Origin of the sequence: Sphingobium sp. SJ10-10, from assembly GCF_036038995.2 — a bacterium.
In the GTDB taxonomy this organism is placed as follows: Bacteria; Pseudomonadota; Alphaproteobacteria; order Sphingomonadales; family Sphingomonadaceae; genus Sphingobium.
This window is the reverse complement of the sequence record NZ_CP158132.1, coordinates 2,029,060-2,142,355: the sequence shown is the minus strand read 5'-3', so window position 1 is coordinate 2,142,355 and position 113,296 is coordinate 2,029,060. Positions and strand designations below refer to the sequence as shown.

Genomic DNA, 113,296 nt, shown 5'->3' with positions numbered 1-113,296 from the left:
GGATAATTCTCGATAGCCGCCTAAGCGCAAAGGTGGCTCATGATTTACGCCAGTTTGTGGGTGCCGGAACGCCTTGGCGGAGCAGGATGCTGGCAGAGTACTCGGAACTGCTTTCAAGCCGGGGCTTTTCAACGCACTTGACCGCAATTGGTACGCGCTTCGGCAGACTTGCCGATCCAACCGAGGCAGCATCATCGACGATGCTGTCACTAAGCCCGGCAACACCGCTCCGTTTCGTTGTCAGCCCGGAGCTCTCCATGCTGCCGACGATCAATGTCCTGCTGCCTGCGGTGCGGAAGGAAAGTTTGTCAGGAGGGCCTAATACAGCGCTTAACTTGGCCTATCGCCTGGCGGTCATTGGCCACCGCGTCCGGATCATTTCGACCGACTTACCGCCCGGCCAAGACCTGGACGTCGTTTGGGAATTGATGATGAACCTTAGCGGGACAGCAGAGCGCTTGCCCCATGTAGAAATTGTCGATGGATCTGACCGTAGCCGCGCGTTGAAGATCGGAAATAACGACGTGTTTTTCGCAACCGCGTGGTGGACTGCGGTAATGGCGCAAGCAGCCTCGTCTTTGGTCGGCGGCAAGAAATTTCTTTATTTAATCCAAGATTTTGAGCCGATCTTCTACGCAGCGTCGAGTCACTACGCTCTCGCTCTTGAGACCTATAGTTTTTCCTGCATTCCTGTAATCAACACCCATATCTTGCGTGATTTCCTGACCGAGAATGCGATCGGTAAATTCGCTGAATCCAGCCACGCGGCGAATGCGCTAGCTTTCGAACCGGCTCTTGATCGATCTGTATTTTACCCGTCTCATGTCTCTGCATCGCCGCTGGAGGTAGTCGGATCGCAATCTAAGCTCAAAAGTAAACCTCACTCGCGGAGAAGACGTCGGCTGCTGTTCTACGCCCGCCCCTCAGTCGGTGTACGCAATCTGTTCGAGATCGGACTGGCAGCACTGACAGCAGCTGTGGATCAGCATATCTTGGACACAGATACATGGGATATCGTTGGCATGGGGGAGGATTTCGTGCCTCGCTCGCTCGGTCGCGGCGCGATGCTGGAATGCGCTCCGTGGCTCGGTTTTGACAGTTATGCGGAGCAAATGCGGGAATCCGACATTTTGCTGTCATTGATGCTGTCGCCGCATCCCAGCTATCCGCCACTCGAAATGGCTAGCTGTGGCGGCATCGTTGTAACCAACAGCTACGCCAACAAAAGCCCTGAACGGCTCGTCGGGATTTCGGCTAATATTATCGCTGCAGAACCGAATGTAGCCGCCATCCTTGAAGCACTACGAGCGGCTGTGGGACGTCTTGACGATGTGGCGGCGCGTCATAGCGCCTCAAAGCTCGATCTTCCAGCGAGTTGGGATGAGGCTTTCGCCGAAATCATCCCATGCATTTCGAACCGTCTGATTGAACAAGGTGTCATCAAAAACCCGGATGCTGGCATGCCTGTTGATGAACCGATCAGCCTCCGCTTGCCAGCGCCGGAACCGGGTAGCGATTATGCCACCTTTCTCACGGCAGCAGCTAAACGGCGCGCGCGGTTCAACGTGGGAGTCGCGGAAGCAGGACTTTTTACCTTTGTAACGACTGTGTGGAACACTGCGCCGGCCTATCTCGAGGTGCTTGCCAAGAGCCTGGAACGACAGATAGGGGGAACGAACTTTACGTGGTTCATCCTTGATAATGGTTCTTCTAGGGCCGACACGCGGGCCACGCTCGAAAGGATCGCGCGTCGCCCGTACGTCCGTCTCGAAAGAGTTGAGGAAAATCTCGGCATCATAGCTGGCATGCGCTATTGTCTCGAGCGTGCACAGGGCCGGTATATCCTGCCGCTTGATTCAGATGATTATCTGTTTCCAGACTGCATCCGCACGCTTGCTTGGTATGTGCAAAAGCACGACTATCCGGCCCTATTGTACACCGACGAAGACAAGCTAATCGGCGAGCGATTGTCGATGCCATTTCAAAAACCGGATTTCGATCCGGTGCTGTTCTCGGTGCAGTGCTATATCGCGCATCTGTGCGTGATTGATCGCAAGCTCGCGCTCGACCTCGGAGCCTATTCCGACCGCCGACCAGAGGGTAGCCATGATTGGGATACCTTCACCCGATTCCACAATGCCGGTCACGTTCCAGTACACGTACCGCACATCCTGTACAGTTGGCGGCTTCACACTCAGTCTACGGCTGGCGGCAATATGGACACCAAGCCGGTGGTATTCGATTCGCAGCGTGCCGTGCTTGAACGGATGCGAGCTGGGAAGCCTGTGGGAGACAAGTTTTCGCTGGAGCCTAGCCCATTATTCGGACAGACGCCCGACTGGTGGTGGAAGCGCAAACGTATAGATAGTCGCCCGATCACGACGATTGCTGTGTCCTTTAAAGACCGGGGATCGAAAGGAAGCAATGCGTGCATTTCCCATGAGATTGATCATCGTATAGTCTCGATGAATATAAACGATGGGCTTCATCAATTGCAGGCCTTGGTCAGAGAAGCGGCCACCTCATCGCGTCTTGTTCATTTGCTGTTCGAAGAAACGTATCCCGATAACGACGAGTGGGCGTGGGAAGCGATTGGCCAACTCGAACTTCACTCCGATGCAGTGGCCGTTGGTGGAAGAATTTATGATAAAACAGCTATCATTGATGGAGGCCAGTTCCTAGGATTCGGCAGCGGTTGCGACTCGCCTGACCGTGGACGAGCAATGAACGATCCCGGTTACGCTGCTCAGCTGTGGAAGCAGCGATCAGTGAATGCGGTTTCAGTGCAACACGCAGTGTTCGAAGCGGACTTTCTGGAAGACGCGATTGGTCATGCGATTTTGTTCGATGCGCCCATCGCGCATCTGTCTGCCTGGATTGGCGGCTATGCTGCGAAAACAGGACGTCGGATAATCTATTCGCCAATCCTTAGTGCCCAAACCAATCTCGATCTAACCGACATGGTTTCGGCCCGGGACAAGGGGTTGTTTCTGTCAGTCCATGCCGAACTGCTGCCGGAGCGCCGCTTGCGATCGCCGGATTTCGGTATTCGGCTTGGCGAGGCTTACGAGCCGCGCATTGCCATGCCCTATAGCATTCCCGCCGGCGCGGAACTGCCGACTTACGGTAGCTGGTCGACGCCAGGCCAAGGCTGCGCAATAGCGAACGAGCATGAAACCATACCGATGTTCTCGGTCCTGACGACGCTGTACAGCGGGACGGACGCTGCCTTCTTTGAATTCACCGCTGCTAGCGTGACCAGTCAATCATTCTTAAATTTCGAGTGGGTTATTTTGGCCCATGGCCCGGTCACGCCAGAGGTCGATCACATTCTTGAGGCGCTGGCTGCCGATGATCGTGTGCGTGTACTCCGTCTTCGCGATAATCTTGGCATCATTGGGGGCATGCGCTATGTGCTGGAAGCAGCCTCCGGTAGCTATATTGTACCGCTCGATGGCGACGATCTTTTGGTCCCAGATGCGCTGACCGTTTTTGCAACGGCAATAAATGCAGACACGCCACCTCCCGCGATGCTTTATAGCGACGAGGATATCATCGTCGGAGACCATATCCAGCTACCTTATTGCCGTCCAAGTTGGGATCCAGTGCTTGACCTAGAAAATTCTTGGATCTGGCACTTGGTCGCGATGGACCGCAGGATCGCCTTGGATTTGAACGTCTACAGCGACACTGGCGCCGAATATTGCCATGACTGGGACAGTGTGGACCGCTTTGCTGCTGCTGGCGTCAACATTGTCCATGTGCCGCGCGTTCTGTGCCATTGGCGGCATCATGAGCGCAGCACATCCAATTCCGAGAGGACTAACACCGTTTCGTCCGATTCAGTCCGCCATGTGCTAAGCCGCAAGATTGCGCGGTTAGGGATGACTGACAAGGCTGCGCCTGCTCCCTATCCCATATGGCGAGGGGCGGAAGAATGGTGGATTGACCGCTTGCCGGTCGATTTGCCGCCATTGATTTCTGTCTCATCGTCCAACCACGCAGGCCCGAGCGGCTTTGCTTCGATCACCTTGACCGATGTCCATGATCGTGATGAGCTCGCCGCCTGTGTGAGGTCTCTGAAGCCCGGGGCTATTGTCGCCCTCGTTGCCCATGAGCTGGTGTTTTCCGACATCGCGGCACGCGAAGCGGTCAAACTGTTCGATTTTGTCAGCGACCTTGCCGTTGTTTGTGGCCCAATAATTGCGGGCGGCAAGATCATTTCAGCTGGCTATTCCTTTGATTCAGCAGGCCAGCTTAACGCTCCATTTGATGGGCGAGATGAAAACTATTCTGGTCCATATGCCTTGGGACTGAAGCCCCATTGCATTGCAGCGCCACCAGCTGAGGCGTTTTTTGTGCGCGCATCTTTCTTCATCGACGCCTTGGCGGCTGCGCCTCGATCAGTAAGTCAGACCGAACTTGGTTTGTGGTTAGGTGCGTATTCCGCCGCGAATGGCAAACTTGTCGGCTATTCTCCGCTTTTGCGAGCGGAGGCAATGGAAGAGTTTTCGGGCGGGTGGGACCCGTTATCAACGCAAATCGCTTGGCGGGCATTTTGTACGCACACTGGCATAGCTGGGACCAATACACAGTCGATGGGAGGCTACATCCCTACACGATGGAAACCATGATAGGACAGCGCAACCGATAATAGTTAAAGAAGCCGATGAGGAGTATTGCGAGTATTAAGAAGATGCGGAACTCGAATTCCTCGCGAGAGAAGCCACGAGTACTCATAACAGGTCCTTAATTTGGAACCAATATGACCGCCGTGAGGCTCGCCAATTATCCACATCCCGCCTCGGCATCTCTCATAACTCCATGCATAGCGTTCGTATGAGCAGAGAATCTTGGCCGGTGGATTCCTATATCTCACTTTATATTGCGCGCATTCAAGAATATTTTGTGAGGTCTTTAGTTTGTGTGCAAATTGCGGTACGGACGGGCTTCTCTTGGGCAACTTCTTTCGGTTTCAAGGACTAAATTCATGGAAAATCATGGGCAACCGGAGCCGCACCAGGTAGTTCCCGAACAATATAGCGGCATCGGGAACAATTTGGTTTCTATGCATCTAAAGAAGCAATGGCATGAAGAAGGCTTCGTCTGCATTCCCGGTGTGGTAAGTCGATCTGAAATCGATGCGCACAATGAACTAGTTTCTGCCGCCCGTCTGATATTGGATGATTGCCGTGATGCGCACGGGTTTGGCGACCGCATAGGCCAGCTTCATCAGGTGTATCCTGATCTGATGAATATATCGGCTAAGTCTGAAATCCTCGACTTTCTGAGTTGGGCATTCGGTGAGAGCCCAGTGCTGTTTGGGTCTCTGCAATTTGAAAAGGGAACCGAGCAAAGTCCTCATATCGACGCCATTTTTTTTTGGCCGGAACCGGCATATTCGATGGCAGGTGTCTGGGTCGCGCTGGAAGACATAGATCCAGATGCTGGACCACTGTTCTATATTCCTGGGAGCCATAAGTGGCCATTTTACCATAGCGATGATGTTGTGGCACGGCGCCCGAATTTAAAAGCGCGGTGGGAATCTCCAGAAAATGCGGAAAATTTAGATAATCTGGTATCGGAGATTGGAAATGCTTGGACAGAAGACTTTATATCGATGGAGCGCGATCGCGCTGCAAAGCGGATTTCACCGGAGATAAAAGCCGGCGATGTGGTAATATGGCATTCCTTATTGGCGCACGGTGGGGCGCCACGGGTAAATCCTGCACTCAGCAGGCGAAGCGTTGTTTATCATTACTTCGGAAGGACGGCCCGTCTCTATACTTTTTCTCAGTTCATGCTGAATGGAAGGGAGGATATAAAAAATTTACAACCAACAGAGATGCCACGGAGAGTTCATAATGGGCTGGAATTTATGCAATTCCCGCATTTTGCCACCTATAGCGAAGGCGTCGAACGCGTGAGGTCGGTTGAAGAATTCAATCATGATCAGTGACGTAATGGGGCGGACGGCCCCCCGGGGCCGGAAGATGGGTCGCGCTCGGCCATTAGGTCCGCGCCACTAGCGTAAGTGAAGACGTACATTGCGGCAAAGCGCGTCCGACGTGGAAGCGACGTGCGAGGCATAGCCAAGAGCTAGGGCGTGTTCAGGCATTTATCCCGAAGCCGGCCATTGACGCTTTCAACGAAGGTATTATCCGCAGGCTTTCCAGGCCGGGGTTGATATGGCTGTTTACAATCCGTCATATCGTACAACGGCTTCATTAACATCGTCGTACATCGTCGCCTGCGCCTGGTGAATGAGAATTGCCTTATTACAGAAATTTCTAATAAATTCAGGACTATGTGATGCCAATATTATCGATCGGTCTTGGCGTTTTTCGAACATTTCAGCCTGACATTTTCTCTGAAAATTTTGATCGCCAACAAGAATTATTTCGTCGATAAGATAGCAGTCGAATTCAATGGCTAAAGATAGCGCAAAAGCTAGGCGTGCGCGCATGCCGGAAGAATATGTTTTTACCGGCATGCGCAATTGTTTGCCGAGCTCGGTGAAGTCTTCCACGAACCGTCTGATCTCAGCATATTCCCGCTGATATATCCGCGCTATGAAACGGGCGTTGTCGAGGCCGGTGAGGCTACCTTGAAAACCTCCGGCGAAGCCGAGCGGCCAAGACACCGACATGTTGCGAAGGATTTTGCCGGAAGTGGGCATCTCCACTCCGCCAATCAGCTTGATCAGTGTGCTTTTCCCAGCCCCGTTGCGCCCCAGAAGACCGACCCGATCACCTCGCTCGATTATCAGATTAACGTCCCGCAGAACATCCTTGTGTCGGCCGCCATGTGTATAGGATTTCGCGATGTGGCTACAAATAATCATTCGACGGTCAACTTGCGGCGTACCCGACGACAGAGGATGAGGCCTATCATCGTGGCGATAGTCGAGCAAATAAGGGGATTCCAGATGTCGTAATATGCCGTTACGTTATTACCCCATACTCCTTTGCGCATCATTTCCATGCCGTTCACAAATGGCGAAAACAGCATGAACTGCCTAGTTTCCGGGGTGAGCCAAGACACCATGAAGAAGAGACCCGAAAACGGAATCATAATATATGTGGTGACGGGGATGAACTTTTCCATAGCTTCGGATAATTCTGAAAGCGGTGCAATGATAAGGCATATAGAAAAACAGAAATAGGCATACAGCAACCAGCCAGCGATCAACAAACCGATGTCTGACGGGATGGGAAATTCACCGAAACAAATCAAGACGACAGCCATGAACAGGTATGCCATCATCCCGCCCAGAACTTCAATAATGAAGCGCGACAATATAAAGTCTACGATCTTGATCTGGCGATGATATAATAAGCTCTGGTTCGCTGTGAAAACCGCCACGCTGCGCGCTACGCCATGTCGGAACAGGGTAATTGGGATATATCCAGTTGCCACGAATGCGATCACCCCAACGCCATGTTCCGTGGCACCGTGCGTGAAGTGCCATAACAGGCCAACTAGTCCAGCGAACAGTAGCGGTTCGGCCATGATCCAAAGGAAGCCGATATTTTCACGTCCAAAACGGGTGATCAGTTCGCGAATCATCAAGGCATGGATGACACGAGCCTGGACGGCCCAACTGGTTTGCATTCGATAAAAGCTACCCCGTTTCACGCTTAGTCTTCCGGGGCGTGTTCAAGAACACCGATCATGAACATCCAGGCGATGAAATAAAGGCAAAGGGCAGATGCAAATACCACAAGAACGCTCAAGAAGCGCTTCGGCAAAAGCGGTGTGTCGGGGGTATTTGGGTCTACAACCCGTTCTAGATAGAATTGCTGCCGCTGTGCCTCGGCGCGCGCTTGGACGAGGGCGGCGTTGGCCGCAGTCAGGCTTTCGGTGGAAAACTCTTGTTCCACCAGTAGATTTTCATAGCCCCCCATCTTTGATGCAATGCCGTTGCCGCTGCCGACAACTCGGCTGTCCTGCGAGGCGACTTGAACGGAGATTGCGCTGATACGACTGCGAAGAGCAGGGATGGACGGATTGCTGGGCGTTAGACGTTGCATCAAGTCCAACTGGGCTTGAAGCGCAGCGCGTTCTCCAGTCAACGTATTGGCGATCTCCAGCACGGCACCTGCCTGTTTGCCAGGATCAATCAGCGCCTGTGCATTGCGATATTGTGCAAGAGCAATTCGTGCATTCTTGGCTCTTTGAGCCGACAGTTCGACCTGCTTCTGCGCCTCGATAATAGCCTTGCTTTGCGCGCGGCTATTTAGGCGATTGACGAGCGCCTCGCTAAGATCGAGCAACTGGCGATTGATGATGTAAGCGTCTTGTGGCGTGAAGGCTTCCACTCTGATCGTCGCCGTGCCTGTTTCGGTGTCGATGCGAGCATCGACTTGCTTGCCATAATATTTGAACAGACTCTCGAAGCTGTTGTTAGCAAAAGGTAGGGGGTACCGGCTCAGGAAATCCGCTTTCGGCGTCGAGAATCGGTCGCGAATGTTTATGTTCTTTTCCAGCGCTTCGAGTGCGTCACGGGAGCGGACGTAGGTCAGCACCTCACTCGTTTGTTCATGCCCGGCAGACATCCCGGTTGTTTGAACCAAATTGGCCAACGTCGACATCTGCGACCGCTTTTGGTCCGGACTTTTAATAACGAAACGCGACTCCGAAACATAAACGTCAGACGCGATCAGGCCGTAATAGAGCGCCGCCAGAAATGTAGGCAGCGCAACCATTAGCAGGAACCAGCGGCGTTTTTTCAGCCAGCGCGTTATGGCTGACTGCTGGAGGGGTGTTTCAGCCTCGACCGGGAACGAGGGATTGACGTTCATAATTTTGTGCTGTGCCTCAAGCGAACCTAAGCTGCCTTGCGCTAGGCTAACATCGGTTGGGGCGCAAGGCCAAGAACGGTTTGATGTCGGAATTGTGCGAGGCGCTATTGTCCATCGCAGAATCCGGGTGCTAAGGCGTCGGTCATTCGAAGCCTCCGAGTTCATGAGCGATGCAAGTCAAGAATATCGTTTATCTAGCCCTGCTTATCGGACTTTCGGGGTGCGCCACGCTTCCCTCTAGCGGTCCTACCGGCGGACAAATTGAAAAATCGGCTGTCGCTCCCAAGGATGGAACGGCACCGATCCAGATCGTCCCGATCCATACGTTGGCTGATGTGCCCGGTGCGGATGCGGTGGTGAAGGTGGTGCTGCCTGATCTGGCGCCGCCCCCGACCGACATGATTGGTCCCGGCGACGTGCTGGACATCAACATTTACGAAGCCGGCGTCACCCTGTTCTCCGGCGCAGGCGGCGGCGCTGGCGGAATAGGCCAGATCACAGCCAATCCCGGCGTGCAGGTGCAGAAGCTGCCGCCGACGCGCGTTGATGACCTCGGTGATATCACCATTCCCTATGCCGGCACGCTCCATGTCGCGGGGATCACGACGGGGGAGGTCGAGGCGATGATCCGCAATTCGCTAGCGCGCATGTCGCAAGACCCGCAGGTGATCGTCACCCTGAATCAGGCGATCACCAATTCTATCATCGTCGGCGGGGAGGTGGCGAGGCCTGGTCGGCTCGTGCTGCAGACCAACCGCGAAACCTTGTCCGATGTGATCGCGCTGGCTGGTGGCTATCGCGGCAATGCCAAGGATTTGCTGCTACGCATCGTCCGAGGCGCTCAGAGCGTTGACGTTCGCGTCAATGACCTTGTCGACAACCCGAAGCTGGACGTGCGCGCCTATCCGGGTGATCGGCTGATGCTGATCAACAACCCTCGAACCTATTCCGTGCTCGGCGCTCCCGGTCGGGTCGAGCAGGTTCCGTTCAGCCGTTCGTCGGTTTCTCTGGCCGAAGCGGTTGCGACCGCGGGGGGCACCAATCCGGGCATCGGCAATCCCGCCGCGATCTTCGTGTTCCGCTATGTCCGGGATGAGCAAGGTAATGAGGTGCCGATGGTTTATCACCTCAATATGATGAAGACCGGTTCCTATTTCCTGGCGCAGCGCTTCGCCATGCGGGACAAGGATGTGCTCTATTTCGGCAACGCCGCGGCTAATCAGCCCAGCAAGCTCATTCAGCTGATCAGCCAGCTCTTTTCTCCGATCTTGACGGTGACGAGCGCGGTGCAGACAGTGCAAAACAGCAACTGAGGCTCTGGCGGGCGGCATAGCTGCTCGCTTTTCGTATGAAGTGGAAAGATGGAGATCCAATCCTTCGATATCGCCGGCCTCAAGCTACTGACGCCCCGTCATATTGGGGATGAGCGCGGCTATTTCGCAGAAACCTTCCGTGCCGATTTGTTCGCCGAACATGTCGGTGGTTTCGCCTTCGTCCAGGACAATGAATCGCAGAGCGTCCGTCCGGGCACCATCCGCGGTCTGCATTTCCAGAGTGAGCCGCATGCTCAGGGCAAGCTCGTGCGTTGCACCGCCGGTGCTCTGTTCGATGTGGCGGTCGATATTCGCCAGGGGTCGCCTACTTTCGGCCAGTGGGTCGGCGAGACGCTCACTCCCGACAATGGCAAGCAGCTCTGGATCCCGCCTGGCTTCGCCCACGGCTTTTGCTCGATCGAGCCCAATACGGTCATTTGCTACAAGGTGACCGGCTATTACAGTGCCGAGTGCGACAAGGGGCTGCGGTGGGACGATCCGGCCATCGGCATCACTTGGCCGGATGCCGCCGATCCCGAAACCCTCTCGCCGAAGGACCGCCAACAACCGCTGCTCGCCGCTCATCCCGCTTATTTCACCTGGAGCGAATAACCTCATGCGCGTAATCGTCACCGGCGGCGCCGGCTTCATCGGCTCGGCCCTTGTTCGCTATCTGGTGTGTGAAAAGGGTTACGAGGTCCTCACCATCGATGCCCTGACCTATGCCGGGTGCCAAGCTTCGCTGAAGGAAGTGGAAGGCCGCAACAACCATCGTTTCCTCAAGGCCGACATATGCGATCGCGCAGCGATGGACGTGGGGATCGCCGGGTTCCGGCCCGACCGTATCATGCACTTGGCGGCGGAAAGTCATGTCGACCGTTCGATCACCGGGGCGGCCGACTTCATCCAGACCAATGTGGTCGGCACCTTCACCCTGCTGGAGGCGGCGCGCGGCTATTGGAACGGCCTTGCCGGCGAAGCGAAGGACGCTTTCCGTTTCCTGCAGGTCTCGACCGACGAGGTTTACGGCTCATTGGGCGACGAGGGGCTGTTTGGGGAAAGCACGCCCTATGATCCGAGCTCGCCCTATTCAGCGTCCAAGGCTGCGTCCGATCATCTCGCCAAGGCCTGGCAGCGTACCTATGGGCTGCCGGTGGTCGTGTCGAACTGCTCGAACAATTACGGCCCCTATCATTTCCCCGAAAAGCTGATCCCGCTCACCATCCTGAACGCCCTCGCGGGTCGCGCGCTGCCGGTCTATGGCAAGGGCGAAAATGTGCGCGACTGGCTCTATGTCGATGATCATGCCCGCGCGCTCGACCTTATCATCGAAAAGGGCGTGCCCGGCGAAACCTATAATGTTGGTGGTCGTAACGAACGGCGCAACATCGACGTGGTGCGCAGAATCTGTGCCGTTCTTGACGATCTGGTCCCTGCCGATGCCCCGCGCGAAGGGCTGATCAAGTTCGTCACCGACCGCCCCGGCCATGACGCTCGTTACGCGATCGACGCGACGAGGCTCGAAACCGAACTGGGCTGGCGCGCGCAGGAGAATTTCGACAGCGGCATCGAGAAGACGGTGCGTTGGTATCTCGAAAATGATTGGTGGTGGCAGCCGTTGCGCGATCGTTACGACGGCCAGAGGCTCGGGCTGAACGCCGCGCCTGCCGGAGTGGCTGCGTGAGGATTGCCGTCACCGGCAAGACCGGGCAGGTCGTCACCAGCCTGATCGAACGGGGAGCGGCGGCGGGGCATGAGGTGATCGCACTGGGTCGGCCCGAGCTGGACCTGGCCGATCCGGCCTCCGTTGCCCGCGCGTTGGAAGCTGTGACGCCCGACGTGATCGTTTCGGCCGCCGCCTATACTGCGGTCGACAGAGCGGAGAGCGAGAGCGATCTTGCTTATGCGGTGAACGGCGCCGGGGCCGGTGCGGTGGCGCAGGCAGCGAGGGCGGTGGGCGCGCCGCTGGTACATGTCTCGACCGATTATGTTTTCGACGGCACGCTTGATCGCCCCTATGTCGAGAGCGATCCGACTGGGCCGACGGGCGTTTACGGCGCTTCGAAGCTGGCGGGGGAGCAGGCGGTACTGGCCGCCCATGGCGACAACAGTGCGGTGCTGCGCGTGGCTTGGGTTTATAGTCCTTTTGGTACGAATTTCGTGAAGACGATGCTCCGCCTTGCTGGCGATCGGGATGAAGTGTCGGTGGTCGCCGACCAGCTCGGCAATCCGAGCAGCGCGCTGGAGATAGCCGATGGCATCCTGCTAGTGGCTACCAATCTGGTAGCTGATAGCAACCCGGCTTTGCGCGGCGTTTTCCACATGACCGCCAGCGGCGAAGCCTCCTGGGCCGACTTTGCCGAGGCGCTCTTTGCCTCCTCCGCCGAAAAGGGCGGGGCGACGGCACGGGTCAAGCGGATCACCACCGCCGACTATCTGACGCCGGCCACGCGGCCTGCCAATTCGCGGCTCGACTGCGGTTTGATTGCGAAGGCGCATGACGTGGCCTTGCCCGACTGGCGCCAGTCGCTGGATAGCGTGATCGCCCGCTTGCAACCGACCCCGAACTGAACTGTTGACCAAAGGGAACGACGACGCATGAAGGGTATCATCCTCGCCGGTGGCAGCGGCACCCGCCTTTATCCGATGACGCTGGCGACCTCGAAGCAGCTGATGTCGGTATATGACAAGCCGATGATCTATTATCCGCTAAGCACGCTGATGCTGGCGGGTATCCGCGAGGTGCTGATCATCTCGACGCCGCGCGACCTGCCTGCTTTCCAGGCGCTGCTGGGCGATGGCTCCCAATGGGGTATGCGCTTCGAATTTGCCGAGCAGCCGAGCCCCGATGGGCTCGCGCAGGCCTATATCATCGGCGCGAATTTCGTCGCGGGGCAGCAGTCGGCACTGATCCTGGGCGATAATATCTATTATGGCCATGGCCTGCCCGAGCTGCTCGCAAGCGCATCGGCGCGTAAGCACGGGGCGAGCGTCTTCGCCTATCATGTCAACGACCCCGAGCGTTATGGCGTGGTAAGCTTCGATGAGTCCAAAAGGGCCGTCAGTATCGAGGAGAAGCCGGCGCATCCCAAGTCGAACTGCGCCGTCACTGGCCTATATTTCTATGACGAGCAGGTTGTGGATATCGCCGCCAATCTGGAGCCGTCCCCTCGCGGCGAGCTGGAGATTACCGACGTCAACCGAGTTTATCTGGAACGCGGGCAACTCAATGTGGAGATTATGGGTCGCGGCTTCGCCTGGCTGGACACCGGCACGCCAGACAGCCTGCTTGATGCCGCGGAATTCGTCCGCGTTTTAGAAAAGCGGCAAGGCTTCAAGATAGCCAGTCCCGAGGAGATCGCCTTTCGTCAAGGATTCATTGGGGTTGCGGAACTCGAGCGGGCGATCAGTAAGTTGGGTAAATCGAATTATGGCATTTACCTGCAGGGGATATTGACGGGGGCCTAGGCCAAGCGTCGGGAATGCAGGCGGGCAATCCGCGTTTTCCACCCTTGACCTGAGCGATCGCCACTGCAAACTTGCTCCCATGACGCTGATGGAATGTGCTGCCCGCGCGCTGTGCAGACTCGATGGACACCGGGAGGACGAAGAACGCGAGGGTAGACCCTTGTGGCAGAGCTATGTCCCGCAAGTCCGAACCGTTCTGGAGGTTATCCATGAACCGAGTCCAAGCATGATGGAAGCAGGCGCTGAAGTCATCAGATATGTTAGCCCGGATGAAGCCGCGCCGGGCCATCAGGGCGATGCCGCCAATGTGTGGCGCTTCATGATCGATGCGATGCAGAATGACATTTCGCATACGGGATGAATAGGCCTTTTGAATTCTGCAGCTTGCTTGACCAGTCGACCGGGTCAGCAATCAAGGCGCCAGGAAGGGGCAACGGCTTGAGGTGCCTCAGGAGGACATGCGACAATTTCTGGGTGTATTCTACACGGTAAGGAAAAAATTGGCATGACCGAAGCGAAGCTCGGCGGCGTCTCCGGCAAAGATCTTGGTAGCCCGGCGCTGCGCACATTCTTTAATCTTGCCCGCGAGTGGTCGCTTACCGAGCAGGAGCAGACGAAGCTTCTGGGTCTCAATAGCCGATCCATCTTCCAGAACTGGACAGCAGGCGGCGTATCGGAAATCAGCCGCGACACGCTGGAGCGCATCTCCTATCTTCTCGGCATCTACAAGGCGATCAACATTCTACTGCCGGATCGGGACCGCGCCAATGCCTGGATGCGGACTCCCAACAACGCTCATCTTTTTGGCGGACAGTCAGCCCTTAGCCGCATGACATCCGGCCATCTAAGCGATCTCATCCTGATCCGCCAATATCTCGATGCCCAGCGCGTCTGAATGCTCGCGGCTGCCTTCTCGCCGTCCTCCGAGGGACGGGCATGTCCCCCCCTTCACGAAAATTGCGGGTGTCCCATGAGCCATGTGGCTCGCGCTGACCCCCGTTTAATCTGCGTTTGGTTATAGCGACCGCGCAGAGATCCTTGTGGGCTATCTTGCTGCCCGGGCCAATATGCGGCGGATGGTGGAGCGAGCGGCTGCTCTTGGAATTGTCGATGAGGACCGACACGGTGGGCAACTCTTGCCACAGGCGACACGCTATCCCCCGAGGTTCTTCATCTGCCATCTGGTTACGCGATCGTAAGCGGGGTCTGGCGACCGCCTTGCGCAGCGCCCATTAGCCGGGATGATTGCCGCTCTTTAAGCGGGGTGGCCGGTGTCGGACGAGATTGAAGATTCAGCGAGCAGCGCAGCGACTACTCATACGAGCGGTCGTATGAGTAGTCGGATAGAGATCGTTAGCCGGGTGTCAGGCCGGCGGCGGTGGACGGTAGAGCAGAAGCTGGCCGTGCTGCAGGATGCATTCGGCCCGGAGGGCTGCGTGCGCGCGGCCTGTGAACGCCATGACGTCGGCAGCGGCTCGATCTACACATGGCGGCGACAGGCGATGTCCGGTGAGCTCGCCGGGGTGCGCAAGTCGATCAAGCCTGCCTTTGCGGAGGTGCAGATCAGCGATCAGCTGGCCTTGCCCGCGCTGACGACCGCGGCGCGCACCGATGGCGTGATCGGCATCGAGTTGCCGTCGGGCATCAGGGTGAGTGTGGACGCCACGGTAGATGCCGATGCCCTTTCGCGGGTGATTGGTATCCTGACGCAATGATCCCGCTGCCGCCCTCAACGCGGATATTCCTGGCCTGCGGGGCGACGGACATGCGCAAGGGTTTTGACGGCCTTGCCGTGATGACGCAGCAGGTTCTGGAGCAAAGCCCGCATTCCGGCGCGCTGTTCGCCTTTAGGGGGAAGCGCGGCGATCTGGTGAAGCTGCTCTGGTATGACGGTCAGGGCATGTGCCTTTTCTCCAAGCGGATGGACCGTGGCCGGTTCGTGTGGCCATCGACCAAGACTGGATCGGTGGTGATGACCGCAGCCCAGCTTTCCATGCTGTTGGAAGGCATAGATTGGCGCCGGCCCGAGCGCACGTTCACCCCTTCATTAGCGGGATAAACGCCCATTTTCCGGCGCTTTTCCTGGCATTATGACCATTGTTCCGCTATAGGATCGCGGTGTCGGACGCAGGCCTTTCCACCGCTGACAAAGACGCTCGGATCGCCGAGCTCGAAGCTGCATTGGCGGCGGCCCACGCCCATATTTCTGCTCGAGACATCCTGATCGACACGCTGCGCGTGCAGATCGCGCGCCTCAAGCGGATGCAGTTCGGCAAGTCGTCCGAGAAGCTCGACACTCAGATCGCACAGCTTGAGCTTGCGCTCGAAGAGCTCGAAGGCGAGGCCATCGTCGCCGCCGCCCGCCGGGCCGATCCGGCAGAGGTTGATCGGCCGTCGCCTGTTCGTGCGCTGCCTGCTCATCTGCCGCGGGAGGAACAGCGGATCGAGCCCGAACAGGGCAGTTGCACCTGTCCAGATTGCGGCGGAGCGCTGCGGCCTCTGGGGCAGGATAGCGACGAGATGCTCGATGCCGTGCCAGTGCAATGGCGTGTCGTTCGGACCATCCGGCCCAAGTATAGCTGCCGGTCCTGCGAGAAGATCGTCCAGGCGCCCGTGCCGGTAAAGGCGATAGCGCGCGGCAAGGCGACCTTCGGCACGCTGGCCCACGTTGTCGTCTCCAAGTTCGACCATCATCTGCCGCTTTACCGCCAGGCCGAGATCATGGCTGCGCAGGGGGTCGAGATCGACCGATCGACACTGGCGGGCTGGGTAGGACAGGCATCCGTGCTGCTCGACCCGATCGTCAGTCGCATTCGCGAGGTGGGCCTCACCGCCTCAAAGATCCATACCGACGATACGCCTGTTCCCATGCTTGATCCGGGCCGGGGCAAGACGGCCACCGGCAGGCTTTGGGCTTACGCCGTCGATGATCGTGGCTCGGGCGCTACGACCCCCTCGCTCGTCTGGTATGAGTTCACCACCGATCGCACCGGTGCGCATCCCCAGCGTCAGCTGGCCAACTTCGCCGGCTACCTGCAGGCTGATGGTTACGCCGGTTATGACAAGCTCTACGACACGAACCGCGTCACCGAGGTTGCTTGCTGGGCGCATTATCCAGAGCATGGTTTTATCTGGGGCGTTTTGGGATATAATCCGGGCTTGCCGGAGATTTCGGCGCACTGGGCTCCAGATAAAAGCAGCGACCTCGCAGTCGGGGGCCGCCGCGCGGGGGGCGACGTTGCAGATACCATTGCGTACCAGGTCGACGATCGAGGACTATGTCGCCACGCAGGAGTGGCGGCGCGCGCGACTGTTGCGCTGCCCGCTCCATCCGAGCGGCGGCTGTGCATTTCGGCGGCACGGTAGCTATGCGCGCCTGACCAGTCCGGGTGTACGGATCGCTCGCTGCTACTGCCCACAGGGGCACATAACATTCAGCCTGCTCCCGGATTTTCTCGCCGCTCGCCTGCCCGGTTCGCTTGCCGCGATCGATCGCATCGTTGGGATAGCCGCGTCGGAACGAAGCATGGAAGCCGCCGCAGACGCAGCGCGCGGCCCGGATATTTCCCTTCCAGGCGCGGTGCGCTGGCTTCGCCGCCGCGTTGTCGCGGTGCGCAGATCCGTTGCCGCCGTCAAATTGATGGCGCCCCGGCTGGCGAGGCCGGGCTTGCCGGTGAGCGACGTTCCGGCCCTTGCGACGCTCCGCCTAGCCCTTTCCCCGGAGCTGTTGCACTGTATTCCGGCCCCCTTGGGACTCCGACCCATCCAGAGGATAGGCAGTGTCGGCGATGCCGATGGCTCTTGCCAACACGATGCGGGGCGTGATCACGTTTTCAGCGTCAGCTACGCTTTGCCGATCGAGGTAAAGCCATGCCCGTACATGTCGATCATATCGCCGCAGCCGACCCTGCCGCGCCCACCCCCGACGATATCCGCCGCATCTGGAGCGCCGAGCGGCGCCTTGGGGCAGGAACAACGATTGTTTATCTGATCCGCATCCAGCAGTTTCGTACCTATTGCGCCTTGCACGGCCTGGTCGAGCGAGAAGAGTTGACCCTTGAACGCGTTGGCCGCTTCAAAGACTGGTATGCGGAGCGACGGGGGCTAGACCCGCTTTCTCTCAGACTTTCCAGCAGCGCCCTGCTGTCGCTCAGCCGTGTCTATCATTGCTTGGGGCTTGCCCCACCTGACTGGCGACCGCCTCGTCCAGGGAAGGCTTTGCTGCCGCCGTTGCTCGCGCAGTATGCCGCCTATCTGACCCAGCATCGCGGTAATCCAGAGGTGACGGTTCACAAAAAGCTGGGCCACATCGGTAAGCTTCAGGATTACTTGATTCAGGCCGGCAAGGACTGGCACTCGATGCAGATAACCGATGTCGATGCATTTCTGGTTGGCCGCGCCGCGCGATATTCCCGATCGCATGTGAGCGATCTTGCTTGCACGGTACGCTGCTTTTCCCGTTTCCTGCACTGGAGTGGACAGAGTCCGGTCGATATCAGCGAGGCCGTGATCGCGCCCGTGCAACGACGGCACGAGCGACCGAGACGCGCCCTTTCCTGGGACAATGTGAAGCGGCTCCTGATGGCCGTGGACAGATCAAGTCCGCAGGGCCTTCGCGACTACGCGATCCTGCTGATGATGAGCACCTATGGCTTTGGCGCCGGCGAGATCATCCGCTTGCAGTTTCGGGATATCGACTGGGATAATAGCACACTGTCAGTCCTTCGCCCAAAGACGGGCGTTGCATTCACGCTGCCGCTGTTGCCACCCGTCGCCAAGGCGCTGGCAGAGTATCTACGCCACGGCCGGCCCGCTGATACACCCACCCGCCATCTTTTCGTGCAGATGAAGATGCCGCTGGAGCCATTCGCGGCTTCGAGCGCGATACGCCACATCGTGATGAAGCATGCGAAGATCGCGGGGATCGATGCACCATTTCTGGGCAGCCATGTATTGCGACATTCTCACGCGGCGCGCCAGATAGACCTGGGTGCGCGGCCCCAAGTGATATCGGATCTCCTTGGTCACCGGGATCCAGAGTCGGTCTCGGCCTATGTGCGGATCGCCACCGCGTCCCTGCGCGAGATCGCATTGCCGGTGCCGACATGACCACCGTCATCGTCCTGGAAGAGTTAAGGAACGACGCCGCGAGCTTCCTGGCGTTCAAGCGCGCCATGGGCCATCCCTATCGACGCGGCGAGTTTGAGATCGAACGCTTCCTTCGCTTCGTCGAAGACCAGTGGGGCGACGATGTCGATATTTCGCTGGCCGAAGCGATTAGCCGCTGGTGTGGGCGTTTGCCCGACCGCAAGGCCGTCACGCTCGGCAACGAGTTCGGGGTCATTCGTCAACTTTGCCTGCATCGCCGTCGTCGCGATCCCACCAGCTATGTGCCCGAGCACGCCTTTGCGCCGGTGAAGGAGTCGACGTTCTTTCCTTACATTTTCAGCCGCGACGAGATCCGCTGCATTCTCGCCGCCGCGTCAGCGCACCAAGGCCGCTTCATATGGGCATCTATGCTGCGAAGGCTGATTCTCGTGCTTTACTGCACCGGCCTCAGGCTCGGCGAGGCGGTGCGTCTGACCATGGATGATGTCGATCTCGACCGTGGGACCTTGCTCATACGCAACAGCAAGCGGCGTACGCGTATCGTCCCCATGCGCGACGATCTTGTCGCAGAGCTTGGCCTCTATGTCGATGATCGATGCCGGGTGCTTCACGATCGTGGTCAAGGGGATTGCGAAGCTCTGTTCGTTCGCCTCAACGGCGCGCCACTCCATACCCACGCGGCGTCCGACGCTATTCGCAAGCTCCTGCGCCGCCTCGATATTAAGCCTGCGCAGGGGCGCGTCGGAGCGCGCCCATATGAGTTTCGGCATGCGTTCGCGGTTCACCGCCTGACAGCATGGGCGGAGGAAGGTGCTGACATTCACGCCAAGCTCCCCTGGCTTTCGGCCTATCTCGGGCACCAGAACGTCATTGGCACCGAGGTCTATCTGAAGGCGACGCCGCAACTCCTGGAACTCGCGAGCACGCGCTTCGAACAACATATGCGACACGCCAGGCAGCCACGATGAGTAAGGCAGGACCTCAGATGCTGTTCGCTTTGGTGGAGTCGTTCTTCTCCAACTATCTGCCGCGTCAGCGCGGCGCGAGCCCACATACGACGCGCGCCTATCGCGACACGCTCAAGCTGCTGTTTCAGTTCGTTGCCCAGCGGCGCGGCCGCGAGGTCGCCGCGCTTGTGCTGGAGGATCTCGACGCCGACACCGTCGCTGGGTTCCTCGATCATCTCGAGGGCGGAAGATCCAACTCCACCGCGACGCGCAACTGCCGCCGTGCCGCGCTTCGCAGCTTCTTCAAGCACCTCTTGCGCAACGATCTCGACAATGCGCTCCGTTACACGCAGGTGTTGGCGCTGCCGTCGAAGCGGGCGAGGCAGAAGCCCGCAACCTACCTCGAAGCAACCGACGTGCGGGCCATCATCGCCCATCCCGATCGGCGGACCCGCAGTGGCTGGCGCGATTACACGCTGCTGCTTTTCCTCTATAATTGCGGCGCCAGAGTGAGCGAAGCAACCGGCCTGCTGTGGCAGGACCTTCAACTGACGCCACCGCACCAGGCCCGATTGCGTGGGAAGGGCCGCAAGGAGCGGCTCGTTCCGTTATGGCGCGAGACGGCCGACGCGTTGCGGCGCCTGCAAAACCTGTCGGGCGCTGCGGGCCAGCAGCATGTTTTCATGAACCGCCACGGCCAACCGCTGACCCGCGATGGAGTCGCGTACATCCTTACCAAGCATGCCTCGCCAGTCGTCCAGGATCGACCCAGGCTGGCGCGTGACCGCATCACTCCTCACGTTTTCCGCCACAGCTGCGCCGTCGCGCTCCTGCAGTCGGGCACCGACGTGACCGTGATCCGCGATTATCTCGGTCATTCCAGCATCGCGACCACGAACCGGTATATCTCGACGAACCTGAAGATGAAGCGCGATGCGCTACAGAACTTTTGGAAGCACGCCGGTATCGAACCCGCAAAGGCCACGCCTTGGAAGCCAAAGCCGGATCTGCTTTCGTACCTGCGGTCCCTATGATTTTATCACGAGATCCACACTGACCTTTCCCGCCGATCCCGGACGTCAGAATCGCGTCGCCCCAGATAAAACCATGCTCTGGATAATGCGCCTTATGTCGATCTCGACATAAGGCGCATTTCCGGCGGAAGATATTCGACATCCACGCCACCAAGCCGACGCCGCTCACCACCGACCTGCTAGGGTCCAAACCCAATCAGCCTCTTGAAAATGTGTGTCCACATTGATTCAGAGAGTCTCCGCTGAGGCAGGAGGCTGTTGGGAATGTCGCGTTCGTTGTTCTGGTTGTCGGATGAAGCATGGTCTGCGATCGAGCCGCACTTGCCGAAGAACCAGCCCGGAGCGCGGCGCGTCGATGATCGCAGGGTGATTTCCGGGATCATTCACATGCTCAAGTGTGGTGGCCGCTGGGCGGATTGCCCTTCGGATTACGGCCCCTCCACGACGGTCTATAATCGCTGGAACCGGTGGAGCCGTCGGGGCATCTGGACGCGCATCCTGGCAGCGCTGACGGAGGAAGGCTGGATCGCCGAGACCGGGCAGATCGACAGCAGCTACATCAAGGCTCATCGCACTGCCGGTGGCGCAAACGTATGGCCCGCCCCGTCGGCAAGCGGCTTGTATCGGATGATCTGAACAGTCTGCGAAAACGTATCCGGCCTTTCGGCACATTGCCGTTGGCCAAGATGGAGATCCGCGCGTCCTGGTCCTCATAAAGGGGCCGGCATCGGAGTGCCATTTTGCGCCATAGGGTTCCAAGACACCGGTCAACTGTCAGGCCATCTTCTTCTCACCTCCCGCAGACATCATCCAGCGGGTGCCAAGCGCACCGGCTGATCTCGTTTACGCCGCCAGCAATGTGGGTTCGTAGGTCCGTCCGTGGCGAAGTAGTGCCCAGACGATCCGCGCCATTTTAGCCGCGAGAGCGACAACGACGGTGTTTTGATGCGCCCGTGAGAGCAGGCCGCGCACCCAGGCGCCCAGGCGCGTATCGCTCTTGCTCATCGTCGGCAGCGACGAACGTGCACCTTGGATAAGGATTTTGCGCAGGTATCGACTGCCACGCTTGGTGATGCCGAGCAACCGAGGCTTGCCCCCGGTGGTGGCCTGACGCGGGACCAGGCCCAACCATGCAGCAAGATCGCGACCACGCCCAAAGGTCCGGGCATCGCCGACGGCAGCGACCAGCGCTGTCGCGTTGAGGGCGCCAATGCCGGGAATAGTCAGCAGGCGCCGCGTCTGTTCGTCGGTACGTGCTGCTTCCACGAACTCCGCGTCGAGGTCCGCGATCCTTTCATCGAGCGCTACCCAGCGCGCGCGCATGTCGGTGACGAGCCGGTGGATACGCAACCCGAGAACGGGTTCTTCGGCTTCGAGCATCTCGCCGAGCCGAACCGCGAGCTTCGCGCGTCCTTGCGGCACAATGTGACCGCGCTCGAGAAGCAGGCTCCGGATCTGGTTCATCAGCGAGGTTCGCTCGCCGACGAGCTGGTCGCGAATCCGGTGCAGCGTCTGCATGTCCAACTGCTCCTGGGTCTTCAGCTCTACGAACCGCATGGTCGGTCGTGTCGCCGCCTCTGCGATCGCTTCAGCATCGCGGTCGTCGTTCTTCTGGGCCTTGACGTAGGGACGGACATATTCCGGCGACATCAACCGGACGGTATGTCCCTGCGTTGCAAGTGCTCGGCCCATATGATGGGCACCACAACAGGCCTCCATCGCCACGACGCATGGCTCAAGTGCCGCTGCAAAGGTGAGGACCGTCTCACGCCGCATCCGCTTGCGAACGACCACCTTACCGGTGCCGTTCAGGCCCACCACGCTGCAGCTGTTCTTGCCAAGGTCGATCCCCAGAACTGAAACTTCCATAACACTCGCTCCTTTCTCACACGATCCGCTCTCGGTTAAACAACAACGGTTCGGATAAGGGGCGGGCCATCCATAAAGGGGGGCGCGGGCCAATGCCATTGGCATCTCGCGTGGTGGCCGGACAACGAAGATCCACGCACTCGTCGATGTCCTCGGGCGACCACTGCGCCTCGTCCTGACCCCCGGCAACACGTCGGATGTGAAAGGGGCCGACCTGCTGATCGGCGAAACTATCGGCATGAAGCGGGTGATTGCCGACCGTGGCTACGACGCGAACCGCATCAGGGCTGCCTTGCGTGAGCAGGGCACGATCCCGGTGATCCCCGGACGGCGCAACCGCAAGCGCCCGGTCCAGTATGACGAACGCCGCTACAAAGATCGCTGGCGGGTCGAGGCCATGTTCTGCCGCCTCAAGGACTTCCGCCGCATCGCAACCCGGTACGACAAGCTCGCCAGAAACTTCCTCTCAGCCGTAAGTCTCGCCGCCGCTGTGGCATTCTGGCTCTGAACGAGTCTGGACCCTAGAACGCATCGGCCAACTCTATGAGATCGAGGCAGAGGTTCAAGGCCAGCAACCCGAGATCCGCCGACGAAGCCGGCACGACCGCACTCAGCCGTTGATCGATGAGCTGCGGCAAGCACTTGACGATGCCCTGCGCCGCCTCTCGCCCAAGTCCGAGATGGCGAAAGCGATCGCCTATGGTCGCAAGCGCTGGGTGGCGCTCACGCGCTTCCTCGATGATGGGCGTCTGGAGATCGATAACAACATTGCGGAGCGTGCCATGCGATGCGTGGCCTTGGGCCGTAATTATGCGAAGCGCCGGATTATGCGCAGGTGCCGACGGCGGGTCCAGTTGTTGCACCAGACCCGCCGCCACAAACTTCACATAATCACAACGACTGCAGGAAGCTCATCAGATTGTCGGAGGCTCGGAAGCGCCCTGGCGCGGCGGCGCTTGGTTGCAGCTTCATCAGAGCCTGTTCCTTCATCGCGAGATCGGCTTCGACGTACATATGCGTCGTTGCCGTATCCTCATGACCGAGCCACAGGGCGATGACGGTGATATCGACGCCCGATTGAAGCAGGTGCATCGCCGTTGTGTGTCGAACCGTATGGGGTGTGACCGGGCGGTCAAGGAGCCCCGGATTCTTGCGACCTGCAGTCGCAACGGCAAGGTTCAAGCGCTGGGTGACGTTCGAGCGGGTCATGCGGCCGCCACTTCGGTTCGGAAACAAGATACTATCCCCCGAGGGATCGCCGATCTGGCGGCGCCAGGACCTGATCAGCGCGGCAGTTGGGCGCCAGAGCGGCACGCTGCGTTCTTTGCGGCCCTTGCCACGCAGATGCGCGGCGGGCTGCCCTTCAAGGACAACGTCCCGGCACCGCATGCCGATCATCTCGGAAACGCGGGCGCCCGTGTTGTACATCATGCTGAACAAGGCGCGGTCGCGTTGTCCGGCCCAGCTAAGCCGGTCAGGTGCTTCGAGAATGGCGCTGATCTCGGGCCGTGACAAAAACCCGACCATTGATCGATCGAACCGCTTGAGCGGGATCGCCAGCGCCCGTTCGATCGTCGCCAGCGACGCAAGGTCGTGATGCGATGCATATTTAAGGAACGTCCTGATCGCGGCGAGACGTGCGTTGCGGCTTCGAACGCTGTTGCCTCGATCCTTCTCGAGATGGTCCAGGAAGGCGAGCAACAACGGCGCGTCGAGATCGGGCAAAGTGATGGCGGTGGGCGTTCGACGGAGTGCTGCCGCCGCGTAGTTGAGGAGCAGGCGCAAGGTATCCCGGTATGCCGCTACGGTCTGAGCGCTGACCGCACGCTGCTCGCCGAGATGATCCAGAAAGAAGCGCTGGACGAGCGTCGGCAATGTCGGGGGAGTAAGCTCAGCCATGAGCTGCCTCCCCGAAAGCGAAGTCTTCAAAGCGGTTGCCTGCGGTGGCCATCAAATCCGGGATGCCGGTCAAATACCAATAGGTGTCCGATACCTTTGCATGGCCAACATAAGTCGAGAGCGCCGCGATCGCATTGTCGATATCGGCACCTTCGGCTTGCCACCGTTGGATGCGTCTGCAGATGAACGTGTGCCTGAGGTCATGGATACGAACGTCGCGATAGGCACCCCGGGCAACGATGCCCGCTTCGTTGCGCAACTTCTGGAAGGTCCAATGTACTGCGCGCTTTTTTAGCGACCGTGATGGGGTCGAGACGAAAAATGCGTCCTCAGCCACGCGCGGTAGAAAACGATCCCGCATGCCAAGATAATCGGCGAGTGCGACGGCGACGGTGGCGTGGAAAGGCACATGCCGCGATTTGTTGAACTTCGTCATCCGGACCGTCAGACATCGACTTCCGAGGTCCACATCAGCGCAGCGCAGCTTGATCGCTTCGGAAACGCGCAAGCCGGTTGCGGCGATCAATCCGTAAAAGGCCTCGAACGCCGCGGGTCGAAGCCCGCCTTCCGGATCGAGACGGCGTGCCGCTGCGAGCAACGCCAAGATCTCGTCTTCCGTGTAGATATGGGGCGTGGCCCGGCGATGGGACTTGCCGAATATCTGAGTCTGCGGGAACTCCGTGGCCGGATCTTCCCGCAGAAGGTAGGCGGCGAAGGGCCGAAGTGTATCGAGCCGGCGAGCCCACGCCCTCGGCTCGCGGCTGCGAGCATGCCCCTTCGCCCACTCGATCGCGAGGTCCGATGTGAGAGAACTCCGATGGCCAGAGCCGTCGAAGAATCTGGCGAACGAACGAAGCTGGCTGGCGTTCGGCCCGGCGCCAAGAAATCCCAGCGTCGTACGTTCAGCAAGATAGGCCTCTACCTGCGCTGTCATGGTGATCGTCATCATCACGCCCTCCCTGGCCAGGGCATGGCCACGACCGACAGGCGGCGAAGATCGATCTTGGTATAGATCTTCGACGTGTCCAGGCTACGGTGACGCAAGACATCGGCGATGTGCTTCATGGGCGTGCCGTCGGCGAGCAGGCGGCTCGCGATGCTGTGACGAAGAACGTGGGGATCAGTTCGATCCAATCCGCATCGTATGAAAGCTGCGATCACCGCATGCTTGGCGACGCCTGCCCTGATCGGGACGTCATACGGCGCGACATGGCGAACGAAGATCGCACGGTTGCTGGTCTTCGGTCGCTCATGGCGCAAATAGTCTGCGATGGCGTCGCCGGTGGCAGCCGGCAATGGAAGGCTGTCGGTGAAATGCGTCTTGGTCCTCGCTATGCGAATGATCCCGTTGCGCCAGTCGACGTCGTCGAGGCGAAGTTTTACGACCTCGGAACATCGGAGCCCGAGATCGGTGACGCATCTGACCATCGCGTAGGCGCGCCGCCGTGAGGGCAGATCATCGTCGAATGACGCGAGAACCGCGTCAATCTGAGTTGGCGACAACACGTCGGGCAACTCCGCCAGGCGCCAATGCGCGGCCCGAGGAATCGCTTGCAAGAGCCGACCGACATCATCGCCCAACATCTTGCGAAACTTGAAATAACAACCGACTGTGCCGCCAGCGACACGCACGGCGCCAGCACTCCAACAACGGCCTTCACCGAGGACAAAACGCCGGACGACTGCCGGGTCGAGCTTCTCAGGATCAATCTCGCCATCACCGAACCGCTCGAGGAGCAGCTGGCGAATGATATGGATCCGCTGCCGCCGCGTCGTGTCCGCCAGACCACCGACATCGCGCATGTAACGATCGAATGCTGCCAGTTCACCGTCGAGCCGGCCCCTCTGTTCGATCGCCGGAATCCGCCTTTGGGCACGAAGCACGTGCAGAAGGTGCCGGATAGCGACGCGCAACTCGTGGCGCAGCTTGCGAACCGGGTAAGGGCAATCGCAAGATGGCACATGGGTATCCAGGAATCGTCGTTGCGCCGCCTCATCGATCAGCGCGATGTCCAAGCCTTCCTCGGTCGCCCACTTCCCGAAATGCGCGACGCAAGCAAAATATACTCGCACTGTGTTCGGATGATATCGGCCCGCTCGAAGATAGGAGACATACTCCTCCTCCACGGACGCAAAGACACTGTTCGCCAGCCAGCGACGCGGTCCCGGCTGCAATAGATCAGACTTCATGAAAGGCTCCTCTCCAGATGGTGGGTGGAGAGGAAGGCGTATTATGTGCAGCTGAAGTTAGTCATGCTGCAACATGTGCGACGAAAAAAAATGGCGGACTGGGCACAACCCGCCGTCGGCACCTGCGCATAATCCGGCGCTTCGCATAATTTCGGTTATGGAAAGGTATGCATAAGCGTAAAAACTGGCTGTTCGCCGGATCAAAGGCAGGCGGCGATCGGGCGGCGGCCATCTACTCCGTTATCGAGACCGCAAAGCTCAACGGCCTCGAACCACAGGCCTATATTGCCGACGTTATCGCCAAGATCGCCGGCAACTGGCCTGCCGCTCGCTGGGATGAACTCATGCCCTGGAATTGGCGACCAGATCAGCAACCGATCGCCGAAGCCGCCTGATCTGCGGCCTCCAGCCCACGCTTACACGCGATCTCTGAAGCCCGCTTCTATAATAACGGGGCTCTTGCGAGCAAATATATCGTCAGATGCTCAATCGGTGCAGCAGGACGTCCGCAGAATCAACCCGTAACCAGGTACGGGCTCTGCACCCCGACGAGGGAGAAGGCATCCCTCTACTCGTGAACTTTGCTGCCATCAGGCTGATGAGCAGCACTTTCCTAGGTGAGGTTGGATGGGGACAGAGGCTGACGCTGAAAGATGAAAGATGATCCCAGTGCATAGGGGCTGCAGCCGCTCCGGCATTGAACAATGAGTCCAGTTCAAATGATCTATGTATATCAGCAGATCGGCAGCGCACGATGCAGGCGAAGATGCGGCGCAAGCGTTCGCGAAAATGGCGGGGGGAGCCATGGTCATCGATCTTGCCGCCTCCTCCTGCCGACTATTTTTGTCATTAGCCGTTGGCAGCGGCAAACCTTCCTGAGCCGGCTGATCCGCGTCGGCCACCAGAGGACCGCAGAAGCTGGAAACCGTCTCATATGAGTGCAACGGATAAATCGCCTCCATCCGTTGTAGTGGCGCCAAAGCGATTGCAGGCAAAAGCATCCCGAGCTCGTACGACGGGCGTCGCGCCGATAAATGCTGTGGATCCCGCCGCGCGGTGGACGTCCGCTCCTGGTGGGAGCGGGCCGGGCGACGCGGACGATGACCCCGTCCGTGCGTCGCCACGGGTCTGCCATGACGACGATCTCCTCACGCCGTTAGAAATACTCACGCGGCTCCGGTCAACCAGCGCCGAGCCTGCAAAATGGATGCGGCGTACCTTCGAAAAATATGGCGTTCCCTACTCGCGCGTGAACGGCAAGACCCTCGCGACCGAAGCGCAATATCGCCTTCTTCTGGAAAAAATTACATGCTCTCCATCCGCCGCCGTGGGAAGAACGGCATTTACTATATCCGAGGCTCAGTCGCGCTCGGCGACAAGCGCATCAAAGTCAAAGAATTCAGTTCAGGAACGAGTGACGCAGATGCTGCGTCGCACCTGATGGCTGAATATGAGACCAATCTGCGTCATCGGCTGATGTTCGGCCCCGCGGCTGCCGTCGCCCAGGGGACCATCGCCGACGCCTTCGAAAGCTATCTGTCAAAGGCGACGCCGCCGTGCGCGTCCGACATCTTGCGCATCGGTAAGCTCAATGAGAGGATCGGCGAATTGTCGCTGCAGGAGCCAAAACAGGCATGGGAGCAGTTTCGGCGTGCCTATCTTATCCATCATGCCCCTGCCGGTCAGGATCGTTACCGGGCCGTGTTCCAAGCAGCGATCAACACCTATCGTGAACTACATGACCTTCCGCCGCTCAGGATCAAGGCAATCCCTTTTGATAACGAACGGGTAAGATTTCTGACTAAAGAAGATCGCGATCGGCTGATCGCTGCCTATGCGCCTCATATCCAGCCGATCATCACTATGCTGGCCTTTCACGGCCCACGCATCCAGACCGCTTTGCAGGTGCGTTGGGGCGTTGACGGCATTGATATGCCTCGTGAATCAATTCGCTTCAACCATACGAAGAACGCGGTCATCCAGTCTGTCCCGATGCATTTTCGCATGAAGGCGGCGTTGCTGCCGATCTGGGAACAACGAGGCCGCCCCATGAAAGGCCATGTTTTCCTCAATCGGTTTGGTGAACCCTACAAGGACACTCGGCTTGCTTCGGTCCCAGGCGGCAATCCCCTTAAGAATCAGCACAAAACGGCATGCAGGCGAGCAGAGATCGAAGACTTCACCATTCATGATTGGCGCCACCATTGGGCGTCTCACTGCGTGATGGCCGGCATCGATCTCATAACCATCATGCACATGGGTGGATGGAAATCGCTGAGAATGGTTCAGCGCTACTCCACCGTAGGGGTCGATCACATGCGAGAGTCGATCAACAAGCTGGACTGAAATCACCACGATGACAAATTCGTGCGATTTGATGGCAGCGCATTAATGTGGCGTGCCTGAATGAAGACGCAGCGAAAACGATTGTATGCATTAGCCGCTTTTGGCGAGTGAGCCTGAGTGAGAGAAACGGATACCCAGACAATTTGGCGACATCCTGCGGCGCTTTGATTACTGGAGCGGGTAGCGGGGATCGAACCCGCATCACAAGCTTGGAAGGCTAGTGCTCTACCATTGAGCTATACCCGCCCGTCAGGAGAAAGCGCCCCTGCCATTTTTGTAGGGTCTTCGTCAACATCGAAAGCGAGACCGATGGCTTGCGCCCGAATGTGCGAGCATCATGCGCTTGACGAAACATGCAGTGTCATCCTGCTCTCGGGGAACAGCACGGGGCCTCGTTAGCGTAATCGCCCCATGATCACATGCCTGGTTACGCATAATGTGAAGATGGCGCACGACCGTGCCCTGAACTGCGGAGAAACGCTCAAAGCGCTTCAGAGGCAAACCATTTGCCGATTTTTGGTCAGTATGAAATTCGCTCGACAGCTAGAGTCGGCGGGCACTCATGACGAGGCCATCGTCCCAGTCTGTTGACAGGAAGGCCCGTTGAAGAAGGCAGCCGATTTTCATGATCCCTCGCCCGAGAAGGGACGTTTGAGCGGCTACCGGCTCGCGCAGGTCGCGCGCCAGTGCACTGAGTTGTGTGGCAAGATCGGCTGGGTCACCCGGACAAACCAATCGGATTGCCGCACCGGGCTGCACCAGTTCGCGGGCTGCCGAGCTATCGCGCGTGATTAGCGGCCGACCTGTGGCCAGTATCTGGAACATCTTGTTGGGAATTACGCGCCCCGCCTTGCCCTCTCCAGCAAATACGCCAAGGCAGACTTAAACTCTCAAGTGACCGGCACAAAACCGTCACAAATCCACCACCCGCTCAGCCGGGGCCTTGGTTGGCGATTTTTTCAAGGAGGATTAGGGCTTCATCTTATGGGATGGACGCCTCCCGCAAGCGGGCCGAGCATGTTGCCACAGCGACCGGGAAGAGGAGTTCATCACATGCAAATGCTAGCGATCGATTTGGGCAAGCAGTCTTTTCACATCTACGGGATCACTTGCGAAGGTGAGGTAATCTCGCGGAAGGTTAGCAGGGCAAAGCTGGTCGATGCGGTGACCAGATTGCAACCGCAGTCGGTCGCGATGGAAGCCTGCGCCAGTTCACACCACTGGGGCCGCGTCTTCGAGGCGCTGAGTTATGCCGTTCGCCTGATCCATCCGCGTTTCGTCAAGCCATTCGTGAAGGGATCGAAGAATGATGCGGTTGATGCCGAAGCCATTTTCGAAGCTGCCAACAGGCCAACCATGCGGTTCGTGCCGCTGAAGAGCGTCGAACAGCAGGATCTGCAAGCTCTGCACCGAACGCGTGACAGACTGATCGTGCAGCGCACCGCGTTGATCAATCACACTCGTGGTCTTTTGGCCGAGTATGGCGTCGTCATGCCGGCAGGTGCGTCCCGGTTCCGGCTGCAGGTCGACAAGATGATCGAAATTGCCGAACTATCGCACTTGGCGAAGGACCTGTTCCTGAAGCTCGTCGAGGAGTATCGCGACTTGGATGCCAGAGTATCCACTCTGGATGACATGCTGGTTGATATCTGCCGGAGAGACGATCGTTGCAAACGTCTGACTACGCTGCCGGGGGTAGGACCGATTGTCGCAACCTCCCTCATCGCCGCAATTGACGATGGCCGACACTTCGCATCCGGCCGAGCCCTTTCTGCCTGGATTGGACTGGTTCCGCGACAATACACGACCGGCGGAAAGCCAAGGCTCGGTGGTATCGGGAACAGAGCCAATCATTACCTGAGGCGCCAGCTGATACATGGTGCACGGTCTGCGTTGCTGCGGATCGCCAAGCATGACGACCGGCGTTCAAAATGGGCGCAGGAACTGCAATCAAGGGCAGGCCACAACAAGACACTCGTCGCCATGGCAAACAAGACTGCTCGCATGGCCTGGGCGATGTTGCGAAGCGGCGAAAGTTACAAAATGGCGTGACCGTTCGGGCAGCGGGCCGCAATCTGATCAGAGGTTACAAATGCGAGGTGAAGACTTGATGGTGTAACGGCACGGACCGCCGCTTCACAGCCTGTAAGGAACGATGGCCCTCGAGGCCGCTCATCTTAAAAGGCACTGAACCGCGCGGATTCCCATCATGGCCAGGGGCGAAAACACCTCAATCAACAGGCCGGATAGATTCACGCATCCAATGCCGGAGCAACATCGAGAAACTACCTTGCGCGGGAGGCGTCCATAGATTCGTTCCTTCGTCACTACGACGAAGCCCCAATCCTCCTTAATTCACAACCTTAAATCTGTGCCATGGGTGCTGACGGGGGACAGGCCGATCAGCTGATCGCTGGTCAATTCTGGGTAGTCGGGACAGGATCCCACCGACATGGCGCGCCGAGAGAAAGCGGGATCTATAGAGCCGCTGTTCCCATCGGGAAGCATGAACTGGGTAGTGTGGCTTCAAAAATTTCACCTTTCATTTACCATTCTTTTTGTAGGATATTGGCCAGTTTTCAACAAGCCGGGCTTTTGCGGAGGCTGACGGTTGGTGACGCAACATCGAAAGTGATATAAATGAAGATGGGGCAATCGAGTTCGCACGCCGGGGCGGGGGGAAGTTATATGAGCCGACATGGGATCGAGCCGTCTCCAGCGATTTCCGTTGTTATTCCATGCTTCAATGAAGAGGCTAACCTTGAACCCCTTGTCGCACGTGTTACGGCCGCTTGCACCGGAGTCGTAGCCGACAGTTTTGAGATTGTGCTGGTCAACGATGGTTCACGTGATCGGACTTGGCCCATCATAGCAGCATTGACGGACAGCAACCCTCGCGTTGTGGCTGTCAATCTGGCTGCCAACTACGGTCATCAGTTGGCCCTCAGCGCGGGTTTGCAGATATGTCGCGGCAATGTCGTGATGGTCATGGACGCTGATCTGCAAGATCCACCAGAACTGTTATCAGCGATGCTCGAAAAAATGGCAGAAGGCCATGATGTCGTTTATGGGCAAAGGGTGAGCCGCGCAGGCGAGACGATATTCAAGCGCACTTCAGCTAACTTATTCTATCGCCTTCTGCAGCGCATGGTCGATGTTCCTGTTCCTCGTGACACCGGCGATTTTCGCGTGATGAGTCGTCGGATCGTTGACCACCTAAATGCCATGCCTGAACGATATCGATTTGTCCGCGGGATGGTGAGTTGGATCGGTTTTAGCCAAGCGGCCCTCCCTTATGAGCGAGAGGCTCGTTTCGCTGGCCAGAGCAACTATCCTCTTAAGAAGATGATCGCGTTCGCCTTGGACGCCATTACCAGCTTTTCCACCGTCCCTCTGCGATTCACCACCCATCTGGGTTTCGTTGCAGGTGCCGTAGGACTGCTGACACTGGCCTGGGTCTTAATTACCTATCTGTTGGGCCATGTGGTGGCTGGTTGGACCAGCCTCGCCGGATTGGTGCTGATCATAGGTAGTTTGCAATTAATGATGTTGGGAATTTTCGGCGAATATCTAGGGCGCATGTATATGGAAGGAAAGCATCGGCCGCTATTCATCATTGATGAGGTCCGAAAAAATGTAAACTCCCATATAGTTGAACCCGAAAGTGGTGAGGATACTCAATTTAAGAAAACCACTTATGGTCGAGTTTGACAAATCCGCGCGCAGCATAAAACCTATCCGGTGCATGTAATGACGATAATCAGATTTGGATTGGTTGGACTGGTCAACACCGCCATTGGGTTCAGCATTATACTCATTGCGCTCCAAATTGGCATAAATGATTATGCCGCGAACGCGTGCGGCTATGGCGTGGGTTTGGGAGTGTCCTATTTCCTGAACCGCAACTGGACATTCAATTCGGAACGCCCCGCAACAATCAATGAATTTGGTAGATTCGTCATCACCTTTTGCGTCGCATATGCGGCTAATCTGATGGTAATTACCGCCTGCCGGAATATGGGGCTAATAGGAAAACCTACCGTCCATTTAGCGGGTCAAGCATTATACTCTGTTTTGTTTTATGGAATGTCGCGGGCGTTTGTGTTCGAAAGCCAACTATCGCTCACGTGGAGCGATTTGCGGCGGATGTCATTCCGCTACGCGCCTGAACTTTCGCTCGTGCTTGCTGCGCTTGCTGCCTGCTTCCTCTTACGGAGCATCCCAATAACTCATGATGTCGTTTGGCAATTCTGGATCGCTCAACACATATTGAAGGGCGCGATATTGTATCGCGACATCTGGGAGATCAATCCCCCGCTGTGGTTCTGGTCAGCAGTGCCAATTCAGTATACCGGCGAGTTGCTAAACGCTTCTCCGTTGCGCCTGTGGGTGCCTATGGTGACGTGGGGGGGTGCCATCTCCGCATGTTTTGTCGGGCATGTGGTCGCCCCCTCCTCGCCATTTAGGCGTGCCTTAATCATGCTCCTGGCATTCTGGCTTTGCGTTGCAATGCCAATTTACGATTTTGGGCAGCGTGAGCAACTGGCGCTCATTTGCGCGCTTCCCTATGCGGCGTTGATGGCTACTCGATATTCGGGGCGAAACATGCCGCGAAAGGTCGCTTTCAGCGTAGGGTTTTTTGCAGCTTACGGGTTTGCGCTCAAGCATTACTTCATCGCCATCCCGCTGCTTCTTGAGTTGTGGCTATTCCTCCATCAGCGCCGCCATTGGCAACTGATCCGCCCAGAAACATTGACTTTGGCTCTTTGCGCGCTGCTGTATGCGCTGAGTGTTCTCCTTTGGGCGCCAGAGTTTTTTACTCGAATGCTGCCAATGATACTAACAGCTTATCATGGCTATGAATCAAACTGGGTGATGGTGCTGCTGCGGCCATGGACCATCATCTGGCTTTTTGTTGCGTTTTTCTTTGTGGTTTATGGTCGCGAATTGAGCCATAGAACTGAACCGCTTGTCGAAGCTTTACTTATCGTATCCTTCAGCTTTATGCTGTCATACCTTTTACAACGAAAGGGCTGGCTATACCATAGCATGCCAGTGACAGCGGCGCTGGCCTTGGCGATGGGAGTGTTCGCCAGTGGAGTCAATCTGAAGCGCTGGATACCGATCAGTGCCGCCGTAGTGATTTTGACGCTGCCGATATTACTGCCCTTCAAAACCGGCCAATATCACAATTTCTTCCGGGCTGAGATCGACCCGCTATTATCGACGGTACCGACTGGAGAGTCGGTTTTCATAGCTTCAGGGGACCCAATGTGGGGCTGGCCGACAATACAGGATCACGGGCTGGTTTGGCCATCGCGCCTGTATGCGTATTGGATGCTTCCAGCTGTCGGTCACGGCGAGATTGTCGGGCCTAATCCCGCGCCACTTCGGCAGGTCGCTAGAGACATGCAAGATGAAGCTTATCTGGAATTGCGTTGCGCACGCCCCGCTCTCGTCATGTTCGAGCGACGTCGTAACTATATCTACCAACCAACTTCCTTTGACGTGCGAACATTCTTTACGAGGAAGGTTGAAATTCGAGAATATTTGAAAAAAAATTATAAGGAAATCGATGCTCGTCCATCTATGTTCATCTATCGCCGATTAGATAATCGTGGCGCGACCTCGAATGCTTCATGCCAAAAACTGCCTTGGATCTTAAACAATGCAGCCAAATAATGCTCTCGAGATCGACGAAAGGTCCCGACGATCCGCTAGTCTGGCATTCATTGGCCGCCTGACGGAGCGTCATGCCGGCCTGTTGGTGGCGGTAATCGCAGCATTGCTATGCCTACCTTTTATTAGATCAATATGGTTGCTGGCTGATGAGGGCATATGGCTCCATGCGGCTCAGCGGATATTGCGTGGCGAAATTCTATACCGCGACTTCTTTGAATTTCACCCTCCTCTAGGCTTCCTAATCGTTACCGGCTGGGTGTATCTTTTCGGGCCGTCATTGGTTGCGGCACGTTTGCTCGTCATGTTGGTAATGGTGACGACTGCGTGGTTTACATTCTCCTGCTGCAAGATCGCATCAGGGCGACCCAGTTTATCGGCTGTAATTACCGTTTCATGGATAGCGGCGGGTCAGGGGCTGTGGACGCAGGTCAGTCATCATTGGCTAACCACAATGTTCTCGATGATTGCTCTCTGGGGCGTCCTATCCCCACGGAATCGCGCCGGCCCCGCTATCGCTGGCATAGCCGCTAGCGCAGCGACTCTTGTTACGACGCATCGCGGAGCATTAATCGTCCTAGCGGGGTTCGGCTCGCTTTTTCTTCAAAAATCCCCTCAGAAGATGCTAACTTATATCATCAGCGGCATTTCCTTATTGGGAATAACTATCTGCTTTATTTTTTTATTGGGCGCTGCGACGCAAGCGTTTGATCAAGTCATCCTATGGACGATTAAACAATACTCTGGGATTCAACCCGTTCCATTTGGAGCATTTTTAGCGCCTCAGAGACTTCTCGTCGTGATGATTTTCCCACTGACATTCTGTCTCTCAATATTCAGCCTTGTACGGTTCCGCCCGACTATCCTATCGCGCCCTCATCTCGGCGCACTCGTCTTGTTTGCGATTGCAGGCTTCGTTGGCTGCTTCCCTCGACCCGATGACATACATATTGCCTTTTCCATGGTGCTCGCACTACCGTTATTTGCCACCTTGCTGGACACCATTTTTCCCAAAGGACATGGTACGCCTGTGTTGCGAAGTGCGGCGCTGTTGGTCTGCTTCGTCCCCGTTTTTCCTCTGCTGATGTCCGTTCGATATGTGATCGCTGGCCGACCGGTAGAGAGCGCCGTCGGCCCCATAGTGGTCATACCTGACAATGGGACCACTGAACTCATCGAGAGACTAAAAACCCTGCCCAATGGAGACAGCGTTTTTTTCTATCCCTATGATCCTGTTCTACCGGTTCTTACCGGTCGGCGACATCCCGCACGGCTGGACCTTCTCCTCCCGCAATATACGACACCTGACCAGTACAGGGAGACTTGCCTGGAAGTGATGCGAGGCAGCCAATGGGTAGTGATTGACGAAGAGATTATTCGACCTTCCTTTTATCATGCGATTTTCCCCGCTATGCGGAACCCATCGCCTCCGGATAAGGTGGCCTTTGAAGCGGCACTAAGAAGCGGCTTTGAGCTCAAGGGGCATTATGGCGATTTCTCGCTTTTGCAGCGCTCCGCGATGCCAAGTGGTCTGTGCAGTCAGATCGCGCCTCAACCTCAACAATCTCATCTCGCGAGCAGTTTTTTCGAGTAATCCGAATGAATAATACGGAAATTCTAGGTATAATTTCTCGCATATAACCATGTTTCGGTTCGCATTTGGTATTTTTAATCATTTTACGCGTTGAATTCGAAATAAAAATATTCTCAAATCGTGGAACATCGAAATAAATTTATAACCATATTTACCCTGTATTTTATATGATCAGTTTTTCAGTGAAATTATGACAAAATATTTCAGTTCTGACTATAGGCGAAGATCGCTTGCAGGTGTTTGTGCCAGTGCGATTAGGGCATTGCGTTAAGGTTTGATTGGTATGATGGGCGAGAAGGAAAGTGTTGCGCGTAGATAAACGATCATCGGAGTTCTGGGGGGTGTTTTAGTTGAATAGTGACCAGAATGTGGACGTCGCCATCATCGGCGCAGGCCCGGCCGGCCTGACCGCAGCCTATCTGCTCACTAAGAAGGGCTATTCGGTCGCGGTCATCGAAAAGGACCCGGTCTATGTCGGCGGCATCAGCCGCACCGTGGAGCTGAACGGCTTCCGGTTCGACATTGGCGGCCACCGATTCTTTTCCAAGTCGAAGGAGGTCGTCGATTTCTGGAACGAGATCCTGCCCGACGATTTCATCCAGCGCCCCCGGATGAGCCGCATCTATTATGAGGGCAAATTCTACAGCTATCCGCTCCGCGCGTTCGAGGCGCTGTGGAATCTGGGCCTGTGGCGCTCGACGCTGTGCATGGCGAGCTTCGCCAAGGCGAAGCTGTTCCCGAATCGCAACGTCCGCTCCTTCCAGGACTGGACGACCAACGCCTTCGGTCACAAGCTGTTTTCGATCTTCTTCAAGACCTACACCGAAAAGGTGTGGGGCATGCCGTGCGACGAAATGTCGGCGGATTGGGCGGCGCAGCGTATCAAGGGCCTGTCGCTCGGGGCTGCGGTGGTCGATGGCCTGAAGCGTTCGCTCGGCCTCAACAAGCGGCCTAATGACGGCATGGAGACCAAGACCCTGCTGGAGAGCTTCCGCTATCCGCGCCTCGGCCCCGGCATGATGTGGGAAGCGGCGCGCGACTCCGTCGTCAAAGGCGGCAATCAGGTGCTGATGGCGCATGGCCTCAAGCAATTGTCGCGCGACGACGCCGCCGGCCAGTGGCAGATGGTGGCGAACGGCCCGTCGGGCGACATCGTGGTGAAGGCCCGCCACGTCATCAGTTCCGCGCCGATGCGCGAGCTGGCCGGCCGCATCCATCCGCTGCCCGCGACCCTGCCGCGTGCGATGGACCTCAAATATCGCGACTTCCTGACCGTGGCGCTGATGGTGAAGGCCGAGGATATCTTCCCCGACAACTGGATCTACATCCACGATCCCAAGGTGCAGGTCGGCCGCATCCAGAATTTCCGCAGCTGGTCCCCCGAAATGGTCCCCGATCCGACGCTGGCCTGCGTGGGCCTGGAATATTTCTGTTTCGAAGGCGACGGCCTGTGGGCTTCGAGCGACGCGGATCTGGTCGAACTCGCCAAGAAGGAAATGGCGCTGCTGGGCCTGTGCAACCCCGACGATGTTGTGGGCGGCGCGGTGGTCCGTCAGGAAAAGGCCTATCCGGTCTATGACGATGACTATGCGGCCAATGTGCTCGCGATGCGGACCGAGCTGGCGAAGCTTTACCCCACGCTGCACCTCGTCGGCCGCAACGGCATGCATCGATACAACAACCAGGATCATGCGATGATGACGGCGATGCTGACCGTCCGCAACATCGAGGCGGGCGAGCAGCTTTACGACATCTGGGCCGTGAACGAGGACGCCGAATATCATGAGGCGGGCGAGGAAGGGCAGGATGTCGTCGGCGAGCAGGCGGCGCTCAGCAGCGTGCGTCTGGTACCAAGCCGCCTCAAGGTGGCATGATCCATGTTCGACCGTATGGTAGACGCAATTTGGCGGCAGACCTACGCGCGTTACATCCTTGCCAGCGGGCTATCGCTGGCTATGGATTTTGGCACGCTCGTCGTTCTGCTGTGGCTTACTGTGCCGGCGCTTGCCGCTTCGGTCTGCGGTTATCTGCTAGGTCTCTGCGTGCATTGGTCCATTTCGTCGCGCGCTGTTTTCGTTTGCCGCGCACGGCTGGATGTCGATGGCCGGCTCCACCAGAAGCTATTGTTTTTTGGGTCAGCTCTCGTCGGGCTCGCAATCACGAGCACTATGGTCGGAGTGGGTACATTGTGGGGCGCTGACCCACGCCTCGTCAAGCTCGCGGCGATCACTGTCAGCTTTCAGGTCACCTATTTGCTGCGCCGATCCGTCGTGTTCGGCTGACAGGGAAAACATCTTCCCGGCGCCGCCCAGCGGGCCTGCTGTGGATACAGGATTCAGAGGGCTCACGATTGCAATGAAGTCCGGGGATACTTTCTTTTCATCGAAATGCCTAATCATGTTCGTCTGGTTCGTGATCGTAGCCTGGCTGACGCTAAATCATGTGCCATGGCGAGATGAAGTTCGTTCCTTGTCCTTCGCCAACCATGGTGAAACGCTGGCAGATATGATCCAAGGGGTGCGCGGCGACGGGCATCCGTTGCTGTGGTATTTATTGCTGCGGGGAGGCCATGGGCTGATCGGTTCGCTGGCGCTCCCGGTGATCGCCTTCCTCGTTGCTCTTGCCGCAGTTGCGGTTCTGATCTGGCGATCCCCTTTTACACCCGTTATCAAAACGATGATCGTCCTGAGCCATTTTGCTTTGTGGGACTATGCTGTCATGGCGCGCAATTACGGGATCAGCATGTTGCTGATGTTCGTTTTCGCAGCGGGATACAGCCGATGGCGCGACAGGGGCTATTGGTTGATGATTCCCCTGGTCCTGCTCGCGAACACTAATGTGCATTCGACATTGCTGTCATGGCTGCTGCTGGCCGTCTGGATATCGGATCGCTATCCGGGGCGTTCGCTTCGCGTCCGATGGATCGAGCGAATGGTTATGCCTACAGTGGTTCTGCTGGCGATAGCGTCGTTGGCATGCTTTTTAACCGTATGGCCGCCTGCTAACGATGCCGCTGTCTATCAGAAGCACCGCGACATGGTCTCGATCATGAAAGCACTGGCGTTACCTGGCTATGGCTTTCTCGTAACATCGAAGTTCGGCCTTTGGGCTCAGCTTCCTTTGACGGCCGTTCTTTATGCCAGCCTGTTCATCGTGCGAAACCGTGTGGCCTATTTTCTGGCGGCATGGGTGGGCTTGGCGGGCATGTCGCTGTTTTTCACGATTCTACATCCGGGATTTGAGCGTCACATCGCATTGTGGCTACTGTTTCTGATCACTCTGTATTGGATGGACCTGGACCAGAATTTCTTTGCGCCGGTGGAAGAAAGGTCGGGCAAGGCGACACAGTGGGGGAAAATCGGGCGCGTCGGCTTATACCTTCTGCTATCGGCGGAACTGATCATGGCTGAGGTCGCAATCATGGCCCAGTTCAAATATCCCCACAGCCGCGCACGGGATGCTGCCACGCTCATAGCGCAGAACCCGGCGCTGGCCGATGCCATTATCATTGCCGATCCCGACATCATGATTGAGGCATTGCCCTATTATGCCCCTCGCAATTCGGTCTACCGGATTCGGGAAGATGCCTTGGGTCCCCTCATTCGCTTCACATCAATCGGAGCAAGGCTGCATATTTCGTTGGATTATGTTACTGACACGGCGATCCGCCTGCATCACAGTTTCCATCGGCCAGTCGTCATTCTGATGCAGCGCACTCCGGTACCGGGCCAGTCCATGACGTATAACACGGGCTATAACTGGACCACCTCCTACACCCCAGCGATGACCCGGCGATTTTATGCAAACACGCAGTTGATTGGAGCACTAGGGCCGGCCGTTACCGATGAGAGCTATTCGGTATACCTGCTTCGGGATTGACAGATAATATCGTGGCGGAGGCACCCCGATGTCAGTTCGCACAGTGGAGGCTCCCGCGGACCGGATTTCCGCGGGGCATTTGGGTTCCTTTCGGTCTCGCGCCTGGCGGCCGATCCGTGACCATGTCTTTGGCGAGCCGCTGTTGGAACCATTCGAGCGCCCGGCTGGTGCTGTCGACCTGGTCATCATGTCGCCGGTTGGGGAAGCCTAGTAGCTCCTCCAGATAGGTGGTGAGCCAGTGCGCCGTATCGCTCCGGTGAGAGCCGCCTTGTGGTGATCGGCTGATATTTTGACATGGCACCGGTGCAAGCGCCAGTGTTTGCACCGATACTAAGGGCGGTGCGATGAGTCAGATCACGGTACTTTCGGGCCCAGAGCGGCGGCGGGTATGGACCGACGAACAGAAGCGGCAACTGGTTGCGGCAGTCTCGGCGCCCGGCGCGAACGTGGCGGAGATTGTCCGCCGCGCCGCACGAAGGACACGGGAAGCAGATGCTAGGCACAAGTGCGGACAGCGACCTCCCGCCTCACATTCGTGAAGCGACAGTTGGTTGTCCTCATGCTGCGTCCGAACCCGGTGACCGGGTGACAATCTGCTCGAGGTGCGGGTTCAATAGCAGATCAGCCGGTTCCTGTCTGTATCCTTGTCACGGTCTATTTACGCAAGGCAGCAGGGTGGCTGCCTTCCCTGCGGGGTGACGAAAATTCCCTGCCGGCGTGCGCAGGGAATTTGCCCGCGCAAGCCGCAGAAAAGCGTCCCTTGTGGCGGGCGGGATGGGCGGTCATTCCCAGCAATTGCTGAAAATTCCCTGCCAAAGGGTCATTGGCAGGGAAAATCGCTACAGAGACGGGTTCGCTCCGGACTGCGTCCTGCACCCCCGACATACGCGCAATTTGAGCGGTATTATCGACGCTGCCATCGTCGACGATCAATATTTCGATTAGGTCGATCCCGGGGATACAGCGCGGCAGCGCGTCGATCGTTTTCGGCAGATCTTTTGCCTCATTCAGGCAAGGGAACTGTATAATCAGTTTTGTCACGCTTGCCCCCTGAGCGGAACTCCACTCCATTCGCACCCTATCGCACGATGTGCTTTAAGGAAGCGTAAACTATGAGGCTTTGGTCATCAGATTATCAAGTACCAAGTGATGGACAGCCCAAGCGCGCTATTATGATTGGGACGGCTCATCGTCGTCCTGGTCTGCATCGGCCGGGATCGGCGAGGTGCTGTCTCTCCGAATCAAGTCTGCTGCCTGTGAAACAGATGGGCCTCTGCAACACAGGAGGTACCCATGCAGGACTATCAGAATGAGATGTTCCCGGACGTCGTCGTCGGCATCACTGATGCGGAAGTGATCCCGGACATGAAGCCCGAGCCCGCCTTAAGCGCGACACCGGCCTTCTCGCCCAAGTCGCTCTTCGTCGATGCCGAAAAATGCGTTGTCTGGCAGCACACTGCACGCGACGCGGATAAGCTGGTCGAGGCGGATATTCGTCCTCTGGCAGAATCGATCAAGGCGTCGGGACAACAGGTTCCCGTCCGTGTCCGGCGCCTCGAAGATGACCGCCTCGAAATTGTCGCTGGGGTGCGCCGCTGGAAAGCCGTGCGCTTGCTCAACGATGAAGGCTATCCGGTCAAGCTGCTGGTCCAGATCGTTCAGATGGACGAGGACGCCGCGTTCCGCTTCGCCGCTGCGGAGAATGGCCCCCGGTCGGATCTCACGCCGATCGAGCGCGCCCGCTTCTACCAGGCTGCCATCGATCACCAGTATCACACCGGGAAGGCGTGCGCCGATGCGTTCGGCCTGCACAAGGCATCGATCTCGCGGGTGCTCGATGTCCTGCGCGTGCTTAAGTTCGTCGGCAAGAAGATTGATGATCATCGCGCTATCTCGGCTGCGCAGGCCAGTTGGCTGATGAGCCTGATCCGCAACGTCAATGAGGAGGCCGATCCGACCGACGAAGGTTTGGAGGGTGATCGCCACGCCGAGGTCATCGCCGCGATCGATGGGTGCACGGCGGGCAGCGCTGCGGAGGTGTTCGGTCAACTCCGTCAGGCGCTTGCTCCCTCCCACAAGGACGGCGGCATCGACATCGTCGTCGATGACGACATCATCCTTGGTTCGGTCACACGCTCTAGGTCGGGTGCTGTTCGAATCGCCATCGGCCCCGAGGCGGGGGCCATCGAACTTCCGATGCTGATTGCTTCGATCCGGGTGGCGCTGACCACGCTGCGCGCCGGCTAAGGCGGCAGGCCATGGAGGGCGGTTGCGTGCTCGCAACCGCCCTCTTCTTTTGCCGGTCGAACGGAAAAGATCCGGCCGATCCGAGCGGTGAAGGGTGAGAAGACAAATTAAAGTTATGGGCGCGCGATAACGTGTTCTCCTCCGCCGCACGGGTGGAGAACGGTGCGGCCCATAACTTTCCAAGAGAAGGGGGTGGGATAGATGACAGTTCACATTTGGACGATCGGAGGCAGATCCGCTGATAAGCATGCTTTGCGCGAGGCGCTCGCGCTCGAACGCCAAAGCCGCAAGAAGACATCGGTGCTCGAATATGAGCGGCTCCAGGCAGAGCGCAATGCGCGCATGGTTGGCACCGCCATTCGCCGCCAGATGCGCGAGGCCGGCCTAACGCGGACCTGGATCCAGGTCCGTCCACGGTCGCTGAGTGGACACCGCGATGGTGGGCGGCGCTGTCGGCGTATCGAGATCATGTCCGGGCTGATCGTGGCAAAGCGGTCCCATCGCGGCCGCGACGGGCTATCGTCATTCCATTTCAAATGGACCTCGCGCGGCCTCGGCAACCGGCGCAAGCACGGCTCGCACCGCTACCGCCGCGGCGAGGCGGTCCGGCATCTGCGTTATATCCTTCGTGACCAGGCGCGCGAGATCAACGGCGGGGGCCTGGTCAGCAATATTTCCACCGACCCGGACACGCTCGCCAGCGTCTTTGCTGCCCTCGAAGAGTTGGAAAGCCACGGTCGCACAAATGCCAACGTCTATGTGTCAATCGTGCTCAGCCTACCAAACGAGCTGACATCCGCCGAGCGAGAAGCCCTTCTCTCGAATATATGCGCGATTTTCGAGCGCCAGAGCTTGCCGCATGCCGCCGTGTTGCACGCGCCTGACCCGGACGGGGATCAGCGCAACAATCATGCGCACATTATGTTGAGCTTACGGCCCTTTCGGGCGGAGCCCGATGGCGGCTTCGCCTTCGGTGTCGGCACGGCGGCCGACCTCAACGACAAAGAGTTCATCAAAGCGACGCGGCTGGAGATCGCGACGCTGATGAATGCTGCTATGATCGACGCCTGCCATGAACGTCGTTTCACCGCTCTGAGCAACCAGGAACGGGGACTGCCCACCCGGCCCAAGAACGAAAGCAAGTCGTCACCTGGTCGCAAGCATCGCGAGCGGCGACAGGAGCGGGTAGACTTGATGGCCGGTGAGAAAGCCTATCGCGAGGAACGGATTAACGCCATCGGCAGGGTACAGGAGGAACTAATCGCCGCGCTGGTGGCGCCGCAGATTGACCGCAACGCCGAACTCGAAACCATGCGCGTCAAGGTTCACACTTCCGCAGCTGTTACGACAGTTCGCACCACAGGCGCGATTTCGCCGGTTGCGCGTATGCAACCTCCGGCAGCACCGCCGGTCATGTCCGATATTGCACCGCAGCAGGTACCACCCGTTCCTGTGCCGCCCGACCTCGACATATTACTTGGCCGGCTCGCGGAAATGCGATGGCCGCCGCTCGAGCGTCAGGATGGGCGCATCGTTCTAGGTTTGCCCACACGCTATCTCCATGACAAGGCTGTAATCGATCGTTTGCGTCCGGTGCAAATGGACGAGCGCGTCCAGGCGAAGTTCGAAGAAGAATGGGCCATCGCGATCGACGCACTGCGCAAGCGCCTGACGCAGCCAGAGCCTTTCGGCCGGGCAATCGAAACCGATGTATCCGACCAGGCACTGATCGAGAGGGCCGCCAAGGCGTTCTGGGCATGTAATCAGCGTGATCCTGATGTGATTGCGTTGGTCGAGGCGCAAAGGTCAGCGGCGGAGCGTCGTATTCTTGAGCTGCAAGAACGGGAGCGGGTCGAGAAGCGCAAACGCGAGCAACGAGGTAAAAAGGTCGCAGCCGCCGTGGCACGGATCTGTGGTGCTGCCGGCGCGGGGCGAGTCAGCGAGACGGAGCGGGCGCCGCTACGACCACTGGTTGCACTTTTGGAGGAGCCTCTCATCGAAGGTAGACTCGCCCTCTTCATCAATAACGGGAAACTTCATGTGCAGGCCCGCGATCCTGTACTGATTGACTTTACGGACAAACTCTTCGCCATGAAGATGGGATCAGCCGCGCTGGGTCTCTTGGCACAGGAGACCAACGATCTAATCTCGCCGATCGCGCAGCCGTTCCAGACGTATTACGCCTTGAAGACGTTCGGCGATGACACCCTGCAGACGCCACTGGGACGCGCGCAGAGAGGGCGAGAATAGCCAACAATGCGCGAGGGCCGTCTCGTGGAACGAGTTCACGCTCCCGCTTCGCAGTCGGTCGAACCAACCGAATAAGACTTTCGAAGCTCAGACGGAACGGTTCAAGGCGGCTTGATTCATGAATGCGATCGTTTTGCGCCGATCATCATGAACAGTCGAAATTCGCTGCCATCGGCCCGATGAGCAGCACTGACTTATTGGACCTTGGATGAGGGAAGTGGCTGTCGCTGGAAAGTGAAAGACATCTCCCGAGCACCGGGATCGCAGCCGACCCTGTGCCGACTAATGAGTACTAACTGCATGATCTACCTCAACGCAGAAGACCGCCGACGCGAAGCGCAGGCGAAGGAGGGCGCGATCGCCCTTGCCACCGTCGCGAGCTGGCAGACGGAGCCATGTCCCATTATGCTGCCGCCGGTGCTTGCCGGATTTCTTTACTGTCGGACGGCTGACCTTGTGCTGGCGCACTGGCGCCGGAACGTGTCGCTCGGCAGGCTTCTTGCGGCGGCACGCGAGACGCGGCTGGACGTGCTGCTGGTGGAGCCCGCCTGGATGGCAACCGGATCAGACTTCCGTGTGTCTGCGATCCTCTGCCGCACCGGCGAGACGCACGTCTATCGGGGCCTGCGCCTCTGGGCCGCTGGCGTGGACGGTCCAACTTGGCTGATCCCTGATCCTGCCGACAGGGATCTGGATCCATCCTGCTTCGACCTAAGCCTGAAGCGGGTGACTCCGGATGAACAACGACCCTTTAGCGATCTCGAGACGCGCGATCTCGGTCTGCTGGTGGGCGGTATCCGGTGGAAGGCGATAGCCGGAGGACACCTAGTATGAGCATGGCCTGCGAATTTGCGCGGCGCTTGCCAATCAACGGGAGGCAGGGTGCCTGCGATCGCTTGGATGGTCAGCGGCTGGGCCCTGTCGGCCGCAGCGTTAAAAAGACAGGAAGTTCAGGCAGCTGAGCACTGTGAAATGAAATAGGGGAAGGGCGTGGGACCGGCTCGGCGGCCATGCCCCCTGCTGAAATAAGGTACACATCAAATGAACATGCCCATCATGTCGCGTCCTGCAGGGGACGCGACAACCCTTCCGTTCGTCCGTGAAGCGGTGCGCCGCCGCTTGTTTGCGGTCGCGCATCAGATCGGCGGATTGATCGATTTCCATCCGCACCACAGGATTCCCGGCACGGAAGGAGGAATCCTGCTAATGGAGCGGAACCTGCTTGTCATGTGCACTTCGCAGTTCCGCCCGCTCGGCTGTGATCTGGCGGAGGAGATCTGCACGCGGCATAGCTTGGACATCCTGCTGCTCCGTTTCGACGCTTACCAGGCGACCTTCGACCTCTGCATGCACAGCCGCAGCTCCTGGCTCAGACACTATCACGGCTGGTCCGCTGACGGAGAGATCTGGTTTGTTCCGCATGTGGATGATGGCAGCCCCTATCTGAGAGCCGGTCGATACGGCCTCCTTCTTACCGATCATCCACCCTTTGCCAGCGCCCGGCAGCGCGAAGCAGGTCTCGCCGCTATTTGCCCATGGAATGCGCTAAGGGAGGTCCGGGCATGACCACGAAGACTAAGACGAAGGCGGCGGCAAAGCCCGAACCCGAGGCGCTGTCCCGCTATATCGCCGATGCGAGCGATCATCCCGAATTTCGGTACGCCCGGTATTTTTGGAAAGAAAATGGCTCGAAATGCGGGATCAAGACCGCCGTCATGGCGAAGCTTCAGCCCGCAGGTCACCCAGCTGCTCGCCATGACCTGTTGCTGCCTGCAACAGCCGCTGGCGAATATGCGGACCTCGACTTTCTGCTTACGCGCTATGATACGACGCAGCCGCTCATCGAACGCAATGCCTATGTGCAATATACGGTCGATCTTCCGACAGACCGTCCGGTCCACGCTAGTTGGGAGCAGGTCCGCGAATGGGTGATGGGCTACTTCGTGTGTGAGTTGCAGCTCGCTGCCCTGCTGGTGTTGCACATGCCTTTCCGCGCCGGATCCGCCAATGCCAGCCATGTTCACATCCTGTTGCCCGCACGGCGCCTAGGCCCCGATGGATTCGGAATTCATGCGAGAGCGACCTGCTCAGACTCGGGGTTCAAGGATGGACTTGCCAATTGGATGGCATTTCAGGCAACGAAGACACGTCCAACATAACTATCGCGCAGTGTAGTGCCAGAGTTGGTCAGCCGCCTTGCTGTAGTGGCATTCAGGCGTCGCGCCTTAACCCGCATTATCACCGATCGGGCATTTGCGGGTTAAACGCCCGCTATGATGCGGCGACGCTAGAATTGGTATTGCCAGTTCAGGCGACAGCGGGCCCGCCCGGCCATGAGCACGAGCAGCACGTGCTGCCACCTCGATGGCGGCCTCCATGAGTAGCGCAAAGATAATATTGGAGATGCTCAGTGACAACGTGACAACGGCCTTCGCCGTCGAATTGAAAAGCAATGGCCTGCTCCGCTACGCCCTACTGGCTGCGCTTCACAGGCCATTGTTTCATCCGCGCTCATGCGAAACAAATGACTCTGTCCCCGCGGGTGACGATCAGACGCTAAGCTGGATGAGGATGCTCCCCGCCATCTCGCCACGAATGCGGACATGTTCTGGGCGATCCGGGTCGTCCTTCATTTGCGCCAGCAGAGCCGCCGCTGAAGTAGAAGCAGCATGCGAAAACGGCTCTGCGCCGGCAGGCCTGTCAGCCTCAAGCTCCCAGAGCATATCGGTCAACTCGTCGAACCCTTTTCCGACACCCTTGTTGAATTTATTCGCCGCCGGTGAGCGGGGATCGCGGACGAAATAGTTGCGCAGCAGAAAAAACAGCGACCGAATATCGCGAACATCCTGTTCGTGTGAACTGGGCTGAGGGATGGGCCGGGATTGGCGAGCCGCCTCTAAAGCATGGCGGAGAGGAGCGACCGGATCGCGAGCACAGCTGGCCCACGCTACAGCTTGGATCACCGCCAACCAGAGCATGGTCAGCGCGTCGGGACCATGCATACGGTGCAGCGGCCTGCGATACGCATCCTGGGCCCGCGCCAATTGTCCAGCATGGAGTTTTATGTGCCGCGTCCAAGGTTGTGCACGCGTGGCCAACAGGTCGATATAGATATTTGCATATTCTTCGCCGAGGACATCGATGATCCGTCCCTCTTCCATACGAGCGGTCGCCACTTCCGGGTGAGCCTCCAATTGTCGGCGCTCGTCTCCAGTCAGTTCGCGATGTTGTGCAGTCTTGTAAAGATCCAAGACGGAAAGCACACGGCTCGCCTCGGTGGTGAGATAACGCGCAGCGGATGCCTCTGACGTAATCTTACAATTGTTGTGATCGAGGCCATCATGTCCTGTGGGCTCGAAAACTCGCCGAAACCCGTCTTCGCCAGCGCGAATGAGATTGGCGAGCAGATGGTAGCGGGCGAGCAGTTCCAGCACGTCCAGGACTTCCTCGACCGACAGTTCGCCGATCCCTGCCGTGGGGATCGCGATCGAAGCGCTGGCGAGGCGCCCTTCCATGGCCAGCAGAAGAAATGCACGGTCTGCGTTGCCAATCTCCGCGAGATCCACGGCAAGTTCGTGCGGGCAGCCGAGATCGAAGATCTCGCGCATGCGCCGAGCGACGCGACCCTTTCCACCGGTGCGCTTGGTCAGCGTCGCCGCGAGAGATGCAGCGCTGCGACCAAGGTGGCGACAGTCGAAGAGGTGACGCTGGCTAACCAAATGCACCTTGGCGGCCGCAGTAATGTTCGGCGCGGAGGCCGGGATTTGGAAACCCTGGCCCAGTGCTTCTGCCGTATAAGGTGCGATCTTGTGTCCAACTTCGAACGCGAGAATCTCGTCAGCGACAGCTGCGAAGTCGTGATGGTATTTAGTCATGATAGTCCCCAAAAAATGAACGGTCCTCAAAATCGAAAAGATCGCCGTGCTTTGCCAACAAACGATACACTTTGGGGGGAAGCGCATCAGTCGAGGTCTAATGATGCACCGGGGGGAAGCGCATCAGCCGAGATATCTTGCTCTCGACGTCTATAAGCTTGGACCATGTAGAGATTAGATCAAGCGGTTTTTTGGAATAACTGAAAATTTGTCGAAAGCTTCAAAGCTGACTGACCGAATCGCGCTGAGCAACCGTCGATAATGCGGCCATGACAACCGCCGACTTCAAAGCCGATCTCCGCGAAAAAATGGGCGCGCTCCTCAAAACCTCCGGTGAAGTACGCATCGCCGAGGAGGCACGGGTCAGCCTCCTTGAAGATGAAATTCGGGAGGCGCAGACTTGGGCCTTCCGGCGGGCCGCCTATCATGAGCGCGATCGTCGCTGTTATCGGCTCGGTAGTGCTTTTGAACCGGGGGGCGGCTTGGACCTCGATGATGTCGCGCTGACCGGGCTCGACTGCCTCGGCATCCGTGGCGTCCTGCTGGTCGCTGCCACTGCGCGGCGGCATCCAAACCTTCCACTGAGTGGTATGTTGAAGAAGCTTTTTGCGTCCGAGGCAGGCCAGCAGATCCGCGCATGGGGCGCTTGGCGGCGCTGGCACTGGCTCTCCGACCTTTATTGCGCCGAGACCGAGACTTTTCTCAATTCTAAAAAAGGCAAGGATCCGGCCCAGCGCTGGCGTAGCGGCAAGCCGACGGCTGCACAGGAACATATCATCCGAGAAATTGCTCGGCTCCTGCAAATTGATCGGCCTGAGTTTGCACGACGCGGTGACGCCTTTGAGTGGATCAAAGCTGCTGGCGGCAATCCCCGCTTTCATGAGCCGCCATCCCTTCCGGATTTGCCGGAAACCGGTGAATGAAGATGCGAGATCATCAGAAGGAAGCACCCGGAGCAGCTGAGCTCTACGTCGCGGACACGGCGCTGCTCGCTACTGGCGCAGCAACGCTGCGCACTCTCCGGCGGGAGCATGCTCAGCTCACATCAGCCTTTGTAGCAGTGACCAAGGGCGCAGCCACAGCGGAAACGCTGGAACAGGCGGGCGCCGTTCATTGCAGGCTGACCGAACTCGAGCAGTTGTTTGCTGACAATATCGAAGAACTCCAGGCCCTGATCTGCTCTGGTTCGCACCCCGCCAAAGCTGTCTAGCCGAATCGCCCGGCCCGGTGAGCGTAAAGCTTACGCCATGAAAAAATCAGCAGATATTGAGGGGCAGCACGAAAAATGCACACGACGCAACGCACCACCACCACCACCACGTCGCACGGCATCGCCGATGCCAGCTCGCGAGAAAAGATATCGCTCTTCGATGGACAGATTTTGGAAGGCGCCCGGCCCGAGGTGACCCGCGCTGGGGCCGATATCATCAAGCTAGATCGAAAAATCACCAACGCTGTCCAGCGCCAGAAGGGAATCAATCTCAGTCCGGCGGATCTCGATGTGCTTACCCTCGTCGGTGTCTTGGAATTGCTGGGAGCAGCTAGGAACATAGTAATAAAGGAAAATGCACAATGGCGATCCCGGGCGGCCTCTACGCCAGAGGCGGATATTATCTCGACCACCTCAAAGGGAAAGGGGGTAAGCTCGCAAGCTCCAAGCTGTACATCTGCTGGTACGACAAGAACGCAGGTCGGATCCGACGCAAGAGCACAGGCACGAGCGATGTTCGGCTAGCCAGCGAGGCGCTCGACCAGCATTTTCTGGACGCCACCAAACCGTCGCCGCCTGCTGCCGTAGAGGCTTATACGGTTAGCAAGGCCATGACAGACTATTGGCTCACGACGGGTCGTAAGCGCGTCAGTTCCGACGCCATCCGCGCGAGACTGAAGCTCTTTTCGAGATTCCTCGATCATGAGGTGGAAAGCGACCGCATGCGGGATCCCATTCTTCCTATGGATCTCGACGATGATGTCATTGATCGTTTCCGCTGTTGGGGCGTCACTGACCCCATCCTGACGCGTAAACGCGGCCCCTCTGGCGAATGGACAGTTTCGAGCCGGCCCCGGGCCGTATCAACCGTCGAAGAAAGTGTGATTCAGCTCAAGGCGGCGCTGAATTATGCGGCGGTGAAGGGACGGGCAGCGGTCCCACAGCTCAAGCATCTGACCCGCGACGAAGTGACTGCTCCGCGCACCTTTAGGCTTTCGATCGAGATGCTAGCCAAAATGCTGGATTACACCGCCACGGGGGCAGGAAAATACGCGGGACATGTTGATCGCCTGGTTCCGCTCAGGAGGTACCTCATCGGGGCGATCTCTACGCTGGCAAGACCTGATGCAATTATGGACATGTCCGTGCTGAGCGACCGGTCTCAATGGTATGCCGATGCCATGGTCTTTGATTTGAATCCGGCAGGCCGGATCCAAACCCGCAAGAGGCGAGCGGTCCTTCCTATCCCACCAATGCTCGATCAGTGGCTCCGGGCTACTGATGGTCAGTTTGTGTGCCGCGAGGTCGCCCGACGTGACTCGGACGGGACGGAATGGATTGAGCAGATACCTGTCGCATCGGTCAAGAAGGCATGGAGCGCCATGGCGCAGGACTTGGGGATCCCGAAAGGTTGGGGGCCAAAGCTCATCAGGCATTCAGTTGCGACGATCATCACGAAAAATCGGGTCGACCTGATCGAACTCGAAATGGCGCTTGGGCACCGCGTGCTGAAAAAGACCACCGGGATCTATGCAATCTTCGATCCCGATTATCTCAGCACCGTCCGGTCCTGCATCACTTCCCTCTGGGAGGAACTGGAACGTTTATGCGAACATCCCTTGCACGCACCCCTCACGCAAGTCGGCGAGGATGGGCGTCGGCGACGGGTATAGTATGCCCCGGTAAAATCAGACTGGCCGAGGGGCCCGTGCCCAAATCCAGCTTTTTGTAATCGATGCATCGGTTGCCCAATGTCTAATTATTTTCTCATGCCGGTAATCGCCTTTGGCGCTTCAGCCACCGCTTCCTGCACGGCCTGCTCCATCGCGGCAATCTCGGGATCGGTTAGTTCCTCGAACTGACCGCGCTTGCTTTTGGAAAGACGGCCGCCGTTCTGAAGCATCAGGCGGATCAGCAACGCGGCGCGGCGATCCGGCATATCGACGATTGTGCGGACCCCTTCCATCGCGTGGTCAAACATAGCCTGGAAGCCCAGTTCTTCGCGCAGGTCCGTACGGACGGCATCGACCACGCGGTCATAGAGATATTCGGCGAGAGAGGTGGCGTCGAAGAAGCGATAGAGCAGCGCGGTGTCGTTGCGGACAGCGATTTCGCGCTCGCTCGTCCAGCCCCAGTCTATTGCGCTGAGCAGGGGCGTGGAGAAGCTCTCCAGCACCGCGTCATAGCTGCGCTGATCTCGGACGATGGCGGCCGACACCGGAAAGATCATGGTGTCTGGGCTGAAACCTGTCTTGCTCAGGACGTGATGAACGATGAAACGGTGGATGCGACCGTTGCCGTCCTCGAACGGGTGAATGAAGACAAAGGCGAATGCGGAGACCGCCGCCGCAACGACGGATTCGATCCCATCGGCGAGCATCCGCTCCGTCAGCGCCATCCAGCCCGTCATCAACGAGGGAACGTCTTCAGGTCGGGGGCAGATGAAATACACCTCCTCGCGCAGATCAACGGTCGTCTCGCCGACAAAATTCTGGAAGCTGCGCCAGTCTGTCGCAGCATAGCGGCGATCAACGATCGCATTCTGCAGCCGAACGATCGCTTCCTTGTCGCCCGTGTCAAAGCGGGAGGCGGAGCGCAGCGCCGCGACGAACCGCTCGGTCCGATCCGGGCTGGGCGCCTCTCCCTCAATCGCGAAGGATGCGCGCGTCTCCTTGGTGAAGAGATGCCGTACCGCGCGGGCAAGCACGGCCTGATCAAAGCCTTCGATGATCGCGCGAGCTTCGGCATCGATATGAAGGCCAATCTGACCTTCCAGCTTGGCCGTGCGGCGCACCGTCGGGCACAGGTCCGGCGTGCCGAGCAGATTATCGATAACGCGATGCCGCGACGAGTTCCGCCTTGCCCCGACGACATGCTTCTGCGCATCGAGCGCCTCGACATAGTTGCCGGCCGCGGCATCGGGAACGTCGAGACGTTTGCCGGTCAGATACTCATAGAAGAACCAGGCGCGCCGCGCGTAGCTGCCGCTCGGCTCGGTGCGCACCCATGCCGCGACGACCTCGGCGTCCATGGCAAAGAAGGTTGCGACCAGCACTCCCAGATCTAGGGGCTCATAGCGCAGGGCAAAGCGCAGGTTGGCGACGATGTCGTCACCAGTCGCATAGGAGCGCGGGTAGAATTCCACAATACGGCTGCCAATCACTTCGGTGCGCCGTGCTCCCGCGACGAGATAGCTTTCGGTATGAAGCGCCCCGGCTTTTCAGGAGGCTCCAACTTGTGAGAAGGAGCATCCGTGATGAGCAAGACGACGAACAAATTTTCTCCTGAGGTCCGGGAGCGCGCGGTCCGTATGGTCGCGGAGCAGCGAGCTGAATATGGCTCGGAATGGGAAGTGATGAAGTCGATCGCGGCGAAGATCGGCTGCTCGCTGGAGACGCTGCGCCGCTGGTGCCGTGAGGAGGCGAGCCGACGAGCGGGGCCAGCGGCGCTTGCCACGGATGACCGGGAACGGCTGAGGTTACTTGAGCGCGAAGTGAAGGAACTGCGCCGGGCCAACGAGATTTTGCGCAAGGCATCAGCATATTTTGCGATGGCGGAGCTCGACCGCCCCGGAAGATGATGATGGCGTTTATCGACGCCCATCGCGAGGATTTGGGGATCGAGCCGATTTGCCGCGAACTGGCGATCGCCCCTTCCTCCTACCATGAACATGCCGCACGCCGTGCCGATCCTGGGAGGCGTCCGGCACGTACCCGGCGCGATGAGGAGATCAGGGAGCAGATCAAGCGGGTCCATGAGGCCAGCTTCGGCCTCTATGGCGCACGCAAGGTCTGGCACCAGATGCGGCGTGACGGCATCATGGTGGCGAAATGCACGGTGGAACGATTGATGCGCGCCATGGGACTGGCGGGCGTCCGGCGTGGAAAGAAGACGATCACCACCATCAGCAACCCGAAGGCGCCGTGTCCGCTGGACAAGGTCAATCGGGAGTTTCGCGTCAGCCGACCCAACGCTCTGTGGGTCGTCGATTTCACCTACGTGCACACTTGGGCCGGCTTCGTCTACGTCGCCTTCGTGATTGACGCTTTTGCCCGACGGATCGTGGGGTGGAAGGTCAGCACGTCAGCCACTGCAGGCTTCGTTCTGGATGCCCTGGAGCAGGCGATTCATGCCCGCAGGCCAGGTCCCGATGACGGGCTGATCCACCATAGCGACAGGGGAGTTCAATACCTTGCCATGAACTACACCCAGCGCTTGGCTGAAGCCAAGCTCGTTCCCTCGGTTGGCAGCGTCGGCGACAGCTACGATAACGCCTTGGCCGAGACGATCAACGGCCTTTACAAGGCCGAGGTCATCTGGCGGCAGCGGTCATGGCCAAGCGTTTCGGCCGTGGAAATGGCAACGCTGCGCTGGGTCGATTGGTACAACAATCACCGGCTCTTCGGCCCTATCGGGCACATCCCGCCCGCTGAGGCCGAAGACAATTACTATGCAGCCCTCGAGAACCTCGATATGGCTGCATAGCCCAATGAAAACTGCCTCCTGAAAAGCCGGGGCGCTTCAGTATAAGGCATTGGGCTTTGCGGCGCGAAAGTCGCTCGCAGCCACATATGGCCTAGCATGGCCCGATCATCAGCTGCCCGTTCCCTCATGGGAGAATGTTTAGCGCTGTGCGAGAATGATTACTAACAGCATGTGCCATTCAGGGTGAATTATAATGTACCATGGCTGCATTAGTTGAGCGATGGGCATCGCGGCGTTCGGCAAGCGGCGTGGGGAGCAGATGAAGGCTCAGTCATCCAAGACCCTGCGGGCCTCAGAACAGGTGCATCAAATGTAACCACATCCGCCCGTCGTCGAAGGCCGGTCATCCATTCTGCAAAGCATCCCAACGATTTTAGACGTAAAGGCGCGGGAACAATATCTCCAGGGTGTCACTCGGAAAGCGGAGGGAGACCGGGCCCTTTGGTGTTTCGGAGGCGAGAAGCCCCTCATCAGTAAGTTGCTTGAGGATCCGACGGGCGGAACGCTCGGGTAACCGGGTGATCCGTTCTGCCTCTCCGCGGTCGAACTCTCCGCGGATCAGCACTTCCTGTAGAAGGCGGGTACTTTCTTTTGGGAGCGTCGGGCTGAGCGCAACATATCGGTCAAGTCGTTTGGCCAGCACGTCAAGTTCGAACAGGCTCGACATGTATGTCAACTGATCGAGACATACTTTAAGGAACCATGTCGCGAAAAGCTCCAATCCCTTCAGCGATAGATGTCCGCGACCGTCACGCCTCCTGCCGGACCTCGTCTGCCCAAGCCATATGCCTTATATTCGCTGCGCCCATCAAGCCCAGGCTCCAGCCCACGTGCCAATCCGCGAGAAATCGACCACAGGCCATGGGCGCCAATCCCAGCCTTGTGCGCCATGGCGTGGCTCATGAGGCGGCTCACCCGGCCGTTGCCATCCGGGAAAGGGTGGATCCAGTTGAAGCGATGATGCGCGGTCGCCATGGCCAGAACGCGCTTCGCCTTTCCAGCGCCGACTCCCTGCAGAATGCGTTCGGGAGCAGGCTCAAAAGCGAAGCGTAGATTAAAATAATCCATGAACGCGGGCACGCATCGGCTGATCGGCGGCAGGTGTCGGCCGATCTCGACGTCTTGGTCAGGCCCCGATCGCCATTCTCCGGGCGTTATGATGAAGGATCGATCGCCACTGCGGACGGTCAGCATTTCGGGTGATGCATCCCTGTAAAATTGCCAGTGTAGTTCGCGGATATAATCCGTATCGGCAGGGTCGGGGAGGGTGCCGCTTGCCGCTTGCCGCTTGTCGATCGATATGTTCCTGCAAGTGATAGTGCGCGACAGCTTCCTGCTGCAGATCACGTTGCCCTTCATCCCTTGCGCCGCCCAGCGCTCGTTCGATGTCGCGTGGACGTGTGTTGTGGCCTTCGATAAGATTGCTGTAATAGGTATTCATTAACCGCACGAGGTCGGCGAGATTGGACGCGGTTTTAGGGTGAAGCGATCGCCCAAGGCCCTCTGCGCTGGCCGCGACTTCGGCAATCAGATCGGGCAAGTCTCCGCTTAATGTATCGATCCGCGCAAGCTCGATCCGGCGCGGACTTTCATCAGGCTGGTCAGCGATCATCTGGCCGATCTTAGCGATCGAAATGAATCAGGGAAATTGGCGGATTTTTGAGTAGTAGAGAGATGGGGTTGAGCTTTTTTGGCCGATCGTCTGGCCGATAGTTTGGTCGGTTCAATCTATGGGCGGGTTTGCTCAAAAAACCTCCGACCTGCTGGTTCGGCTTCAACTCAGTTTGTTGATGGACTCGTGCATGTACTTGACGCTGATGCTGGAATGGCGCTGGATCGACGCCCTCGATGCTCCACGGCATCTGAAGGGCGGTTTGGATGCGAGGGCATAGAGCGAGGGCCGGAGGTAGCGGCCAATCAGGACGGGAACAGAATTGTGCCGTAATCCTGGGCACCATGCAGAATATGGATGATGACCACTTTCTCCACCTCGACCCGATAGAAGATCAGATAATTGCCATGCCCGCGACGCCGCACGCCCATCGCTTCATAGCGCGGCACAAGCGGGAAGCGTTCGGACAGGTCCCCTAGACCAAGACATTTCTCGCGCAACTCACGCAGGAAGCTGATCGCCCGTGTTGAATTGTCTCGCGCGATATAGTCGCCGATCGTCTCAAGATCATGTTCGGCTTCGGCCGAAAGATGGACGATCATCAGGAGCCGGTACCCATGGCGCGATATTTGGCTTCAAGGCGATCGAACACGGCTTCCGCCGGCGTCGTGTTGCTAGCATCGGCATCGGCAAGCCCGCGCGCAATCGATGCATCAAGGGCGGCAAGGCGGGTTTCCCGGTCCTGAATAAGCCGCACCCCTTCGCGCAGCACTTCACTTTTCGAATTGTAGCGTCCCGTCGCGACTAGACTGGCGACGAAGGTTTCAAGCTGTTGTCCGAGGTCCGCGCTAATCATATGGATGGCTCCTTTGCGCCACTTATAACATTTTATCAATAGTTGATAAAGGCGGCAAACTTGGTGCCGGAACGATTTTTTTGGAAAGCATGGGTTCGTTCGACCGCATGCTGGCGCATCCGTTCGCGGTTGAATACGCAACGCAGCACGCCGATTTGAGGTGCCGACCGCGGGCTCCTCCCAAATGGGGCGGAGCACGTCCATCACGCGCGGATGCATCGGCACTGACCGAATGATGGCATTCTTAGTGTGATTGAGGCGGATCCCAGACAAAAGGCGCAATATGATGTCGGACACTGCGCGGAAGTTCGAACGCGCAAACAGCCTCAATGTGGGAAGCCCGCTGCACAGGATCTGCCGCGCACGTCGGGGAGGGGGCCAGGCATCCCTTGTCGAACTAAATGGAACCTCGTACTTCCTGAACCAGCGTCAGCGTGCTCAGCCGCGCGAGCAACGTGGCTGACCAGCGCTCGCCGAGGAGTCCGGCAGCCGCGGCCGGCCAAGTATCCAACGCACGTTCAACCGTCGTTTTGACCTCGCGAACGATCCACTTGGGGTCTACCCGCAGGAAGCTTGCCACTCGTTCGAACCGGTGGAGGTTGACAGTGTCGAAACTGCGGGTGCCCACGAATGGTAGCGCAAGCGTTTCACGCGGCTGAAACAGGACAGTGGGAACAATGTCGTAGGCTGGCGACAAGCGGACCTGCCCCGGTTCGGGAAAACGGAACGACCAATTCTTGAGATGATTATCGCCGTTGCCGATCAGCACGTCGGCGACAATCCGGCGGATTGCCTCAAGGATGTCGGCGCGCCGGTCGGTACTGAAACGGCTGATCATATTGATGACCGTTTCGGTGGTCGCCATGGTATATTTGCGGTCCCCGACCGCTCCGATGACCTGCCCGGCATCCTCTATGTGTACGCGCGTGTCGTCCGCTGCGCGATCGAACCGATCGACAACCAATATCTGCTCTCCGTGCTCGAGCATCTCGTCGGGCACACCTGTGACGGCGGCACGCGGCATGAGTCGACAAGTCGCTGTCTCGACGCCGATCATGCCCGCGAGAGTCATCGCGCCATGCTCGGCTTCGGGAAGCCCCCGAAAGCTATCGTTCGCTACCTTGATGATGCAGCGACCCGTGTCGCCTCGGGCAGGGAGCGTAAGCCGTTCGCCTTCGACATTGGCAGTGAACTTGAGCTGGACACCGGCGAGGGAAAATTTGACCACTCCTTTCGGGGCCGCTGCCCGGAAGCCCTTTATCGACAGCAAATCGAGAGGACCGGCCGAGGTTGGCGTATCGGTTTCAGCCGTTACGAACACGGCGCCGGGAAGGTCGGCGCCCAGTCGGGTGAGCACATCGAACTGGTCATGATCCCCCGCTCCCATTTCGGTCAGCACCAGCTCGCGAAGCGCGCCTTCGGGAAGCAGCCCGGCAAACCAGGGCGGGATCGAGCCGTGCAGGCCGATCTTGTCGCCACGAGCGGCCAGTCGATCGCGGGTGCTGACGTCTGACATCGGATCGTACCAGCCAAGGCTGAGTGTCGGTCGTGCCACATCGCGGAGATAAGCTTCGGACACTGTAAAAGCGACCGCGCCATCGGCATCGCGCGCGAGCGTTCCCACTTTGACTGGTCCAAGCTTCGCATCAAGCAGGTTAACGCCGAGGATCGCGGGAGCTTTCGCCATCTAACGCTCCTCCCCTTCATCCTCACTGAGATCGACGAAAAGTTCGTCGAAGGCAGACCGCACCGGCTGGTTGAAGTCGATGCCGCTCGCGCCTTCGACCTGCTCACGAATCGCGTTGGCTTGGGCGCGTGGTACCAACACCGGAACCAAATCGAGGGCGTCGCAGACCTCAGCGAAGAGGGTAAGGCGGTCGCGGCCCCAGCGGCTGCCACTCAGATCGCGTTCGAGCTCAGAGATGCGCGCGCGATCGCGACCAAGCCGCTGGGCCAAACCACGTTGACTCATCGAACGCCGATCACGCCAGTGGCGAAGCTGGTCGCCTAACACGGAAAATAGGTCCTTATTCATGCGGAATTCCGCCTCGTTGCAGGTTGGTGTGCGAAATATCGTTACCGGTCGATTGCAAAAAGCTCAAGCGGGATTCCGCTTTCATAGTAATGGGCGTGCGATATTCCGCTCATACTACCATTCTGAGCCTCTCCAAGCCGCCTTGGTTGCGGGATCCCTAGAACGACCACGGGGGCGATGACTGGCGGGACACCGGGCAGTTTACCCCTCACGGTTGAGGGCGAAGTAACTTGGCACAGCACGGAGGCCATCTGGGGCAACCGAAGCGTCGATCTTCTGGAGCTTGAGATTGCGTCTCACCAAGGCATGTCTCCAATCGCTGCGCGATCTTCGATCTGAGCACTATCAGAGAGGGGAATGAGGAGGTGGCGCTGACCTCAGTTGGAAGGTTGGTGGGCCCTTCACGCAAGCCTCACGCAAGGTCCCGGCCATGCCACCGTGCAAAGAGCAAAGAAAAAGCCCGCCAAGTCATTGACCTAGCGGGCTTTTCCATGGTGGGCGTGGCAAGGATTGAACTTGCGACCCCTGCGATGTCAACACAGTGCTCTACCACTGAGCTACACGCCCACGGTGGAGTGGGCCAATAGCGGGGGGCGGCAGGCAGCGCAAGCGGGAAATTGAGCGCTCCCGCTATTCTTCTGGACAGCAGCCCGCCAAGCCATATGCTGCGGTGCGAAAAAGGGGACGCCAACCACCATGTTGCCATCGACCATGCCGTCCGATCAGGCCGTCGTGCGCCTGCCATTCTATCGCCAGCTCTACGTCCAGGTGCTGATCGCCATCGGGCTGGGCGTGGGGATCGGGCATTTCTTTCCGGAAACCGGCGTGGCGCTCCAGCCCCTGGGTGAAGCCTTCATCAAGCTGGTCAAGATGATCATCGCGCCGGTCATCTTCCTCACCATCGTGACCGGCGTGGCGGGGATGAAGGAACTGGGCGCAATCGGCCGGGTGGCGGCCAAGGCGTTCGCCTATTTCCTGACCTTTTCCACTCTGGCGCTGATCGTCGGGCTGATCGTCGCCAATGTCGTGCATCCGGGCGCGGGCCTCAATATCGATCCGGCGACGCTGGATGCCGGCAAGGTGGCCGAATATCAGCAGCAGGCGCACAGCCGGACGCTGACCGGCTTCCTGATGGACATCATCCCCGGCACGCTGATTTCGGCCGTGGCGGACGGGCATAATATCCTGCAGGTGCTGTTCGTCGCGATCCTGTTCGGCATCGCGCTCACCATGATCGGGGAGAAGGCCGATCCGCTGATGACCGTGCTCGAATCGGCCAGCCATGCCATCTTCAAGCTGGTATCCTTCCTGATGAAGGCCGCACCTTTGGGCGCATTCGGCGCGATGGCCTTCACCATCGGCAAATATGGCGTGGGGGCGCTGGCCAATCTGGCGGGGCTGGTGGCGACCTTCTATCTCACCTCGCTACTGTTCGTGCTGGTGGTGCTGGGCGTGGTGGCGCGGCTGGCGGGGTTCAACATCCTGCATCTGATCCGCTATCTGAAGGCGGAACTGCTGTTGGTGCTCGGCACCTCCTCCTCCGAAGCGGCGCTGCCGAGCCTGATCGAGAAAATGGAGCGCGCCGGATGCCGGAAATCGGTGGTCGGACTGGTGGTGCCGACGGGCTACAGCTTCAACCTCGACGGCACCAACATCTACATGACGCTGGCGGCGCTGTTCATCGCGCAGGCGACCAATGTCCATCTGAGCCTGGAGGAGCAATTGCTGCTGCTGCTGGTCGCCATGCTCTCCAGCAAGGGGGCGGCGGGCGTGACGGGGGCGGGCTTCATCACTTTGGCAGCGACCCTCTCGATTGTGCCCTCGGTGCCGGTGGCGGGCATGACGCTGATTTTGGGCGTGGACCGTTTCATGAGCGAATGCCGCAGCCTCACCAATTTCATCGGCAACGCGGTGGCGACCGTCGTGGTGTCTGCATGGGAAAAGGGGCTGGACCGCGAGCGATTCGCCGCCGCCATGGCCGGGCAGCCGCTGCCTCCCACGCCTGATATGGAAGAGGTCGTATCGGGCTGAACAGCCCTCAACTGAGTCCGGTCAGGCTTTCCGTGCCGAACATCCGCTCGACCTCCAGCACCAGGTCGCGCAGGTGGAAGGGCTTGGACAGAACCTTTGCCTGCGGCACCGCCTTGCCCGCCTTCAGCGTGACGGCGGCAAAGCCGGTGATGAACATGATCCGCATGTCGGGCGCCACGGCGGCGGCATGTTGGGCGAGCTCGATCCCGTCCATTTCCGGCATGACGATGTCGGTCAGCAACAGGTCGAAACGGTCGCTGTCGATATGGGGCACCGCCTGCGCACCCGTGGCGACGGCGACGACGTCATAGCCCGAACGCTCCAGGGCGCGAGCCAGATAGGCGCGCATGCTTTCATCATCTTCGGCTAGCAGAATTCGAACCATTGCCCCGTACGTCTCGTCCCCAGGCCTTTAAGGCCGCCCCCGGATGCCCCCTTCGCGGATGGCGTGAAGCGGCTATATATGCGACAAGGTGTAAATATTATCCAGCCGAGTAACCATTTTTGGGCGGCGGCCTTTGGAAACGGGCAGGGAAGGAGCTTTTTTGGGACATAGCGCGCCGCCGGTTCCGACCGAAACAACGCCCGCCTATGATCTTTACGAGCCGGATGTTCCTTCCGGCCCGGTCGTCATTTCCGTGCCGCATGCGGGGCGGGATTATGATGAGGCGCTGTTGGCGCAGGCGCGGGTGCGGCAGGATGTGCTGCAAAGGCTGGAGGATCGCTGGGCCGACCTGCTGGCCTATCCGCTGGTCGAACGCGGCTTTCCGGTGCTAGTGGCGCGGGTGCCGCGCGCGACGATCGACCTCAACCGGCATGAGCGGGAAATCGATGCGGGCATGGTCAGCGGCGTTCCGCGGGACATGGCCTTGCAGAGCAGCGTCAAATTGCGCGGAGGGCTGGGCCTGATACCGCGCCGCCTGCCCGGCGCGCATGAACTCTGGCTGCGGTCGCTCGGCTGGGCGGAGGTCGAACGCCGGATCGATCAGTTCCACAGACCCTATCATGCGACGCTGGGCCGGTTGATGCGGGCGGCTCGCGATGCCCATGGCCATGCGATCCTGATCGACCTGCATTCCATGCCGCCGCTGCCGCCGCCCACTGCGGGGCAGGTCGCGCCGGGGCTGGTGCTGGGGGATCGATTCGGGCGCAGCGCTTCGGCCCGGCTAATGACGCTGGCGGCGGACGTGGGGGCGGCCCATGGTCTGACCGTCGCGCAAAATCATCCCTATGCCGGCGACCATATGATCGAGCGCCATGGCCGCCCCGCCCACGGCCTTTACGCGATCCAGTTGGAATGCGACCGGAGCCTCTATCTGGACAGCGCCCTGGATCAGCCGGGGGCTGGGCTTGCCCGCTTGCAGCAAGTGGTGGGCGCCATTGTGAACGCGCTTGCCCATGAACTGCCGCGTTCGACCTACGCTTTGGCGGCGGAATGAATGTCATAAAAATGACATCAAATAGACGCTGAACCGTAACCTGCTTTTCATATTGGCGTCCTGATTTTCAGGGGACCTTCATGAATCGAACCTCCCGATTGGCCGGTGGGCTGGCGATGTGCATCATGCCTTCGCCGGTTGCGGCCCAGGCCATCAGCGAAATCGAAGCCGTCGAACTGAGGGCGCAGATCGCGGCGCTCAAGGCGCAGGTCGAACGGCTGGAAGCGCGGCTCGGCAGCGCGCCGCCGCCGCCTCCCGTTGTCCAGGCCGCTGCCGCCGCGCCGAAGTCCGAAGCGACCAGCATCAGTTGGAAGGGCGGGCCGGTCTTCAGCAAGGGCGCGGCCAGCTTCAAGGTGAAGGGGCGCATCCAATATGACGCCGGGTTGCTGATGACGCCGCAGAGCGTGCAGGACCGGGCCAAGGGCTATTCGAACGAGCTGCGCCGCCTGCGCCTGGGCGGGGAGGGGCAATTGGGCGGCGGTTTCGGTTATAAGCTGGAACTGGAACTGTCCGATAACAGCGTCGATCTGGTCGACACCTTCATCACCTATGAGAAGGACAAGTGGCTGGTTACGCTGGGCAACCATAATGCGTTCCAGTCGCTGGACGAGCTGATCAGCGATACCGGCGGCTCGGTGATGGAGCGCGCCGCCTTTACCGATGCTTTCGGTTTCGAGCGGCGGCTGGGGCTGTCGGCGCAATATCGTTCCGGCATGCTGCTGGCGCAGGCGGGCATCTTCTCCGACAGCGCCGATTCGCTCACCAATGATGCGGATGGGCCGGAGGGGGGCGATGAAAATAACAGCTATGGCGTCGACGGCCGCATCGTGCTGGCGCCCAAGCTGGGCAAGACCCAGTTGCATTTCGGGCTTTCCGGTCATTGGCGGGACTTTCAGCGGTTGTCGGAAACGCCGCAGCGTTACCGCCAGCGCGCCTATCTCCACACCGCCAACAGCCGCTTCCTTTCGACGCCCCGCATGGCGGCGGATGGCGAAACCCATTATGGCGCCGAATTCGCCGGTGCGCGCGGGCCGCTCTGGTGGGCGGGCGAGGCGCATTGGCTGCGTGTGTCGCGGCCTGGCCTGGCCGACCCGACCTTCTTCGGCGGCTATGGCGAAGTCGGCTATGTGCTGACCGGGGAATCGCGGGGCTACAAGAAAGGGATATTCGGCATCGTGAAGCCCGACCGCCCGGTCGGCAGCGGCGGCTGGGGCGCGCTCCAGGCGACTGTGCGCTATGATTATCTCAGCCTCAACGACAAGGACATCGTCGGGGGCACGCAGAACGGCATCATCGCGGCGCTGGTATGGACGCCGGTCGAATATCTGCGTTTCAACGTCAATTACGCGCATCTGGACTATAGCGACGCGGCGATCCTGGCCGGGGGGCGCAATGATTATGGCGTGGATGTCATCGGCTGGCGCGCGGAGCTGGATTTCTGATCCGGTTGGGTTGGGGTGCGGACATGCGATAATATCGTCATCCTAGCTTTCGCTGGGATGACGGAAATGAGGTCTGCCTTCCACCCAAAGTCGCTGTCCAAAGAAAAAGGGCGGCGCTCGAAGGCACCACCCCAATTTCCTCCGGCCGAAGCCAGACAGCGGCCCCGCTTGCGCGGGAACTCGACCGAACTTACTTGAGTTCGACGGTCGCGCCGGCTTCTTCGAGCTGCTTCTTGACCTTCTCGGCCTCGTCCTTGCTGACGCCTTCCTTGATCGCCTTGGGCGCGCCTTCGACGAGCGACTTGGCTTCGGTCAGGCCCAGGCCGGTGATGGCGCGGACTTCCTTGATGACGTTGATCTTCTTGCCACCGTCGCCGGTGAGGATCACGTCGAATTCGGTCTGCTCTTCAGCGGCCGGAGCGGCGGCGGCAGCGGCCGGGCCAGCGACGGCGACGGCAGCGGCGGCCGAAACGCCCCACTTTTCTTCCAGAGCCTTCGAGAGTTCAGCGGCTTCGAGGACGGTCAGGGCCGAGAGCTGATCGACCAGTGCGTTGATGTCTGCCATGTTAGTTTTTCCCTTCTGGGCGGGGCATATGCCCCATAAATTGAGTTGAAAACGTGACTTTCGAAAAAGCCGTGGCCCTTAGGCCGCGTTCTTTTCCGCATAGGCGTTGAAGACCCGCGCGAGCTGCGCAGCCGGCGCCTGGGTGACGGTCGCGAGCTTGGTCGCGGGTGCAACGAGCAGCCCGACGATCTTCGCACGCAGTTCATCCAGCGACGGCATCGAGGCGAGCGCTTTCACGCCCTCCGCGTCCAGCAGCACTTCGCCCATCGCGCCACCAACGATCTCAAGCTTGTCGTTGGTCTTGGCGAATTCGACTGCAACCTTGGCGGCTGCAACCGGATCGGCCGAGGAGGCAAGACCAACCGGGCCGGTCAGCAGGCTGCTGAGGCTGGTATAGTCGGTGCCTTCAAAGGCGATACGAGCGAGGCGGTTCTTCGTAACCTTGTAGGTGCCACCGGCTTCGCGCATCTTCTGACGCAGGACGGTCGACTGGGCGACGGTCATGCCGAGGTTGCGGGTCACGACGACCACGCCAACCTCTGCCAGTTGTGCGTTCAGCGCGGAAACGACCTCAGCTTTCTGATTACGATCCATGCCATTCTCCACTTCATGTCCATCGGACGACCCGATGAACGGCAAAACCCGCGACGAATCGCGGGGCATTGGTCCGAAGGGGAGAGATCGACTGGCCCATATCCTCAAAAGGAACAGGCAGACCCGGACAGGCGCTTGCGCCCGGCCGGCAAAGAACTTTTCCCCGTCTAGGCCGGAAATTAAGAAGGGCATATTCCCTTCACCGACTGTCTCGGACGGAAGACCACCGGCATTGCTACCGGGGGTCTGCTGCGGGCGCCCCTACAGATTTGGAGGCGCGCTGTCACGCAGAATCTGGCGCTGGCTGTGCAAAGCGGCGGAAAAGCGTCGTTTTTCGCCGAAGTTCACACCATATGCGCGCGCATGTGCGGGCGCGCGTAGGCGTCGTGGGAAGCGGATCGACATTTCAAAGACGGGGCTGCGATAGGCAGGTCTGAGGGGTGTAGGACAGAATAAAAGCGGCGCCGGGTCAGGCAATTGGATGCTTTTTCGCCAGCCGTGGCACGGAGGTCACAGTTGGCGGAGCGAGGGCCGATTTCGACCATGTTTTGCCGTTCAGCGGTTCACCGGATGATACTCGATGCGGACACCGTGAATGGTGAGCTTCCGATCGAAGACGCGAGCGTGATTGTCATAGGTGATGCGCAGCACGTCGTTGCCGATCCACTTCATATCTGCCCACGGTCCTCCCCACTCGCCACGCGTACCGCCATTGTAAGCGTCAGCTACAAAGGCATTTCCGATGGACTGAAAGAACCACGCGTCCACCGAGATTTGGGTAGTGAAGTCGGTTGTGGCTCCGCACTCACGCATGAAAAGCACCGCCTTATGTTCGCCGTCAGGCGACATTAGCGAGGTGACAGTTTGGTTGGAGCATAGCGGAGAGCATCCGCTCATAGACGTAACGAGTAGGGCAAATGGCAAAGCGCGCATGACTTTGTGTATTTCCAGTATCGCGCTATGACAACGTATTAGCCGCCCGTCCGCAAACCACCCTTCTTTGCCCTAAACCCGATCCGCCTGAACCACCGTGTCCAGCCCGCGCAGGGCTGAAAGGATGCGGTTCAAATGCTGGGCGTCGGCCACTTCCAGGTCGATGATGTCGGTGTGGAAGGGGCCTTCGCGGTTTACCAGTTGCAGGTTGAGGATGTTCGCCTTGGTCGCGCCGAACACATTGGTGACGGCGGCCAGCGCGCCCGGCTGGTTCTTCACGATCACCTGGAGCCGCGCCGTGCCGCCCTTCGACTTGCTGTCCCAGCTCAGGTCGACCCAATCGTCATTCTGATCGACTTCCAGCGAGCGGCAGTCGATGGTGTGGACCTCGATCGGTTCGCCGGTGCGGCGGACGCCGACGATGCGGTCGCCGGGGACGGGGTGGCAGCAATCGCCCAGATTATAGGCGATGCCCGGCGTCAGGCCGCGGATCGAGACCGGGGCATGCTGGCGCGGATGGGCTTCCTCCATCCCTTCCCCGCTGGTGGAGCCGGGGACGAGAGCCTCCATCACTTCCGAATCGAGCAGCCGGTGGGTGGCGATCGCAACCATCAGCGAACCGCGGTCGTCCAGTTTGAGCCGTTTCAGGGCGGCCTTCAGTGCCTTGTCGCCCAGTTCGCTTGCCAGTTCGGGGGAGAAGCGGCCGATAATCTCCTCATAGAGTTTTTCGCCCAGCGCCACTTCCTCGCCGCGCTGCTTCTGGCGGATATAGCGGCGGATGGCGGCGCGGGCCTTGCCGGTGATGGCGAAGGTCAGCCAGCCGGGTTGCGGCTCCTGCCCCTCCGACTTCAATATTTCGACCTGATCGCCATTTTCCAGCGTGGTGCGCAGCGGCACCACGCGGCCGTTGACCTTGGCGCCGACCGTCTGGTTGCCGAGCGAGGTGTGCACCGCATAGGCGAAGTCGACGGGTGTCGATCCCTTCGGCAACTGGTGCAGCTCGCCCTTCGGGGAGAAGGCGAAGATCCGGTCCTGATACATCGCCATGCGGGTATGTTCGAGCAGCTCGTCGGCGTCCTGACTCTGCTCCAGGATTTCTACGAGGTCGCGCAGCCAGGCGGCCTGATGGTCGTCGGCATCGCCCCTCTGCTTATAGGCCCAGTGCGCGGCGAGGCCGAGTTCGGCGTCATGATGCATGTCGCGGCTGCGAATCTGCACCTCGATCCGGGCATTGTCCTGATGGATGACGGTGGTGTGCAGCGATCGGTAGCCGTTGCGCTTCGGGGTGGAGATGTAATCCTTGAAGCGGCCGGGCACCATTTTATAGGTCTGATGGATGACGCCGAGCGCGCGGTAGCAATCCTCCGTCGTCTCGGTGATCACGCGGAACGCCATGACATCGGTGAGTTGCTCGAAGCTGATGTGGCGTTCCTGCATCTTCTTCCAGATGGAATAGGGATGCTTTTCGCGGCCCGAAACGGTGACGGGCAAGCCCTTGCCGCCCAGCAGCAATTGCAGTTCCGCGCCGATTCGGTCGACCTTGTCATGGCCGCCTTCCTTGAGCTGTTCGAGGCGCTTGGTGATGCTGTCATAGGCTTCCGGCTCCAGCTCGCGGAAGGCCAGAAGCTGCATCTCGCGCATGAAGTCGTACATGCCGATCCGCTCCGCCAGCGGGGCGTAGATGTCCATCGTCTCGCGGGCGATGCGGCGGCGCTTCTGCTCATTCTTGATGAAATGCAGCGTGCGCATATTGTGAAGGCGATCGGCCAGCTTCACCAACAGCACGCGGATATCGTCCGACATGGCGAGCAGGAATTTGCGCAAATTCTCCGCCGCCCGCTCATTTTCGGACATGGCCTCGATCTTGCTGAGCTTGGTGACGCCGTCGACCATTTTGGCGACGTCCTTGCCGAAGGCGTGCTCGATCTCCTCATAGGTGACGAGCGTATCTTCTATCGTGTCGTGCAGCAGAGCCGTCACGATGGTCTGGTCGTCCAGATTGAAGTCGGTCAAAATGCCTGCGACTTCAATCGGATGGCTGAAATAAGGGTCGCCGCTGGCGCGCTTCTGGCTGCCATGTTTCTGGACCGAAAACACATAGGCGCGGTTGATCATCGCTTCGTCCGCATCCGGATCGTAGCGTTTTACCCGTTCAACAAGTTCGTACTGGCGTAACATCCTACTGCGATTGTCCGCGATGCCCCTTGCTGTGCAACAAAAAAATCCCATTTTAGGTGAATAGCGCTGCGCTTTTGCAACGCAGGTGGCTTTGAGCTATCAAGTGAAGACGATGACACATAATCTGGCGCAGGATCTGGAACAATGCGCGCTGCCCAGCGCATTGGAGGCGATGGGTGAACGCTGGTCGTTCCTCATCTTGCGGGGCGCTCTATCGGGAATCCGGCATTTCGAGGAGTTTCAGTCGACTCTCGGCATTGCCCGCAACATCCTGGCGAACCGGCTCGCGCGGCTGGTGGAAAACGGCATCATGGTGCGCCAGCCGATGCAATGCGACCGGCGCAAGGTCGAATATCGCCTGACCGAAAAAGGGCAGGATCTGGCGCCTGCCATGATCGCGCTGCGCCAATGGGGCGAGAAATGGGGCTGCGGTCCCATCGCCTGCCAGGTGCTGGCCGACAGCCGCGACCGGCAGCCGATCCGTCAGATGACGATCCAGGCGCATGATGGCCGTCCGCTGGAACCCAGCGATCTGGTCTGGTTGTGCGTCGATGAAGTGACGCTGATGACGCAGGAAGCGGCGGCGGCCTGAGGGCAGCGCGGGCATATCCCCTGTCGTTCAGTCATGCCGGCCCGGTTTCCGCATGGCGAATTGCCTTCGTTTTTTTCGCCTGCCTGCGCGCCATTCGCAAAAAACCGGTTCCCACTTTTTTGCCTGATGCTTTAGGCTGAACGCAATGTCAGTCCATCGCTTCCAGCCCCAGCCCTTTTTCGCGGACAAGAACCGCGCATTCTGGAACCTCCAGTCGGTGGGGTGGGCCGGTGCCTTCCTGCTGCGCGGTTCCTCCACCATCGCCAATGGGCAGCCGCTCTCCAGCCTGATCCCGGTGATGATCTCGACCGTGTCGGGCTATTCGGTGACGCTGCTGATCGCGGTGGTGTTCCGTTTTCTCCAGCGCCAGCGGCCGATCGTGACCTGGGGCGCGTCGATCGTGACGGTGGTGATCGCCGCCGGGCTGGTGGCGTTCATCGATGCCTGGGTATTCTCGACCCAGAATCGGGGCAGCGATACGGCGGGCGTGCAGCTTTTCCTGGGCGCCTTCTATCTCAGCATGACGTTGCTGGGAGCCTGGTCGGCGCTTTATTATGCGATCAACTTCTACCTGACGGTGGAGGAGCAGGCGGACCAGCTTCTGCATCTGGAAAGCCAGGCGTCGAGCGCGCAGCTCGCCATGCTGCGCTATCAGCTCAATCCGCATTTCCTGTTCAATACGCTGAACAGCATCTCGACCCTGGTGCTGCTCAAGCAAACCGACCGGGCCAATGCGATGCTTTCCCGCCTGTCCTCCTTTTTGCGCTATACCCTGATCAACGAACCGACCGCTCAGGTGACGATCGAGCAGGAGATCGAGACGTTGAAGCTTTATCTGGAGATCGAGAAGATGCGGTTCGAGGATCGCCTGAGGCCGGTTTTCCATATCGATCCGGCGGTCGCGCAATCCCGCCTGCCCTCTCTGCTGCTCCAGCCGCTGGTCGAAAATGCCATCAAATATGCCGTCACGCCCAAGGAGGAAGGCGCGGAAATCTCCGTCACGGCGCAGCCTGCCGGTGAAAACGTCCGGATCATCGTATCCGATACGGGTCCGGGATTGAATGAGGGGTTCACCCGCCCGAACAATCCGGTGAGCGAAGGAACGGGCGTCGGTCTGGCGAATATCCGCGACAGGTTGATTCAGGCCTTCGGGGAACGACAGAGCTTCGAAACGCGTTCAACGCCTGGCGGCTTTTCGGTCCTGATCGAAATGCCGCTTAATTTGGATGAACCATCGAGAGTGGCCGCATGACCATCAGAACAATCCTCGTCGACGACGAAAGCCTGGCTATACAAGGCCTCAAGCTGCGTCTGGAAGCGCATGAGGATGTCGAAATCGTAGAAACCTGCTCCAACGGCCGCGAAGCGATCCGCGCCATCAAGACGCATAAACCCGACCTTGTGTTCCTCGACATTCAAATGCCCGGCTTCGACGGATTTTCCGTGGTGCAGGGGTTGATGGAAGTCGAACCGCCGCTTTTCATCTTCTGCACCGCTTATAGCGACCATGCGATCCGCGCGTTCGAGGCGCAGGCCGTCGACTATCTGATGAAGCCGGTGGAGGAAGGCCGTCTGGCCGACGCGCTGGACCGGGTGCGGCAGCGGCTTTCCGAAAAGCGCCAGGTGCAGGAAGCGGAAAAGCTGCGCGAGGTGCTGGCGGAGGTCGCGCCCGACGCGATGAACGACTTTTCGGGCGATGGCGATGCCCCGGCCGCCAACCGCTTCGAAAAGCTCATCAACATCAAGGATCGTGGGCAGATTTTCCGCGTGGATGTCGATTCGATCGAGCGGATCGACGCGGCAGGCGACTATATGTGCATCTATACCGCCGACAATTCGCTGATCCTGCGCGAGACGATGAAGGATCTCGAAAAGCGTCTGGACCCGCGCAATTTCCAGCGCGTGCACCGCTCCACCATCGTGAACCTCAGCCAGGTGCGGCAGGTGAAGCCGCATACCAATGGCGAATGCTTCCTGGTGCTGGAATCGGGCGCGCAGGTGAAGGTCAGCCGTTCCTATCGCGACGTGGTGGCGCGGTTCGTGCATTGATTTGACGTCGAGATTGGCAAGCAACGTGCTCCTGCGAAGGCAGGAGCCCAGTTCAGATGTTGCGTGGATGAGGCGAAGGCAGAACTGGGTTCCTGCCTTCGCAGGAACACGGTAGAGATTGGGGCATGAGCAAGCCCGGCTACGTGTACATCATGGCAAGCGGCCGCAATGGCACACTCTATCTGGGTGTGACCAGCGATCTCATTCAACGCGTCTGGCAGCATCGCAACGGCTTCGGCGGCGAGTTCAGCGCCGAATATGGCTGTCGTTTCCTCGTCTGGTACGAAGCCCATGACGATCTTCAGGAAGCTCGCCTTCGTGAGCTTCGTATGAAGAAATGGAAGCGTGAGTGGAAGTTGCGCGTCATCGAAGAGCGCAACCCTGATTGGTGCGACCTGTTCGAGACGGTCGCCGCCTAACGAAACACCCATTGCCGGTTCAGCCCGAACATCACGGCCGGCGTCACGAAGAGCATGGCCGGGATGGGTGACCATTCCGGCCAGCGCATATGGGTGACGCACAGCCACACCCAGAGCGCGTTGAGGGCGTAGCTGATCAGCGACACCGCGACGAAGCGGACGCCGCGCGCCGCCTGATTGTCGCGGCTGCCATGGCCGCGGAAGGTGAAGCTGCTGTGCGTGACATAGCCGATCGCCACCGCCGCCAGATAGCCGATGCCGTTGGCGATCTGCGGATGCAGTCCGGCGGGCGCGGCCAGCGTCCAGTAGATCGCCGCCTGACAGGCCGTCACGAACAGCCCGGTGACGCCATAGCGGACAATCTGCCAGAACAAGGCCTGCTTTTCCGCTGTGAGGATTTGGAGGATTTTCATGCGGCCCCGTTGCGCTTTGATGCGAAGCCTCTAATCGAGCCACCATGAAACTGCAAAGCTGGCCTGTCCTGCGCGCTCATATCGTCCCTCTCGCGGCGAAATTTTCCCTTTATGCGGAGCGGAACTGGAAAGGGCTGACCGTCCTTTTGTGGATCGGCGCCATGGCCTGCCTGATCGCTACGCGCTGGCCGCAGATTCATTGGCTGACGCTCAGCGATACGGACGACAATATCCGCTATTTGCAGGTGAGGGACTGGCTGGCCGGGCAGGGCTGGTACGACCTGCGGCAATATCGGCTCGATCCGCCCGCCGGGTTCAACATCCACTGGTCGCGGCTGGTGGACCTGCCGCTTGCGGCGCTGATGCTGTTCTTCCGCGCTTTTCTGGATCAGGGGCTGGCCGACCGGCTGGCCTGCGGGATCGCGCCGATGCTGCCGTTATTGCCGCTGATGCTGGGGCTGGGCTTCATCGCGCGGCGGCTGGCGGGGGGGAATAGCTGGTTCCTGGCCGCGCTCGCGCCCTTCGCCGCGCAAATGGGCATCAGCATGTTCATGCCGATGCGGATCGATCATCATGGCTGGCAATTGGCCTTCACCGTGCTGATGCTGGCAGGGCTGATCGACCGCAACTGGCTGCGCGGGGGCATTGTCGCGGGCGTGAGCAGCGCTCTCTCCATCGCTATCGGCATGGAGATGATCGTCTATCTGGCGGCGGGCGGCGCGCTGATCGCGCTGCGCTGGGTGTTCAAGGAGGGCGCGGCGCGGCGGATGCTGCCCTATGCGATCAGCCTTGGCGGAGCGACGTCGGTGCTGTTCGTGCTGTTCGCCAGCTATGCCAATCGGCAGATGGTGTGCGACGCGATCTCGCCCATATGGGTCGCGATCTTCGCGACGGCTTCGGCGGGGATGGTGCTGCTGGCGCTGCTGCCGCTCAGAAGCTGGCCGGCGCGGCTGGGGGCTGGAATCGTGGTCGGCGCGGCGGTGGCGGCCTTTGCCTGGGTGAACTGGCCGCAATGCCTGTCCGGCGCCTATCAGATTTCGCCCGAACTGGAGAGACTGTGGCTCGCCAATATCCGCGAGGCCAAGCCGATCACGGTGCAGGCGCGCAGCCTGGTCGTGCCGCTGATGGCTATCCCGGTGGCGGGCCTTTTCGGCCTGATATGGGCGTTATGGGATTCGCGGCGGGACGGGGACAGGCTCTGGGCCTGGGCGACCGTGGGGCTGATGATGCTCTTTTCGACCGCGCTGCTTTTCTGGCAGCTCCGCGCGGGTCCGGCGGCGCAATTGCTGGCCATTCCGCCCGCGGCCTGGGCGGCCTATCGCCTGCTGTGCCTGATCGGGGCGGGCAGGCCGGCGGTCCGTCTGGCGGCGGGGCTGGGCGTGACGGCGTTGGCCGTGGCGGCCTTTGCCACGCCGCTCTATCCGCAGATCAACCAGTTCTGGGTCAAGACGACCGGCGAGAAGCCCAAGCCGCAAAAGCCGACCGTGCAGGCGCGCAGGAAGGCCATAGACAAGGCCAATGGCCGCTGCCGCACCCTGCCCGCGTTGGAGGTGCTCAACCAGCTGCCGCCCGCCACCATCTTCACCATGGTCGATCTGGGGCCGCGCCTGATCGTCGCCACGCACCACAGCGCCGTGGCGGGCCCCTATCACCGCAACGGCGCGACGATCCTCGACATGCACCATGCCTATGACGGTCCGGCGGAAGCTTTCCGGCCGATCGCGGCGAAGCATCATGCGACCTATTTGCTGGTCTGCCCCGGCTTTCCGGAGGGCACCATCTATCAGGCGCGCAGTCCCAGGGGCTTTTACGCCGGGCTGATGCGGGGCGAAGTGCCGGGCTGGCTGAAGCCGGTGATGCTGCGGACCGGGATGACGCTGCCTTACACGCTGTATCGCATCGATTATTCAGCGCCGGGCGAGGAAAAAATCCCGCAGCAGCGTTGATGCCTCGGCTTCGGCCAGGTCGCCATAGACCTCCGGCCGGTGCAGGCATTGCGGATGGGTGAAGAGGCGCGGTCCCTGCTCGATCGCGCCGCCCTTGGGGTCGGATGCCGCATAATAGAGGCGGGCGATGCGCGCGTGGGAGATCGCCCCGGCGCACATGGCGCAGGGCTCCAGCGTCACCCAAAGATCGCAGCCGGTCAGGCGGAAGTCGCCCAGATGCGCGGCGGCAGCCCGAATCGCGACCATTTCGGCATGGGCGGTGGGATCATTGTCGCGGCGGTTGCGGTTTTCGCCTTCACCGATGATCCGGCCGTCGAGAGTGATGACCGCGCCGATGGGCACTTCCCCCGCGTCGGCGGCGGCGCGGGCAAGGTCCAGCGCGCGCCGCATGGGTTCAGGCAGGGGGAAGGGCGAAACCATGGCTTCGCCCATACAGGATCATCGCACCGTTCGGAAAGGGTCAGGGCTTTTTGACGTCCACCGTCGGCACTTCGACCGTTTCCTTGCGCTTGCCGACCTCCACCTTTGCCACATTGGCATCATATTTGGGCAGGGAGCCGCCCTTGATCGCGACTTCGGGCAGGCGCCCTTCCTGCGTTTTTTGCAGGTCGATGAAGCCGGTGGCGATGCCGCCAGCCAGAACCAGCAGCAAAATCAGCAACAAGCCACCAATGAATCGCATTTCGGCCTCCTTTGGCTTATGGGGCGTCAACGCTTATGAGTCGGAAAGGGTTGCGGCGCTTGATGGCTCTGGGCGGGTTGACGTGCGCGGGGAATCCCGTTATCCGCGCCGCTTTCCGAACGAACCCGAATTACAAGGTTGATTGACTATGTCGCGCATTTGCGAGCTGACCGGCAAGGGCCGCCAGGTGGGTCACAATGTTTCCCACGCCAATAACAAGACCAAGCGCGTGTTCCTGCCCAACCTGCAGAACGTGTCGCTGATCTCCGAAGCGCTGGAAACGACCGTGAAGCTGCGCGTGTCGACCCATGGCCTGCGTTCGGTCGAGCATAATGGCGGCCTGGACAACTGGCTGCTGAAGACCAACGACGACAAGCTGTCGCTGAAGGCTCGCCGCCTGAAGCGCGACATCGTGAAGAAGAAGGCCGCCGTAGCCGCCTGATTCGGTTCGATCCGTTCGCATGAGGAGCGGCCTGGCGACGGGCCGCTTTTTTGCGTTGGTTTGGACCTTGGGTTCTATTCCTCTGCATTCCAATCCAGCGCGAATTTCAGCAGCAGGGTGCGTTGGAAGAATTCGTGATTGTCGTCGGAGGCGATCCAGATGACCCGGCGGCCCCCTTCCTGCGTGACCGCCAGCCCTTCGAAATTATCGGCCAGCAGGGGCGGCGCCAGCCGGGCGAGGGCGCGCGCCTTCAATCGGTCGCCGGGGCGTGGCCTTTCCGGCAGCTCGACGATCGCCAGCGTGGCCGTGAACAACTCCTGCAAGGTCAGCCGCCGGTTGAGCACCAATATGTGGCGGTCATCGAGGGCGACGGCGTCCGTCGGGCGATAGCCACGCGGCGGCACATAGCGCAGGTGCATGGGGGCGGCCGTCGTGGCTTCGGCAGGGTCGCCCGCGAACAGCAGCGTGTCGTGGCTGCCGTCGGCGGTCATGCCCATCTCCGCCAGGACGAGAAAGCGGCCATCGGGCAGCCGCGCCAGCGATTCGATCGATCCGGTCTCGGGCCAGGCTTCGATCTCCGGCCAGGTCCGGCAGGCTTCGACGCGCGCGAAGCCGGGCGAATAGCGGCAGATCATCTGTTGCAGTTCGAAGCCTACCCAATAGCGCTGGGTCGCCGGATCGTGGGTCATGGCCTCCGAATCCCAGGCCCACCAGGGGCGGTCGCGGTCCTGCGGGCGGATGGGAAGGGGGGCGATGAACGGGCGCCGTTCCGCTTTGCCGGGGCCGATGTGAAAGCCCATCAGCGTGCCGGAATCGCTGAGCGCCAATATCTGCCCGTCGGCTTCCGCCAGCAGCGAGGAAATGCCGCCAAAGCCGTGATGGGTGCTGTTGAGCTGCCATCCGCCCAGATAATGGAGGCGCCCCAGGTCGCGCTGGGCAGGATCGGCGGCGTTCAGGGACAAGGCGCGCGCCCGGACCAGCAGCGGGCCGGAGCCGAAGGGCTGGGGCTTGTTCTTGTGCGGCGCGGGGAGCAGCAGGATCGCGAGCAACAGGACGATCAGGATTCGGCGCATCGCCTTCGCCATAGGGGATTATCCGCCCTTGTGCAGGGTTTTTCGCGGCTCTGGCATCGCCCGTGAAAAAGCGTGATACTGCGTCCGTTCGGCCGGACCAATACTGAACGATGGCTGACATCGCCATTCAGGCTTGGCTCAATGCGAATCGGGCAAAAGGGCTTCAATCGATGGCGAGTCCTCCTTTGGAAGATCTGCCTGGATCGATGGCAAATTGAGGAGCAACGCCATGAAGACGAAGTTTCTGATCAATCTGGGGGCGGCGCTGGCGATGGGCGCTGCCTCTCTGGCCGCCACCGCGACGCCTGCCATGGCCCGCGACGGCTGGGGCCGCCATTATGAACGGGGCGATTATTATCGCGGCGACCGGGGCTATCGGGGCGACCGGGGTTATCGCGGTTATGGTGACGGCTACTACCGGGGCGGCGGCTATTATCGCGGTGATGGCTATCGCGGTTATCGCGGCGGCTATCGTTGCCGGGACAGCGGCACGGGCGGCACTATCATCGGCGCGATCGCCGGTGGCCTGCTCGGTAACGAAGTCGGCAAGGGCAGCGGCCGCTACGGCCGTCGCGGCGACGGCACCACAGGCGCCATCATCGGCGCGGGAGTTGGTGCGCTGGCCGGCCGGGCGATCGACCGGGATTGCTGATCCGCTTATCCTTCGGGAGAAAGTGACGAGGGCCGCTCCATTCGGGGCGGCCCTTTCATTTTGCCGGGGGCGGTGCCTGCCGCGGATCGATCCGCTGATGATCGGAGCGGTTCGATCCGGCTTCATCGCCCGAACCCGGCGCGCAGGCGGCCAGGGCCAGCAGCAGTCCGCCGATCCAGGGACGGATCATCGCATTTTCCCCTTCCTGAAAAGAAAAAGGCCGCCCCGTTTCCGGCGCGGCCTCTTCCAGACAATTCCCTGATAGGGAATTACATCGCGTTCGCGGCGGCGTTGCCCGCAACGTTGGCAGCGTTCGAAGCGGCGTTCGAAGCGTTGTCGGCAGCGTTCAGCGCGGCATTCATGGCGTTGTCGGCAGCGTTCGAAGCGTTCTCGGCAGCATTGGCCGAAGCGTTGGCGGCATTTTCCGCACCGCCCGAGCAGGCGGCCAGGCCGAGCGACGCGGCGAGAACGAGCGAAAGAGCAATCGACTTGGTCATGGGTTAACCCCTCTCTGAGAATAAAAACGGTGCAGACCACTCTCGGAGAAAAGTTCACCCCCCATTGCGTCTGCGCCGCGATTCGTAATGAATCCGGCGACTCATGGCAATCCCATTCCTGCTTCAAGTCCCTGATTGGGGGCGTAAGGGGGTTGGAACGGCGCGGCCCGAACGGCCATTGACGCATATAAAGATTTCTTTATATGATCCATCCATGAGCGCAGCACTCGACATTTTCCGGGCATTGGGCGACCCAACGCGGCTGCGCATCATCTATCTGCTGCGCGCCATGGAACTGGCTGTCGGAGAGATCGCGCAGGTCGTCGGGCAAAGCCAGCCGCGCGTCTCCCGCCATGTCCGCATTCTGGCCGAAGCCGGTCTGGTCGAGCGGCGCAAGGAAGGCAATTGGGTTTTCCTGCGGTTGCGCAAGCAAGCGGAAATCGCGCCCTTTCTGGTCCTTTTCGATCAGTTGGTGCCGTCGGAGGCGGAACTGCTGTGGCAATGCGCCGATCTGGCGCGGCTGGCGGCGGTGCGGGCGGATCGCAGCCGTGCAGCGGAAAGCTATTTTTCCGAACATGCCGAGGAATGGGACGCGATCCGGTCGCTGCATGTGCCGGAAGGCGATGTCGAGACGGCGATGATCGTTCTGTTGGGGGCAGAGCCGATCGGGCATCTGCTCGACATCGGCACCGGGACAGGGCGGATGATCGAGCTGTTCGGGCCGTCGGCGGACCAGGTGACGGCGCTGGATCGCAGTCCGGATATGTTGCGGCTGGCGCGGGCCAAGCTGCCGGAAGATGCCGGCGACAAATATGCGCTGGTGCTGGGCGATTTCGGCGCGCTGCCGCTGGAGACGGGCAGCGTCGATACGGTGGTGCTGCATCAGGTTCTGCATTATGCGCAGGAGCCTGAACGGGCGATCGCGGAAGCGGCGCGGGTTGCGGCGGCGGGCGGCCGGGTGCTGATCGCTGATTTCGCGGCGCATGAGCGGGAGGAACTGCGGCTGCGCGACCAGCATGCGCGGCTGGGCTTTTCCGATGAGCAGATCGAAAGCTGGTTCGCGGATGCGGGCCTGGAACTGGAGCGGGTGGAGGTGCTGCCCGGCCAGGAACTGACGGTACAATTATGGCTGGGACGGCGCCGGGGCGCGCGCATCCTGCGACACGAAGGACGACTTTCCGCATGACCTTGAGCTTCCCCTCCGTCGAAGAGGCCTCGCAGGCTTGGCAGGCGCCGCTCTATGCCGATCTGGCGGGCGACGTTAATGTCAGCTTCGAATTCTTCCCGCCCAAGACGGAGAAGATGGAGGAGCAGCTCTGGTCCGCGATCCAGACGCTGACGCCGCTGGCGCCCAAATTCGTTTCGGTGACTTATGGCGCGGGCGGCTCAACGCGGGAACGGACGCACAACACGGTGGCGCGGATCGCGAAGGAAACGCCCCTGTCGGCGGCGGCGCATCTGACCTGCGTGGCGGCCAGCAAGGCGGAGATCGATGAGGTCGTGGACGCCTATTGGGAAGCGGGGGTGCGGCATATTGTGGCGCTGAGGGGCGACCCGCCCGAGGCGGGGACGAAGTTCGAGCCGCATCCGGACGGCTATAAGGGCGCGGCGGAGCTGGTCGAGGGGCTGGTGAAGCGGCATCCGTTCGAGATTTCGGTGGCGGCCTATCCCGAAACGCACCCCGATGCGCTGAGCGCGCAGAGCGACATCGATAATCTCAAGCGCAAGCTGGATGCGGGCGCCACGCGGGCGATCACGCAATTCTTTTTCGAGCCGGACACTTTCTTCCGCTTTCGCGATACGGTGGCGGCGGCGGGGATCGACGCGGAGATCATTCCCGGCATCATGCCGGTCAGCAATTTCGCGGCGGTCCAGCGCATGTCGGCCATGTGCAACACTGATGTGCCGGGCTGGATGGGCAAGCTGTTCGAGGGGCTGGACGACCTGCCCGCAGCGCGGCAGCTCGTGTCCGCGACGCTGGCGGCGGAATTGTGCCGCAAGCTCTATGCGGGCGGGGTGCGCGACTTTCATTTCTATACGCTCAACCGGGCGGAACTGAGCTATGCGATCTGCCATCTGCTTGGTTTGCGACCGGCAAGTGACGGGAGCAAACGGCCGGCGACATTGGAGAAGACGGCATGACCGCCGAGGAACGCTTCCGCGCTGTTGCGGCGGAAAAGATCATGATCTTCGACGGCGGCTACGGCACGTCGATCCAGAAACATGGGCTGAGCGAGGCGGATTATCGTGGGTCGCTCGATCTGGCGAAGGATCAGAAGGGCAATAACGACCTGCTCTGCCTGACTCGGCCGGACATCGTCGAGGGCATCCACACCGCCTATCTCGACGCCGGGGCGGACATGATCGAGACCAACACCTTCTCGTCGACCAAGATCGCCATGGCGGATTATGGCTGCGAGCATCTGGTGCGGGAGATCAACATCGCCGCTGCCCGGATCGCCCGCAAGGCGTGCGAGGCCGCGACGGCGAAGGATGGGCGGCCGCGCTTTGTCGCTGGGTCGATCGGGCCGACGAACAAGACCTTGTCGATCTCTCCGGATGTGAACGACCCGGCCTATCGCGAGGTCGATTACGATACGCTGAAAGCCGACTATCGCGAGCAGTGCGATGCGCTGATCGAGGGCGGGGTGGACTTCCTGTTGGTCGAAACCTGCTTCGACACGTTGAACGCCAAGGCGGCGGGCATGGCCGCGCGTGAGGCCGAGGCGGCGGCGGGGCGGCCTGTACCGCTGATGCTGAGCTTCACCATCACTGATATGTCGGGGCGTAATCTGTCGGGGCATACGATCAACGCCTTCTGGTATTCGCTGCGGCATTTGAAGCCGCTCACCATCGGGGTGAACTGTGCCTTTGGGGCGGATTTGCTGCGGCCTTATCTCTCCGAACTGGCGAAGAATGCCGATACGCTGATCCTGGCCTATCCCAATGCGGGTCTGCCCAATGAGTTGGGGCAATATGATGAGTTGCCGGAAACGACGGCGAGCCTGATCCGCCAGTGGGTGGATGAGGGGTTGGTCAATATGGTCGGCGGCTGCTGCGGCACTACGCCTGCGCATATCGGCGCGGTGGCGAAGGCGCTGGCCGGGCAGAAGCCGCGTGTCGTGCCGCAATTGCCGGTGGTGACGCGATTGGCTGGGCTGGAGCCCATGCACATCGCGGCCTGATGATGGGGAGGAGAGGAATCCTCTCCTCCGTTCGCCCTGAGCGAAGTCGAAGGGCTATACCGAACGCAGTGAGGTGTCTTCGCCTCCGCTCAGACAGGGGCTTCGACTTCGCTCAGCCCGAACGGAATTTGATACGATGACCAGCCAATCCCACGATCTTTCTCGCGTCACTTTCGTCAATATCGGTGAGCGCACCAACGTCACCGGATCGGCCAAGTTCAAGAAGCTGATCATGGCGGGCGACTATGCAGCCGCCATCGACATCGCCCGCGATCAGGTGGAGAACGGCGCGCAGATCGTCGACGTCAACATGGACGAAGGCCTGCTCGACGCGGTCGAGGCGATGACGACCTTCCTCAAGCTCATGACTTCGGAACCGGACATCAGCCGCGTGCCGGTGATGATCGACAGCTCGAAATGGGAAGTGATCGAGGCCGGTCTGAAATGCGTCAGCGGCAAGCCGGTCGTCAATTCGATCAGCATGAAGGAGGGCGAGGAGGCCTTCCTGCATCATGCGCGGCTCTGCATGGCTTATGGCGCGGCGGTGGTCGTCATGGCCTTCGACGAGACGGGGCAGGCGGACACGAAGCAGCGCAAGGTCGAGATTTGCGAGCGCGCCTACAAGCTGCTGATGACCATCGGCTTTCCGCCGGAGGATATCATCTTCGACCCGAATATCTTCGCCGTCGCGACCGGGATCGAGGAGCATAATAATTACGGCGTCGACTTCATCGAGGCCTGCCGCGAGATCAAGAAGCGCTGCCCGCATGTCCATATTTCGGGTGGCCTGTCGAACTTCTCCTTCTCCTTCCGCGGCAATGAGCCGGTGCGGCGGGCGATGCATTCGGTCTTCCTCTATCACGCCATTCCGGCGGGGTTGGACATGGCGATCGTCAATGCTGGGCAGCTCGACGTTTACGACGCCATCGATCCCGCGCTGCGCAAGGCGTGCGAGGATGTGCTGCTGAACAGCGATCCTGAAGCCGGGGATCGGCTGGTCGCGCTGGCCGAAAGCTACAAGGGCAAGGATGCGGCTTCGGAAAAGGCGGCGCAGGAATGGCGCGGCTGGCCGGTCGCCAAGCGGCTGGAGCATGCGCTGGTCAAGGGCATCGACATGTATGTGGTCGAGGATACGGAGGAAGCCCGCCTCGCCGCCGCCAAGCCGATCGAGGTGATCGAAGGCCCGCTGATGGACGGCATGAATGTCGTGGGCGACCTGTTCGGCGCGGGCAAGATGTTCCTGCCGCAGGTGGTGAAATCCGCCCGCGTGATGAAGAAGGCGGTGGCGCATCTGTTGCCCTTCATCGAGGCCTCGAAGGAGCCGGGCGCCAAGGGCAAGGGCAAGATCATCATGGCGACGGTCAAGGGCGACGTTCATGATATCGGCAAGAATATCGTCGGCGTCGTGCTCCAGTGCAACGGCTTCGAGGTGATCGACATGGGCGTGATGGTGCCCTGGCAGGACATCATCAAGGCCGCGAACGATCATGATGCCGATATGATCGGGCTTTCGGGCCTCATCACGCCCTCGCTGGACGAGATGGTGACGGTGGCGGTCGAGATGCAGCGGGCGGAGATGACCATGCCGCTGCTGATCGGCGGCGCGACGACATCGCGGGTGCATACGGCGCTGCGCATCGATCCGGCTTTTGAGGGGCCGGTGGTGCATGTGCTGGACGCCAGCCGCGCTGTCGGCGTGGCGACGGCTTTGGTATCGGAGACGCAGAAGAGTGATTTCGTCCAGAAGACCAAGGACGATTATGAGCATGTCCGCGTCGCCCGCGCCAATAAGGGGCAGAGCGCGCTCGTGCCGATCGAGGATGCGCGGGCCAATGGCTTCGAAATCGACGAGAGCCTGAAGCCCGGCAAGCCGCGCCTGCCCGGCGTCCATCGCTTCCCGGACTGGGATCTGAAGGATCTGCGGCAATATATCGACTGGACGCCCTTCTTCCGCGCCTGGGAGCTGGCGGGCAATTATCCGGCGATCCTCGAAGACAAGGTGGTGGGCGAGAGCGCGACCAGCCTGTTCAACGATGCGCAGGCGATGCTCGACCGCATCATCAACGAGAAATGGCTGACCGCGCGCGGCGTGTGTGGTCTGTGGCCCTGCCGCCGGGAGGGTGACGACATCATCGTCCATGTCGAGGATGAGAAACATGTCACCCTGCCGATGCTGCGCCAGCAGATCGCCAAGCGGGAAGGGCGGGCCAATATGTGCCTGGCCGACTTCATCAGTCATGACGGCGACTGGATGGGCGGGTTCGCCGTGTCGATCCATGGCATTGAGCCGCATCTGGCGCGTTTCAAGAACGCCATCGATGACTATTCGGATATTTTGCTGAAGGCGCTGGCGGATCGTCTGGCGGAAGCCTTTGCCGAGCGGCTGCACCATTATGTCCGCACCGCGCTCTGGGGCTATGCCGAGGGCGAGCAGCTCACGAACGAGGCGTTGATCAAGGAGCAATATCGCGGCATCCGTCCGGCGCCGGGCTATCCGGCCTGCCCCGAGCATAGCCTCAAGCCGCTATTGTTCGACATGCTCGACGCGCATCATGCGACCGGCATCACGCTGACGGAGAGCTTTGCCATGCTGCCGACGGCGGCGGTCAGCGGCTTTTATTTCGGGCACCCGCAGGCCGAATATTTCGGCGTGGCGCGGGTCGGCCGCGATCAGTTGGAGGATTATGCCCGGCGGCGCGGCGTCGATCTGGAGACGGCGGAGCGCTGGTTGCGGCCGAATCTGGATTGAGGATTGAGATCAGGATATGACGTGTTCCTGCGAAGGCAGGAACCCAGTCCCACGGTAGCCATGATACGGAGACGGCAGAACTGGGCTCCTGCCTGCGCAGGAGCACGGTGGTTAGCTATTCAGCGTGCCTCGTGGTTGGCCGCGACCGCCTTCGCCACCGCCTGCATCAGTTGCCAGCGCGTCGGGATCGGTTCGGTCGTGCTGCCGATCATCACCGCGACCGCATAGCTGGTGCCGTCGGGCGCGGTCATGATGCCGATGTCGTTGAACCCGGTCGACCGCGCGCCCAGTTCCTGCCCGGTGCCGGTCTTGTGCAGATAATGCCAGCCCGCCGGCACGCCGCCCTTGATCCGCTGCGGCCCGGTTTTCGCCTCGCTCATGATCGACATCAGCAGTTGCGAGGAAGCGGGCGAGAGCATGTCATTCTGCTTGAGCTTCGCCAGCGCCTGCACGATCGAGGAGGGCGCCGCCCCGTCCGGCGGGCTGGCGAGATAATTGTCCAGCGCCTTCTGCCGCACCGATAGGGGCAGCTTGGCGCGGGCGGCGTAGAAATTGCGGCCGATCGAATAATCCTGCCGCCAGTCCAACCCTGCCGTCGTCGATTGCAGCAGCCGTTCGCCGGGGCCGAAGCGGATATCCTTGATGTACCGCCGCGCCAGATAGCTCCGCACCGCGTCCGGCCCGCCGACGGCGCGCAGCAGCGTGTCGTTGGCGGTATTGTCGCTCTGCGTCATGGCGCGGCGCATCAGGTCGGAATAGGTCGTGGTCCAGCCCGAATTGCCGACCAAAGCGGCGGTCGGCTGGTGGAAGAGGGTCAGATCCTTCTTCGTGATCGTCGTGCTGTCGCTGAGGCGAATCTTGCCCCGGTCGACCGCGTCGAGGAAGGCCATCGACACCCAGAGCTTCGACACGCTCTGCTGCGGGAAAAGGCTGTTGCCGTTCCAGGCGACCGTCCAGTCGCTGCCGACACGGCGCACCGCGATGCCGACCTTGCCGTTGAAGCTTTGGCCGAGATTGCGCACGACGCTGACCAGCGCGGGCGGCGGCGTTTCCCGCTGATCGACATCGAGAGCCTGGAAGGATTTGGGCGGATTGGCGACCGGCTTGATCGGATAGGTCGCCGTCGTGGGCTGCGGCCGCTGGACCGCCGCATAAGGCTGCTGCGGCGCGCTGACGCAGGCCGAAAGCGCCGCCATCAACAGGACGAGGCGGGCCGAGCCGCTATTGCCGCCGCCATTTGGGCGCTTGCCGCGCCCTCCCTTCAAAATGGTCATCAAAATCCCCGCACTCTCCTTTCGCATTAGGGTTCAGACCCGCGCCGGGTGACAAGAATCATGCGACGAATGATTCTACAAATGCGATGTAAGGAGGCTGAACGAGGCGTGCCTTAACTCAGTTGAGGTTCAGGCGGCAGGCTGCAACAAAGCGCGCATGAATCGAGCGATGAACAGACGGATCATGATGCGGGCCATGATGCGAGGCGCGGCGGCCCTGCTGGTGGGCGGCGTGCTGGCGTCGAAGGCGTGGGCAGCCCCCTTCGCTTCCCGTCGGATCGCGGTGACGACGCGCGGGGCCGGGCGCGACGTCGTGCTGATCGCGGGGCTGGCGAGCGGGCCGGGGCTGTGGAACGGGGTGGTCGGCGCGCTCCCCGGCTATCGCTGGCATCTGGCCCATGTCCGGGGCTTTGCGGGCCTTGCCGCAGACGCCAATGCCAGCGGGCCGCTGGTTCAGCCGCTGGCGGACGAAATCGCCCGCTATATCGCGGCGGCGGGGTTGGATCGGCCCGCGATCGTCGGCCACAGCATGGGCGGCACGCTGGCGATGATGCTGGGCCTCAAGGGACTGGCGGGGCGGCTGATGGTGGTCGACATGCTGCCCGAAGGCGCGGCGATGGTCGGCGGCACGGCGCAGGGCATGGGTTTCCTGGCCGATCAACTGGGCCAATATTTTACGGGAACCAAGGCAGGGCGGGCCTATCTGGCGCAGATGCTGGCGGACATGCCCGGCGCACGCGGGAGCGATCCGGATGTCATCGCCAATGCATTGCGCGATCTGGCCAATGTCGATCTGGGGCCGCAACTGGCACGGCTGACGGCCCCGATGGAGGTGGTCTATGCCGTGGGCAGCGATGCGGCGCAGGCGGGCGAGATCGGCCGCACCTTCCGCGCTGCCTATGCGGCGAAGCGCGGCGTCCGGCTGGTGCCCATCGGCCCCAGTGGCCATGTCGTCATGGCGGACCAGCCAGCGCGTTTCAACGCGGTGCTGGGCGATTTTCTGAAAGGCTTTTGACGCCGATCAAAGGCGGGGCGTCATAGCCGCTCTAGGGCGTAGTGACATTTTAGGGATTCACGTCGTCGCCGATTTGTGATTCACCACTGGCTTTTGGAGGCTGGTGTGGAAGGCGAAGTGCTTCGGGACGATCAATGGGAGCGGCTGCGTGAGTTCGTTCCGGGGGGACGCAAGGGCAAGCGCGGCCCGCGCAGTAACGGGCGTTTGTTTCTCGATGCGTTGCTTTGGCTGGCCCGGTCAGGCGGACGCTGGCGTGATCTGCCGGAGAAGTTCGGCCCCTATCAGACGGCCAAGCGGCGTTATTATCGCTGGGTCCAGCAGGGCGTGATCGACCGGATCTTCGAGGCCGTGTCGGATGATCCCGACATTGAGTGGCTGGCGATCGATGCGACTGTGATCCGCGCTCAGGCCCAGGCGGCTGGGGCACGGGTTAAAAGGGGGGCGCTCAAGCCCAGGCTCTCGGCCGCTCGCGAGGAGGGTTCGGCACCAAAGTACACGCCGTAGTCGATGCACTTGGCTTGCCGATCCGCTTCATCCTCGGCCCCGGTCAGCAGAACGACATGGCACCCGCCCATGATCTGATCCGCGGCATCCCGGCCGGCAAGGTTCTGGCTGACCGCGCCTACGATGCCGACAGCCTGCACGACCTCATCTACGAGCAAGGCGGCGAACCGGTCATCCCGCCTCGCCGCCATCGCAAATATCAGCATCCCTACGACCGCATCGCCTACAAACACCGCTGGGGCATTGAGGGCTTCTTCGCCAAGCTCAAACAATGGCGACGCATCGCCACCCGCTATGACAAGCTCGCCGCAAACTTTCTCGGCTTCGTCAAACTCGCCAGCATCATGCTATGGCTCAAATGATTAAATCGTCACTACAACCTAGAAGGAGTTCGGCGCCGACCCGCGTCACTCCCCCCTGATGGCGCAGCGCGACAGGCCGCTGCGCCACTTTTTTCATGGGGCCAGCACAGTATCGACCGCGTCCGGCAGCATGCCGGGATAGTCGAGCGTATAGTGCAGCCCTCGGCTTTCCTTGCGGTGGAGCGCAGAACGGACGACCAGGCGCGCAACCTCCAGCAGGTTGCGCAGCTCGATCAGGTCGGGCGTCACGCGGAAATGGCCATAATATTCGTCCACTTCCTTGGCCAGCAGGTCGATGCGGTGCTTGGCGCGTTCCAGCCGCTTGGTGGTGCGGACGATGCCCACATAGTCCCACATGAAGCGGCGGATTTCCTTCCAATTATGCTGGACGATGACCTCCTCGTCCGAATCGGTCACGCGGCTTTCGTCCCACGGCCGGATCGGCGGGGGCGAGGGCAGATCGTCCCAATGGGCGCGGATGTGCCGGGCGGCGGCTTCCCCGAAGACGAAGCATTCGAGCAGCGAATTGGAGGCGAGGCGATTGGCGCCGTGCAGGCCGCTTTCCGTGACTTCGCCCGCCGCGTAGAGACCCGGCAGGTCGGTGCGGCCATCAAGGTCGATCACCACGCCGCCGCAGGTATAATGCTGCGCCGGGACGACCGGGATCGGTTCCTTGGTGATATCGATGTCGAGGTCGAGCAGGCGCGCATAGATTGTGGGGAAGTGGGTGCGCACGAATTCCGGCGGCTTGTGGCTGATGTCGAGATGGACATAGTCGAGGCCGAGCCGCTTGATCTCATGGTCGATGGCGCGGGCGACGATGTCTCGGGGCGCCAGTTCGGCGCGCTCGTCGAAGCGGGGCATGAAGCGCTCGCCGCCGCCGGGGACGCCGGGGGGCAGCTTGAGATGCCCGCCTTCGCCCCGCACGGCCTCGGTGATGAGGAAATTCTTGACCTCCAGATTGTAGAGGCAGGTCGGGTGGAACTGGTTCATCTCCATGTTGGAGACGCGGCAGCCCGCGCGCCAGGCCATGGCGATGCCGTCGCCGGTCGCGCCCCTGGGCGCAGTCGAGAAGAGATAGGTGCGGCCCGCGCCGCCGGTGCACAGGATGGTCGCGCGGCCCAATATGGCGTCGACATGGTCGGTCTGCTTGTTGAAGGCGTAGATGCCCCAGACATGGCCGTCGCCCGAATATTTCTCGCCATGGCGGCTGGTGATGAGGTCGAGGGCGACCATATCCTCCAGCAGCGTGATGTTCGGATTGGCGCGGGCCGCTTTCAGCAGCGCGACCTGCACGGCATGGCCGGTGGCGTCGTCGACATGGACGATGCGGCGGTGGCTGTGGCCGCCTTCACGGGTCAGGTGCCAGCGTTCGCCAAACTCCTCGCCGCCCTCTTCATTGGCGTTGAAGGGGACGCCGAGCGCCGCGAGCCGCTCGATCGCGGCGGGGGCTTCGGAGACGACGAACTCCACCGTGCTGCGGTCGTTGAGGCCGGCGCCCGCGACCATCGTGTCCTCGATATGTGCCTCGAAACTGTCACCGGCGTCGAGTACGGCGGCAATGCCGCCCTGCGCCCAGTTGGTCGACCCGCCGTCGAGCGCGCCCTTGGCCAGAACCACGACCTTGCGGTCCTGCGCGAGGTTGATGGCGGCCGTCAGCCCTGCCGCGCCGGAGCCGATGATGACGACGTCATAGGTGGTGATGGGCATATATTCTTCTTACTCCCCTCCCGCTGGCGGGAGGGGTCGGGGGTGGGCCAGCGCAAGCGTTGCCTGGATATGCGACACAACGCCTTCAAGATTTTTCATCACATCGGCATTGGAAAAGCGCAAGATTCGATAGCCTTTGGCAAGGCAGTAATTATCGCGACGCGAATCATGTTGGATGGTGTGATCGTGGCTTGCACCGTCCAGTTCGATAATGAGGTTCAGTTCGCGGCAGATGAAATCGGCAAAATAAGGGCCGACCGGCATTTGGCGGCTGAACTTGCAGCCTAATTTCCGATTGCGCAGTTGTTGCCACAGTAGACGTTCGGACGTCGAGGCCGCATTGCGGAGTGATTTGGCGCGAGCAGTGTTCCTCGATTTGAAAGGTTGCGCCAGCCCACCCCCTAACCCCCTCCCGCTAGCGGGAGGGGGAACAGGATTGGCTTCCTCCCTCACGCGGCCGCCGTCAGATTGAGGAACACATCCTCCAGATCGGGATCGCGGGTCACTACATCGACGATCGAAAGTCCGCTTGCCTGCACGGCGCTCAGCACCTGACCCGCATTGGCGCGGTTCTTCATATAGGTGATGGTCAGCGTGCGTTCGTCCGACAGTTCGATCTTCTCGAAGCTGGGGTCGGCGGGCGGCGTCACGATGTCGCGGTCGACCGTCACCTGCACCACCTTTTCCTGCGCCATGGCGATCAGTTCGCGGGTCGGCTTGTCGGTGATGACCTTGCCATGGTTGATGATGGCGATGCGGTCGCACAGTTCCTCGGCTTCCTCCAGATAATGCGTCGTCAGCACGATCGTCACGCCCTGCCGGTTGAGTTCGCGGACATAGGCCCAGAGCTGCTGGCGAAGCTGAACGTCGACGCCCGCCGTCGGCTCGTCCAGCACCAGGATCGGCGGGCTGTGCACCATCGCCTTCGCGACCAGCAGGCGGCGTTTCATGCCGCCCGAGAGGGTGCGGGCATAGGCGTTGGCCTTGTCCTCCAGATGCACGGCGCGCAACAATTCCATCGAGCGGCGGCGCTCCTTGGGTACGCCATAATAGCCAGCTTGATTCTCCAGCGTCTCGAACGGGGTGAAGAAGGGATCGAAGACGATCTCCTGCGGCACGATGCCGATCGAGTTCTTGGCGTTGCGGGGGTTCTGGTCGATGTCGAAGCCCCAGATCCTTGCGCTGCCGCTGGTCTTGTTCACCAGCCCCGCGAGGATGTTGATCGTCGTCGACTTGCCCGCGCCATTCGGACCCAGCAGGCCGTAAATCTGCCCGCGCGGGATCGACAGGTTGATATTGTCGAGCGCTCGCTTGCCGCCCTTATAGTCCTTGGTGAGGTTGGTGATCTCGATGGCGGGGGGCGGGGCGGGGGAGGGGGCGGTGTCGGTCATGGCTGCCTATAGTGGGGTGGGACAAGCGCAAAGGGAAGGGCGCAGAGTGTCCCGATCCTTCAAAATTCGTCGGCGGCGTCCAGCAGGGCGGTGAGCTTGCGCGGGGCGACTTCGCGCCAGCTTCGATGGAGACGCTCCGCAATCTGGTCCCAGTCCGTGTCGCCCAGGTCGACGCGGATGCCGACCCAGCCGTCACCGAAATAAGCGGGGCGGTAATAGCGGGCGGGGTCGCTTTCGATCAACATCGCCTGTTCTTCCGGCGCGGTCGTCTTGACGAGGATGGCGATGATGCCGTCGCCATGATGATCCTGCGTGAAATAGGCGAATTTCTTGCCCTTTTCGATGCCGAAGCAGGGCATGCCGTGGGAGGTGACCTCGTCCGTTTGCGGCAAGGCGAACACGCGTTCGCGCACCTTGTTTAACAGCCATTCGGGCTGCCGTTCGCGGGTGACGAAATCGGCCAGGGTGCGGGAATAGAGCTGATGTTCGGCCATCAGGATGCGCGCGGCGAGACTGTCGGCGGTGTCGCCGGGCAGGATCGCGACTTCGGTCTGGCCCAGCACCGGGCCGTCGTCCAGTTCGGCGGTCACGATATGAACCGAGCAGCCCGCATGGTTGTCGCCAGCGTCGAGCGCTTTCTGGTGGGTGTCGAGACCCTTATATTTGGGCAGCAGGCTGGGGTGGATGTTGAGCATCCGGCCTTCCCATCCGGCCACGAATTCCGGCGAAAGCAGGCGCATATAGCCCGCCAGCGCGACATATTCGGCGCCTGCCTTGCGAAGCTGCGCGTCGATGATCCGGTCGAATTCGGCGCGCTTCATCCCCTTGTGGCTCTGGCCGAAGGTCGCGACGCCCTCCGCGGCGGCGAGGGTCAGGCCGGGGGCTTCAGGATCGTTGGCCGCGACCAGCACGATCTCATAGGGGCAGGACGGGTGCTTGGCGGCGTAAAGCAACGCCGCCATGTTCGAACCGCGCCCGGAAATCAGAACGCCGACCTTGGCTTTTTGCATGAGGCTACCCCAGATGCGTGGCGGTCCAGTCGGCCTTGGCGCTCCATGTGCCTTGGCTTCCCTTGACCGTGCAGCCCTTTTCGCCCGCTTCCACGACACCGACGCGGACGACGGTTTCGCCTGCCGCTTCCAGCTCGGTGGTAACCGCGTCGGCAGCATCCGCATCGACCGCCAGCACCATGCCGACGCCGCAGTTGAAGGTGCGCGCCATTTCCTCCGGCTCGATATGGCCCTGCGCCTGCAGGAAGGCCATCAGGCGCGGCTGTTCCCACGCGTCGGCATCGACCACGGCATGACAGCCGTCGGGCAGCACGCGCGGGATATTCTCCAGTAGGCCGCCGCCGGTGATATGGGCGAGCGCGTTGATCCGGCCAGCCCGGACCAGCGGCAGCAGCGATTTCACGTAAATGCGCGTCGGCGCCATCAGCGCGTCGATCAGCAGCACTTCATTGTCGAAGATCGCCGGACGGTCGAGCTTCCAGCCCTTGTCGGCAGCCAGGCGGCGCACCAGCGAGAAGCCGTTCGAATGCACGCCCGAGGAGGCGAGGCCGATCAGCATGTCACCCGCCTTGACCTTGTTGCCGGTCAGCGCCTGGGACCGTTCCACCGCGCCGACGCAGAAACCGGCGAGGTCATAGTCGCCCGGCGCATACATGCCCGGCATTTCCGCCGTTTCGCCGCCAATCAGCGCGCAGCCCGCTTGCTTGCAGCCTTCCGCAATGCCCGCGATGACGCGTTCGGCAACGCCGCTCTCCAGCTTGCCGGTGGCATAATAGTCGAGGAAGAAAAGTGGCTCGGCGCCCTGTACGATCAGGTCGTTGGCGCACATGGCGACCAGGTCGATGCCCACGCCGTCATGGGCGTTGTGATCGATGGCGAGCTTCAGCTTGGTGCCGACGCCGTCATTGGCCGCGACCAGCAGCGGGTCGTCATAGCCCGCCGCTTTCAGGTCGAAGAAGCCGCCAAAGCCGCCCAGTTCGGCGTCGGCGCCGGGGCGGCGGGTGGCCTTGGCAAGCGGGGCGATGGCGCGGACAAGCGCATTGCCTGCGGCGATGTCGACGCCAGCCTTGGCGTAGCTATAGGATTCGGTGTCGCTCATAAGGACGCGCCCTAGAACAAAGCTCAAGAAAACGGAACGGGAAATGGGTTGCCGCTTGGCAGGGCAGGCAAATCTCGCCAAAAGGGCGCGCGTGAATGTGCCTCATGTCCTTCGTGGCCTGTCTTTTCGGCCTCTGAACCTGTTTCGCGTGCGCTCTCTTCGGGTGTTGGCGCGACCGCTCCAGATTATGGGGGCGATCGCGCTCGGCCTCGCCGCAGCGGCGCTGGTGGCGCAGATGGAGGGGGAGCGCGGGGTGCCGCCGATCGCCAGCGGCGGCGACTTCCAGGTAAGCCATGTGAAGGTCGACGTCTTCGCCAAGGATGCCGACAGCGCGCGCAAGGCGGGCTGGCGCCTGGCGCAGCGGCGGGCCTGGCAGATGCTCTGGACGCGGACTCATGGCGGCACCGGAGTGCCCGCGCTGTCCGATTCGCAGTTGGAAGGCATGATTTCGGGCATTGAGATCGAATATGAGCAGGCCGGGCCGAACCGCTATGTGGCGACGCTGGGAGTGATGTTCGACCGGGCGCGCACCGGGCAGTTGCTGGGCGTTACCGGCAGCAATGTCGTGCATTCGCCGCCTTTGCTGGTGATCCCGGTGCTGTGGGACGGCGGATCGGCCGTGTCCTATGAGCGCATCAATGAATGGCAGAAGGCCTGGGCGCGGTTCCGCACCGGCGACAGCGCGATCGATTATGTGCGCGTGGCGGGCTCGATCGCGGACCCGATTCTGCTGAATGGCGGGCAGACCGGGCGGCGCGGGCGGCTGTGGTGGCGGGTGCTGCTGGACCAATATGGCGCCGCCGACGTGGTGATTCCCATGGCCCGGCTGGATCGCCAATATCCCGGTGGCCCCGTGACCGGCACTTTCACTGCGCGCTATGGCCCGGACAATAGCCTGATCGGCAGCTTTTCGCTCCGCGCCTCCAATGACAGCGCGATCCCGCAGATGCTGGATCAGGCGACGCAGCGGATCGACCAGCTTTATACGCAGGCGCTGAACGATGGCCGTCTGCGGCCCGATCCCTCGCTGATCATCGAGGAGCCGGTCGATCCTGACGCTCTGGCCATCGAAAATGCTGCCGATCTGCCGGTGGAAACGCTGGACGTGCCGACGCCGGCCGCCACGACCGGCAGCTTCGCGATCCAGTTCGACACGCCCGATGTCGGATCGGTGGCGCAGGGCGAGGCGGCGCTGCGCTCCATCGCGGGAGTCCGTTCCGCCGCGACCAGCAGCCTGGCGCTCGGCGGCACCTCCGTCATGCAGGTGAGCTTCGACGGCACGGTCGATACGCTGCGAGCGGCTTTGGCGGCGAAGGGTTATAGCGTCGCGGTGTCCGGCAATACGCTGCGCATCCGCCGCGCCGCTGCGACGGGAGCCGCTCCGGCACAATGAGACAGATCAGCCTGCCGTTCGACCGGCCGGGCCAGGGAGCGGGCGACGAATTCCTGGTCAGCGAAGCCAACCGCATCGCCGTTCGCCATCTGGAAAATTGGCAGGGCTGGCCGCTGGCGATCAGCGTGCTGACAGGGCCGCCTCTGTCGGGCCGCTCCACCCTGGGCCGCCATTTCGTCGCGATGAGCGGCGGCGCCGTGATCGACGACGCGCCTGGGCAGGACGAACAGGTGCTGTTCAACGCCTGGAACGAGGCGCAGACGACGCGGCGGCCATTGCTGATGATCGGTGACCTTCCGCCGGAGCAATGGCCGGTGGCGCTGCCCGATCTTCGCTCCCGCCTTGCCGCGGTGCCGCATGTCGCTTTGGAGGAACCGGACGAGGCGCTGGCCCATGCGCTGATCGAGCGGTCTTTCGTCGTCGCGGGCGCCAAATATGCCGCCGATCTGCCCGACTGGCTGTTGCGGCGGATCGAGCGCAGCTATGCGTCGATCGCAGCGGTCACGCGGCTACTGGACGAGGCCGCATTGTCATCGGGGCGTAAGATTTCTATCGCTATGGCGAAAGATGTCCTGCAAGGCGCGGGATTTTTGCCTATAGTCCCGGACTGACCATCCGGTTCTGAAAAATTATGAGAGATATGTGGCCGAAGCTGACCCCTCCGCCAGCCTGACCCTGCCCGGCGACCGCTATTTCAACCGGGAGCTGTCCTGGCTGGCTTTCAACCAGCGCGTGCTGGAGGAAGCGATGAACCGGGCGCATCCCCTGCTGGAGCGCCTGCGGTTCCTGTCGATTTCCGGAGCCAATCTGGATGAGTTCTTTTCCGTGCGCGTGGCGGGCCTTAAGGGTCAGCAGTTGCAGGATGTCGACATGCGCTCCGCCGACGGGCTGACCCCGGCGCAGCAACTGGCCGCCATTACCGATGAAACCGCCCGGCTGATGGGTGCGCAGCAGAAGGTCTGGGGCGCACTGCACGGCGAACTGGGGAAGGTGGGGATCGAAGTCATCGGCCCATCCAGCGCGCTCGACCCGAGCTGCGAGAATTGGCTGCGGGAGCATTTCCTGACGCAAGTCTTCCCGATCCTGACGCCGCAGGCGCTCGACCCGGCGCATCCTTTCCCCTTCATTCCCAATCAGGGGCTGTCGATCGTCTTCGATCTGGAACGGCTGTCGGACAAGGAATCGATTCGCGAACTGGTGATGATCCCGTCCTCGCTCGCCCGCTTCGTGCGGATGCCGGGGGATATAGCGCGCTATATGGCGCTGGAGGCGGTGATCCGGCGCTTTTCCGCCGATCTCTTCCCCGGTTATCGGGTGCGCAACAGCGGCGTGTTCCGCATCATCCGCGACAGCGATATCGAGATCGAGGAAGAGGCGGAGGATCTGGTCCGCTATTTCCGCAGCGCGATCAAGCGCCGGCGCCGCGGCCGTGTGATCCGCATGGAGATAGAGGAGCGCATCCCCGAGCCGGTCGAGGAGATGTTGCAGGACATGCTCCAGGGCCATGAGGCGATCATCGCGGAGGTGGAGGGGTTCGTCGGGATCGGGGATCTCAGCGGGATTGTCGAAGAGGACCGGCCCGACCTGAAATTCGAGCCCTATGCCCCGCGCTTTCCGGAGCGCATCCGCGAATATGGCGGGGATTGCTTCGCCGCGATCCGGGCGAAGGACATCGTCGTCCACCACCCCTATGAAGCGTTCGACGTGGTAGTGTCCTTTCTGAAGCAGGCGGCGTCGGACCCCGATGTGGTGGCAATCAAGCAGACGCTCTACCGCGCGGGCAAGCAGTCCGCGATCATCCGCGCCCTGATCGACGCGGCGGAGGCGGGCAAGTCGGTGACCGCCGTGGTGGAACTCAAGGCCCGCTTCGATGAGGAGCAGAATCTGATGTGGGCCGACGCGCTGGAACGTGCGGGCGTACAGGTGGTCTATGGCTTCATCGACTGGAAGACCCATGCCAAGGTGTCGATGATCGTCCGGCGCGAAGGCGGGCAGTTCCGCAGCTACTGCCATTTCGGCACGGGCAATTATCATCCGGTCACAGCGCGTATCTACACCGATTTGAGCTTCTTTACCGCTGACCCGGCTTATAGCCGCGATGCCGCCGCGCTGTTCAACTACATCACCGGCTATGTCGAACCGCAGCGGCTGGAAAAGCTGGTGATGTCGCCCCGCGACCTGCGCAACCGCCTGTGCGAGCTGATCGATGCGGAGATCGAGCATGTCCGGGCCGGGCGGCCGGGAACCATCTGGGCGAAGATGAATTCGCTGGTGGACCCGGCGATCATGGAAAAGCTTTATGCGGCGAGCAATGCGGGCGTGCAGATCGAACTCATCGTGCGGGGCATTTGCTGCCTGCGGCCGGGCGTTCCGGGCATGTCGGAGAATATCCGGGTGAAGTCGGTGGTCGGCCGCTTCCTGGAACATAGCCGCATCACCGTGTTCGGCAATGGCAAGGCGCTGCCGAACAATGGCGCCAAGGTATATATCAGCTCGGCCGACTGGATGCCGCGCAATTTCGACCGGCGCGTGGAGTTTCTGGCGCCGGTCGAGAATCCGACCGTGCACGACCAGATTCTCGACCAGGTGATGGTCGCCAACCTGATCGACACCGAGCAGAGCTGGGAACTGGATTGCGACGGCCAATATCATCGGGTCGAGGCGACCGACCGGCCGTTCAACCTGCACCGCTATTTCATGACCAACCCATCGCTGTCGGGCCGCGGCGCGTCGCTGGACAGCGGGGCGGTGCCGACCCTTCGCCTGCGCGGGCGGGCCTGAGGTCCATGAATTCCATGCTGAGCCAGGTCCGGGCGCTCGCCCCCGGCATGGCGACGTCGCCGCAGCAGGCCAAGGCGCGCACGGCGATCATCGACATCGGCTCCAACAGCGTGCGTCTGGTCGTTTATGACGGGCCGCGCCGCATTCCCTTCATCCTCTTCAACGAGAAGGTGATGGCGGGGCTGGGCGCGTCGCTGGGCAAGACCGGGCGAATCGAGCCGGAGGCGATGGACCGGGGTCTGCGGGCCGTGGGCCGCTTCGCCCATCTCTGCCGCGAAATGGAGGTGCAGGAGGTGCGCTGCGTCGCCACTGCGGCTGTCCGGGATGCGGACAATGGCGACGAGTTCATCCAGCGTGCAAAGGCCATGGGGCTGGACGTCGAGCTGCTGTCGGGTGGGCAGGAGGCGATCGCGGCGGCGCATGGCGTGCTGTCGGGCATTCCCGGAGCGGACGGCATCGTCGGGGATCTGGGCGGCGGCAGCCTGGAACTCGCCCGTATTCGCGATGGCGCGGTGCATGAGACGGTCTCGCTGCCGCTGGGCGTGCTGCGCCTGCCGCAGATCCGGGCCAAGGGGCCGGCCGTGCTGGAGCGGCTGGTCAAGAAGATGCTGGTCAAGGCGGGATGGGACGCGCCCGCGGACCTGCCCTTCTACATGGTTGGCGGGTCGTGGCGCGCGCTGGCGCGATTCGACATGGAACTCACCCAATTCCCGCTGCCGGTGGTGCATCAATATGATATGCCTGCCGGGCGCGCCGAACAGTTGACGCGCATCGTGTCCCATGTCGGCAAGGCGCGGTTCAAGGATATTCCCCAGATCACCGGATCGCGCGTGCCGACCCTGCCCAACGCGGCGGCGCTGCTGTCGGTGATCGTGCGGCAGTTGAAGTCGAGCCGGCTGGTGGTGTCGGCTTACGGTCTGCGCGAAGGGTTGCTGTTCAGCGACCTGCCTTCGGACATTCAGGCGCACGATCCGCTGCTGATCGCGGCCGAGGCGGAAGGGGAGGCGCAGGGCCGCTTCGCCGGTCATGGCGACATGATCGAACGCTGGATCGCGCCCCTGTTCCTGGAGGACGGCAGCGCATGGCGACGGATAAGGCGGGCGGCTTGCCTGCTGGCGGATGTCGGCTGGCGCGCCAATCCCGATTTCCGGTCGGAACGGGGGGTCGAGATCGCGCTGCACAGCAATTGGGTGGGTATCACTGCGGCCGAGCGGGCGATGCTGGCGCAGGCGCTGCACAGCAATTTCGGCGGCGGCGTGTCGACGCCGCCCGGGATCGAGCGGCTGGCTTCGCCCGAAGCGCTGCAGCGCGCTACCTTATGGGGGCTGGCCATCCGATTGGGCCAGCGGCTTTCCGGCGGGGTCGAAGGGCCGCTGCTCGCCTCCCGGCTGGAGATGGAGGGCAATGTGCTCGAACTGCGGTTGCGGGGCGTGGACGCCGATCTGTTCGGGGAAGCGGTGGAGCGGCGGCAGCGTCAACTCGCGCAGGCCATGGGGGTGAAGTACCGCCTGGCTTGGTAGGGATTGGGTGGAGAGAGCGGGCTGGTTGGTCGGAGCAGGTTCATTTAGTGGCGGCAATTGGCCATTGGCAGCCATTGAGCGCATCCGTGTTCCTGCGAAGGCAGGAACCCAGTTCCTACCGTGCAATGATCCACAAGCGGCGGAACTAGGCTCCTGCCTTCGCAGGAGCACGATGTGTTTCTAGGAAAGGGTGCGAGTAGACCGTCCGCCTTCCGCCCTCATCCCACCATCCCCGCGCCGAGCAGCAACAGCAGTTTTACGTCGATGGCAAAGCCCTCCGCCCGCCATGCCGCGATCCGATCATGAATCCCATTCAGCGGCACGCGGTGGACGCGGATGTCTTCCCCCGCGACGCCGCCGCCTTCGCCGGTTTTCTTAAGGTCATGGGCGCGAAACAGGGTGAAGCTCTCCGACACCATGCCGGGCGAGCTGTAGAACTCCCCCAGCGATTCCATCCGGCCGGGAAGATAGCCGGTTTCCTCCTCCAGTTCGCGGGTCGCGGCGAGCACGGCTTCCTCGCCCTCGTCATGGTCGCCCACCAGTCCCGCGGGCAGTTCGATGCAGCGGCGGCCCAGCGGTACGCGATATTGGTCGACCAGCAGCACATGGGGGCCATCGGTTGCGTCCTCGACGGCCAGGATGACGGCGGCATGGATGCCCCGCGCCCTGCCGACATATTCCCAACGCCCTCGCCGCTTGGCGGTGATGAAGCGGCCTTCCCACATGATTTCTTCGGGGGAGATCATGTCCTGCTCACTCATAATTCGATCAACCTGTCGGGCAATTCATTGGGATTGTCGCCGGTCGCCGGAAAATGCCGGGCCAGCACCACGCCGACCTGCCGCACCGCTTGCGCCATGCCGTCGGCGGCGCGGCCTTCCCGCACGCCGTCGATCAGCGCGGCCATGGCGTCGCCCCAGATTTCGGGCGCGACCTTTGCGTTGATGGCGGCATCCGCGACCAGTTCCGCCCGATGCTCGTCCAGCGAAAGGTAGATGAGCACGCCGGTCCGCCCTCGCGTGCGCCCCTGGGCGACGGCGCGGAACAGGGTGATGGCGCGGCGGCGCACGCGGCGCGCCTTGGTGGCTTTCGGGGTCAGCGCCAGGCGCAGCGGCATCCAGGCCAGCGCATAGCGGACGATCAGGAATTTGAGGATCAGCAGGCCCAGCAGAACCGTCAGCAGCTTCCAGTCCTCGACCTCATGCTCCCAGCTTTGCAGCAGCCAGGAGCAAAGCGCCCGGAATTGCTGCGGAAAAGCCGCAGCGGCGGACAGAGCCAGGAACACCGCGCCGATCGCCCAGTGCAGCCCGGCATCATGATAGGCGTCCGAGCGGCGCGCGACGATGGTGACGATCTCGCCGTCGGTCGCCTTTTCCGCTTCGGCTACCGCAACAGTCACGCGGTCATGGTCGGCTTCGTTCAAATGCAGACGCATCACCAATCCCCCGAAGCGCCGCCGCCGCCGAAGCTGCCGCCGCCGCCCGAAAAGCCGCCGCCGTCTCCGCCGCCCCAACTTGATCCACCACCGCTGCCCCAGCCGGAATCGCCCGGTCCCCAGAGGATGATCGGGCCGGACCCACCGCGATAGCGGCGGCCTTTGCCCCGGCTGGAGAACATGGACAGGACGATGATCGCGACCACGAACAGCCAGAACACCAGCATGAAACCACCGCCATCGTCCGACGCGTCCCGCGCCTTGGCCTCCGCTTGTGCCGCCAGCGCCTTCGCCTCCTCAGGCGGGAGGGTGAGCAACCTGCCGATCGCGTCCACCCCCGCATCGATCCCGCCGGGCATGTCGCCCGCCTTGAAATGAGGCGTGATGTCGTTGCGGATGATCTGGGAGGACAAGGCGTCAGTCATGATGCCTTCCAGGCCGTAGCCGACCTCGATCCGCACCTTGCGCTCATTGGGCGCGACGATCAGCAGCGCGCCGTTGTTCTTTTCCTTGTCGCCTATCCCCCAGGCCCGGCCGAGCTGATAGCCATAATCGGATATGTCATAGCCCTGAAGGTCGGGCAGCGTCGCCACCACCAACTGCCGCCCGCTCTGCTGCTCCAGCGCCGCGAGCTTGTCGGTCAGCGCCTGTTCCTGTTGCGGGGAGAGCAGGGCGGCGTCATCCACCACCCGCCCGGTCAGCTTCGGGAAAGTCTGTCCCTGAGCCGGAGGCGGAAAACCCAAAAGCGCCGCCGCCGGGATGAACAGCAGCAGCGACAGGATCAGGAGCAGGCGGCGGAGCATCACCGGCTCAGTTGCCGAAATCGACCTTCGGCGCTTCTTCCGCGCCCGGCGTGGTGGCCTGGAACGGGGTCATGGGCTTGGCGCCATGGATGATCTTGGCGCCGATCGCGTCGGGGAAGGTGCGGATGCGGGTATTATAGGCGCGCACCGCTTCATTATAGTCGCGGATGGCGACGGCGATGCGGTTCTCCGTCCCTTCGAGCTGCGATTGCAGGTCGAGGAAATTCTGGTTGGTCTTAAGGTCCGGATAGGCTTCGACCGAAGCGAGCAGACGGCCCAGACCTTGTGAAAGCTGCGCCTGCGCCTGCTGGAACTGCTGCACCTTGGCGGGATCGGACAAATCCTCGGCGCTGACCTGCACGGAGGTCGCCTTGGCGCGAGCCTCCGTCACCTTGACCAGCGTGTCCTGTTCCTGCTTGCCCGCCGCCTTTACCGTGGCGACGAGATTGCCGACCAGATTGGAACGGCGCTGATATTGCGCCTGCACGTCGGCCCATTTGGCCTTGGCAACCTCCTCGGCGGCGGGGACGCTGTTGATGCCGCAGGCGGAGAGCGCAAAGGCGCCCAGCAGTGGCAGGAGGAACAGGCGGAGTTGGCGCAGGATCGTCATGGAACATCCTTAAGCTTGTTTCGCTGACGGAAATAGGCGGTTGTGGAAGTCTTCGCAACGGCCCATGCTGTCAATATCGCAATCAGGACAAGGGGTTCACCATGGGGCTGATTTCCGAATTCAAGACGTTCATCGCGCGCGGCAATGTCATCGACCTGGCCGTCGGCGTGATCATCGGCGGCGCCTTCGCCACCATCACCAAATCGCTGACCGATGACCTGATCATGCCGGTCGTCGGCTATGTTTTCGGCGGTACGGATTTTTCGCGCTACTTCATTCGGCTGGGCGATATTCCCGCCGGATTCAAGGGCAATCCGGAAAGCTATGCGGACCTGAAAGGGGCGGGCGTCGCCATGCTCGGCTGGGGCGAATTTCTGACCGTGTTCGTCAATTTCCTCATCCTGGCCTTCATCATCTTCCTGCTTGTCAGAGCCGTGAACAAGTTGATGCCCAAGCCCGAAGACGCGCCCGCCGCTACGCCCGAAGACGTGCTCCTGCTCCGGGAAATCAGGGATTCCCTCAAAAAATAAGTCGTTTCCGCGACGAAAGGAGCGTGCGGCGGGAACCATCCTTCGCGCGGCCGGTTGATGGGCGTCAGGGTTCCGGGCATCCGGTCCCCTTGCCGCATGACGTCAGCCCATGGGGGCGCAACAGGAGAAAACGCCGTGAAAACCTTCGTATCAGTCCTTGGCCTTGCCAGCCTGATCGCGCTTGCTGCGTGCGATTCCAAGCAGGAGAACAAGGTCGAGAACGCGTATGAGAATCAGGCGGACGCCATCGACAACCAGGCCGATAATATGGAAGCGATGGCCGATAATCTGAGCGGCAATGCCGAAAATGCCGCTGAAAATGCTGCTGACGCACTGGAGAACAAGGCCGACGCCACCCGCGAGGCTGGTGAAAAGGCGGCTGATGCGGTCGAGAAGACCGAAAAGCATTAAATCCAGCGCTGCTGCCCGATCCACAAGGGGCGTCGCGACGACAAGTCGCGGCGCCCCCCTTTTATTGCGGATTTTCTGTCTTTAACGGGGATTTAACCACAGCTCCGCCATGGTCCGCCCGCTATCCATTGAGGCGGTGGAATGGACGAGTTACTCCAGGAATTCATATCCGAAACGCAGGAAACGCTTGAGGCGTTGGCGGGGGAAGTCGTCGCCTGGGAAGCCGATCCCACGGATCGCGACCGGCTGGACGCCATTTTCCGCTTTTTCCATACCGTGAAGGGGAGCTGCGGTTTCCTGAATCTGCCGCGTTTCGAACGGTTGAGCCATGCGGCGGAGGATGTGCTGGCCGAGATACGCGCCGACAAGCGCATTGCCGATCCCGCCACGGTCAGCGCCGTTCTGGGGATCATGGATCGCATCGCTGAACTGGCCGAAGCGGTCGCCATCGGCGCCGCGCTGCCGCATGAAAATGACGATTATCTGATCGCCGCCCTGACCGAGAAGGAGGCTGCGGCGCCTGAGGAAAGCGAGGCTCCCACGGCGCCTGTCGCGGTGGCGCGGACATCGGGGGGGCAGGCGGCGCCGCGCACCATCCGCCTGCCGCTGTCGTTGATCGACCAGTTGATGAACGGCGTGTCGGACATGGTGCTGGCCCGCAACGAACTGTCACGCAAGCTGCGCGAGCGGTCGGGCGATCCGGAACTGGAAAGCGCCTTCGAACGGCTTTCGACCTGCGTCGCGGACATGCGCGACGCCATTTCCAAAACCCGGATGCAGCGGGTCGACCGCCTGTTCACGGCCATCCCCCGCATGGTCCGCGACCTGGGCCGGGATCTGGGCAAGCGCATCGACCTGACGCTGGAGGGCGGCGATGTCGAGATGGACCGCGAAATGGTCGAGATGGTGGTCGATCCGCTCACCCATATCGTCCGCAACAGCATCGACCATGGCATAGAGACGCCGGAAAAGCGCCGCGCGCTGGGCAAGCCCGAAACGGGACGGCTGAAGCTGGAAGCGCGCCAGTCGGGCAACCAGATCGTCATCGAGATTTCCGACGACGGGCAGGGCATCGACACGCGCAGGCTGGTCGACAAGGCGATCGCGGCGGGCCGGATGACGCCGGAAGCGGCGGCGCGCATGAGCGAGGCCGAAAAGCTGGACCTGATCTTCCACCCCGGCCTTTCGACCGCGAGCGAGGTGACAGCCATTTCCGGGCGCGGCGTCGGCATGGACGTGGTCCGCGCCAATGTGGAGCGGATCGGCGGCGTCATCGCGCTCGACAACCGGCCGGGCTGTGGTTTGACGATCATGCTGCGGGTGCCCCTGACGCTGACCATCATTCCGGGGCTGATCGTCCGGGCGGGGGGGCTGCATTTCGCGATTCCCCGTTCTGCGGTGGTGGAAATCCTGCACGACAACAATGAAACGCTGCGCATCGCGGAAGTCGGCGGCGCCAAGATCGCGACGATCCGGTCCATCCGCCATTCGATGATCGATCTGGAAGAGGTTCTGGGCATGGAACGGATCGCCCAGCCCGGCCCGCGCGCGATCATGGTCGTGCGATCGGCAACCGGCGTTCCCTTTGCCATGGGCGTGTCGGCGGTGGAAAATCATGAGGAACTGGTGATCCGTCCCGCATCGCCGCTGGTGATGGCGACGGGCGTCTATGCCGGCATGACCCTGCCGGACAATGGCAAGCCGATGCTGCTGCTGGATGCGGCGGGCCTCGCCAACGCGGCGCGCCTGCCCAATATCATCGACGATCAGGCGGCGCGCCGGGCCGAAGAGACGCAGGAGGCGCAGGGCGGCGTCGAGATGGTTTCCGCCTTGCGGTTCGAGGAATATTCGGGCGAGCGGCGGTTGCTCAAGCTGTCGCTGATCGAGCGGGTCGAGGATATCGACGCGCGGCTGTTCGGCCGGTCGGGCGGGCACGGCTTCGTGCGGCTGGACGGACGGCTGGTGCCGGTCGCCAATGGCCATCACGACTTTGCCGGGGAAAAGGTCGCGGCGCTCCGCCTGCGCGATGGCGCCCGCGAAGCCTGTTATCCTGTCGCTGCGGTGCTCGACATCGTGGACATGCCCGCCGTGCCGGACATGGTCGCGATGCACGGCCTGTTGAGCGGCGTCGCCGTCATCGATGGCGAGCATCTGGAGGTGATCAATCCCTTCGCCCTGTTCGCCGCCTTGCCGGATGCGCCGATTGTTGAACGAACTGGCGGCCGCTGCCTGCTGGCCGACAGCGAGGACGGTTGGACGCGAGAGATATTGGCGCCGCTGCTGCGCCAGGCAGGGCATGAGGTGGTGATGGGCCTGCCCGGCGATGCGGCGATCGATCCGCAGGACGTCGTGCTGTTCACTGGATCGGAAGCGTCGGAGGCGAGCGAATTGCTGGGTTGCCGCGTCGTCCATCTGCGCGCCACCCCCCGGCCCAACGGCCCGCAGGACAGCAGCATCTATCGCTATGATCAGGACGCGCTGATGGCGGCGCTGTCCGGATCGCGGCGGTAAAGGGAGGAGCATAGCCGCATGAATCAGCTTTATCTCTTCGCCACGCTGGCCGGCACGCGGGTCGCCGTCGAGACCCGCGAGGTCGAGGCGGTGGTCAAGCTCACCGACATCTCGCCGGTGCCGGGCATGGGCGCGCATGTCGCCGGGCTTTCCGCGCTGCGCAGCCGGGTGCTGACCATCATCGATGTCGCGGCGCTCGTCCGGGGGCGGCCGACGCCCATGGAACAGCGCGGCTTTGCGATCATCGCGGACATTAGCGGCCACAGCTATGGTCTGATGGTCGATGCCGTCTACGACATCTGCCAGGTGCCGGAGGGCGAACTGCCGCTGCGCGGTCAGCTCGATCCCGTCTGGTCGCCCTATGCCCGCGGCCTGGTGGAGCATGAGGGCCAGCCCTATCTGCTCGTGTCGCTGAGCGGTTTCATCGAGGCGGGCGCCGTGGCCCAAGCGGCATGAAAACAGCCTGCATGACGATATTGTACCGGCGTTTACCAAATGCTCGCCTTTGCCGGTTAGGCTCGTGAAGATGGGACGCAAAACAAGGGACGCTCTATGAAAAACTGCCTGGTCGTGGATGATTCGAAAGTCATCCGCAAAGTTGCCCGCCACATATTGGAATCGCTCGACCTTTCCGTGAGCGAGGCGGTCGATGGCCGTGACGCCCTCACGCAATGCGAAACGTCCCTGCCCGACGTGGTTCTGCTCGACTGGAACATGCCGGTGATGAGCGGCATGGAATTTCTCCAGGCGCTGCCGGGCGCCAATCTGGCCGCCCGGCCCAAGATCATCTTCTGCACCACGGAAAACGGCATCGGCCATATCAAGGCGGCCGTCGAAGCGGGTGCGGACGAATATGTGATGAAGCCGTTCGACCGGGAAACGCTGGAAAGCAAGCTGACGATCGTCGGCGTGATCTAGCGCTGATTGGCGATCGAACGCCCTGCTCCTGACCTGATTTCTTGCCTTCGTTCAGAAAGATTTCCCTCGATGACCGTTCACGTGCCGATCATGGCCAGCAACCGGGACGAAGACAGGGCGTTGCGCACCCTGATCGTCGACGATTCGGTCGTGGTCAGGACGGTCATCGAACGGATATTGAACGCTGACCCGAGATTTTCCGTCTCCCACAAGACCAACAGCGCCGAACATGCGCTGGGATATCTGAGCGAGCATGAGGTCGATCTGGTCCTGCTGGACATCGAACTGGCGGGGCAGAGCGGGCTGATGGCGCTGCCCGCGATCCTGCGGACCAATCCGCGCGCCAAGGTCGTGATCCTGTCGGGCAATTGCGAGGAGGGGAGCGCCGCGGCGGTCGAAGCGCTGGCGCTGGGCGCGAGCGACATATTGGCCAAGCCTGGCAGCGGCAGCTTTGGCGAACATTTCCCCCAGGCCTTGATCGATCGGCTGTCGCGCCTGTTCAACGGCGACGTGACGCCTGTCATCGCCCGGCCCCCGCTGCGGATCGAACCGGAGCAGGCGGCCCAGCCGCTCGCCTGCCTGGGCATCGGCGCATCGACTGGCGGCATCCATGCCTTGGGACAGCTTTTCGCCGGTCTGGCCGCGCCGCTCGGCGTGCCGATCCTGCTGACCCAGCATCTGCCGGCCAGCTTCACTCATTATTTCGTCCAGCAATTGGGCCGCATGACCCCCTTGCGCGTCAAGGTGGCGGAACAGGGCGAAATCCTCGCCCCGGACACCGTCTATGTCGCGCCCGGCGACGCCAATCTCCAGTTGCGGCGGGGGCTCTATGGCCGGGTTTCCATCATGCTGAATCCGGACCGCACGCCCGCGGGCAATCTGCCCGGCGTCGACCCGATGTTCGCCAGCATGGCGCAGGTTTATGGCGCGGGGGCTGCGGGCGTGGTCCTGACCGGGATGGGACGGGACGGCACGGTCGGCGCGCGGGATATCGTGGCGGCGGGCGGCTGGATCGTGGCGCAGGACGAAGCGAGCAGCGTCGTCTGGGGCATGCCCGGATCGATCGCGGGAGAAGGATTGAACTGCGCCCTGCTGGAACCCCATGCGATCATGGATTTCGTGGCGCGAAGAGGAAAGAACAGAAACTGATGGCATTGCCCCCTTCGGCCCCCTCCGTCTCGCCCGGTTCCGGTTCTGCTGCTTCCTCATCGTCCGGGGCGGCACGCATCTTTTCCGGCCTGCTGGAAGCGCGCACCGGGCAGATATTGTCCGAAAGCCGCGCCTGGCGGATGGAAACGGCGCTGAAGCCGGTGCTGCGCGCCTATGGCCTTGGGGATATGGACGCGCTGGCGTCCCGGCTGATGGCGCGCAAGGACGCGGCGCTGGAAAATGACGTGGTCAACGCGCTGCTCAACAATGAAAGCAGCTTTTTCCGCGATTTCCAGATTTTCGACATGATCCATCGCCACATCCTGCCGCATATTCAGGCGCAGCGGTCCGACCGGACGTTGCGCATCTGGAGCGCGGGCTGTTCGACGGGGCAGGAGGTCTATTCGCTCGCCATCCAGCTTTGCAACGACATGGCGCGCTGGCGCGGCTGGCGGATCGAGATATTGGCGACCGACATTTCCACCGCCGCCATCACCCAGGCGAAAGCGGGCACCTTCACCCAGATGGACGTGCAGCGTGGCCTGCCCGTGAGCGACCTTCTCAAATGGTTCGAACCGTCGGGCGATGACTGGTGCGCCAATCCGGAGTTGCGCCGGATGATCGATTTCCGCACCGACAATCTGTTCGATGCGCAGGCGCCGAAGGGGGAATATGACCTTCTGCTCTGCCGGAACGTGCTGCTTTATTTCACGCCCGAACGTCGGCAGAACGTGCTGCGCCTGCTGTCCCGGCACAGCCATGGGCGCTCCATCCTGCTGCTGGGGGCGGGCGAGACGGTAATCGGGCATAGCGACGATTTCGTCCCCCATACCGAATTCCGCGGCGGTTATGGCCGCCGCGCCGACGCAACGGCGCAGCCGGAGGGAGCGATGCGCCGGGCGCTTTGATCCTGCCGACCGCAAAATGCTGCGAGTCCGCTTGATTGGCCTGCCGCTGTCGGTCATGGTCTGCCTTGCGCCCGATGGCGGCGCTGACAGATAAGTGCGAGTGACTGGCCCTTCGCGATGACCGACTTTCCGATGATCGATACGCCGTCGCCCAATTTCGACGAGCGCAGCCTGCCGGTTTCCATGCTGGTGCTGCACTATACCGGGATGGTCGACGCGGCGACCGCGATCCACTGGCTGGTCAGCCCGGAATCCAAGGTGTCCGCCCATTATGTCGTGACCGAGGATGGGCAGGTCATCCGCATGGTGGATGAGGACAAGCGCGCCTGGCATGCCGGCCGGGCGCATTGGCGGGGCATCGACGACATCAATTCCGCCAGCATCGGGATCGAGATCGTCAATCCGGGCCATGAATGGGGCTATCGGCCGTTTCCAGATACGCAGATGGGGTCGTTGATCCCGCTGATCCACCAGATCGTCCAGCGCCACAAGATCACGCGCGGCAATATCGTCGGCCATAGCGACGTCGCCCCGGCGCGCAAGCAGGATCCCGGCGAGCTTTTCCCCTGGGGGCAGTTGGCGCGGCTGCGGCTGGCCCTGCCGCGCCCGACCAAGAATCTGATGGACCCGCATTGGAGCGACGGCGGCTTCATGCTGGCGCTGGAACGCTTCGGCTATGACATTGCCGAGCCGCAGGCGGCGGTGGTCGCGTTCCAGCGGCGCTTTCGGCCCGAACTGATCGACGGGATCATCGACGGCGAGTGCCGCGCGATCCTGCTGGCGCTGCTCCTCCCCAAGCCGCGAGGGGATGATGATTAAGTGGGGATGACGGGGGCGCCGGACCTGTGTATAGGCGCCTCTGCCAGAGGGCCGGGCGGCCGCGGCGTGGCGGGTAACTTCCACGGCGAGGAAAGTCCGGGCTCCACGAAATGACGGTGCCGGCTAACGGCCGGCTGGAGTGATCCAAGGGACAGTGCAACAGAAAGCAGGTCGCTACAGCTTCGGCTCAGCGAAATTGAAAGGGTGCGGTAAGAGCGCACCGCGTCTCCGGCAACGGAAGGCGGCACGGTAAACCCCACCGGGAGCAAGACCGAATAGGGGCGGCGCGCAGCTTGACTGCTAGGCTAAGTTTCGGCTGAGACCGCCCGGGTTGGTTGCTTGAGGGACGGAGCAATCCGTCCCCTAGAGGAATGGTCGCCACTCTCCTTACGGGGAGGACAGAACCCGGCTTACAGGCCCTCTGGCATTGGGACCGCATGATTTTAACCCCGCCGGGGGTGGCTTTCCGTCGGCGCCTTACCTAGTTTGAGTCTATGGCAAGAAGCAGCCGATCCAATGACTGGGGCTTTCCCCGCTGGCGCAGTTATGGCGCATCGCGAGAAGCGCAACAGGTGCGCCTGTGCGATCGGCATGGCTGCGACCGGCCGGGCGACTGCCCCGCGCCCAAATCGCCCAACAGCCGCGAGCGCTGGTATTTCTGTTCCGATCACGCGGCCGAATATAACCGCAACTGGGACTATTTTCAGGGTCTCGACCAGGAAGAACGGGAACAGCGCGAGCGCGCCGAGCGGCGCGATGCCGGTGGCTATCAGAACAGCGCCTATCATGGCTGGGGCGGTCCGGGCGATGGCACCCGATCGCGGGACGAGATGCATGCGCTCCAGGCGCTGGAGCTGGAGGACGATGCCGATTTCGAGGCGGTGAAGAAAAGCTGGCGTCGTCTCGCCAAGGAATATCATCCCGATGTGAAGCCCGGCGACGCGCAGGCGGCTGTGCGCTTCCAGACGATCCAGGCCGCCTATGAAGTGCTGCGCGCCGCCGAGGAACGGCGGACATGGAAGCCGCGGGAGCGGGCGGATTGAAGGATCATGTCCGGTCGAACTGGGATCATGCGGTGCTTGTCTGCCGCAAATGTTCGAAGAAACTGGACGGGGGTTTCGGTCTTGACGGCGACGAGCGGTTGGCCAAGGCGCTGCGCCGCCATCTTTCACTGAAAAAGGGGCGTAAGGCGGCGGCGGGGATCGTGGAGGTCAATTGCCTGGGCGTTTGCCCCAAGGGTGCGGTGACGGTCGTTAACGGCGCCAGTGCGCGCCAATGGCTGTTGGTGCAGCCCGATGCCGACCTTGATGAACTGGCCGCTACGTTGGGTCTTTTGCCCCACGCCTGAACCAATGGTCAGCCGGCGCGGCGAACCGAGATGGGCGAAGCCAGATTTTTGTTGAGCATGGGGATCAGCGTCCGTTCCTCCTGGTCGATCCGGCTCATGAGGCTTTTTACGATCTCGCGCGTCTCCTGGCAGAAGTCGGCCCATTCGCCGGCGATCCGGTGGTCGCTCCAGCGGGTCATATAGGCGGCAAAGGCCTCGCCCAGCGGTCCCATCTCGATCTGGAGACGCTGGGCGGTGGTGCGCAGTTGTTCATCGGCCATGCGCTGAACGCCGGGGTAGAATATCCGGTCCTCCAGCGCCAGATGCGCCATCAGCAGGCGCGCAAACTGCCAGCGCAGCGCCCCGATGGCTTGCGGCACGCGGTCATCCGCCACGGCGCGGGACAATTGGCCCGCCAGCACATGCAGTTCTTCATGTTGTCTGCGCAGTTCAGTGAGATCCATCGCCGCTTCCTCGCTACCCTGAAGGCATCATGCGCGGCGTGCCTTAACAAAGGGTTGTGCAGACCTTCGGCAAAGCGGAAGGGCCGTCCGCCACCCGTCCCAGGCGGCGGACGGCCTGCCCGATCAGGCGGGCTGGTCGGCGCGGCTGACGCCTTCGCCGTCCAGGTTCAGTGCGACGAAGTCCCAGTCGATCGCTTCCTTCAACAGCTTTTCGGCATAGTTGGGGCGCAGGTTGCGATAGTCGATATAATAGGCATGTTCCCACACATCGAGGATCAGCAGCGGCGTATGGCCATGCGCGACCGGCGTGTCGGCGTCATGATAGCTGGTCACTTCCAGCTTGCCGTCCTTCAGGATCAGCGCGGCCCAGCCGCTGGCGAAATGGCCGACGGCTTCGGCCTTTAGCTTGTCGACCAGAGCGTCGACCGAGCCGAAGCCTTCATTGATGAGGTCGAGCAGCTTGCCCGAGGGCGCCTTCTTTTCGGGCGAAAGCGACAGCCAGTAGAATGTGTGGTTCCAGATCTGGCCGACCTGGTTGAACAGGCCGCCCTTGCTGGTCTTGATCAGCTCGACCAGCGACTTGCCCTGGAGCGAGGCGTCGGCGGCGACCAGCTCATTGGCCTTCACGACATAGGCATTATGGTGCTTGCCATGGTGAAAATCGAAGGTTTCAACCGAAAGAATGTCGCCAAAGGCGTCTTTGGGATAGGGCAGGGGGGGCAGAATAAATGCCATGTCGGAACTCCTCGGTTCGTGATGGGATGGCCGCATAACGTTGATGCGGCCGGAAGGCTCCCCGCCCCTAGCAGTCTTATTGCGCTGCGGAAAATACGATATTTTCTTTCAAGAGCGCGGAAATATCCATGTGACAGGACCGTAATGATGACATAGACTTAACGGTTAGGACCGGATGGCCGAATGGCGACCGGGTCGGAGGCCGCCCCGAAGAATGCGGCGGTCATAAATGGGGGAAGGGTCCAATGGCAAAATTCTTCGGCAATCTGCATCTTGTGCTGATCGCGGGGCTGCTGCTCGCGATCGTGGTGATGTTCGGCGCGCATGCCGGGCTGGTCGACGCCAACAGCATCTTTCGCTGGCTGCACCTGTTCTTCGGCATCACCTGGATCGGGCTGCTTTATTATTTCAACTTCGTCCAGATCCCGACCATGCCGAAAATCCCGGCTGAACTGAAGCCGGGCGTGTCCAAGCATATCGCGCCGGCGGCATTGTTCTTCTTTCGCTGGGCGGCGGCCTTTACGGTTCTGACGGGCCTCATCGTCGCCTGGCTGGCCGGTTACATCCACCAGGCGCTGCTGGTTCAGGCGCCCTATACGCTGATCGGCATCGGCATGTGGCTGGCGCTGATCATGGCGTTCAACGTCTGGTTCGTGATCTGGCCGAACCAGAAGAAGGCGCTCGGCATCGTTCCGGCAGAGGATGATGTGAAGGCTAAGGCGGCGACCACGGCGATGATCGCCAGCCGCACTAATACGATCCTATCGCTGGCGATGCTCTATTGCATGGTCAATTTCAGTTGAATTGGCTGGGGCGGGCGTCCCGTGACGCCTGCCCCTATCCCTGTGGCGGGGTGGTTTCGCCAATCTCTTCGCTGTCCAGCTTTTCGCCCAGGTCAAGGCCGTGGCGCATCAGCATGGGAATGTTGGCGGCGGCGAAGGCGACCGACACGATGGTCACGCCCCACACCTTGACGGCGAGCCAGCTATCGAAGCTCATGGAGCGCCGCATGATCTCATTGGCGAGCGCCATGGCGACGAAGAAAAAGGCCCAGTTGCGCGACAGCTTGCGCCAGCCGGCTTCGGTCAGGCCGTCATAGGCGGCCTGTAGCAGATATTTGAGCAGCGGCTTGCCGCGCATCAGCCCCGCGAACAGCATCAGCGCGAAGAAGGCGTAGATGATGGTCGGCTTCAACTGGATGAAGCTCTGGTCGCGGAAATAGATGGTGAGGCCGCCGAAAAAGAGGATCAGCATTGCCGACAGCCAGAGCATGGGCGACACCCGGCCGAGCTTCACCTTGGAGATGAGGACGGCGATGACGATGGCGGCCATGAAGGCGGCGGTGCCGAAGGTCATGGCGGTGATCGGATTGCCCGGCCCCCAGATCCAGCCCGCGCCCTTGTAGGTGAGGAAGAAGACCAGCAGCGGACCGAAGTCCAGCGCGAGGCTGAGATTGCCGCCATGGGTCGGTTTTTTCGGGTCAGCCATATATTATCCTTCGTCATTCCCGCGAAGGCGGGAATCCATCTCCAGCCCCATCCCCAGCCGCAAGGTTGGGAGATGGATCCCCGCCTTCGCGGGAATGACGGGAAAGGAATGGGAAGGGTGGCAAGCATAATCACCGCGCATAGGCCGTCCCCGCAATCGCCCGCGCCATGTCGCCGGGATCGAAGGGGCGCAGATCCTCGATCTTCTCGCCCACGCCGATGGCATGGATGGGCAGGCGATATTTCTCCGCCGCCGCGACCAGCACGCCGCCGCGCGCCGTGCCGTCCAGCTTGGTCATGACCAGCCCCGTCACCTGCGCGACTTCCTTGAAAACCTCGATCTGGCTCAACGCATTCTGCCCCGTGGTGGCATCCAGCACCAGCACAACGTCATGCGGCGCTGCCGGGTTCAACCGGCCGAGCACGCGGCGAATCTTCGCCAGCTCATCCATCAGCTCTGTCTTGTTCTGGAGGCGGCCTGCGGTATCCACGATCAGCACGTCTATGCCGGTGGCGGTCGCTTGGCGTACCGCATCGAAGACGATGCCCGCCGCGTCGCCGCCTTCCTTGCCCGCGACGATGGGGATGCCGAGGCGTTCGGCCCAGACCTTGAGCTGGCCGATCGCTGCTGCCCGGAAGGTGTCGCCCGCCGCCAGCATCACGCCATAATCCTGTTCAAGGAAGAGGTTGGCGAGCTTGGCGATGGTGGTGGTCTTGCCCGATCCGTTGACGCCGATGACGAGGATCACCTGCGGGCGGGGAAAGGCTTCGATCTCCAGCGGGCGGGCCACGGGGGCGAGGGTCTTCTCGATCTCCTCCGCAATGATCTCGCGCAGATAGTCTTCGGTCAGTTCGCGGTTATAGCGGCCTTCGGAGAGCCGGTCGCGCACGCGGGCGGCCATGGCCGGGCCAAGGTCGCTGACGATCAGCGCTTCCTCGATCTCGTCCAGGGTCTGCTCATCGAGCGCAGCCCTGGTGAACAGGCCCGTGAGATTTTCTCCGAGCTTGTCGGAAGTGCGCTTGAGGCCGCCGAAGAGGCGATCGCGCCAGGATGTTTCAGCCATTATGCAATACCGTCATTCGCGCGGGGGCGGGAATCCATCTCCCGCCATATCCGTAAAGGGCTTGCGCCGGAGATGGACCCCCGCCTGCGCGGGGATGACGAAGAAATGGAAATCCCAATCACGCCGCCTCTTGCGCGATCAGCGCGCCATTCTCAAGGCCTGTGATGGTCGCGCGGACGATGGAGGAGGGAGGCTGGGGCACGGCGAATCGCACCGGGGCGAAATTTTCCGCATGGCCCGAAAGCCCGTTGCGCTCCACCAGTACCGATTGTTCGGAGCCGAGGAGGCTTTTGAGCCAGTCTTTCCGCTGCGCCTCGCAAGCCGAGCGGAGGCGGGCGGCGCGCTCCTTGATCGCGGCGCGGTCGACCTGCGGCATGCGGGCGGCAGGGGTTCCGGTGCGCGGCGAATAGGGGAAGATATGGCCGTGGACGATGGCGCATTCCCCGACCAGCTTCAGGCTGTTTGCGAACATCGCTTCATCCTCCGTCGGGAAGCCGGCGATGATGTCGGCGCCGATGCTGATGTCGGGGCGGGCGGCCTTGAGGCGTTCCACGATGCGGATCGCATCGGCGCGGCTGTGGCGGCGCTTCATGCGTTTGAGGATCATGTCGTCGCCCGCCTGGAGCGAGAGATGGAGGTGCGGCATCATGCGCGGCTCATGGGCGAGCAGGTCGAACAGGCGCTCGTCAATCTCCACGCTGTCGAGCGAGGAAAGACGCAGGCGAGGGAGGTCGGGCACGCCCTTCAATATGCGTTCGATCAGCAGGCCGAGCGAAGGCGCGCCGGGCAGGTCGGGGCCGTAGCTGGTGACGTCCACGCCGGTCAGGACGATTTCCTTATAGCCCGCATCGACCAGCAAGCGGGCCTTTTCGATGACCGCGCCCGCGGGGACCGAGCGGCTGTTTCCGCGGCCATAGGGAATGATGCAGAAGGTGCAGCGGTGGTCGCAGCCATTTTGCACCTCCAGAAAGGCGCGGGCATGTTCGGCAAAGGCGCTCGCCATATGCGGCGCGGTTTCGCGCACGGCCATGATGTCGGAGACCTGGACCTTTTCCGCCGCCCCAAGATCATTCGTCATCCCAGCGTAGTGGCTGGCCTCCATCTTCTCGCGATTGCCGATCACGGCATCGACTTCGGCCATGGCGGCGAAAGTCTCAGGCTCGGTCTGCGCCGCGCAGCCCGTCACCATGATCCGCGCATCGGGCTGGTCCCGGCGGGCGCGGCGGATGGCCTGCCGGGTCTGGCGCACCGCCTCGGCCGTCACGGCGCAGCTATTGACGACGATCAGATCTTGCCTGTCGCCTGCCATTTCGCGGCCAACAATCTCCCGAATCGCCTCGCTCTCCGCGATGTTGAGGCGGCAGCCCAGGGTGATGATCTGCGGCGCGTTTTTGGTGGGGGTAAGCATCTAAAAGCGCGCCCAGTCAGCCTCGCCGTCAAAGACATGGGTGGCAGGCCCGGTCATCAATATGTGCCCGCCGGGC

General features: G+C 60.9%; 107 protein-coding genes, 2 tRNA genes, 1 other RNA gene, 5 pseudogenes and 1 other annotated feature (2 of these 116 running past the window's edge). Of the genes and pseudogenes, 68 read left to right on the top strand and 47 right to left on the bottom strand.

Annotated elements, in window-relative coordinates:
- Both VVT58_RS10405 and VVT58_RS10400 read left to right on the top strand, forming a co-directional pair.
- A protein-coding gene (locus tag VVT58_RS10405) for a glycosyltransferase (protein ID WP_351999968.1) crosses the window boundary here: on the top strand, positions 1–4,634 show its 3' portion. The gene continues 2,371 nt to the left of window position 1, outside the view; 4,634 of the gene's 7,005 nt are visible here — the last part of the coding sequence; the start codon falls outside the window, past its left edge; its stop codon occupies positions 4,632–4,634.
- 356 nt (positions 4,635–4,990) lie between these two features.
- Positions 4,991–5,959: a phytanoyl-CoA dioxygenase family protein gene (locus tag VVT58_RS10400; RefSeq protein ID WP_327754944.1), complete on the top strand. Its 969-nt coding sequence runs from the start codon at positions 4,991–4,993 to the stop codon at positions 5,957–5,959.
- Positions 5,960–6,099: 140 nt separating this feature from the next.
- Here VVT58_RS10400 and VVT58_RS10395 read toward each other — a convergent pair whose 3' ends face one another.
- From VVT58_RS10395 to VVT58_RS10380, 4 genes are read right to left on the bottom strand one after another with little or no spacing between them, the layout of a single operon-like run.
- Entirely contained in the window at positions 6,100–6,210 is a 111-nt protein-coding gene (locus VVT58_RS10395) for an integrase core domain-containing protein (RefSeq protein WP_405053696.1), read from the bottom strand.
- Complete coding sequence (locus VVT58_RS10390) at positions 6,197–6,844, bottom strand: ATP-binding cassette domain-containing protein (protein ID WP_327754943.1); 648 nt, start codon at positions 6,842–6,844, stop codon at positions 6,197–6,199. The genes VVT58_RS10395 and VVT58_RS10390 overlap by 14 nt, the downstream gene beginning before the upstream one ends.
- On the bottom strand, positions 6,841–7,614 hold the full coding sequence (locus tag VVT58_RS10385; protein WP_327755062.1) for an ABC transporter permease: 774 nt from the start codon (positions 7,612–7,614) through the stop codon (positions 6,841–6,843). Before VVT58_RS10385 ends, VVT58_RS10390 begins: the two co-directional genes overlap by 4 nt.
- Positions 7,615–7,640: 26 nt before the next feature.
- Positions 7,641–8,804 carry a Wzz/FepE/Etk N-terminal domain-containing protein gene (locus VVT58_RS10380; protein WP_327754942.1) on the bottom strand — a complete coding sequence of 388 codons (1,164 nt, stop codon included), beginning with the start codon at positions 8,802–8,804 and terminating at the stop codon, positions 7,641–7,643.
- 335 nt (positions 8,805–9,139) lie between these two features.
- Between VVT58_RS10380 and VVT58_RS10375 the strand changes: the two genes are divergently transcribed.
- The 14 genes and pseudogenes from VVT58_RS10375 to VVT58_RS10310 form a co-directional block, all read left to right on the top strand.
- The gene (locus VVT58_RS10375) at positions 9,140–10,117 is read left to right on the top strand and encodes a polysaccharide biosynthesis/export family protein (protein ID WP_327755061.1); all 978 of its coding nucleotides are present in this window, start codon (positions 9,140–9,142) and stop codon (positions 10,115–10,117) included.
- A 48-nt stretch (positions 10,118–10,165) separates the two neighbouring features.
- Entirely contained in the window at positions 10,166–10,729 is a 564-nt protein-coding gene (rfbC, locus tag VVT58_RS10370; RefSeq protein WP_327754941.1) for a dTDP-4-dehydrorhamnose 3,5-epimerase, read from the top strand.
- Positions 10,730–10,733: 4 nt separating this feature from the next.
- Positions 10,734–11,801, top strand: a complete 1,068-nt coding sequence (rfbB, locus tag VVT58_RS10365; RefSeq protein WP_327754940.1) for a dTDP-glucose 4,6-dehydratase — start codon at positions 10,734–10,736, stop codon at positions 11,799–11,801.
- On the top strand, positions 11,798–12,688 hold the full coding sequence (gene rfbD, locus VVT58_RS10360) for a dTDP-4-dehydrorhamnose reductase (protein ID WP_327754939.1): 891 nt from the start codon (positions 11,798–11,800) through the stop codon (positions 12,686–12,688). The genes rfbB and rfbD overlap by 4 nt, the downstream gene beginning before the upstream one ends.
- A gap of 27 nt (positions 12,689–12,715) precedes the next feature.
- Complete coding sequence (gene rfbA, locus VVT58_RS10355; RefSeq protein ID WP_327754938.1) at positions 12,716–13,585, top strand: glucose-1-phosphate thymidylyltransferase RfbA; 870 nt, start codon at positions 12,716–12,718, stop codon at positions 13,583–13,585.
- Positions 13,586–13,811: 226 nt separating this feature from the next.
- Positions 13,812–13,946 (top strand): hypothetical protein, encoded by a 135-nt coding sequence (locus tag VVT58_RS10350; protein WP_327754937.1) that lies wholly within the window; start codon positions 13,812–13,814, stop codon positions 13,944–13,946.
- 144 nt (positions 13,947–14,090) lie between these two features.
- Complete coding sequence (locus tag VVT58_RS10345) at positions 14,091–14,480, top strand: MbcA/ParS/Xre antitoxin family protein (protein WP_327754936.1); 390 nt, start codon at positions 14,091–14,093, stop codon at positions 14,478–14,480.
- 436 nt (positions 14,481–14,916) lie between these two features.
- Entirely contained in the window at positions 14,917–15,300 is a 384-nt protein-coding gene (gene tnpA / locus VVT58_RS10340) for an IS66-like element accessory protein TnpA (RefSeq protein ID WP_327754935.1), read from the top strand.
- Positions 15,297–15,644 carry an IS66 family insertion sequence element accessory protein TnpB gene (gene tnpB, locus VVT58_RS10335; RefSeq protein WP_006957496.1) on the top strand — a complete coding sequence of 116 codons (348 nt, stop codon included), beginning with the start codon at positions 15,297–15,299 and terminating at the stop codon, positions 15,642–15,644. The genes tnpA and tnpB overlap by 4 nt, the downstream gene beginning before the upstream one ends.
- 59 nt (positions 15,645–15,703) lie before the next feature.
- Positions 15,704–16,699, top strand: a pseudogene (gene tnpC, locus VVT58_RS10330) (IS66 family transposase); the annotation flags it as partial.
- A 756-nt stretch (positions 16,700–17,455) separates the two neighbouring features.
- Complete coding sequence (locus VVT58_RS10325) at positions 17,456–18,694, top strand: site-specific integrase (RefSeq protein ID WP_327754311.1); 1,239 nt, start codon at positions 17,456–17,458, stop codon at positions 18,692–18,694.
- On the top strand, positions 18,691–19,662 hold the full coding sequence (locus tag VVT58_RS10320; protein ID WP_066563387.1) for a tyrosine-type recombinase/integrase: 972 nt from the start codon (positions 18,691–18,693) through the stop codon (positions 19,660–19,662). Before VVT58_RS10325 ends, VVT58_RS10320 begins: the two co-directional genes overlap by 4 nt.
- The gene (locus VVT58_RS10315) at positions 19,659–20,675 is read left to right on the top strand and encodes a site-specific integrase (protein ID WP_066563385.1); all 1,017 of its coding nucleotides are present in this window, start codon (positions 19,659–19,661) and stop codon (positions 20,673–20,675) included. The genes VVT58_RS10320 and VVT58_RS10315 overlap by 4 nt, the downstream gene beginning before the upstream one ends.
- 264 nt (positions 20,676–20,939) lie before the next feature.
- Positions 20,940–21,260, top strand: a pseudogene (locus tag VVT58_RS10310) (transposase); the annotation flags it as partial.
- Positions 21,261–21,518: 258 nt separating this feature from the next.
- On the opposite strand, the gene VVT58_RS10305 reads toward VVT58_RS10310, so the two are convergent.
- Positions 21,519–22,544, bottom strand: coding sequence for an IS110 family transposase (locus VVT58_RS10305; RefSeq protein WP_327754433.1), 1,026 nt, complete (start codon positions 22,542–22,544; stop codon positions 21,519–21,521).
- Positions 22,545–22,623: 79 nt separating this feature from the next.
- On the opposite strand from VVT58_RS10305, the pseudogene VVT58_RS10300 reads away from it, so the two are divergent.
- Both VVT58_RS10300 and VVT58_RS10295 read left to right on the top strand, forming a co-directional pair.
- Positions 22,624–23,052 (top strand): annotated as a pseudogene (locus VVT58_RS10300) (IS5 family transposase); the annotation flags it as partial.
- A gap of 13 nt (positions 23,053–23,065) precedes the next feature.
- Positions 23,066–23,354 (top strand): annotated as a pseudogene (locus VVT58_RS10295) (transposase); the annotation flags it as partial.
- A gap of 81 nt (positions 23,355–23,435) precedes the next feature.
- Here VVT58_RS10295 and VVT58_RS10290 read toward each other — a convergent pair.
- From VVT58_RS10290 to VVT58_RS10280, 3 genes are read right to left on the bottom strand one after another with little or no spacing between them, the layout of a single operon-like run.
- Positions 23,436–24,473 carry a tyrosine-type recombinase/integrase gene (locus tag VVT58_RS10290; RefSeq protein ID WP_327754434.1) on the bottom strand — a complete coding sequence of 346 codons (1,038 nt, stop codon included), beginning with the start codon at positions 24,471–24,473 and terminating at the stop codon, positions 23,436–23,438.
- Positions 24,436–25,392 carry a tyrosine-type recombinase/integrase gene (locus VVT58_RS10285; RefSeq protein WP_197672780.1) on the bottom strand — a complete coding sequence of 319 codons (957 nt, stop codon included), beginning with the start codon at positions 25,390–25,392 and terminating at the stop codon, positions 24,436–24,438. Before VVT58_RS10285 ends, VVT58_RS10290 begins: the two co-directional genes overlap by 38 nt.
- Complete coding sequence (locus VVT58_RS10280) at positions 25,392–26,633, bottom strand: tyrosine-type recombinase/integrase (RefSeq protein WP_053085704.1); 1,242 nt, start codon at positions 26,631–26,633, stop codon at positions 25,392–25,394. Before VVT58_RS10280 ends, VVT58_RS10285 begins: the two co-directional genes overlap by 1 nt.
- 176 nt (positions 26,634–26,809) lie before the next feature.
- Here VVT58_RS10280 and VVT58_RS10275 point away from each other — a divergent pair.
- A pseudogene (locus VVT58_RS10275) lies at positions 26,810–27,028 on the top strand (transposase domain-containing protein); the annotation flags it as partial.
- A gap of 913 nt (positions 27,029–27,941) precedes the next feature.
- Positions 27,942–28,979, top strand: coding sequence for a site-specific integrase (locus tag VVT58_RS10270; RefSeq protein WP_327754435.1), 1,038 nt, complete (start codon positions 27,942–27,944; stop codon positions 28,977–28,979).
- A 172-nt stretch (positions 28,980–29,151) separates the two neighbouring features.
- Here the strand turns inward: VVT58_RS10270 and VVT58_RS10265 are convergent.
- Positions 29,152–29,225, bottom strand: a tRNA-Gly gene (locus VVT58_RS10265).
- 297 nt (positions 29,226–29,522) lie between these two features.
- Positions 29,523–29,804: a glycosyltransferase gene (locus VVT58_RS24410; protein ID WP_405053695.1), complete on the bottom strand. Its 282-nt coding sequence runs from the start codon at positions 29,802–29,804 to the stop codon at positions 29,523–29,525.
- Between the two features lie 228 nt (positions 29,805–30,032).
- Here VVT58_RS24410 and VVT58_RS10255 point away from each other — a divergent pair, with 228 nt between their 5' ends.
- From VVT58_RS10255 to VVT58_RS10225, 7 genes are all read left to right on the top strand, one after another.
- A complete protein-coding gene (locus VVT58_RS10255) occupies positions 30,033–31,031 on the top strand; it encodes an IS110 family transposase (RefSeq protein WP_020819418.1) in 999 nt (332 codons plus the stop codon).
- A gap of 636 nt (positions 31,032–31,667) precedes the next feature.
- The gene (locus VVT58_RS10250; protein ID WP_327754437.1) at positions 31,668–32,690 is read left to right on the top strand and encodes a glycosyltransferase family 2 protein; all 1,023 of its coding nucleotides are present in this window, start codon (positions 31,668–31,670) and stop codon (positions 32,688–32,690) included.
- Between the two features lie 60 nt (positions 32,691–32,750).
- Positions 32,751–34,661 carry a GtrA family protein gene (locus VVT58_RS10245; protein ID WP_327754438.1) on the top strand — a complete coding sequence of 637 codons (1,911 nt, stop codon included), beginning with the start codon at positions 32,751–32,753 and terminating at the stop codon, positions 34,659–34,661.
- Positions 34,648–36,252, top strand: coding sequence for a hypothetical protein (locus VVT58_RS10240; protein ID WP_327754439.1), 1,605 nt, complete (start codon positions 34,648–34,650; stop codon positions 36,250–36,252). The genes VVT58_RS10245 and VVT58_RS10240 overlap by 14 nt, the downstream gene beginning before the upstream one ends.
- Before the next feature lie 350 nt (positions 36,253–36,602).
- On the top strand, positions 36,603–38,126 hold the full coding sequence (locus VVT58_RS10235; RefSeq protein WP_327754440.1) for an NAD(P)/FAD-dependent oxidoreductase: 1,524 nt from the start codon (positions 36,603–36,605) through the stop codon (positions 38,124–38,126).
- Positions 38,127–38,129: 3 nt separating this feature from the next.
- Positions 38,130–38,534: a GtrA family protein gene (locus VVT58_RS10230; RefSeq protein WP_327754441.1), complete on the top strand. Its 405-nt coding sequence runs from the start codon at positions 38,130–38,132 to the stop codon at positions 38,532–38,534.
- 115 nt (positions 38,535–38,649) lie between these two features.
- A complete protein-coding gene (locus VVT58_RS10225) occupies positions 38,650–40,131 on the top strand; it encodes a hypothetical protein (RefSeq protein ID WP_327754442.1) in 1,482 nt (493 codons plus the stop codon).
- 654 nt (positions 40,132–40,785) lie between these two features.
- Here VVT58_RS10225 and VVT58_RS10220 read toward each other — a convergent pair.
- Entirely contained in the window at positions 40,786–41,172 is a 387-nt protein-coding gene (locus VVT58_RS10220) for a glycosyltransferase (protein WP_327754443.1), read from the bottom strand.
- Positions 41,173–41,424: 252 nt separating this feature from the next.
- On the opposite strand from VVT58_RS10220, the gene VVT58_RS10215 reads away from it, so the two are divergent.
- From VVT58_RS10215 to VVT58_RS10195, 5 genes are all read left to right on the top strand, one after another.
- Positions 41,425–42,378: a ParB/RepB/Spo0J family partition protein gene (locus VVT58_RS10215; protein WP_327754444.1), complete on the top strand. Its 954-nt coding sequence runs from the start codon at positions 41,425–41,427 to the stop codon at positions 42,376–42,378.
- Positions 42,379–42,579: 201 nt separating this feature from the next.
- Positions 42,580–44,628, top strand: coding sequence for a MobA/MobL family protein (locus tag VVT58_RS10210; RefSeq protein WP_327754445.1), 2,049 nt, complete (start codon positions 42,580–42,582; stop codon positions 44,626–44,628).
- A gap of 300 nt (positions 44,629–44,928) precedes the next feature.
- Positions 44,929–45,462, top strand: coding sequence for a hypothetical protein (locus VVT58_RS10205; RefSeq protein WP_327754446.1), 534 nt, complete (start codon positions 44,929–44,931; stop codon positions 45,460–45,462).
- Positions 45,463–45,669: 207 nt separating this feature from the next.
- A complete protein-coding gene (locus tag VVT58_RS10200; protein ID WP_327754447.1) occupies positions 45,670–46,194 on the top strand; it encodes a hypothetical protein in 525 nt (174 codons plus the stop codon).
- Complete coding sequence (locus tag VVT58_RS10195; protein WP_327754448.1) at positions 46,191–46,787, top strand: hypothetical protein; 597 nt, start codon at positions 46,191–46,193, stop codon at positions 46,785–46,787. Before VVT58_RS10200 ends, VVT58_RS10195 begins: the two co-directional genes overlap by 4 nt.
- A 390-nt stretch (positions 46,788–47,177) precedes the next feature.
- Here the strand turns inward: VVT58_RS10195 and VVT58_RS10190 are convergent, their stop codons facing one another.
- Positions 47,178–48,503: a hypothetical protein gene (locus VVT58_RS10190; protein WP_327754449.1), complete on the bottom strand. Its 1,326-nt coding sequence runs from the start codon at positions 48,501–48,503 to the stop codon at positions 47,178–47,180.
- Positions 48,504–48,772: 269 nt separating this feature from the next.
- On the opposite strand from VVT58_RS10190, the gene VVT58_RS10185 reads away from it, so the two are divergent.
- From VVT58_RS10185 to VVT58_RS10175, 3 genes are all read left to right on the top strand, one after another.
- Entirely contained in the window at positions 48,773–49,426 is a 654-nt protein-coding gene (locus VVT58_RS10185; RefSeq protein WP_327754451.1) for a hypothetical protein, read from the top strand.
- On the top strand, positions 49,423–49,713 hold the full coding sequence (locus VVT58_RS10180) for a hypothetical protein (protein WP_327754452.1): 291 nt from the start codon (positions 49,423–49,425) through the stop codon (positions 49,711–49,713). The genes VVT58_RS10185 and VVT58_RS10180 overlap by 4 nt, the downstream gene beginning before the upstream one ends.
- A gap of 362 nt (positions 49,714–50,075) precedes the next feature.
- A complete protein-coding gene (locus VVT58_RS10175) occupies positions 50,076–51,386 on the top strand; it encodes a hypothetical protein (RefSeq protein ID WP_327754453.1) in 1,311 nt (436 codons plus the stop codon).
- An 86-nt stretch (positions 51,387–51,472) separates the two neighbouring features.
- On the opposite strand, the gene VVT58_RS10170 is transcribed toward VVT58_RS10175, so the two are convergent.
- Positions 51,473–52,858 (bottom strand): Fic family protein, encoded by a 1,386-nt coding sequence (locus tag VVT58_RS10170; protein ID WP_351999966.1) that lies wholly within the window; start codon positions 52,856–52,858, stop codon positions 51,473–51,475.
- A 111-nt stretch (positions 52,859–52,969) separates the two neighbouring features.
- Here VVT58_RS10170 and VVT58_RS10165 point away from each other — a divergent pair.
- Positions 52,970–54,198, top strand: a protein-coding gene (locus VVT58_RS10165; RefSeq protein ID WP_327754455.1) for an IS3 family transposase whose coding sequence is annotated in 2 segments (ribosomal slippage) — positions 52,970–53,258 and positions 53,258–54,198 — 1,230 coding nt in all. Because the reading frame shifts where the segments join, the coding sequence is not laid out codon by codon here.
- Positions 53,251–53,367: a sequence feature (AL1L pseudoknot), on the top strand. It overlaps the preceding gene by 117 nt.
- A 373-nt stretch (positions 54,199–54,571) precedes the next feature.
- Here the strand turns inward: VVT58_RS10165 and VVT58_RS10160 are convergent.
- The 8 genes from VVT58_RS10160 to VVT58_RS10125 all read right to left on the bottom strand — a co-directional run bounded on the left by VVT58_RS10160 (position 54,572) and on the right by VVT58_RS10125 (position 59,268).
- Positions 54,572–54,865, bottom strand: a complete 294-nt coding sequence (locus VVT58_RS10160) for a hypothetical protein (protein ID WP_327754456.1) — start codon at positions 54,863–54,865, stop codon at positions 54,572–54,574.
- Positions 54,866–54,924: 59 nt separating this feature from the next.
- Positions 54,925–55,392 carry a Fic family protein gene (locus tag VVT58_RS10155; protein ID WP_327754457.1) on the bottom strand — a complete coding sequence of 156 codons (468 nt, stop codon included), beginning with the start codon at positions 55,390–55,392 and terminating at the stop codon, positions 54,925–54,927.
- Positions 55,325–55,810 carry a hypothetical protein gene (locus VVT58_RS10150; RefSeq protein ID WP_327754458.1) on the bottom strand — a complete coding sequence of 162 codons (486 nt, stop codon included), beginning with the start codon at positions 55,808–55,810 and terminating at the stop codon, positions 55,325–55,327. The genes VVT58_RS10155 and VVT58_RS10150 overlap by 68 nt, the downstream gene beginning before the upstream one ends.
- 305 nt (positions 55,811–56,115) lie before the next feature.
- Positions 56,116–56,412: a type II toxin-antitoxin system RelE/ParE family toxin gene (locus VVT58_RS10145; protein ID WP_327754459.1), complete on the bottom strand. Its 297-nt coding sequence runs from the start codon at positions 56,410–56,412 to the stop codon at positions 56,116–56,118.
- Positions 56,412–56,666: a type II toxin-antitoxin system ParD family antitoxin gene (locus VVT58_RS10140; RefSeq protein ID WP_327754460.1), complete on the bottom strand. Its 255-nt coding sequence runs from the start codon at positions 56,664–56,666 to the stop codon at positions 56,412–56,414. Before VVT58_RS10140 ends, VVT58_RS10145 begins: the two co-directional genes overlap by 1 nt.
- A gap of 397 nt (positions 56,667–57,063) precedes the next feature.
- Positions 57,064–58,353 carry a type II toxin-antitoxin system HipA family toxin gene (locus VVT58_RS10135; protein ID WP_327754461.1) on the bottom strand — a complete coding sequence of 430 codons (1,290 nt, stop codon included), beginning with the start codon at positions 58,351–58,353 and terminating at the stop codon, positions 57,064–57,066.
- The gene (locus VVT58_RS10130) at positions 58,354–58,701 is read right to left on the bottom strand and encodes a helix-turn-helix transcriptional regulator (protein ID WP_327754462.1); all 348 of its coding nucleotides are present in this window, start codon (positions 58,699–58,701) and stop codon (positions 58,354–58,356) included.
- Positions 58,702–59,193: 492 nt separating this feature from the next.
- Positions 59,194–59,268: transfer RNA gene (locus tag VVT58_RS10125), tRNA-Val, on the bottom strand.
- A 129-nt stretch (positions 59,269–59,397) separates the two neighbouring features.
- Here VVT58_RS10125 and VVT58_RS10120 point away from each other — a divergent pair.
- Complete coding sequence (locus tag VVT58_RS10120) at positions 59,398–60,732, top strand: dicarboxylate/amino acid:cation symporter (protein ID WP_327754463.1); 1,335 nt, start codon at positions 59,398–59,400, stop codon at positions 60,730–60,732.
- Between the two features lie 7 nt (positions 60,733–60,739).
- Here VVT58_RS10120 and cpdR read toward each other — a convergent pair whose 3' ends face one another.
- On the bottom strand, positions 60,740–61,117 hold the full coding sequence (cpdR, locus tag VVT58_RS10115) for a cell cycle two-component system response regulator CpdR (RefSeq protein ID WP_267250556.1): 378 nt from the start codon (positions 61,115–61,117) through the stop codon (positions 60,740–60,742).
- Between the two features lie 160 nt (positions 61,118–61,277).
- Between cpdR and VVT58_RS10110 the strand changes: the two genes are divergently transcribed.
- A complete protein-coding gene (locus tag VVT58_RS10110; protein ID WP_327754464.1) occupies positions 61,278–62,171 on the top strand; it encodes an N-formylglutamate amidohydrolase in 894 nt (297 codons plus the stop codon).
- Positions 62,172–62,251: 80 nt separating this feature from the next.
- The gene (locus VVT58_RS10105; RefSeq protein ID WP_327754465.1) at positions 62,252–63,613 is read left to right on the top strand and encodes a porin; all 1,362 of its coding nucleotides are present in this window, start codon (positions 62,252–62,254) and stop codon (positions 63,611–63,613) included.
- Positions 63,614–63,803: 190 nt separating this feature from the next.
- Here VVT58_RS10105 and rplL read toward each other — a convergent pair whose 3' ends face one another.
- From rplL to VVT58_RS10090, 3 genes are all read right to left on the bottom strand, one after another.
- Entirely contained in the window at positions 63,804–64,178 is a 375-nt protein-coding gene (rplL, locus tag VVT58_RS10100) for a 50S ribosomal protein L7/L12 (protein ID WP_066554860.1), read from the bottom strand.
- 78 nt (positions 64,179–64,256) lie between these two features.
- The gene (gene rplJ / locus VVT58_RS10095) at positions 64,257–64,772 is read right to left on the bottom strand and encodes a 50S ribosomal protein L10 (protein ID WP_087574433.1); all 516 of its coding nucleotides are present in this window, start codon (positions 64,770–64,772) and stop codon (positions 64,257–64,259) included.
- A 1,005-nt stretch (positions 64,773–65,777) separates the two neighbouring features.
- Positions 65,778–67,883 (bottom strand): bifunctional (p)ppGpp synthetase/guanosine-3',5'-bis(diphosphate) 3'-pyrophosphohydrolase, encoded by a 2,106-nt coding sequence (locus tag VVT58_RS10090; protein ID WP_327754466.1) that lies wholly within the window; start codon positions 67,881–67,883, stop codon positions 65,778–65,780.
- A gap of 112 nt (positions 67,884–67,995) precedes the next feature.
- Here VVT58_RS10090 and VVT58_RS10085 point away from each other — a divergent pair, with 112 nt between their 5' ends.
- From VVT58_RS10085 to VVT58_RS10070, 4 genes are all read left to right on the top strand, one after another.
- Positions 67,996–68,475: a helix-turn-helix domain-containing protein gene (locus tag VVT58_RS10085; RefSeq protein ID WP_327754477.1), complete on the top strand. Its 480-nt coding sequence runs from the start codon at positions 67,996–67,998 to the stop codon at positions 68,473–68,475.
- A gap of 145 nt (positions 68,476–68,620) precedes the next feature.
- Positions 68,621–69,727 carry a sensor histidine kinase gene (locus VVT58_RS10080; RefSeq protein WP_066554865.1) on the top strand — a complete coding sequence of 369 codons (1,107 nt, stop codon included), beginning with the start codon at positions 68,621–68,623 and terminating at the stop codon, positions 69,725–69,727.
- Positions 69,724–70,524: a LytTR family DNA-binding domain-containing protein gene (locus VVT58_RS10075; protein ID WP_013848670.1), complete on the top strand. Its 801-nt coding sequence runs from the start codon at positions 69,724–69,726 to the stop codon at positions 70,522–70,524. Before VVT58_RS10080 ends, VVT58_RS10075 begins: the two co-directional genes overlap by 4 nt.
- Positions 70,525–70,649: 125 nt before the next feature.
- Positions 70,650–70,943 (top strand): GIY-YIG nuclease family protein, encoded by a 294-nt coding sequence (locus VVT58_RS10070; RefSeq protein ID WP_087575791.1) that lies wholly within the window; start codon positions 70,650–70,652, stop codon positions 70,941–70,943.
- On the opposite strand, the gene VVT58_RS10065 is transcribed toward VVT58_RS10070, so the two are convergent.
- Positions 70,940–71,356, bottom strand: coding sequence for a GtrA family protein (locus tag VVT58_RS10065; protein ID WP_327754467.1), 417 nt, complete (start codon positions 71,354–71,356; stop codon positions 70,940–70,942). The two genes, VVT58_RS10070 and VVT58_RS10065, sit on opposite strands and share 4 nt — an antisense overlap.
- A 44-nt stretch (positions 71,357–71,400) precedes the next feature.
- On the opposite strand from VVT58_RS10065, the gene VVT58_RS10060 reads away from it, so the two are divergent.
- Positions 71,401–73,302, top strand: coding sequence for a hypothetical protein (locus VVT58_RS10060; RefSeq protein ID WP_327754468.1), 1,902 nt, complete (start codon positions 71,401–71,403; stop codon positions 73,300–73,302).
- Here the strand turns inward: VVT58_RS10060 and VVT58_RS10055 are convergent.
- Together VVT58_RS10055 and VVT58_RS10050 are read right to left on the bottom strand one after the other, a co-directional pair.
- On the bottom strand, positions 73,264–73,722 hold the full coding sequence (locus VVT58_RS10055; protein WP_327754478.1) for a nucleoside deaminase: 459 nt from the start codon (positions 73,720–73,722) through the stop codon (positions 73,264–73,266). The genes VVT58_RS10060 and VVT58_RS10055 overlap by 39 nt on opposite strands.
- A 40-nt stretch (positions 73,723–73,762) precedes the next feature.
- Positions 73,763–73,984, bottom strand: coding sequence for a hypothetical protein (locus VVT58_RS10050; protein WP_327754469.1), 222 nt, complete (start codon positions 73,982–73,984; stop codon positions 73,763–73,765).
- 148 nt (positions 73,985–74,132) lie between these two features.
- On the opposite strand from VVT58_RS10050, the gene rpmB reads away from it, so the two are divergent.
- Complete coding sequence (gene rpmB, locus VVT58_RS10045) at positions 74,133–74,426, top strand: 50S ribosomal protein L28 (protein WP_066554874.1); 294 nt, start codon at positions 74,133–74,135, stop codon at positions 74,424–74,426.
- Positions 74,427–74,500: 74 nt separating this feature from the next.
- Here the strand turns inward: rpmB and VVT58_RS10040 are convergent, their stop codons facing one another.
- Positions 74,501–75,499 carry an esterase-like activity of phytase family protein gene (locus VVT58_RS10040; RefSeq protein WP_327754479.1) on the bottom strand — a complete coding sequence of 333 codons (999 nt, stop codon included), beginning with the start codon at positions 75,497–75,499 and terminating at the stop codon, positions 74,501–74,503.
- A gap of 229 nt (positions 75,500–75,728) precedes the next feature.
- Between VVT58_RS10040 and VVT58_RS10035 the strand changes: the two genes are divergently transcribed.
- Positions 75,729–76,151 carry a glycine zipper 2TM domain-containing protein gene (locus VVT58_RS10035; protein ID WP_327754470.1) on the top strand — a complete coding sequence of 141 codons (423 nt, stop codon included), beginning with the start codon at positions 75,729–75,731 and terminating at the stop codon, positions 76,149–76,151.
- A 55-nt stretch (positions 76,152–76,206) separates the two neighbouring features.
- Here the strand turns inward: VVT58_RS10035 and VVT58_RS10030 are convergent, their stop codons facing one another.
- The gene (locus tag VVT58_RS10030; protein ID WP_254911604.1) at positions 76,207–76,341 is read right to left on the bottom strand and encodes a hypothetical protein; all 135 of its coding nucleotides are present in this window, start codon (positions 76,339–76,341) and stop codon (positions 76,207–76,209) included.
- A 79-nt stretch (positions 76,342–76,420) separates the two neighbouring features.
- Positions 76,421–76,648 carry a circumsporozoite protein gene (locus VVT58_RS10025; protein WP_066554878.1) on the bottom strand — a complete coding sequence of 76 codons (228 nt, stop codon included), beginning with the start codon at positions 76,646–76,648 and terminating at the stop codon, positions 76,421–76,423.
- A gap of 214 nt (positions 76,649–76,862) precedes the next feature.
- Here VVT58_RS10025 and VVT58_RS10020 point away from each other — a divergent pair, with 214 nt between their 5' ends.
- From VVT58_RS10020 to metH, 4 genes are all read left to right on the top strand, one after another.
- Positions 76,863–77,834: a metalloregulator ArsR/SmtB family transcription factor gene (locus VVT58_RS10020; protein ID WP_327754471.1), complete on the top strand. Its 972-nt coding sequence runs from the start codon at positions 76,863–76,865 to the stop codon at positions 77,832–77,834.
- Complete coding sequence (metF, locus tag VVT58_RS10015; protein WP_327754472.1) at positions 77,831–78,790, top strand: methylenetetrahydrofolate reductase; 960 nt, start codon at positions 77,831–77,833, stop codon at positions 78,788–78,790. Before VVT58_RS10020 ends, metF begins: the two co-directional genes overlap by 4 nt.
- Entirely contained in the window at positions 78,787–79,833 is a 1,047-nt protein-coding gene (locus VVT58_RS10010; protein ID WP_327754473.1) for a homocysteine S-methyltransferase family protein, read from the top strand. Before metF ends, VVT58_RS10010 begins: the two co-directional genes overlap by 4 nt.
- Before the next feature lie 136 nt (positions 79,834–79,969).
- Positions 79,970–82,582 carry a methionine synthase gene (metH, locus tag VVT58_RS10005; RefSeq protein WP_327754474.1) on the top strand — a complete coding sequence of 871 codons (2,613 nt, stop codon included), beginning with the start codon at positions 79,970–79,972 and terminating at the stop codon, positions 82,580–82,582.
- Positions 82,583–82,701: 119 nt separating this feature from the next.
- On the opposite strand, the gene VVT58_RS10000 is transcribed toward metH, so the two are convergent.
- Entirely contained in the window at positions 82,702–83,856 is a 1,155-nt protein-coding gene (locus VVT58_RS10000; RefSeq protein WP_327754475.1) for a serine hydrolase, read from the bottom strand.
- Between the two features lie 169 nt (positions 83,857–84,025).
- Between VVT58_RS10000 and VVT58_RS09995 the strand changes: the two genes are divergently transcribed.
- A complete protein-coding gene (locus tag VVT58_RS09995) occupies positions 84,026–84,871 on the top strand; it encodes an alpha/beta hydrolase (RefSeq protein ID WP_327754476.1) in 846 nt (281 codons plus the stop codon).
- Between the two features lie 105 nt (positions 84,872–84,976).
- A protein-coding gene (locus VVT58_RS09990) for an IS5 family transposase (protein WP_351999964.1) occupies positions 84,977–85,737 on the top strand; the annotation gives its coding sequence in 2 pieces (ribosomal slippage) (positions 84,977–85,304 and positions 85,304–85,737; 762 coding nt in all).
- Positions 85,738–85,830: 93 nt separating this feature from the next.
- On the opposite strand, the gene nadB is transcribed toward VVT58_RS09990, so the two are convergent.
- Genes nadB through purM form a run of 5 tightly spaced genes read right to left on the bottom strand, consistent with a single transcriptional unit; the run spans position 85,831 to position 90,947 of the window.
- Positions 85,831–87,447 carry an L-aspartate oxidase gene (nadB, locus tag VVT58_RS09985; protein WP_327752580.1) on the bottom strand — a complete coding sequence of 539 codons (1,617 nt, stop codon included), beginning with the start codon at positions 87,445–87,447 and terminating at the stop codon, positions 85,831–85,833.
- 9 nt (positions 87,448–87,456) lie between these two features.
- Entirely contained in the window at positions 87,457–87,900 is a 444-nt protein-coding gene (locus VVT58_RS09980) for a DUF559 domain-containing protein (RefSeq protein WP_327752581.1), read from the bottom strand.
- The gene (locus tag VVT58_RS09975; RefSeq protein ID WP_327752582.1) at positions 87,897–88,838 is read right to left on the bottom strand and encodes an ABC transporter ATP-binding protein; all 942 of its coding nucleotides are present in this window, start codon (positions 88,836–88,838) and stop codon (positions 87,897–87,899) included. The genes VVT58_RS09980 and VVT58_RS09975 overlap by 4 nt, the downstream gene beginning before the upstream one ends.
- 59 nt (positions 88,839–88,897) lie before the next feature.
- Positions 88,898–89,848 (bottom strand): phosphoribosylglycinamide formyltransferase, encoded by a 951-nt coding sequence (gene purN / locus VVT58_RS09970; RefSeq protein ID WP_327752583.1) that lies wholly within the window; start codon positions 89,846–89,848, stop codon positions 88,898–88,900.
- A 4-nt stretch (positions 89,849–89,852) separates the two neighbouring features.
- Complete coding sequence (gene purM, locus VVT58_RS09965; protein WP_327752584.1) at positions 89,853–90,947, bottom strand: phosphoribosylformylglycinamidine cyclo-ligase; 1,095 nt, start codon at positions 90,945–90,947, stop codon at positions 89,853–89,855.
- 43 nt (positions 90,948–90,990) lie between these two features.
- On the opposite strand from purM, the gene VVT58_RS09960 reads away from it, so the two are divergent.
- From VVT58_RS09960 to VVT58_RS09945, 4 genes are read left to right on the top strand one after another with little or no spacing between them, the layout of a single operon-like run.
- On the top strand, positions 90,991–92,340 hold the full coding sequence (locus tag VVT58_RS09960; RefSeq protein ID WP_405053694.1) for a heavy-metal-associated domain-containing protein: 1,350 nt from the start codon (positions 90,991–90,993) through the stop codon (positions 92,338–92,340).
- Positions 92,337–92,951, top strand: coding sequence for a chromosomal replication initiator DnaA (locus VVT58_RS09955; protein ID WP_327752585.1), 615 nt, complete (start codon positions 92,337–92,339; stop codon positions 92,949–92,951). The genes VVT58_RS09960 and VVT58_RS09955 overlap by 4 nt, the downstream gene beginning before the upstream one ends.
- A 31-nt stretch (positions 92,952–92,982) precedes the next feature.
- Positions 92,983–95,121 (top strand): RNA degradosome polyphosphate kinase, encoded by a 2,139-nt coding sequence (locus VVT58_RS09950; RefSeq protein ID WP_087574781.1) that lies wholly within the window; start codon positions 92,983–92,985, stop codon positions 95,119–95,121.
- A 5-nt stretch (positions 95,122–95,126) separates the two neighbouring features.
- Positions 95,127–96,641, top strand: a complete 1,515-nt coding sequence (locus VVT58_RS09945; RefSeq protein ID WP_066554918.1) for a Ppx/GppA family phosphatase — start codon at positions 95,127–95,129, stop codon at positions 96,639–96,641.
- Between the two features lie 218 nt (positions 96,642–96,859).
- Here the strand turns inward: VVT58_RS09945 and VVT58_RS09940 are convergent, their stop codons facing one another.
- The 4 genes from VVT58_RS09940 to VVT58_RS09925 are packed head-to-tail and all read right to left on the bottom strand — an operon-like array spanning position 96,860 to position 99,489.
- The gene (locus VVT58_RS09940) at positions 96,860–97,402 is read right to left on the bottom strand and encodes an NUDIX hydrolase (RefSeq protein WP_327752586.1); all 543 of its coding nucleotides are present in this window, start codon (positions 97,400–97,402) and stop codon (positions 96,860–96,862) included.
- Positions 97,399–98,076, bottom strand: a complete 678-nt coding sequence (locus tag VVT58_RS09935; protein WP_327752587.1) for a hypothetical protein — start codon at positions 98,074–98,076, stop codon at positions 97,399–97,401. Before VVT58_RS09935 ends, VVT58_RS09940 begins: the two co-directional genes overlap by 4 nt.
- On the bottom strand, positions 98,076–98,879 hold the full coding sequence (locus VVT58_RS09930) for a TPM domain-containing protein (protein WP_327752588.1): 804 nt from the start codon (positions 98,877–98,879) through the stop codon (positions 98,076–98,078). The genes VVT58_RS09935 and VVT58_RS09930 overlap by 1 nt, the downstream gene beginning before the upstream one ends.
- Positions 98,880–98,886: 7 nt before the next feature.
- The gene (locus VVT58_RS09925) at positions 98,887–99,489 is read right to left on the bottom strand and encodes a LemA family protein (RefSeq protein ID WP_327752589.1); all 603 of its coding nucleotides are present in this window, start codon (positions 99,487–99,489) and stop codon (positions 98,887–98,889) included.
- A 101-nt stretch (positions 99,490–99,590) separates the two neighbouring features.
- On the opposite strand from VVT58_RS09925, the gene mscL reads away from it, so the two are divergent.
- From mscL to VVT58_RS09870, 11 genes are all read left to right on the top strand, one after another.
- The gene (gene mscL, locus VVT58_RS09920; protein ID WP_327752590.1) at positions 99,591–100,019 is read left to right on the top strand and encodes a large conductance mechanosensitive channel protein MscL; all 429 of its coding nucleotides are present in this window, start codon (positions 99,591–99,593) and stop codon (positions 100,017–100,019) included.
- A gap of 135 nt (positions 100,020–100,154) precedes the next feature.
- Entirely contained in the window at positions 100,155–100,430 is a 276-nt protein-coding gene (locus VVT58_RS09915) for a hypothetical protein (RefSeq protein ID WP_066554932.1), read from the top strand.
- Between the two features lie 141 nt (positions 100,431–100,571).
- Positions 100,572–102,941, top strand: coding sequence for a chemotaxis protein CheA (locus tag VVT58_RS09910; RefSeq protein WP_327752591.1), 2,370 nt, complete (start codon positions 100,572–100,574; stop codon positions 102,939–102,941).
- An 18-nt stretch (positions 102,942–102,959) separates the two neighbouring features.
- A complete protein-coding gene (locus VVT58_RS09905; RefSeq protein ID WP_327752592.1) occupies positions 102,960–103,397 on the top strand; it encodes a chemotaxis protein CheW in 438 nt (145 codons plus the stop codon).
- A gap of 96 nt (positions 103,398–103,493) precedes the next feature.
- Positions 103,494–103,859 (top strand): response regulator, encoded by a 366-nt coding sequence (locus VVT58_RS09900; RefSeq protein WP_066554940.1) that lies wholly within the window; start codon positions 103,494–103,496, stop codon positions 103,857–103,859.
- Between the two features lie 69 nt (positions 103,860–103,928).
- Complete coding sequence (locus tag VVT58_RS09895; protein ID WP_327752593.1) at positions 103,929–105,008, top strand: chemotaxis protein CheB; 1,080 nt, start codon at positions 103,929–103,931, stop codon at positions 105,006–105,008.
- Positions 105,008–105,916, top strand: coding sequence for a protein-glutamate O-methyltransferase CheR (locus tag VVT58_RS09890; RefSeq protein WP_327752594.1), 909 nt, complete (start codon positions 105,008–105,010; stop codon positions 105,914–105,916). The genes VVT58_RS09895 and VVT58_RS09890 overlap by 1 nt, the downstream gene beginning before the upstream one ends.
- A gap of 117 nt (positions 105,917–106,033) precedes the next feature.
- Complete coding sequence (locus VVT58_RS09885; protein WP_066554949.1) at positions 106,034–106,735, top strand: N-acetylmuramoyl-L-alanine amidase; 702 nt, start codon at positions 106,034–106,036, stop codon at positions 106,733–106,735.
- A 43-nt stretch (positions 106,736–106,778) separates the two neighbouring features.
- Positions 106,779–107,164: RNase P RNA component class A (rnpB, locus tag VVT58_RS09880), an RNA gene on the top strand.
- A gap of 65 nt (positions 107,165–107,229) precedes the next feature.
- Positions 107,230–107,778: a J domain-containing protein gene (locus VVT58_RS09875; protein ID WP_087574788.1), complete on the top strand. Its 549-nt coding sequence runs from the start codon at positions 107,230–107,232 to the stop codon at positions 107,776–107,778.
- Positions 107,751–108,083 (top strand): (2Fe-2S) ferredoxin domain-containing protein, encoded by a 333-nt coding sequence (locus VVT58_RS09870; protein ID WP_327752595.1) that lies wholly within the window; start codon positions 107,751–107,753, stop codon positions 108,081–108,083. Before VVT58_RS09875 ends, VVT58_RS09870 begins: the two co-directional genes overlap by 28 nt.
- 8 nt (positions 108,084–108,091) lie before the next feature.
- Here the strand turns inward: VVT58_RS09870 and VVT58_RS09865 are convergent, their stop codons facing one another.
- Complete coding sequence (locus tag VVT58_RS09865; RefSeq protein ID WP_327752596.1) at positions 108,092–108,526, bottom strand: hemerythrin domain-containing protein; 435 nt, start codon at positions 108,524–108,526, stop codon at positions 108,092–108,094.
- Positions 108,527–108,649: 123 nt separating this feature from the next.
- Positions 108,650–109,261, bottom strand: a complete 612-nt coding sequence (locus tag VVT58_RS09860; RefSeq protein WP_066554959.1) for a superoxide dismutase — start codon at positions 109,259–109,261, stop codon at positions 108,650–108,652.
- Positions 109,262–109,506: 245 nt separating this feature from the next.
- Here VVT58_RS09860 and VVT58_RS09855 point away from each other — a divergent pair, with 245 nt between their 5' ends.
- Complete coding sequence (locus tag VVT58_RS09855) at positions 109,507–110,064, top strand: urate hydroxylase PuuD (RefSeq protein ID WP_327752597.1); 558 nt, start codon at positions 109,507–109,509, stop codon at positions 110,062–110,064.
- 34 nt (positions 110,065–110,098) lie between these two features.
- Here the strand turns inward: VVT58_RS09855 and ispZ are convergent, their stop codons facing one another.
- From ispZ to dapF, 4 genes are all read right to left on the bottom strand, one after another.
- Complete coding sequence (ispZ, locus tag VVT58_RS09850; RefSeq protein ID WP_327752598.1) at positions 110,099–110,749, bottom strand: septation protein IspZ; 651 nt, start codon at positions 110,747–110,749, stop codon at positions 110,099–110,101.
- A gap of 130 nt (positions 110,750–110,879) precedes the next feature.
- The gene (ftsY, locus tag VVT58_RS09845) at positions 110,880–111,812 is read right to left on the bottom strand and encodes a signal recognition particle-docking protein FtsY (protein ID WP_327752599.1); all 933 of its coding nucleotides are present in this window, start codon (positions 111,810–111,812) and stop codon (positions 110,880–110,882) included.
- 118 nt (positions 111,813–111,930) lie between these two features.
- Complete coding sequence (gene mtaB / locus VVT58_RS09840; RefSeq protein ID WP_327752600.1) at positions 111,931–113,220, bottom strand: tRNA (N(6)-L-threonylcarbamoyladenosine(37)-C(2))-methylthiotransferase MtaB; 1,290 nt, start codon at positions 113,218–113,220, stop codon at positions 111,931–111,933.
- Positions 113,221–113,296: the 3' end of a diaminopimelate epimerase gene (dapF, locus tag VVT58_RS09835; RefSeq protein ID WP_327752601.1), read on the bottom strand. The gene runs 725 nt beyond the window's last position; the window shows 76 of its 801 coding nt (coding positions 726–801); the start codon falls outside the window, past its right edge — the gene reads right to left on this strand; it ends in the stop codon at positions 113,221–113,223.

Excerpts from the sequence above, each read along its gene's own strand:
- VVT58_RS10140 (WP_327754460.1), bottom strand. The coding sequence starts at position 56,666 with ATGATTAGCGCGGACCTCGGACAACAGCTTGAAACCTTCGTCGCCAGT.
- VVT58_RS09885 (WP_066554949.1), top strand. The coding sequence starts at position 106,034 with ATGACCGACTTTCCGATGATCGATACGCCGTCGCCCAATTTCGACGAG.
- VVT58_RS09865 (WP_327752596.1), bottom strand. The coding sequence starts at position 108,526 with ATGGATCTCACTGAACTGCGCAGACAACATGAAGAACTGCATGTGCTG.
- VVT58_RS10200 (WP_327754447.1), top strand. The coding sequence starts at position 45,670 with ATGAACATGCCCATCATGTCGCGTCCTGCAGGGGACGCGACAACCCTT.
- VVT58_RS09895 (WP_327752593.1), top strand. The coding sequence starts at position 103,929 with ATGACCGTTCACGTGCCGATCATGGCCAGCAACCGGGACGAAGACAGG.
- VVT58_RS10230 (WP_327754441.1), top strand. The coding sequence starts at position 38,130 with ATGTTCGACCGTATGGTAGACGCAATTTGGCGGCAGACCTACGCGCGT.
- tnpA (WP_327754935.1), top strand. The coding sequence starts at position 14,917 with ATGAGTAGTCGGATAGAGATCGTTAGCCGGGTGTCAGGCCGGCGGCGG.
- VVT58_RS09960 (WP_405053694.1), top strand. The coding sequence starts at position 90,991 with ATGGGTTGCCGCTTGGCAGGGCAGGCAAATCTCGCCAAAAGGGCGCGC.
- VVT58_RS09935 (WP_327752587.1), bottom strand. The coding sequence starts at position 98,076 with ATGCGTCTGCATTTGAACGAAGCCGACCATGACCGCGTGACTGTTGCG.
- VVT58_RS10315 (WP_066563385.1), top strand. The coding sequence starts at position 19,659 with ATGAGTAAGGCAGGACCTCAGATGCTGTTCGCTTTGGTGGAGTCGTTC.
- VVT58_RS10060 (WP_327754468.1), top strand. The coding sequence starts at position 71,401 with ATGAAACTGCAAAGCTGGCCTGTCCTGCGCGCTCATATCGTCCCTCTC.
- purN (WP_327752583.1), bottom strand. The coding sequence starts at position 89,848 with ATGCAAAAAGCCAAGGTCGGCGTTCTGATTTCCGGGCGCGGTTCGAAC.
- VVT58_RS24410 (WP_405053695.1), bottom strand. The coding sequence starts at position 29,804 with ATGTTCCAGATACTGGCCACAGGTCGGCCGCTAATCACGCGCGATAGC.
- rpmB (WP_066554874.1), top strand. The coding sequence starts at position 74,133 with ATGTCGCGCATTTGCGAGCTGACCGGCAAGGGCCGCCAGGTGGGTCAC.
- VVT58_RS10345 (WP_327754936.1), top strand. The coding sequence starts at position 14,091 with ATGACCGAAGCGAAGCTCGGCGGCGTCTCCGGCAAAGATCTTGGTAGC.
- VVT58_RS10250 (WP_327754437.1), top strand. The coding sequence starts at position 31,668 with ATGAGCCGACATGGGATCGAGCCGTCTCCAGCGATTTCCGTTGTTATT.
- VVT58_RS10215 (WP_327754444.1), top strand. The coding sequence starts at position 41,425 with ATGCAGGACTATCAGAATGAGATGTTCCCGGACGTCGTCGTCGGCATC.
- tnpB (WP_006957496.1), top strand. The coding sequence starts at position 15,297 with ATGATCCCGCTGCCGCCCTCAACGCGGATATTCCTGGCCTGCGGGGCG.
- VVT58_RS10255 (WP_020819418.1), top strand. The coding sequence starts at position 30,033 with ATGCAAATGCTAGCGATCGATTTGGGCAAGCAGTCTTTTCACATCTAC.
- VVT58_RS10150 (WP_327754458.1), bottom strand. The coding sequence starts at position 55,810 with ATGATCGCTGACCAGCCTGATGAAAGTCCGCGCCGGATCGAGCTTGCG.
- VVT58_RS10130 (WP_327754462.1), bottom strand. The coding sequence starts at position 58,701 with ATGAATAAGGACCTATTTTCCGTGTTAGGCGACCAGCTTCGCCACTGG.
- purM (WP_327752584.1), bottom strand. The coding sequence starts at position 90,947 with ATGAGCGACACCGAATCCTATAGCTACGCCAAGGCTGGCGTCGACATC.
- rfbB (WP_327754940.1), top strand. The coding sequence starts at position 10,734 with ATGCGCGTAATCGTCACCGGCGGCGCCGGCTTCATCGGCTCGGCCCTT.
- VVT58_RS10075 (WP_013848670.1), top strand. The coding sequence starts at position 69,724 with ATGACCATCAGAACAATCCTCGTCGACGACGAAAGCCTGGCTATACAA.
- ispZ (WP_327752598.1), bottom strand. The coding sequence starts at position 110,749 with ATGGCTGACCCGAAAAAACCGACCCATGGCGGCAATCTCAGCCTCGCG.
- VVT58_RS10135 (WP_327754461.1), bottom strand. The coding sequence starts at position 58,353 with ATGGCGAAAGCTCCCGCGATCCTCGGCGTTAACCTGCTTGATGCGAAG.
- VVT58_RS10380 (WP_327754942.1), bottom strand. The coding sequence starts at position 8,804 with ATGAACGTCAATCCCTCGTTCCCGGTCGAGGCTGAAACACCCCTCCAG.
- VVT58_RS10090 (WP_327754466.1), bottom strand. The coding sequence starts at position 67,883 with ATGTTACGCCAGTACGAACTTGTTGAACGGGTAAAACGCTACGATCCG.
- VVT58_RS10065 (WP_327754467.1), bottom strand. The coding sequence starts at position 71,356 with ATGAAAATCCTCCAAATCCTCACAGCGGAAAAGCAGGCCTTGTTCTGG.
- rfbC (WP_327754941.1), top strand. The coding sequence starts at position 10,166 with ATGGAGATCCAATCCTTCGATATCGCCGGCCTCAAGCTACTGACGCCC.
- rplL (WP_066554860.1), bottom strand. The coding sequence starts at position 64,178 with ATGGCAGACATCAACGCACTGGTCGATCAGCTCTCGGCCCTGACCGTC.
- VVT58_RS09940 (WP_327752586.1), bottom strand. The coding sequence starts at position 97,402 with ATGAGTGAGCAGGACATGATCTCCCCCGAAGAAATCATGTGGGAAGGC.
- VVT58_RS10280 (WP_053085704.1), bottom strand. The coding sequence starts at position 26,633 with ATGAAGTCTGATCTATTGCAGCCGGGACCGCGTCGCTGGCTGGCGAAC.
- VVT58_RS10210 (WP_327754445.1), top strand. The coding sequence starts at position 42,580 with ATGACAGTTCACATTTGGACGATCGGAGGCAGATCCGCTGATAAGCAT.
- VVT58_RS09855 (WP_327752597.1), top strand. The coding sequence starts at position 109,507 with ATGGCAAAATTCTTCGGCAATCTGCATCTTGTGCTGATCGCGGGGCTG.
- VVT58_RS10105 (WP_327754465.1), top strand. The coding sequence starts at position 62,252 with ATGAATCGAACCTCCCGATTGGCCGGTGGGCTGGCGATGTGCATCATG.
- VVT58_RS09910 (WP_327752591.1), top strand. The coding sequence starts at position 100,572 with ATGGACGAGTTACTCCAGGAATTCATATCCGAAACGCAGGAAACGCTT.
- VVT58_RS10190 (WP_327754449.1), bottom strand. The coding sequence starts at position 48,503 with ATGACTAAATACCATCACGACTTCGCAGCTGTCGCTGACGAGATTCTC.
- mscL (WP_327752590.1), top strand. The coding sequence starts at position 99,591 with ATGGGGCTGATTTCCGAATTCAAGACGTTCATCGCGCGCGGCAATGTC.
- VVT58_RS10285 (WP_197672780.1), bottom strand. The coding sequence starts at position 25,392 with ATGATGACGATCACCATGACAGCGCAGGTAGAGGCCTATCTTGCTGAA.
- metH (WP_327754474.1), top strand. The coding sequence starts at position 79,970 with ATGACCAGCCAATCCCACGATCTTTCTCGCGTCACTTTCGTCAATATC.
- VVT58_RS09870 (WP_327752595.1), top strand. The coding sequence starts at position 107,751 with ATGGAAGCCGCGGGAGCGGGCGGATTGAAGGATCATGTCCGGTCGAAC.
- VVT58_RS10085 (WP_327754477.1), top strand. The coding sequence starts at position 67,996 with ATGACACATAATCTGGCGCAGGATCTGGAACAATGCGCGCTGCCCAGC.
- VVT58_RS10025 (WP_066554878.1), bottom strand. The coding sequence starts at position 76,648 with ATGACCAAGTCGATTGCTCTTTCGCTCGTTCTCGCCGCGTCGCTCGGC.
- VVT58_RS10390 (WP_327754943.1), bottom strand. The coding sequence starts at position 6,844 with ATGATTATTTGTAGCCACATCGCGAAATCCTATACACATGGCGGCCGA.
- VVT58_RS09995 (WP_327754476.1), top strand. The coding sequence starts at position 84,026 with ATGAACAGACGGATCATGATGCGGGCCATGATGCGAGGCGCGGCGGCC.
- VVT58_RS10020 (WP_327754471.1), top strand. The coding sequence starts at position 76,863 with ATGAGCGCAGCACTCGACATTTTCCGGGCATTGGGCGACCCAACGCGG.
- VVT58_RS10070 (WP_087575791.1), top strand. The coding sequence starts at position 70,650 with ATGAGCAAGCCCGGCTACGTGTACATCATGGCAAGCGGCCGCAATGGC.
- VVT58_RS10240 (WP_327754439.1), top strand. The coding sequence starts at position 34,648 with ATGCAGCCAAATAATGCTCTCGAGATCGACGAAAGGTCCCGACGATCC.
- rplJ (WP_087574433.1), bottom strand. The coding sequence starts at position 64,772 with ATGGATCGTAATCAGAAAGCTGAGGTCGTTTCCGCGCTGAACGCACAA.
- VVT58_RS09905 (WP_327752592.1), top strand. The coding sequence starts at position 102,960 with ATGAATCAGCTTTATCTCTTCGCCACGCTGGCCGGCACGCGGGTCGCC.
- VVT58_RS10160 (WP_327754456.1), bottom strand. The coding sequence starts at position 54,865 with ATGTCGAGCCTGTTCGAACTTGACGTGCTGGCCAAACGACTTGACCGA.
- VVT58_RS10305 (WP_327754433.1), bottom strand. The coding sequence starts at position 22,544 with ATGGAAGTTTCAGTTCTGGGGATCGACCTTGGCAAGAACAGCTGCAGC.
- VVT58_RS09890 (WP_327752594.1), top strand. The coding sequence starts at position 105,008 with ATGGCATTGCCCCCTTCGGCCCCCTCCGTCTCGCCCGGTTCCGGTTCT.
- VVT58_RS10400 (WP_327754944.1), top strand. The coding sequence starts at position 4,991 with ATGGAAAATCATGGGCAACCGGAGCCGCACCAGGTAGTTCCCGAACAA.
- VVT58_RS09925 (WP_327752589.1), bottom strand. The coding sequence starts at position 99,489 with ATGACGATCCTGCGCCAACTCCGCCTGTTCCTCCTGCCACTGCTGGGC.
- VVT58_RS10180 (WP_327754452.1), top strand. The coding sequence starts at position 49,423 with ATGAAGATGCGAGATCATCAGAAGGAAGCACCCGGAGCAGCTGAGCTC.
- VVT58_RS10055 (WP_327754478.1), bottom strand. The coding sequence starts at position 73,722 with ATGGTTTCGCCCTTCCCCCTGCCTGAACCCATGCGGCGCGCGCTGGAC.
- VVT58_RS09875 (WP_087574788.1), top strand. The coding sequence starts at position 107,230 with ATGGCAAGAAGCAGCCGATCCAATGACTGGGGCTTTCCCCGCTGGCGC.
- rfbA (WP_327754938.1), top strand. The coding sequence starts at position 12,716 with ATGAAGGGTATCATCCTCGCCGGTGGCAGCGGCACCCGCCTTTATCCG.
- VVT58_RS10385 (WP_327755062.1), bottom strand. The coding sequence starts at position 7,614 with ATGCAAACCAGTTGGGCCGTCCAGGCTCGTGTCATCCATGCCTTGATG.
- VVT58_RS10120 (WP_327754463.1), top strand. The coding sequence starts at position 59,398 with ATGTTGCCATCGACCATGCCGTCCGATCAGGCCGTCGTGCGCCTGCCA.
- VVT58_RS10320 (WP_066563387.1), top strand. The coding sequence starts at position 18,691 with ATGACCACCGTCATCGTCCTGGAAGAGTTAAGGAACGACGCCGCGAGC.
- cpdR (WP_267250556.1), bottom strand. The coding sequence starts at position 61,117 with ATGGTTCGAATTCTGCTAGCCGAAGATGATGAAAGCATGCGCGCCTAT.
- VVT58_RS10050 (WP_327754469.1), bottom strand. The coding sequence starts at position 73,984 with ATGCGATTCATTGGTGGCTTGTTGCTGATTTTGCTGCTGGTTCTGGCT.
- nadB (WP_327752580.1), bottom strand. The coding sequence starts at position 87,447 with ATGCCCATCACCACCTATGACGTCGTCATCATCGGCTCCGGCGCGGCA.
- VVT58_RS09945 (WP_066554918.1), top strand. The coding sequence starts at position 95,127 with ATGAATTCCATGCTGAGCCAGGTCCGGGCGCTCGCCCCCGGCATGGCG.
- VVT58_RS10325 (WP_327754311.1), top strand. The coding sequence starts at position 17,456 with ATGCCCGTACATGTCGATCATATCGCCGCAGCCGACCCTGCCGCGCCC.
- VVT58_RS10350 (WP_327754937.1), top strand. The coding sequence starts at position 13,812 with ATGATGGAAGCAGGCGCTGAAGTCATCAGATATGTTAGCCCGGATGAA.
- VVT58_RS10000 (WP_327754475.1), bottom strand. The coding sequence starts at position 83,856 with ATGACCATTTTGAAGGGAGGGCGCGGCAAGCGCCCAAATGGCGGCGGC.
- VVT58_RS10145 (WP_327754459.1), bottom strand. The coding sequence starts at position 56,412 with ATGATCGTCCATCTTTCGGCCGAAGCCGAACATGATCTTGAGACGATC.
- mtaB (WP_327752600.1), bottom strand. The coding sequence starts at position 113,220 with ATGCTTACCCCCACCAAAAACGCGCCGCAGATCATCACCCTGGGCTGC.
- VVT58_RS10225 (WP_327754442.1), top strand. The coding sequence starts at position 38,650 with ATGTTCGTCTGGTTCGTGATCGTAGCCTGGCTGACGCTAAATCATGTG.
- VVT58_RS10195 (WP_327754448.1), top strand. The coding sequence starts at position 46,191 with ATGACCACGAAGACTAAGACGAAGGCGGCGGCAAAGCCCGAACCCGAG.
- VVT58_RS09900 (WP_066554940.1), top strand. The coding sequence starts at position 103,494 with ATGAAAAACTGCCTGGTCGTGGATGATTCGAAAGTCATCCGCAAAGTT.
- VVT58_RS10030 (WP_254911604.1), bottom strand. The coding sequence starts at position 76,341 with ATGATCCGTCCCTGGATCGGCGGACTGCTGCTGGCCCTGGCCGCCTGC.
- VVT58_RS10040 (WP_327754479.1), bottom strand. The coding sequence starts at position 75,499 with ATGCGCCGAATCCTGATCGTCCTGTTGCTCGCGATCCTGCTGCTCCCC.
- ftsY (WP_327752599.1), bottom strand. The coding sequence starts at position 111,812 with ATGGCTGAAACATCCTGGCGCGATCGCCTCTTCGGCGGCCTCAAGCGC.
- VVT58_RS10270 (WP_327754435.1), top strand. The coding sequence starts at position 27,942 with ATGCTCTCCATCCGCCGCCGTGGGAAGAACGGCATTTACTATATCCGA.
- VVT58_RS10010 (WP_327754473.1), top strand. The coding sequence starts at position 78,787 with ATGACCGCCGAGGAACGCTTCCGCGCTGTTGCGGCGGAAAAGATCATG.
- VVT58_RS10185 (WP_327754451.1), top strand. The coding sequence starts at position 48,773 with ATGACAACCGCCGACTTCAAAGCCGATCTCCGCGAAAAAATGGGCGCG.
- VVT58_RS09860 (WP_066554959.1), bottom strand. The coding sequence starts at position 109,261 with ATGGCATTTATTCTGCCCCCCCTGCCCTATCCCAAAGACGCCTTTGGC.
- VVT58_RS09930 (WP_327752588.1), bottom strand. The coding sequence starts at position 98,879 with ATGCTCCGCCGCCTGCTCCTGATCCTGTCGCTGCTGCTGTTCATCCCG.
- VVT58_RS09975 (WP_327752582.1), bottom strand. The coding sequence starts at position 88,838 with ATGACCGACACCGCCCCCTCCCCCGCCCCGCCCCCCGCCATCGAGATC.
- metF (WP_327754472.1), top strand. The coding sequence starts at position 77,831 with ATGACCTTGAGCTTCCCCTCCGTCGAAGAGGCCTCGCAGGCTTGGCAG.
- VVT58_RS10080 (WP_066554865.1), top strand. The coding sequence starts at position 68,621 with ATGTCAGTCCATCGCTTCCAGCCCCAGCCCTTTTTCGCGGACAAGAAC.
- VVT58_RS10155 (WP_327754457.1), bottom strand. The coding sequence starts at position 55,392 with ATGCTGACCGTCCGCAGTGGCGATCGATCCTTCATCATAACGCCCGGA.
- VVT58_RS10205 (WP_327754446.1), top strand. The coding sequence starts at position 44,929 with ATGATCTACCTCAACGCAGAAGACCGCCGACGCGAAGCGCAGGCGAAG.
- VVT58_RS10175 (WP_327754453.1), top strand. The coding sequence starts at position 50,076 with ATGGCGATCCCGGGCGGCCTCTACGCCAGAGGCGGATATTATCTCGAC.
- VVT58_RS10035 (WP_327754470.1), top strand. The coding sequence starts at position 75,729 with ATGAAGACGAAGTTTCTGATCAATCTGGGGGCGGCGCTGGCGATGGGC.
- VVT58_RS09955 (WP_327752585.1), top strand. The coding sequence starts at position 92,337 with ATGAGACAGATCAGCCTGCCGTTCGACCGGCCGGGCCAGGGAGCGGGC.
- VVT58_RS10395 (WP_405053696.1), bottom strand. The coding sequence starts at position 6,210 with ATGACGGATTGTAAACAGCCATATCAACCCCGGCCTGGAAAGCCTGCG.